Below are 100,789 nucleotides of genomic sequence, written 5' to 3'. Positions count from 1 at the left end.
ATATAGCTTATTAATTGGCAATCTTCACATCAACTATTTGTTCATTTCGCTGTTTTCTTTTATAAACGATTTTTGATACACTTACACTCCCCTCATATAGTAGGATGAGGGGAATAATAACAAGCACATCTGAAATAAAATCAGGAGGCGTTATAAATACTGATATAACAATTAATACAAAATATGCATATTTTCTTATTTTTTGTAGTCTATAAGGGTTTATGACTCCTAAGCTTGTTAGAAACATAATAACTACCGGTAACTCAAATAATATCCCAAAAGGTAAAGTCATCTGCAATAAGAAACGAAAGTATTTTTCTGTAGTAAAAAAGGCTTGAAACATTTCTGTTGATAGTGACATGAGAAAAGTTAATACTAAAGGAAACAATAAAAAATATCCAAAGGAAATACCAGCAATAAATAATAGAAATAATGCTGGAATATAGGCTAATGCTAACTTCTGCTCTTTTTTAGAGAGTGCTGGTTTTACAAATAACCATATTTGATGAGCAGCAACAGGAATAGTTACTGCAATTGCTGATATGCCTGAAAGAATCACATACACATAAATAACATCACTTGGTCCAAGGACTACTAATTTAAAATTTAAATCTTTAACAAGAAATTGATAAATTTCTTCAACAAATACAAAAGCTAAACAGAATAATAGTAAAAATATGATTAAGGTAAATATAATTCTCTTTCTCATCTCATTTAAATGTTCAATCGCATTCATATTTCGCTGATCCATAGCATCCACCCTTAATCCGTAATGTCATTTTAAAAAGAGTAAAAGGCGTCGAAAAAGTGATTACAAACCACTTTTAGGACAGCCTTTTTCTTTAGCCTAACTTCTTCTGATCTGTATGATCATCTTTCGGTTCATCATCTGACACTAAATCACGTGTGGATTTTTTAAATTCTTTTAAAGTAGAACCAAATGCTTTACCGATTTCCGGCAATTTTGACGGTCCAAATATAATTAAAGCGATAACTAGTACTAAGATTAAACCTGGTATTCCGATATTTGATAGCATATATAACGCTCCTCTTAATAATTTTAAAACCCTCTAATAGCAACAACAGCAGGTCTTGGTATTTTATCACCCTTACGATGAGGCCACATGCTAGTTGGTTTATTATAATCTTTTGATTCTTCTCCAGGATGTTGGACAGCTATGAATAAAGTTGTTTCATCTTCGGTGAATGATGGTCCTGTTAATTCTGCTTCAATCGGTGCTGAAGCGAATTGGAACGCTTCACCTATATTGGTACCTGTTGTTGGAATAACAAATACACCATTGTTTTGAAATGTTTTAAATACGCCCTTATTTACTGATGAAGAAGATATATCCGTAACAGTCCATAAATTCCCTTCACTATCAAATGTTAAATTGTCAGGTGCACTAAATCCGCTTTGACGCCCACCACAAGCAAAGATTTCAAAATCAAATGTAAGTGCTCCTAAGTCATCGCCATCTTCAATAAAGCGAGTGATATGACCGTGAATATTCCCATGATTTGAGTTATTTGTATGTGCAATGAAGACTGTTTTATCGAATGGACTAATCTCAACATCTTCAGGACGATCGGTTGGAGTAGCACCCAAAAGAATCGCTGCATCAGAAGCGTAAACTAATACATCTGCTTGTGTTTGAAACTTGTCTAGTAAATCTTTTTTATCTTTTGCCGCTTCTCTTACAGCATCAATGGTTAATGCAACCCATGTTCCTTTAGATAAATTAGCTGCATATAATGTGCCTTCTTCTAATAGTTTACTATTTTGACGTCCTAGGGACGGCACATACTTGTTTTTTGAAATGAACTTATACACACATGCATCTCGCTTATCATCACCCATATATACTACAATACGGTTATCGTTCGTTAAGCCCATTGCGGCATTTTCATGATGAAATCGACCAAGCGCGGTATGTTTCCTTGGAGCAAAACTTGCATCAAAAGGATCTACTTCAACAATCCAACCATAATGATTTTCATTAAGACCTGATGGACCAGCTGTATCTTCATAGTTTTCTTCCGCCGATAATACGTTATTCCATAATGTTTTTCCTCCAGAACAGTTGGCGAATGTTCCTTGAACAACATTTACATTACCAATTGCCTTACTACCTCTAGCGGCTCCTGTTAATTCAATTGGGGTCAAACCAGTTATTCTTCTGGAATGCCTTGAAGTTGGATCGAGTTTCCAAACACCATTTGCATCTCGATAAACTTCAATAACGGAACCACCTTGGTTGTATAACATCTTTTCTATTTGTGATTTTGAGTACTTACCGTTATGGTCTGGTTGACCTGTAACCCATAAATCACTAACATATTCATGATTTACCCATAGAAGCCCTCTACTAGATCCGTTTATTGGAAAATACATTGTAAAGTCATTATTAAAGCCGAATGTGTCACCTTTCTCATTAATAACGTCTCCAAATGCTGCCACAACATCATATTGATAACCTTCAGGCAAAACTAAATCGTCTTTAGTTGATGGTTGAATCGGTGTGAATTTAAGTCCTGATACCTTCTTATTAAAACCAAATAGCTGTGCTGCTGCTTCAGATCCTTTTGCTTCAGCTCCTGGTACTAAAACACCTAATCCTGTTGATGCGACTGTAAGAGCTGTAACTCCTGTTCCAACATAAGTTAAAAACGTTCGACGATTCAATTCATTAGTCATTCAATTGCACCTCTTCATTAATAATGGGTTATGTATGTAACCAATTAGAATATTACATCTTTTGTATTAAGAAAATTCTGTTACTTATTTAATTTTCTGTAAATACAATTAACACTATGTAAAAAATGTAAATAGCATCATTTTTAAAGAGTAGTTTATCAAACCACTACCTCAAAAATGATGCTTTTTCCTTATATATTATTTTTTTCTTCTATATTATCTCCAACAGAACTTCCACTATTTTCTCTATGATTCTATTCATATCTTCTTCGCTAGGATTGATATGACCTACCCGCACCACGCCGGTCCCAATAAACAGCGACCGTTGAATTTATAATAGAAGGATAAAGTGCACGCGAATTTGCGTCAAACGGCATAGGAACTCCTGGTCCACCGTGCAAAAACAACGTAATTGGTTTACTTCGATCTTTTCCTTCTATTAATATGTATTGTTCAGTACCAGCAATATCTACTTTTCGAAAATCACTAATTCCACCACTTTTAATAAGTTGTTTAGACTTCTGAGTTAGTGGATATTGCATATATTTTCTGTAAGCTAATAATAAGGAAATGAGTAGAATTAAGATAATCAATATAATTAAAAATATTTTAGTTGTTTTTAACACATTTATGATACTTTCCTTTTGATTATTCGAACTTTATCACTTTAGTTACTCTTAGCTGTACAAAAAAGATATTACTTACTATTTGAATCCCACTTCTCTTCAAATATCAATTTCTCTAATTGTTGTCGCTTCTCCCATTTGTGAATTTCAAGTAATGGTCGGTCTGGATAATCATTCGTATACCCTATTGATAAGAGTGCAACTGGATCAATATGATACGGAATATTTAGAATGGTTCTTACATCTGGTTTCTTATAGAAGCTTACCCATCCCATCGCTAAGCCTTCAGCATAGGCTGCAAGCCACATATTTTGAATTGCGCAACTAACTGACATTAAATCGGTCTCTGGAATCGAATTTCTTCCTAGTACATGATCACCCGCGCTGAAAGAATTACAAGTTACACATATAGTGATAGGTGCTTCTAAAATACCAGCAATTTTTAAATCAAGGAACTTCAACTCACGATCGGTATCTTCATAATGAATAGCTAACGCTCGACGCTCTTTATCTACTATGTTAGCTAATTTCTGCTTCGTCTCCTGACTTCGAATAATTACAAAGTTCCACGGTTGCATAAAACCTACAGAAGGGCCAGCATGTGCAGCCTCAAGAATCTTAATCAATTTTTCGTTAGCTATAGGTGTATCTTCAAAAGTACGTATATCACGTCTATTGAAAATGGCTTTATATACTCCATTTCTTTCTTCTTCATTTAATAAATTCATAAATTTCACTCCATTTAAATTGTGTTTTCTCTATAGTGAGAGTATTTTTTTCGTAATAAAATAGTATCATATAGTACAAAATCAAGAAATAGTCTGTCGATTTATGTCTTAAGTATAAGCAAAGGCTTTATATCTTTTGTCTTATACTTAAGACTTTTAATCAATTTGATATGTTTATTTTATTGATAATTCATTGTGTTTTTTGGAATTTACTTGTGTACGACTTTCTTTTAAATGTTTTAACATTGCGACAATTAAAAAACTAACAATAACTAATAATAACCAGGAGCTTATTTTCCCAAAATGAACTATTTGCCATTGCTGTTGTTGATTCGGATATTGCCAAGCTCCAAAAAAGGTTGCAATATTTTCGGCAATCCAAATGAAAAAACCAATTAATACAAATGATAATGACAAAGGCATCCTATATGTACGTTTATTCACTGTAAAATAAACAAAAGTTTTAAAGAAAATAAGTAAAGTCATAAACTTTAACACCCAGCGAAAATCATATATAAAATGATGTGTAAAAAAATTAAAATAAATGGCTGCGCTAAGAACAACGACCATCCAGGTAGCTGGCCAATTCGTTAGTTTTAAATCTAACCTTCTCCATACTTGACACATATAACTTGCTACACTAGCGTACATAAACCCACTATATAGCGGAACACCGAAAAGTTTCATGACAGCATCCTCAGGATAATTCCATGATCCCATATGTACTTTATACAATTCTAATGCTAATCCAATAAGGTGAAAAACCCCGATTACTTTTAATTCGTCCCAAGTTTCAAACTTTAAAGTTACCATTAATATTTGCGTTAACACACAAATCAATAAAATTAAGTCGTACCGAGAAATAAAAGGTAAATCAATCACCTTGGTCAAAGCAAGACTTAAAAATATGATTACTGGAAAGATACAAGATTTTGCTTGTTCCAATCCAAAGTAGAATAATTGTTTCATCGTAACACCCAATCTTTTATAATAATTTAAAAATAATTATACGGATGAATATAGATAAAGACCATATAAAAGGAATGAGAAGTGAATAACAATATTCAAAAAATTAAGAAAACTAAACGTTATTCAAGTCTATGTTGAATAAAAAAGACTAAAGACACCTTCGATGAAAATCGAATCTGACTTCAGTCTAAAACATTTAATCCGCTAGATTTTGATCATGACCAAGTAGCAATTTTTGATATTGTCCTAATGCTAGTAATGGGAAAATATAATTATAACTTTCATACATAATATAATATCCACCTGGTAAACCAAGTCCAGTAGGATAAGATATACTTTCATCAGAATATTCTTCACTCTTCAATAAGTATTGAACCGCTTTTGTAACGGATGGAGAATCTATACTTCTAATAGTTAATAATGCAGAAAGAGCCCAAGCAGTTTGAGAAGGTGTGCTAAATGATAATGGTACATATGTTTCTTGTTCGGCACTGGCACAAGATTCGCCCCACCCGCCATCTTCTCGTTGAATAGACTCAAGCCATCTAGCTGCTCTTATTAATGCAGGGTGATTTTGTTCAACACCTACTGCTCGTAAACCAGTAATTGCAGCCCATGACCCATAAATATAGCAGACTCCCCATTTACCGTACCAACTGCCATCTAAGCGTTGACTTTTCATAAGCCTATTAACTGCTCTTTTTATATTACTATTCTTTTGTTTCATTTGAGCATAATTACCTAAAAATTCAAGAACACGTCCTGTTAAATCAGCAGTTGAATCATCAATAAGCGCATCTTTTGCATTTTCAATAGGTAAATGTGCTAATAAAGGCTGATAAGCATTTTTCTCAAATGCTCCCCATCCACCATCTTTGTTTTGCATGGCTAGTAAATATGCCAACCCTTTTTCCCATGACGACTTAATTTTAATAATTGATTTACTCTGCATCGTTAATGCACGTAGTGCTGCAGAGGTATCATCGTTATCAGGAATGAAAGTGTTTGTATCAGAAAACCCCCATCCACCAGCTGATGCATAGGGTGCATTCACAGACCAATCTCCTCTAGAAAACTGTTGCTTTTTTAATAAATATTCATTTGCTTTTATAATCACGGGATGGTCAGCTGACATGCCTGCTTCTTGAAGAGAATAAGAAAGCAAAGCGGTATCCCATACGGCTGAAGGAGAATTTTGAATATGCCATCCATTCTTACTTTTTGCTTTATAGCTTAAAATTCCTGCGGTAGCTTTCTGAATAATGGAAGACTTCTCGTCATAACCAAGTGCAAGTAAAGCATAAATCATATAGAACGTTGCAGAAGCATAACTGTATAATGTTCCGTTTTCTTCGATTCTATCTATCATAAAATGTTCTGCCGCTTGATAGCCTGCTTTATGCATATGAATTGGAGTAAGAGCCATGTTCTTTATTTCTTTTATAAAAAACTCTCCCCACGAATCACGCTCTGTTTGAAACCAAATAGCTGTTTGTTCATAATCGAAAAAACTTGTATCTACACGATGTGTTTTCACATATCGCTTATTCATGCAAATGAGCATGGGTGTTAAATGTATTCTGGCATAATTACTACAATGATACATACTAAATGGAAAAGATGATGGAAGCAGATAATAAGTCATAGGAAAGTAAAAAAGCGGTGGATATTTGTATAAGCCGTTTACTGCAAGCATCATCTTAGTCAAAATATTCGCCTTCGATAAACCACCATTATTTGAAATGAAATGCTCTGCTCTTTTCATTTCTTCATCTTCTCTTCCAAACCTGCCCGATAGCAAAAGTGCAGCATAAGCTTGTATAGTTGCAGAAACATCTCCTTCTTTTTCATCACTATATATTTTCCAGGCGCCATTTTCATTTTGTAAACGTATAATACTTGTTACTAGCTCCTGAATCGTTTTTCCAGCAGGAATATTCAATGTTTTAAGTAATATAATCGTTAAGCAATCTGTGAATAATGGACCTTGAAAAAGCATTCTCCAAGATCCATCACTCGTTTGCATTTCTTCTAACTTCCTCATACGAGCTTTAATGTTATCTATTATGGATTGTTGAGAAATAATAATCTCCTCCATTTCATAGGTATATATACAATATATGTATCCAACTTAAATAGGGATAGAAAAAAAGTTATATTCATAATTTCCCTATGAGGAATTAAAAAGAGCTCGCTCTTACAATAATTTAATAATGTAAGATGCGAGCTCTTTAATAAATACTTATTTTGTGATAGTCTTTTTGGATTCTTCGTTTTCTTCAGGAATTTCAAGCATATCAATCATAAAAATGAATACTGGAATACCAATAATTAAGCCCCAAACTCCAAAGAAATGTTCAGCAAATAATAAAACTGCTAATGTGAAAAAAGTAGGTAAATTTGTTTTCACAGACATGAATTTTGGATTAAGAATATAAGCTTCTAGAGCATGTAATACAAAAATCATTATTATTACAATAATAATTGTCGTAAAGCCACCTACATTATAAGCAATCATACAAAGTGGAATTAACGAAATAATAACACCTGCAACTGGTATTAATCCTAGAGAAAAAATCATAATGAAAAGTCCGATTAATTGAGGGAAACCAATTAACCATAGTACAAAAGTAGATAAAATTGCATTGGTTAATGCAATTAAAAATTGTACTTCAATCACTTTACCGAATGAATTGATGAACTTTTTCCCAAAATGCTCGATGTTAATAAAAAATTGACCGAAATTTCCTTTTTTAAATCTTGAAGTGAAAGAAATGATTTTTCCTTTTTCTAGTAAAAGAAATAAACTTAATACAATCGCTAAAAGTACTTGAACAAGCAGAGAGCCAACCCCAGAAGCATAAAAATAAATTTTATTTATATTACTTTCAATGTTAAGAGGAAGTGTATTCGCTGTGCTAATTAAAAATTTAATAATTTCATCATCAGGTGGATTTCTAAAGAAATGCATAATTTGCGTAATTAATTCAGTTATTTGAATGGTAATTACGGGCAAATATTTATACATAACAAGACCTAACGCCGAAACAATTGCACAATAGATAATCACAAGTATTACTTTCGGATTAATATGTATAAGTTTGTCTAATTTATGGGATATGAATTGTTGAAGTCTCCCCATCAAGAAGGCAAAGATGAACGTGAATAGCACTAGATTTATTAAATTTCCAATGCTATAAAGAAATAAAATCAAGACTAATATTGTTATTATTCTTGAAAATGTTTTGGTGCGTAAGAACGCCGTGAATTCTGACATGAATTGCATCATTCCCCTCTTTCCGATTGTTTAATGAAACATACTATATAGGTATTCATCATGATTTTTCTCGACTCAAACCATGAAATTTATCTTTTAATCGTTCAAATTCCTAATGAAATAATGTATTTCATATGATATAAAATTTTAACTTTTCAGAAATAGCATTAGTTTTATTTTAACGCATTTTTCCTGTTCTTTCTATACATATAGTTACATCAATGTGTACTTTTCGACATTTTGTCTTTATTTTATCTATATATATTTCATTCATTCATTCTAGTTTACATAATAGTATTATTTATTCAACGGATTATGATTAATCACACTACGGATCTCTTCATCTTCCACATGCGTATAGATTTGCGTTGTTGAAACACTTGAATGCCCTAAAATTTGTTGTAAACTTCGAATATCAGCCCCACTTTTATACATTAAAGTTGCAGAGGTATGTCTCAACTTATGTGGTGTAAGTTTATGCTTATTTAAACCAGAATTCACATTAATAAACTTCACGATTTTTGCAACAGTTTGCCTCGTAAGTCGTGTTCCTTTTTGTGATAAAAATAAAGCATCATCATCTTGAACACTCATAATTTGATTTCTCTCTTGTTTCTTATATGTTTCCAAAGCATCTAGGCATACTTTATTCAAAAATATCGTTCGCTCTTTATCACCTTTCCCTATTATATGCAATGTATTACCATGAATTGAATTCAAATTTAAAGAGCATAACTCAGATACACGAATTCCTAGATTCAAAAAGAACATCATCATACAATAGTTCCGATGATAATGTTTGTTTCTTGGGATACCCAATAAGAATTGTTCTGACTCATCTAAATTCATATAAATAGGTGTTTTCTTCCCTATTTTCGGATTTTCTAATTCGTCAGCCGGATTTTCATCCAATAACCGTCTTTTTCCTTTTAAGTATTTAAAGAAAGATTTAATAGTTGCACCTTTTCTTGATCTAGAATAGGCACTATTCTTCCTCTGAACTTCACAATATTCCAGAAATAAATAGATATCTTCTAGAGAAATTTCTCGAATCCAATCTATATTAATATCATCAATCGCAATCCTGCTCATGTCACTTATATCTAAATCATCTTGAATCGCCTTTAAAAAGCGAAAAAACAAAACTAAGTCATACTCATATTCTTTTCTTGTTCGCATGGACTTCCCTCTAATTGTCGTTAAGTAAATCAAGAAGTCTTTCAAAATTTTAGGTTGCTTCACTTTCATAAAATACACCCCTTATTCTCCTATTTTATCACAAAAAAAGGTTCCCAAATGTGTATTTGGGAACCTTTTTGAAAAATAGTAGTAAAATGAATAGAAATCGAGAATAATAATGAAAAAAAATAGCCGAATCTGAACTAGGATGAATTTCATTATTAGAAATTCATCCTAGTTCAAGATATGTTGCTGAGGAGCTCTCAGACAAAATTAGAAAAGGTTTATACGATATAAACCTTTTCGTTTTAAAGTTAAAGATTATGCTTCAAATAGTGATGTTGATAACCTTAAAAAAGAATCAACTTTAACTTACTGTTTCATTAGTCTTTGGTTGTCTTTTTTTAAACCAGTGTGTTGGCTCTACTTGTAAATTTACATTTATCTGCTTTACTTCTAAATACGCTTCTAAACCAAATGTACCTAGTTCGCGACCAATACCACTTTGTTTATAGCCACCCCAAGGTGCTTCATTATAGGTCGGATGATACGTATTGATCCACGTTATACCTGCACGGAGCTTACGAATTACACGATGTGCTTTAGCTACATCACTTGTAAAAACTGCACCCGCTAAACCATATTTTGTCCCGTTAGCTAACCGAATTGCTTCTTCTTCTGTTTTAAATGTTTGAATCACTAACATTGGTCCAAAAATTTCTTCTTGCACGATTCTCATATTAGGAGTTGTGTGTGTGAAAATAGTTGGTTCGATAAAATAACCATTTCGGTCCAGACGTTTTCCTCCACATAATAAAGTTGCCCCTTCACTTTTTCCTAATTCAATATAATGTAATACACGGTTCATTTGTGTTTCACTAATTAAAGGTCCCATTTCAGTTGTAGGAGAAGTACCATCACCCACTTCAATTTGTTCTGCTCTAGCTACTAATTCTTCAACAAACTTATCATAAATAGTTTCTTCTAAAAGTAATCTTGAACCTGCTGAGCATACTTGCCCTTGATTTGCATAAATTGCATACAATGCATAATCAACGGCTGTTTCAAAATCAGCATCAGCAAATACAATATTCGGAGATTTCCCACCCAATTCTAATCCTACTTTTTTAATTGTTTGTGCTGCACTTATCATAATAGCTCGACCAGTCTCAGTGCCGCCTGTAAAAGCAATTTTATCAACTAATTCATTACGAGCTAGTTCTGCTCCTACTGTTTTTCCTGAACCAAGCACTAAGTTCACTACTCCTTTTGGAAATCCTACTTGATCAAGGATTTCAAAAAAACGAATAAGTGTTAATGGAGTTTGCTCTGCCGGTTTTATAACTAATGTGCAACCCGCTGCTATAGCAGGTGCAATTTTTTGAACAGCCATTACTAACGGATAGTTCCAAGGGATAATTTGCCCGACCACACCAATAGGTTCTCTAACAACACTAGATGTCATTTCATCCGGAACATCAAACGTTTGTCCATGTGGCTTAGTGGCAATCCCAGCATAATATCTTAATTGATCAACAGCATCACTGACATCATAGCTGGATTCACGTAATGGTTTCCCGTTATTCAATGTTTCTAGTAAACTTATTTCATCTATTTTCTGTTCCAATAAATCTGCTGCTTTTAACAACAAGGCTGCCCTTTCTCGTGCTTTACTAAAGGCCCAGTCGTCTTCATCAAATGCTCTCCGGGCAGCCTCAATAGCAGATTTAGTATCTTCAATTGTGCCTTCGGTTACACTCGCTAAATATTCTTCTGTCGCCGGGTTCACCAGTTCTCTTACCTCTCCCGATTGACTCTCTACCCACTGACCATCCACATACATCTTTTCAATAATTCTACTCATTTAATCACTCCTAATTACTAAAGAAAACGAACAAAATGCTTTTACATTTTGTCCGCTTTCTTTTACTTATTTAAATCAACTGAATCTTCTGTATTTTCAACCATGATTTTATCTGCTGAAATTTTTAATACCTTCGTTAAGAATAATAGATATAGAATTCCTATTCCTGCCCAAACTAACCCCAGAATGAATGAATCCCTCTGCACATTTATCCATAGGATTAACATAGTGAAAGATCCTATTAAAGGGAGCACAATGTTAAAGAAAATATGCTTAATTGATTTGTACTCTTTCTTACGAATCGCATAATGCGCAATAACTGAAATATTAACGAATGTAAAGGCGATTAATGAGCCAAAATTAATAAATTCAGTCGCCGTTTCAACTGTAAAAAAGATTGCTCCCAAACAAAGAACACCAACAAAGATTACATTAAAAGCAGGCGTTCTAAATTTTGGATGTACGTAACCAAAATATTTCTTAGGTAAAACATTATCACGCCCCATAACGTACAATAAACGAGATACACTGGCATGGGATGCTAAACCAGATGCAAAAATACCTGCAAATGATGCTGATAGAAACACTATTTGAAAAAGCTTCCCACCTATATTATAAGAAATATCAGAGGCTGTGGAATTCTCTATGTCCTTGAACATTGATAGATCCGGATATAACGATTGTGTAAAGTAAGATGCAACGATAAACAACCCGCCACCAATTAAAGCTGTTAAAAAAATAGCTCTTGGAATTGTTTTTTTCGGATTAATGGCTTCTTCTGTATACGTAGAAACAGCATCAAATCCTAAAAAGGAAAAACAAAGTATCGTTGCACCAGAAACTAGGGTTGAGAAATGCATATCGGGTCCCACAAAAGGCTTCATGGAAATAGGGGTACCAATTCCCATTCCCCCTAGTAATTCTTTAATACTTAGCACAACAAAAACTGCTAAAATTACAAATTGATAAATAACAAAGATAGAATTGACATTTGATGTTGACTTAATGCTGATTAAGTTAAAAAACGTGACTGCGGCTGTTATTAATACAACCCATATCCAAGGTGGAACATCAGGAAATACAGCCGTAATGTATTGTTGACCTAATAAAACATTAATAAGAGGTAATAACAAGTAATCTAATAATGCCAACCACCCAACAAAAAAACCTACCTGTGGATTAATTGATCGCTGGGCATATGTATAAGCAGATCCAGCAGTTGGATAAGCATTTACCATTTTCCCATAGCTATAAGCTGTAAATAACATCGCTACTAGAGTTAATACATATGCTGTAGGTACATACCCGCTCGTTTCTTGTGATACTAAACCAAACGTATCGAACACAACAGCGGGTGTTAAATATCCTAAACCAAGCAAAACAATGGGCCACAAACCTAGCGTCCTTTTTAAAGTCGGGTGTTGATCCATATACCTAGCTCCTTCTCTATTCCGAATAAAAATTACTTTTTAGAAAATAAGATTTAATTCACAGCTAGTTCTTCTTGTTGCTTTGCTAAAGCATTAATATGTTTTTCTATAGCAGCAAGTACAATATCAAGTTGTTCGTAACTAATTACAGCTGGTGGCTCAAGACGAATAACTTTCGCATTGTTAATTGTTCCACTCACTAAAATCTTTTCACCGAATAAAAGTTTGGCTAACGTATAACCAAGTTCATTGCTCGTAAACTCCATTCCTATTAATAAACCAAGTCCACGGACTTCTTTTAGAACTTGTGGATATTGAGCCTGTATTTTACGAAGACGTTCTAAAATATAGTCACCTTTCTCTTCAGCTTGCTTTGGAATATCTTCTTCTAATATAGTCTTGATACCTGCGATAGCAGCTGAACAACATAGTGGGTTGCCACCAAACGTAGATGAACCTAATAAGAACGGATTTTCCTCCATCTTGTCCCATAGATGGTCGCGGGCTACCATAGCTGCTATTGGCATAACACCGCCACCTAATGCTTTACCAAGTGTCATAATATCAGGAACAACATCGAAATGATCCACGCCAAATAATGTACCTGTGCGTCCCATTCCTGTTTGTACTTCATCAACGATTAATAGACATTCATATTTATCACAGATTTCACGTAAACGTTTGAAATAACCTTTCGGAGCAAGGTTTACGCCACCTTCACCTTGGGTAGGTTCTACAATAATTCCAGCTACTGTTTCACCAGTTGCAATTAGTTTTTGAATAGCTGTTTCGACTGCATCTGCATCTCCAAACTCAACATGTTGAAATCCTGGTACTAAAGGCATATAAGGAGTACGGAACATTGCTTTACCTGAAGCAGATAAAGATCCGAATGTTTTTCCGTGGAAGCCATTTTCCATTGAAATAAAGCATTTTTTACCTGTAGCTAAACGAGCTAACTTTAATGCCATTTCATTGGCTTCCGTTCCACAGTTTACTAAGTAAGAATGTTGCAAGTCCCCTGGAGTAATTTCCGCAAGTAACTTTGATAAATAACCACGTAATGGATCAACCAACTCTTGGCTGTGAAGAGCATAGCGATCAATTTGTGATTTAACCGCATTTACAACATTTGGATGACGATGGCCTAATAAAAACACGCCATAGCCTCCCAAACAATCAATATATTCATCACCTTTTGTATCACGGAATACAGCACCTTCGCCGACCCACTCTACAACAGAGTAATCTGTAGATACCGATTTACGATTCTTTAAAATAGCTTCATTGACATAATGAGTAAAGTTATATACAGAATCCTCAACGATTTGTTTTTGCTCAGTTTCTGTAAGCGTTTTCTTTTCGATATATCCTAATATAGTATTAGCAGATTGTAATACTTCTTCTCGAGATTTTCTCATAAGATCACCTTTTCTTTTCTATTTAAAATTCAGCACTGTCATCGAAGTAATTAGCTTCTAAACACTCATACTCTAAAAATACTATTCTATTATTTTATGCATGTTTTAATTTGGCTAACAACCTCTCTCCTATTTAGGGAATTCATCTTATAGTGGTGTCTTAAATATCTAGTAATCAAAATTATAATAAAAATAGAAAATAATTACACTTGGCATAGTGTCAAGTCTTTATTAATCCTGAATTGACATTATGTCTAATCTATATCTATTTACATATTTTTTCTCAAACTTTAGAACTAATTTAAGTACATCACTTATAAGAACACTATAGTCAGGCTCCTTTTACAAAGAATCTATTAATTTAATATAAAATCTCGTATTTTTATCTGAAAGAACTAAAAGGGAAAATTTAGTGTGCTGCTGAGAGGCTCTCAGGCGAAATTAAATACTTTATTGATGAATAATAAGTCTATAAATCGGATTGAATCTATCAACAAAAATTATCCTAAAGAAAAACCGCCTGAACATTTTCAGGCGGTTTTTCTATTTGTACTTTACATGCTGTATAGTCTTCTCAATCTTAAGTAATACATCCAAATGCGAGTTGTATACGAGCTAAATAGTAGTATGCACAATAATAACATTAAGATAGTAATAACATTTGCTTGTGATTCTGCATCTGAAATAATACCATACATAAAGACCGAAAAGATAAAGGCTTGCAATATAATAAAAGGTACAAACATTAATGAATACGTAATAGCTATCTTTTTCACATATTTTAAATGAACAGATGGCTCATTGTGAATTTTCGGAATGAACTCGTCGTCTTTGTATTCACAACTCCATATCGCCCATTTTTGCAATGATGATTTTGACATGTATATATTCTTCCATCCAGCATCACGATGAAAGTTCGCATAATCGTCATTAGAAATACCTTGATATTCAGTGCAATAGCTAATTTTACGAGGTTCTCCTCTTAGAAAATAAAATACAATTCCTAATCGGTTTACTTTATAAAGATTGTACCCGCTTGCTTCCATTGATTCAAGCCACTGTTCAAGTTTATCTGGGGCATAAATCCATCCAGCATTTATTTTGGTTATTATTTTTCCTGATTTTTCTAATGCCTTTTCGTGATGTTGATTAATCTGGTTAATTGGTATTTCAGCTATAGTTTCATTTTCGTTAATGAGAAGTTGATTTGCACGATTGATTTTTATTATAGAATAAATAGCAAGTAAAAAAAGAATAATTAGAAGTCCTAATATTCCATACGTCACTATCCACATCGGACTTGATACCACTTCATATTCACCATTCTGAGGCGTGGCATCTATCATTATCATCATATTTGTCATAAAAAAAGTTAAAATGAAACAAATTAAACTCATATAAACATACATAATTTTTTTATTACGTCTAATACTACCTTCTCGTACCGGAGAGATTTTTACTTGATTTAAAGGTTTTTCATTTGCAACTATTAACCAGTGATTTTTCTGCGCTATTTGTATCCATCCTTCATTTAACAAAGTTTTAGATAAATAGATATTCTTACTCTTTTCATAAACAATTCGATACGTAGTTACTGTTGGCTTCCCTTTTTGAAAATAAAAATTACGTGTCCAAGTATTCACTTCTACTAAATGGTAGCCTTTTGCTGCCATTTTCATTAACCATTCTTCTGTTTTAATTAAGTCAAAACTCCAAAAGGGTCTAAATATCCTTAGCATTGAAATTCCTCCTCGAATGTTATTGCATTGTGGTGCAGCTCCTTTACTCTCTGAATCTCTGTTAAAATTAGTCTTCTTCCGATTTCAGTTATTTCGTAAACTGTTTTGCGATCTTCATCTGCAAAAACTATTATAACGCCATCCTTTTGCATTTTTGTTAAAGTTCCATAAACAGTACCAGAACCTAAACGAATACGTGAATTTGAAATATCTTCTACGTGTTTGACAATTCCATATCCGTGTCTTGGCTTTGAAAGTGAAAGTAGAATGTAAAAAGCAGTTTCCGTCATCGGTACATATTTTTTTAAGACCTTTTCAATATCCATTTAGATTACACCACCATCTCATCCCAATATGTGAATTTTCAGATATATCACATTGGAATATGTCATACTGCGACTATATCACGACGCGACATACTCAACAAGAAATATTTTACATTTTTACGTAAAATACGCAATAATACCAGTTAATAAAAACCTCTATGTTCGTTCCTTTATCAAAATTCTTGATGCTTTCAACAGCCCTTTATAATTCACTTTTAAAATAAAGAAAACCCTGACAATTATGTTCGTCAGAGCTTTCTTTATTTTATTATGAAAAGAGTATGTTGTTATTTTTTTGATGCAAATTCGGCATGATACCATTTCACAAAATTATCAACGACTATATCAAGAAACTGTTTTGTTGGCTCATGTACTAAATTACCTGATTGATCCATTTTCTCATGAACTTGACCTACAAAAACTTCATTTAATGGAAGAAGTGGTGAAGATACACCTGGTGAGAATAGTATATCGCGTAAATGAATCTGAGCACGTACTGTACCTAAAGTCCCCATTGAAGCTCCCATAATCCAAGATGGTTTGCCAATTAATACTTTTTCTCCTCGAGATAACCAGTCAATCGCATTTTTTAATACCCCAGGAATAGAATAATTATATTCTGGTGTTACCCAAAGTACAGCATCTGCTGAAGCAACTTGCTGTATAAAATCTTGCACTTCTTTAGATGGATTATTTTCTATATCTTGATTATAAAAAGGAAGATTATTAAGTTGAATAACTTCAATATCCAAGCAATGAGAATATGTTTTCTTCACATATTCTGCTAGTTTTAAATTATATGAATCCTTTCGATTACTACCTACTATAGCTGCTATTTTCATTATGATTACCCTCCATTTATGTTTTTAGTTGATATATCAACTAACTAAGCCGAAAATGCACGCCTAATTATGACTGACGTACATTTTGGCGAACTTTCAAAAGAAGTCTTTTTAATTCTACGCTCTCTTCTTCTGTAAACCCTTCACTTAACAAATTCTTTGTTGTGTTACTAATATACTCTATTTCATCATTAAGTGCTCTTCCCTCATCTGACAAAAAGACTTTTACTGAACGCTGATCTTGTGAACAAGGTTTTCGGTAAATAAATCCTTTTTTTTCTAAGCTAAGTAACATTCTTGTTATACTTGATTTGTCTTTATTCAATTGTTTCGCAATTTCATTCTGCGACAACCCTTCTTCTCTTAATAAAAGAGCCATAACAAGATGTTGCTCAGGAGCCAATTGAAGGATGCCTAGACGATTTTTTAAGTAATTGGTAATTTCCAAGTCAACTGTGTGTATAAGAACACCAATATGTTCCGTTATTCTAGAATCCATTGTAAGCCTCCTTTTAGTTGATATATCAACTATTCTGATACATATTGTATATAAGACAGATAAGTAAAGTCAATTTCTCTGCTTATCATTATAAAAGCCAACTCTAAATGAAAGTATAGAGCTGGCTTTTCGATTACATTGGTCTATCAAGTTGATATAAATTTGCATAACGAGAATTCGTCTGTAATAGATGATCATGTGTTCCTTCCATTTGTATATGACCATCTTCCAAGAAGATAATACGATTAATCTCTTCTACTCCGACTAAATGATGGGTAATCCATAATACTGTTTTACCATTTAGAGTTTTAAAAATCGTATTTAATAAATCCCTTTCGGTAATGGCATCCAGTCCAACAGTTGGTTCATCCAATATGACAATCGGTGTTTTTTGCAGCAATATTCTTGCTAAAGCAATTCGTTGGCGTTCACCACCGGAAAATCTACCACCTAGTTCACGCATACGAGTATTGTACCCATCAGGTAAAGAACTAATATAATCATGCATTTTCACTTGCTTTGCCGCTTCAATTACTTCTTCATCACTTGCTTTCGGATTACCTAAGCGAATGTTGTTCATGACTGTTGAATCGAAAAGATGTGGTTTTTGTTGTAAAACAGAAATAAGTTGAGCGATATCTTCTTTTAGTTTAGGAACAGGGATATCATTGATTGTAATTTGTCCACTTGTTGGTGTAATAGAACCTAGTAATAATTTCGCAAGTGTACTTTTACCAGCGCCACTTCTACCCAATAATGCCACACGGTCCCCTTGATTCAAAGTCATCGATACTCTATTTAGAATAGCTTTCGTTTCATTATTATAAGAAAAAGTAACATCGTTCAGCTCAACCGTCATATTCCTAGAGCTAAGTATTTCTTGTATACTATCATGGCTCGGTTCATCTTCAATATTTGTAGAGTCATTAATTTCATTTAATCGAGATAATGAATTTTCATAACTCGGCAAAGCACTAATGGCATCAGGTAATGGAGCAATTGCTTCAAGGAGCGGAAAAGCAACTAAAACAAATGCAGCAATCCATACATGATTAAATACATTACTATCCACACTACTACTAGCAAACCAAATCATGCTAATGATTAATAATGTGAAAACGAATTGAAATAAAAAGTTTCGTCTACGGCTAAATTGTGCTGTTTGATCTTCAAGTTCATCTTGAAGTTTTTCTTGTTCTTCATAGCTCTTTAAGAAATCTTCGTGTCTTCCACTGATTCTCCAATCACTAATTCCCATAACCGCATCTGCTAATGTACGATACAGATTGTTACGTGATTCTTTAATTTGTGCTTGTTTTGCTCTTGTAACAAGTAAAGATACAAGCGGGAACAGTACAATAAGTACGAAAAGAATAAGTAACATAGATAATGCAAAAGGAATCGAGAAAAAGCCTAAAGCAATTATACAAATTGTATATAAAATTAGCGCAACAATGCTTGGAAAAATCGTTTGTAAATATAAATTTTGCATATGCTCTAGGTCGTCAGCTAAAACACCTAATAAATCTCCTGTTGAATATCTTGATTTGAGAGTTAATGCTTGTTTCTCTAATCGTTGATATAATCTAACACGCATTGCGGAAAGAAATTTCAACACAACACTATGACTTGTTAGACGCTCTAAATAACGAAAGATGGGACGAGCAATACCAAATGTCCGAACAAGGACAATAGGAACATAAACCATAAGTATGTTTTCAGGAACTGTTGCTGATTTAGAAATTAAATAGCCTGATGTAAACATTAACGCACTTGCACTAAAGAATGTTAATGTTCCAAGGAGAAGAACAAGACAAAGCAATCGTTTATTTTGCTGTAAATATGGTTTAACCCATGAATCATACAGTGCACGATTCACGATACGATGTTTATTGTTCATGTCGCTCCCCCGTTCCGTGCATTTGTGCTTGAATTAAATTATGGTAATGTCCCTTTGAAGCAACTAATTCTTCATGTGTACCTATTTCAACAATTTCTCCGTGGTCCAATACAATAATTTGATCCATTTCCATCATCCAATGAAGTCGATGTGTCGCAAAGAACACAAGTCGATTTTCCAATAGTGGCAGCATATTGCTTTTAAGTTCCCACTCTGTTTCAATATCAAGATGAGCAGTTGGTTCATCAAATAAAAGAATTTTTCGTTTATCATCGAGAAAAGCTCGTGCCAACGCAATTCTTTGCTCTTGTCCACCACTTAATATTCGACCACTTTCTCCTATTTGCTCCTCATATCCATTTGGTAATGTAGCAATGACATCTGATAAACCCGCTCTTTCACTTGCTTTTTCGATATCTGCTTTCGAAGCATCAGGGGTATAAAAGGAGATGTTGTTTGCTACAGTATTATGAAAGATATAAGGATGTTGTGGAATATAAAGTAGTTGTTCTTGCCAGCTTGTTTCACTGAAATCATTAAGAGCTATGTCGTTAATACGAATACGACTTGAGTTTGGTTCACTAAATCCACCCAATATGTTTATTAAAGTAGATTTACCGGAACCGCTTGCTCCAATAATCCCGATTTTCCCATAACCTTTCCAAGAAAACGATAGGTTGTTCAAAGTTGGCTGATGTGCATCTTGATGTTGAAATGTTAAGTTTTCTACATCAATTTTAGATTCACTATTCCAGCATAATAATTTTGTAGAATTAGTTTGTTTCTTCTCAGGTAAATTGATAACATCACTAATAGCCTGAAATGCATTTTTACCATCAAGTGTTGCATGATAGTCTGTTCCAAATTCTCGAATTGGAACGAAATATTCAGGTGCTAAAATTAACACTGTTAAGGCAGGTAACAAAAACATGTGTTCTCCAATTAAGCCTAGACCTAAAAACAATGCCACAATAGCCACTGATAAACTTGAAAAGAAATCAAGTGCAAAAGTAGATAAAAAAGCAAATCTTAGAGTTCCCATTGTTGATTTACGATATCTTTCACTTACCTTTTGTATGTTGCGATCATATCGTTTACTCAATCCTAGTAAACGAAGAGTTTCTAAACCTCGTAAAGAATCAACAAAATGATTTGATAATAATTGATGTGATTCATATTGTGTATCTGCTTTTTTCTTTGCTGCTATTCCTAGAATCACCATAAAAATAAGTAACGTAGGCAAAACAAGTAATAGAATAATCGAAGAACGAACATCTAATGTTAAAGTATAGACGAAAATCATAATCGGAATAATAACCATATTCATTACTTTAGGAAGAAATAACTTTAAGTAAGTTTCAAGTTGAGAAACCCCTTCTAGAGCCATCGTTACTAAATGACCAGTTCCTTCTTTTTCTGTAATAGTAGGTCCTAAAATAAACAATTTATTTGTGAATTTCTGACGAATCATTGATCCAGTATGTGATGCATATGTATGCATCTGCTTCTCTCTCCAAAGAATGATGATTTGTTTTGCTAAATAAAAAGTCACAAATAAAAGGATAGGAAGAAGCTGTAAAGAAAGCTTCTCCCCATTAAAAAGATTTGTGACTGTAATAGCCAAATATTTAGCTTGGAATATAATCATTACTCCTTGCAAAATCGCCATAATCGTCAGGAAAGTCATAATACCTTTAAATCCTTTTAATTGAAATAACGATTTATCGATCATTTATGATTCACCGTTTCTTTGTCACTAATACGTTTACGGAAAACATAGTAGCTCCAGATTTGGTATCCTAACACAAATGGAAGTAACGTAAGTGAAATTTTTGTCATTAATGATAATGTGTAATGTCCACTAGCTGCATTATTTATTGTTAAGTTATATGCAGTATCAAGAGAACTAATCATTACCCTTGGGAATAAACCGACGAATAACATAATAACTGTAAGTGCGATTGTTAAACCAGACATTGTAAATGCCCAACCTTCTTTGCGTTTATTCGCAAATAGCAAGCCAAGTACTGCTGTAATAACAATTGCAACTAAAAATACTGGTGTTGCAACAGGACGAGCATCGAATAAATCAGTTTGTGTGTAAGTTAACACAGCGAATGCTACAAGTCCTACAAATAGAATGATATACACTTTATTTAATAATTTGATTGCTCGGTCATGAACATTCCCCATTGTTCTTAATCCAATGAATGTCAAACCATGAATCAATGTTAATAGAACAACGGCAACGCCACCAACAACAGAGTATAAATTCACATAATCTGTGAAACCACCCCATAAAGTCATTGTTTCATCAATCGGCATACCTTGTACTAAACTAGTGAATAGAACTCCTAGAATGAATGGAGCACCTACACTACCGATAAAAATCAACCAATGCCACATGTTCTTCCACTTACTATTTAAAGCATGATGAGAATATTCAATACCTACACCACGTGCAATTAAAAATAGTAAGAAGAACACAAACGGAATGTAGTAACCACTAAACATAGTTGCGTACCAGTGTGGGAATGCAGCGAAAATAGCTCCACCAGCTGTTAGTAACCAAACTTCATTCGCATCCCAGAAAGGCCCAATTGTTTTTAAAAGTTGATCACGTTCTGCTTCATTTTTTGCAATTAATCGAGTAGACATACCTACACCAAAATCAAAACCTTCGAGAAAGAAAAATCCAACAAATAATACGGCGACAAGAATAAACCAAAGTTCATTTAAGGTCATTGTTCAAACGCCTCCTTGTTCAATAACTCAACACTGTCGTCTTTATGATTAGGAGGATATGGCCCTTTTTTCGAAACTTTCACAACCATATAAACCATGATAATTCCTAGGATTAAATAAGATCCACAGAATGCAATTATAGAAAACCATAATGAGCCAGCTGTAACGTTTGGAGAAACAGATTGAGCTGTTGTATATAATCCCATGACTGTCCATGGTTGACGACCAATCTCAGTCATTATCCACCCAGCAGAATTAGCGATAGGTGGTAAAACGATAGCTGCTACTGCTAATTTTAATAACCAACGTTTTTTCAATAATGAATCACGTTTCATAAATACAAGAGAAAGAAGTGAAATAACAATCATTATTCCTCCGAATATAGCCATGATACGGAAGCTCCAATATACGGTTTCTACATGAGGAATATAGTTTATGTCTTCTCCAAATTGTTTTTCATATTTTGCTTGTAATGTTTTCATACCTTCTACAGAGCCCTCAAACTTGTTATAAGCTAAGAAGCTAAGTATATATGGAATTTCAAGTGACCACTCATTTTTCATTTCTTCTGAATTTATATTAGCAATTGCAGACCAAGAAGCTGGATCGCCACTATCTTCCCATAGACCTTCACTTGCTGCCATCTTCATTGGTTGTGTATCCATTAAATATTGTGCTTGTGAGTGTCCACTGAATGCGATACCAATACCACTAATCAGTGAGATAATCATTGCAATTTTAAAAGATTTATGGAAGAATTCAATATTTTGTTTTTTCAATAGTTTATAAGCACTAATACCACCAACAAGTAACCCAGCAGTTGCTAAAGCTCCCATGACCACATGTGGGAATTCAACTAACAATTGTCCATTTTTAACAAGAGCCATAAAGTCATTTAACACTGGTTTACCATCAACAATTTTAATTCCTACAGGATGTTGCATAAAAGAGTTAGCTGCTAATATCCATAGCGCTGATAATAATGTACCTATTGATACCATCCAAGCGGAAAAAGCAATAACCCATTTCGGTAGTTTTTCACGACCGAAAATCCAAATTCCAATAAAAGTTGATTCCATAAAGAATGCAAGTAATGCTTCAATTGCGAGTGGTGCTCCAAATACATCTCCTACAAATCGAGAGTATTCAGACCAGTTCATACCAAACTGGAATTCTTGTAAAATCCCTGTTACTACACCAATAGCGAATGAGAGCAAAAATATTTTTCCCCAAAACTTAGACATTTCTAGATAAATCTTTTTCTTCTTAACAACATACAGTGTTTCCATAATTGCAACTATAAAAATTGTTCCGATTGACATTGGTACGAATAAAAAGTGGAAAATTGTCGTAGCTGCATACTGAAAACGGGCTAAATCAAGTACATCCATGTTGTATCTCCTCCTTCTTCAGCTAGTATACAAACGATGATTTTAAATGAAACTTTTGTTCAATCATTCACAATTTCAAGACGATTATGTGACAGTTTGTAAAATGTTGAACATAATGTAATGAAACTAAAAGATATATTTTTTATTCATAACTCGTTTTAGTTTGATTTCATTTTATATTTCGAAATCATCCCCCTCAACAACTATTCTATTGCTAAAATTCATATTTTTCTATACCTATACCCTCTATGTAGGAAGATAGACAAAATTATAAGAAAATAATTAAAATTCAGGGCAAAAAATTTGATTTTGTTATTTATCTATAGTAATAATAATTATTTTATAGTAATTATTACTATTTTTTCTTATACAAAAAAACCGCTTAACACTAGCTTAAGCGGTTTTTTACACTAATTTAGAATGGTCGATCCATTTGATATAGATTAGCATATCTTTCATTTGTTTGTAACAATTCTTCATGCGTCCCCTTCATTTGAACCCTACCATCTTCCATAAAAACAATTTGGTTCATTCTTTCAACACCAGCTAAATGATGAGTAATCCAAATTAATGTTTTACCCTGAAGGTTTCTAAAGATTGTTTCTATTAACTCTCGTTCAGTTACAGCATCAAGTCCAACTGTTGGTTCATCCAAAATGACGATTGGTGTTTGTTGTAGAAGAATTCTTGCTAAAGCAATTCTTTGTCTTTCTCCACCAGAGAATCTTCCACCCAATTCACGCATTCTCGTATGATATCCTTCAGGAAGTGAGCTAATATAATCATGCATTTGGACTTGTTTTGCGGCTTCTATTACATCCTCATCAGATGCTTTTGGATTTCCAAGTCGAATATTATTCATTACCGTTGTATCAAATAAGTGTGGCTTTTGCTGTAAAACTGCAATAAATTTATTGATTTCATCATGGAGTTTTTCAACTGAAGCTTTATTTATAGTTACTGTTCCACTTGTTGGTGAAACAGCGTTTAGTAATAGCTTTACAATTGTACTTTTTCCTGCTCCACTTTTACCGAGAAGAGCTATTTGTTCTCCTTGGTAGACATGTAATGAAAAATCATTTAAAACTAGTTCTTCATCATACGCAAAAGAAACATCTTTTAATTCAATTGTTAACGACTCCTGCATCATTAACTCGTCAACAGTTTGTTGGTTGAAACTATTTTGTATAGAAGGCTTATGTTCAATATTATTCATTCGATGCAATGAATTTTCATAGCTTGGTAATTGGCTTATTGCATCTGGAATTGGTGCAAAAGCTTCAATGATTGGAAAAACAACTAAAACAAAAGCAGCAATCCAAACATGATCGAATATATTTGCATCTGCACTATTGCTAGCGAACCATATCATGACAATAATGATAATGGTAACGACTATTTGGAATAAGAAATTTCGCCCACGATTAAATCGTTCCATTTCAGCTTCTAACTGATCTTGTTTGTTTTCTTGTTGTTCGTAACTTTTCAGAAAATCTTCTTGTCTTCCACTAATTTTCCAATCACTAATCCCCATAACTGCATCGCCTAGTCTTTTATATAACTCATTACGTGCTTGTTTTGTTTGAGTTTGTTTTTGTCTAATTACTAGTAAGGATACTAATGGAAAGAGCACTACTAGAACAAATAAAAATAGAGCCATTAATAAAGCAAATGGTATTGAGAAAAATCCTAACGCAATTACTGCTAATACGTAGAGAATCACCGCAATTACGCTTGGAAATATAGTTTTCAAGTAAAGATTTTGCATTTGCTCTAAATCATCTGCTAGGACACCAAGTAAATCGCCAGTTGAAAAACGAGACTTTAATGATAAAGCTTGTACTTCTAATTTTTGATATAAGCGAACGCGCATACGAGACAAAAACTTCAAAACAAGATTATGACTTGTTAGTCGTTCTAAGTAACGAAAAACAGGTCTAGCAATACCAAAAGTTCTTACAAGAACAATTGGTACATATACTAATAAAATATTTTCTGGTCTTGTCGCAGATTTGGATATTAAATATCCAGAAGTAAACATTAAAGCACTTGCACAAAAGAAGGTTAAAGTACCGAGGAGTAACACAAGACAAAGCAACTTTTTGTTTTGCTGTAAATAGGGTTTTACCCATGAATCATTCAAGACAGCTCTTAATGTACGAATTGTTTTAGTCATGTTGTTCCTCCGTTCCATGCATTTGTGCTTGTATTAATTGTTTGTAATAACCGTTTCCTTGTAGTAACTGTTCATGTTTACCTGTTTCTATAATTTCTCCATGATTCATTACAATGATATAATCCATCTCCATCATCCAATGAAGGCGATGGGTTGCAAAGAATACAAGTCGATTTTCTAATAATGGAAGGATATTCTGTTTTAATTCCCATTCCGTTTCAATGTCTAAATGTGCAGTTGGTTCATCAAAGAGTAGAATTTTTCGGGTATCATCGAGAAATGCACGCGCTAAAGCAATTCTTTGCTCCTGCCCACCACTTAATACTCGACCACTTTCTCCTATTGATTCCTCTAATCCGTTAGGTAATGCTTGGATTACCTTGGTTAACCCAGCACGTTCACAAGCTGCTTTAATTTCTTCATTAGATGCATCAGGTGTATAGAAAGCAACATTTTTTGCTACTGTATCATTGAAAATATACGGATGTTGTGGAATATATAGAATTTGCTCTTGCCACTTTTGATGATCAAATCCATTCATTGTAACTTCATTAAGCTGAATATTAGCTGTTGTTGGATGTGCAAAACCACCCAAAACATTAATTAAGGTAGATTTTCCAGCTCCACTTGCTCCGATAATCCCGATTTTTCCGAAACCTTTCCATGCAAATGAAAGATTTTTTAATGAATGCTGACTAGATTCGTTATATTGTAGAGATAAATTAGACACTTGTAAGCTTGCTTCTTCATTCCATTTAGGAATTGACATATCATTCTGCTTTTCTTGCTCGGGTAAGGAGATGATACGATTAATGGCTTGTAATGCATTTTTTCCATCAAGTGTCGCATGATAATCTGTTCCAAAATCACGTATCGGCAAGAAATATTCTGGTGCTAATATTAAAACAGTGAGCGCTGGTAAAAGCATCATCTCACCGTTAATCAAGCCTAAGCCAAGAAATAAGGCAACGATTGCTACTGCTAAACTAGAAAAGAAATCTAGAGCAAATGTAGAAAGAAAAGCAAAACGTAATGTACCCATAGTTGATTTACGATAACGCTCACTTACATCGCCTATATTACGATCATAACGTTTACTTAGTCCTAACAAACGTAGGGTTTCTAAGCCTCTTAAAGAATCAACAAAATGATTAGAAAGTGTACGATATGTTTCATATTGTTTATCAGCTTTCTTTTGAGCTGCAATACCTAGAATAACCATAAAGAATAGTAATGTTGGCAATACAATTAGCAAAATCAAAGCAGATTTTACATCTAATAGTAGTGTATAAGCAAAGACCATTACCGGAATAACGACCATATTCGTTATTTTCGGAATAAACAGTTTTATGTATGTTTCGATTTGTGTAATTCCTTCTAAAGCCATAGTTACAAGGTTGCCAGTACCTTCAATTTCGGTAACATTCGGACCTAACTTAAATAATTTCTTCGTAAACTGCTGACGAATACTTGAACCAGCATCAGAAGCGAAAGTAGCCATTTTTTTGTCACGTACTTTTGTTAGGAACTGTCTTCCCAAATAAAATAATGAGAATAAGAATATAGGGAGTAGCTGTAAAGACAGCTTCTCCCCATTAAATAAATTTGTAATAGTAATAGCTAAATACTTCGCCTGAAATATAATAGCCAAACCTTGTAATACGGAAATGAAAAACAACAAAACAAATGTAATCTTAAAGCCTTTTAGCTTAAATAATGATTTGTCCATCATTCATAATTCACCGAATCCTTATGACTAATACGCTTGCGGAAAACGTAGTAGCTCCAAATTTGATAACCTAAAACAAATGGTAATAACGTACAAGCAATCTTTGTCATTAAAGAAAGTGTATATTGACCACTTGCTGCGTTCATAACTGTTAAGTTGTATGCTGGATCAATTGAACTAATCATTACACGTGGGAATAATCCAACGAATAGCATAGCAACTGTTAATACAATCGTGATACCTGACATTGTAAATGCCCAGCCTTCTTTACGTTTATTAGCAAAGATAAAGCCAAGAACAGCGGCTAAAACTATACCAACAAGAAATACCGGAGTAGCTACAGGACGAACTGTGAATAAATCTGTATAAATGTAAGTTAATACTGCAAATAGTACAAGCCCAGCAAATAACGCCATATATACTTTGTTTAACAGAGCAAGAGCACGTGTGTGAACAGGGCCTTCTGTACGTAATCCAATGAATGTTAAACCATGAACAAGCGTTAACAATACAACGGCAATACCACCAACAACAGAGTATACATTCACATAATCACTAAATGTTGCCCATAAAGTCATGTTTTCGTCAATAGGCATTCCTCGTAAAATACTTGTAAATAAAACACCAAGTAAGAATGGAGCAAGAATGCTTCCTCCAAAAATCAACCAATGCCAAATGTTCTTCCACTTTTCATTAATAGGGTGATGACTATACTCAATCCCTACTCCACGAGCAATTAATGCTAACAAGAAGAAAACAAATGGAATGTAATAACCACTGAACATTGTTGCGTACCAATGTGGGAAAGCTGCAAAGATTGCTCCCCCTGCCGTTAACAACCATACTTCATTTGCATCCCAGAAAGGTCCAATCGTGTTAATGAGCTGATCTCTTTCTTTAGGATTACGTGCAATTAAACGTGTTGACATTCCTACACCAAAATCAAAACCTTCTAGAAAGAAGAAACCGATAAACAATACGGCAACAAGGATAAACCAAATTTCATTTAATGTCATTGTCCGAATGCCTCCTTGCTTAATAAGTCTACGTCTTCCTCTTCACCATTCTTATCTTGCTCGTAAGGTCCTTTTTTCACTAGACGAATTACCATATAAACCATAATTCCTCCAAGAATTAAGTAAGAGCCACAGAACATAATGATTGAGAATAATAATTCTCCAGCCGATACGTTTGGCGAAACTGATTGCGCTGTTGTATATAATCCAAATACAGTCCAAGGTTGACGACCAATTTCTGTCATAATCCAACCAGCTGTATTTGCAATGAATGGGAATGGAATCATCCATACCAACGCTTTTAAGAACCAAGGCTTATTGTTAAGTGTTTGTCTTTTATTGAAAAATAATGCAGCAATTGCAAGAAGAATCATTACACCACCAATAGCTGCCATTACACGGAAGCTCCAGAATACAGCTTCTACAGGAGGAATATAGTTAACTCCTTCTCCATATAATTTTTCATATGTTGCTTGTATCGTTTTCATACCTTCAACCGAGCCTTCGAATGAATCATATGCTAATAAACTAAGCAAAAACGGAATTTCGATTGACCAGTTATTTTTCATTTCTTCTGGATCCATATCAGCAATTAATGCCCATGAAGCAGGATCCCCACTATCTTCCCATAATGCTTCACTTGCAGCCATCTTCATTGGCTGTGAAGTCATAAGGTGTTGAGCTTGTGCATGTCCACTTGCTCCAATACCAATTCCACTCACTAATGCGATAATCATAGCAATAACGAATGAACGTTGGAAAAATTCCATATTGCGTTTTCTTAAGATATTAAAAGCACTAATTCCACCTACAACAAATGCTCCAGTTGCTAACGCACCAAAAACAGTATGCGGAAATTCTACTAGTAATTGTGGATTCGTAAGTAAAGCCATAAAGTCATTTAATACTGGCTTACCATTTACAATTTCAATACCTACAGGCTCTTGCATGAAAGAGTTAGCTGCTAAAATCCAAAGTGCAGATAACATAGTTCCAATTGAAACCATCCAAGCAGAGAATGCCATTACCCACTTAGGTAACTTGTCTCGTCCAAAAATCCAAATACCAATGAAAGTCGATTCGATAAAGAATGCTAATAATGCTTCAATAGCAAGTGGAGCACCAAATACATCTCCTACAAATCGTGAGTACTCAGACCAGTTCATTCCGAATTGGAATTCTTGTAAAATCCCGGTTACTACTCCTATCGCAAACGATAGCAAGAATATTTTCCCCCAGAATTTTGCCATGTCTAAATAAATTTTCTTTTTCTTGATTACATATAAAGTTTCCATAATGGCTACGATAAAAATGGTACCAATTGACAATGGTACAAATAAGAAGTGGAAAATAGTTGTAGCTGCATATTGGAAACGAGCTAAGTCAAGAACATCCATCATGTAATTCCTCCTTCATAGATCAGTTGCAAATTGTTCAACATAATAATCATTGAAAGTTTGCTTCAGTAACCTAGTTGTTCATTTATTCACAAATAATCGTATTTTCTTAAAACTCGTTTTTACAATTCAATAATATCCATTTGTTTATCATAGTGGATATGTTATTAACTGAAATAAAAAAAGAGATTCAAACAACTGTCTCATTACTACCTAGACGATTATAACACTTAAATAAGTATAATAACTTTATTAGAATAATTTTAATTGTGAACTTTTTATGAAAAATTCAGAAGATAACTTAAAAAATACAATGAAATAATTATGACGATAAACATTTTATTATATCTATATAACTTAATACAAATAATTTGCCCTAGAAATTTTTATGTATAGTTGGTAATTTGCTCTTTAGTCACCATACTTTATCATCGCGTACTAACTTTTATTAAAATAAAAAGCAAGCTTCTTCAGTTATTCACCGAAGAGGCTTGCTTGTTCCTTATCTAATTTTTCATATATTATCTACGTTCTTCAGCATATTCTTTTAATGCAATCCACGTTCTATTTTGTTGAACTTGAACTGCTACAGGATGCTGAAAAAATGAAGAAAGATTCGCTTCTGTTAATTGCTCTTGTGTTGCACCTTGAGAGAACACTTCACCTTCCCTCATTAAAAGAGAGTGTGTAAAGCATGGTAAAATTTCCTCAACATGGTGCGTTACATAAATCAAAGTCGGTCCACTTGGATTTTCAGCAATCTTTTCAATATATTTAAGCAATTGCTCCCGCGCTATTAAATCGAGACCGTTACATGGTTCATCTAATATAAGTAGTTTAGGAGAAGACATTAATGCTCGGGCGATTAATACTCTTTGACGTTCTCCTTGCGATATTACACCATAATTTTGGAACTGTAACTTTTCACAATTTAACATTCGCAAAATAGATTTAGCGTGTTCAATTTCATTATTTTCCACATGTTCATATAGACCAATGGAAGCAAATTTTCCACTTAACACAACTTCTAATACAGTATCTGTTTCGTTAAATTTCTGTTGAATAGAAGAGCTAACCCACCCAATCTCTTTACGAAGCTCAGGAATATTCGTTTGACCGAACAAATTCCCTAGTACTTCTACCTTTCCTTTCATTGGCCATATGTATCCATTAATAACATTCAATAGAGTTGTTTTTCCAGAGCCATTCAAGCCTAGCAAACACCAATGTTCTCCTTTGTTCACACTCCAAGAAACATTCTTTAAAATATCTTTATTGTTTCGTGAAAAGATAACATTTTCTACATTAATCATTTTATTCTCCTCCAGAAAATCAATACAATCATGATTATTTTTTAAATTTTTAGACTTCTCACCACAATAGTATACTACCTTCATATATATACTATCATTTTTTATAAAAAAAAATCAGTACATGTGATATCGTTCCACGTGTACTGATTTTCGTAAAATCAATTAAAGATTATTAATAAACTCTCTAACAGCATCAGCTGTTTTTGCATTCGCACTATGTAAATGAGCTAATTTTTCACCATTTTTAAATACTAATAACGATGGAATACCCATTACGCTTTGCTCTTCAGAGATTTCAGGGAATTCATCGTGATCAATCATAAACCAGTTTTTATCTTGGTTTTCAGCAGTTATTTCATCGATAAACATATCAAGACGTTTACAGTCAGGGCACCAAGTTGTTGTAAAAATACCAACAGTTAATTGATCTTGATTGATTTCATTATAATAATCTTGTTTTTCTTTAATTTGTTTCATCATCATTTCCTCCATGTTTTTCTAATCGGTTTAAATGAAAAGATACTATATACCTTAATACGTATTATACCTTTTATTATTGTATCTATCATGCCTTTTGACTTGGTTAGTTTTAACAAGGAGCTATTTGTTAATACTATTTTTTCTTACGTCCACCATACATATTTGAACCAGAACCTCCTAATTGTTCATTTCGAAAACGGATACTATCTGTATTTGGAGTCCTCTCATATTGAAATTTATCTGCATTTGAAAAATCTATATGAATCTGTTCTTCTATACTATTAAGGCTGGTAGACTGTTTGGAAATCAAAGCTTCTCCATTCTTAGTTGCATTATGTTCTTGAATGATTTGTTCTACTTCATCATGCTTTCCAGCTAAAGTCAGTTGAGTTATGAGCTCTGCTAAATTTTTCGCTTTATTATAATCTTTATTGATTTTATTTTTTTTTCGAGTACTCACAAATAATCACATCACTTACTCTTCATTCATTTATTCCAACCATGTGTTTGGATATGCTAAATCTAATTGATCGATTATAAACTGAAAAAATCATTTATCTTATTATTTATTGCTATACTAGTTTTAAAATACTTAAATATCCTTAAAAATACAAGACTTTTATATAGCGATTATACAAATTAATTGTTCAGTACTTTTTTGATAAGTAATGGGCAAAGTGAGCTGGCAATTATAGCAGCAATATTACTCCATTTCATTTTGAAGACAATATAATACACAACTGAGCTACATATAAGATCGATTAAGAGGAATTGCTTTATTTCTGATTTATGTACGTTGAAAAAAACCACACGAGGTATTTTTAACATGCTCCATTTCCTCCCTCTATAACAGACAGATAGTTCACTGTATGCCCAATTTTCTTATTTAATTAGTGCTATTTTGGTAAAAGTATGGATAATTTTCTTGGTGACTATTTTTTAACTCTATTGAAAATTAGGAACATTGTTTTTTTTGAATTCTATTCTGAATATCCTTTAGTATTTTATTGTTATTGAAAATCTAACTTCGTGTATAGATTCACGATGATACATTAATGGATAAAAGCATTTATTTTCTTTATGTCACTATACTCTTTATAATAATTATAGGAATACTGTGATCATTTATGAGAGCTCCATGTTTCATACAACTAGATCACCATATTGATTTTTGGAGGATTGCGGGGATGCAGGAGAAAGGTAGTAATATGCAAGTTAAAGCAGATATCATGATGCTAATTGTCACAATCTGTTGGGGTTCTTCCTATTTGTTTATGAAAATAGGATTAGATTCATTACAAGGCTTCACTTTGATTTTTCTACGATTCATTTTTGCTTTTATTTTAGCAGCTGTTGTTTTTTATAAGCGATTATTAAAAGTGAATATGAAAACCATTAAATATTCCTTCATTTTAGGAACTGTTTTGTTTTTTGCATTTGCATTTTTAGCAGTTGGTATGCGTACCACCACAGCATCTAATGCAGGATTTTTAGTAAGTCTTGCGGTTATTTTCGTTCCCGTTATTTCAGGGATTTTTTTGAAACAAAAGACTGAATTTCGCCTTGTTATTGGAGTTAGTACTGCATTAATTGGAATTGCACTTTTAACATTGAACAGTCATTTTCAATTAAGCATAGGAGATTTCTATTGTATCATTTGTGCATTATTATATTCTGTTCATATTATATTGACTGGTAAGTTGACAAAACATGTAGATTCTATTTCACTAGGTGTTTTACAACTAGGATTTGTTGCAGCTTGGGGATTTATCTTTTCATTACTATTTGAAGCGCCTCAACTACCACAGACTGTAAATGCATGGATTGCTGTCTTGGCATTGAGTATCATATGTAGTGCATTAGGATTTATTATTCAAACCATTGCCCAACAACATACTACACCAACTCATACTGGTTTGATTTTTTCCCTAGAACCTATTTTTTCAGCACTTTTTGCATTCATTTTCATCGGAGAAACACTTACAGTTAGAGGTTATATCGGAGCAACATTGGTTATATTAGGCATATTATTTGCTGAGATTAATTTCAAGAAATTGTTTCTTAAGAAGGAGCAGTCTAATGTCACAATATAATATGGCTGCTTGTCAATACTAAAAAAAGCATCGGTCTTAGCACCGATGCTTTTGCATTAATAGATATTTTACATTCATTAAATACCAAATTACAATTGATTTATTTTTTCAAATCAAATCGTACTATTTCTTTATTATCAAATAACATTATTCCTTATCCGCAAATGTAAATGATTCACCAACACCACGGTCAGTCATACTCGGTAATTTACCTTCATATAATGTTTTACCACTTTTCATTTCGTACGCTACAATAAACATATCACCTTGATTGTTATTTTTATATGCTTCATATAAAACATAGATAGTTTCTTTATCAGTTTTTAAATTAACTGTACGGATATATTCATAATTTGAGAGAAAGCTAGGTTTCATTGCTTCCTTATTAACTTGTAAATACGTCTTTTTATCGATAGCAAATACCGTAGAATTAACACTTATGTAGAAATTGTTTTCATCTACACTAAATGCTTCAACATAAGTATTGTCTTTCGAAAACATAGGTAAAGTTAATTTTTCACTTTTGTTTGTTGCAAAATCTACCGTTAATAGTTTAAATGCTTGTTGATTAGATAACACCATAAACAATTTCTTTTCATCCACAACTATTCTACTAATATCTGTATAGTCACTACCTGGTAATGAAAGTTCGACGTTCGTAACTTCTTTCAAATGCAAATTATTTTGTTGAATTTGATAAATTCTCAACAAAGATTGTGATGAATTGGCTGACCAGTTACGTAATACTACACCATAGTACATCACACCATTATTTTCAAATAGCATTTCTTGATCAATTTGCTGATTCGTTGTAATACCTGTTACTGATATTTGTTCTTTTTGAAGGTTATTCGTCTTCTTATCTTTTTTAGCGATTGTTACAAATGTTTCATTAGAACCATATGGAAACTTCGGATTGAATTTTGCAACCATTGTGAACTTATCATTTTCGTAATCAACTGCATAATTCATTCCTCGATACAAATCTTTATTATTTAAGACTTTTTCACCAACCCCAAAAATTGGATCATATTTCGTCTTTTGAAAAGTGACTTTGTCCTTTGTTAAGGCCATTTTTTCATATTTATTAGTATCGACTTTAATAGTATTTTGTAATGTAACACCTCCTAGTGCTTCTCGATTTCCTTTTTCATCTTTTATCGTAAATTTTCTATCTATTGGTGCTTTATTTACCTCTGCAACGCCGACTAACGTTCCGATAGATAAGGCACTTATTATTGAAAAGGTAATAATTCTAGTAAATTTCATAATTTCTCTCCTATATTGAAACTTTTTTCTTTAATAAGTAATAACTAATTGCACTGCTTAAAACTAGAACAGTAATTGTGAACGCCCAATTTGCTAAAGTTCTCTCTGAAGTGTATAGTTCAAGTGTATTTATATAGAAGAACACGGCAATTGTACTTGCTATATAAATAAAACCACCAATCATACCAATAATTTTCTTTGAACGATCCCATAATACAAATACAGAAAGAATAGAAAACATCATAACAATAAACGCTAAGTTAAATAGTAAAGATGCAGCACTAACCGGTAATGCAAATGGTAAAATCTGCGAATGCAAAATGAAGTTTTGCACTAGATTACTCGCAATAATTTGTTCTGGAAGAATCATTTTTACTATAAAACTACTTAAAAAGATATTAAGTAAAATAACTCCATAATACGTGATAAAGATAAACAAAAATACAACCAATTTACTTGTAAAAATACGGAATCGACTGCCCTTAATACTTAATAATGTATAAATTCGCTTCGATGCTCCAAACCATTCTTTATACCAAAGATAAAAGCCAAATAGAATTAACCCAAGTCCAACAAAAATTAGTATTAATACTGGATAAGGATTTTGATCAATAATGGATGTTAAACTCATTTTATCTACAGTCTTTAAATATTCATTCATCGCTACCCCACTTTCAGTAGCTCCTCTTACTAAGTCCTCATTAGCATTTGATGCTATTTTATAGAACATACCTTGAAAACCAATAATCGCCAATGCGAACATTCCCAATAAGAACGGAATGATTTTACGTAAATCTATTTCAACAAACGTTAAGAATTTCATACTCTTACTCCTTTATCCTCTATAAATCTTTCTCATCTTTTCAACAACTGATAAGCCTTCTGCTTCAGCTTCTTGCTTTGTAAATTTACACAGCACTTTTCCTTCTTCAAGCAATATTACATCATCAGCAATTCCTTCAATTTCATCAATTTCATGAGTGGTAATAATAATCGTCTGATCCTTAATCATAAACTCTGATTTCAGCGATGCGATAAACTCTTCTCTTGAGAATAAATCTAATCCACTAAATGGCTCATCCATTAAAACATAAGGTGAATTTTGACTAAGTCCCATAATAATCGTAAATCTTGCTAAATTACCTTTTGATAGTTCTTTCAGTTTTCGTTCTTTCGGTAATTTAAAAAACTCAACCATACGCTTCGCTTTTTCTGAATCAAAAGAATCATAATATATTTCTGCAAATCGCAAGTTCTCTTCTACTGTCCAGCCAATTTCATGAGTAGGAATGTCTGCTAGAAATGCAATCTTATCAATGTTTTTCTCACTTACTCGCTCACCATCAACCAATATTTCACCTTTACTTATAGGAACTAAGCGCATAATCGATTTCATTGTTGTACTCTTTCCTACTCCGTTTAAACCTAGTAAACAACTAATTTTCCCTTTCTCAAAAGTAATATTTACATCATCCAAAATAATTTTCTTACCATATTTCTTTGTTACATTACGTAACTCAATCATTTTATCCGCTCCATTCATTATCTCTATCACAGTAGTAAGAATATCGAAGAAATCTTAACAACAGCTCACAGAATTTCTTAAGAAATTCTTAAATTAATTAAAAAACAGTCACCGATCCTTTTTCATAAATGCTTTACACCTTGAATTTGATTCAATGTAAAAATAGCCACGCCAAATTTTATAAATTCTTATCATTAAAAAAAGCTACCATTATTAGTAGCTTGAAAATTGTATATTTAGATATCGTATTGTCTTTTAAATTTAAAAATCTCATCAACAGCTTTGTGATATCCACCCGATTTTTGAAAAGATTCTCTAAGATTTGCAACAGTTCCAGCGTAAGATGGGTCATTTAACAAATTCTCTGCAACTTCATATAATTGATTTGCTGTCAAACTTTCCATTTGTAATTGGATACCTGCTCCAATATTGGTGACTTGCTCCGCAATTATCGGCTGATCCGCACTTTGTGGGATTACAATGAGCGGCACTCCATAATATAGACCTTCATTAGTACTATTCATTCCTCCATGTGTAATAAATAATTTAGTGTGTTTTAGCACTTCCGTTTGTGGAACATAATTTTTCACGATGAAGTTTTCTGGGATATCTCCCAATTTTCCTAGTTGTGTTTGTTCCCCTATAGACATGATAACTGTATAATTAGTGTTCCCAAACGCCTTTAAACAAAGCTTGTAGAAATCAATGGCTTGGTTAATAACCGTACCTCGTGAAATGTAAATTACGCTTTTTCCCACGATTGATGAAAGGTCTAAGTCATCTGAAGTTAATCGTGGCGAAATGGATGGACCTACAAATATATATGTTTGGTCAAACGCTTCACCAAAAGGTTGGAATTCCCTAGTTGTATAAACAATTGTAAGTGGTGCAGGGTTACAAAAAACTTCATAAGGAGAAGTAATTTCAATATCATATTTTTCTTTAATTTTTGTTGTTAAGTTTTGAAAATCATCATTTATCTTTTTTAACATTTCTGTAGGGACATTTTTTGAAAGTTGTTCTATTGTTCTATCGAATGATATTTCTGTCTCTGCAAAAGATGTACATGAATTAATTGCAGGAAGCTTAAGGATTTGGGCAAATAAACGTCCACATCCAAACATCGAATCGTGAATAATGTAATCAAAATGTTCCCCTTTAATCTGTTCAAGAACTTCAGGTATGATTATATCAGCTGTATGTAAAAGACCATTGACTCTTTCAAGTAAATGATTTCTTCCACCTGAGATAAAGGCTTTGATAAATTTTTGACCGTCAAAAGTTCGTACAGTAGCTCCTGTTTTCTCAATACGCTCTCGAAAAGCTTCTATTGTAAAGTACACTACCTCTTCACCACGCGAAATAAGCTCTTCCACTACTCCAATAGTTGGATTGATATGTCCTTCAGATCCACCATTAATAAATAAAACACGTGCCAATTCTACCACTCCTTAGATAAAGATATTTCCAACATTTTATTAGAGGTTAGGTCACCATCCTCTATCTCTGCTTAACTATGTTAATGCACTGAATGTGTTTTTAACAAGAAATTAGGAATTTTACTGTAATTGCAAAAACACAATATAAAAAATAGCTGAATTCAAGAGTTATCTAACAAGAAAAGAGCTTATACTTAATAATTTCAGCTATTAAGCTAAGCTCCTGATATTGAAGTAATTTATCTACCCATTAGTGAGGTAACTTACAAAACTATTTTTTTATATTTGCTTTCATTAATAATGAAATCTGTTGCTCAACTGTATTTGAACTCTGTTCCAGTTGATGAATAATTAACTCCTGTCTCTGCAATGGATGATTTTGACTTAACTTTGCTTTTCCTTCTATATTAATGACAAACTTTTCATTTAATACAATACACCTATTCATAAGTTACATGTCACTCAATTTCAACCTTTAATGATTTAGCTATCTGAATTGAAATGCAGTTAGTTTTTCTCTAATGCAGCTCCCTTTTTTGATACGGGAGCATTTTTGCCGATTATTACTGAGAACACAACAATCACTGATATTACTAGAGTGAATAATGTGATGGATTCGTCTAGAAATACCGTTGAAAACAGAATCATCAAAAATGGTTGTAAATATTGAATCTGACTAACACTAGCTATTCCACCTATAGCCATTCCACTATACCAAGCGACATATGATAGAAATTGACTAACCACTGCGAGATAAATGAAACTTACCCAAGCTTTTATGGGAGCATGGAACATTTCAGTTGTAATGTTTAGTCCAACTGGAATAATAAAAAATGGAGCACCAATCATGATTGCCCAAGCAATTACTTGCCAACTACCTAATTCTTTAGCTAATCTCCCACCTTCTGCATAGCTAAGACCAAGAATTAGCACCGCTGTAAGTAAAGCCAAATCTGCAAATTGCAATTGACCAAATCCCAGATGAAGTGCATAGATAATAACTGCTGTAGAGCCGATTATACTTGAAATCCAAAATTTCAAAGAAGGAATTTCCCCTGCTCTAAACATAGCAAATGCTGTTGTTGCTAATGGTAGCAGAGCTACTTCCACAGCTCCATGAGAAACCGGCAAGGATTTCATTGCCCAAGAAGTGAGGAGAGGAAAACCTAAAACTGCACCAATAGCAACAATAATTAGACTTTTGAATTGGCGAAGGGAAGGGAGTTTTTCTTTTCGAACAATAAACACCAAAGCTACTAAAAAAGCGGCTACTACTGTTCTTCCTAAACCAACGACCGTAGTTCCAAAATACTCTACTGCAATGCTTGTAGAGGGGAGTGTTAAACTAAAACAAATAACTCCTAATAATCCCAACATTAATCCATATTTCTTTCTAGTTTCTCTTTGCATGTAAACAACCCCTATCTGTATATTTTGTACCATATCTGCATCATTTCCTGACTTTTCCGAAAACAACTTTGATATTATTAACATATTAATATGTATACAAAATAAAAATAAACGATTGTTTTACCCATCTGTACCGGTACAGATGAAGGAGGATAAAGAATATGAGCTCAAAATATATGGAGATAATGAACAAAATTAAAATGCAGCTTAAAGTTGGATCGCTCGTTGCAGGTAGTAAACTACCATCAGTTCGCCAGTTATCGGAGGATTTATCATGTAGTAAAAATACAGTTATTAAAGCTTACACCGAACTTGAAAAAGAACACTTAATATACTCTGTTCCTAAAAGCGGCTATTATGTTGTAAATGAATTTCAAAATGTGACAAATGAATATGATGTAATTGACTTCTTATCTGCTGGTCCAGATAAGAACGTTATGCCTATTATAGAGTTTCAACATTGTATGAATAAAGCTATTGAACAATACAAGGAAGAGATTCTTACATACTCTGATCAACAAGGTCTTTACTCTTTACGAGTGCAGTTAGTGAAGTATTTACAAGAATTACAAGTTTTTACTCAGCCTGAAAGAGTAGTCATTGTTTCTGGCTCACAGCAAGCTCTAAATTTATTAGTTTCTATGCCATTTCCAAATGGAAAAAACAATATTCTTATTGAACAGCCTACATATTTCGGATTAATTGAGTCTATCAATCTACACCAAGCAACTACTTTTGGCATAGAGCTATCAATGAATGGAATTGATTTGGATCGTCTGGAATACATTTTTCGAAATAATGATATAAAGTTTTTCTACATTATCCCGAGATTTCACAATCCACTTGGACATAGTTACTCAAATAGTGAAAAGAAAAAAATCGTTGAGCTAGCTGAAAAATATGATGTCTATATAATCGAAGATGATTTTTTAGGAGACCTTGATCTGAATACAAAGTCAGATCCTTTATTTTCTTTTAATCCTTCTGGAAGAGTGATATATATTAAAAGCTTTTCGAAAATATTTCTCCCTGGATTAAGAATAGCTTCTGTCGTACTTCCAACAGTAATGATTAATAATTTTTTGCGCTATAAATTCAGTTCGGATTTTAATAGTTCCACACTTTCTCAAGGTGCCCTAGATATCTATTTGAAAAGTGGTATGTTTTATAGCCATCTCAAAAAAATAAAAGAGGTATACAGTGCTAAAATGCACATTCTTCAAGAAGCATGTGCATTATTGCTACCAGATAATACTCAATTTACTAAACCAACTTCAGGATTCTATCTATCCATCAGTTTGCCAGCTAATGTGACAGCAAATCAAGTAGTTCATATGCTAAATGAGCAGCAAATATATGTTGATGATGCATCTAGAATGTTTTTACCAGAATATAAAAAGGAAAATATCCTTCGATTAAGTATCTCTCAAGTGAACGAGAGTAAAATAAAAATAGGGATAGAACGATTGACTCAATGTATTACTTTTCTTGACAGTAGAAAATATCACCCGACTCCAAATAAATTTTTACATTTTTAGTACGGTTAATTATAAAAAAGATAGATAAAGTGATTTTTCAATCTACCTTATCTATCCTTATAAATTAGTTATAAATTTATTATTTCTGATAAAGGTGCAACAGCCGTCTTTGCATCATCTAAGCCCATTTGATAGATATCTTCAAGCTTGTCCAGATTTTTTTCAAAACGACTAATTGTAATCGGCGAACTTGGTGCTATAACAAGTGCCTTGCCTTCTTTTTCAAGTTTACTAATATAGCCCAATGTTTCATTATAGATTTCATGACGTCTATCAAGAAGATGAATCATTTCAGGATAGTCTTTAAACATACGTTTATATACAAAACGGAATTTTTCCGGTGTTTTTACATAGCCTCTTTCTCTCGTTAAGACAATAATGACTTTATCACAGCCATCTTCTATCGCTTTACGGACTGGAATCGGATCAGAAGTACCACCATCAAGATATTTTCCACCTTTATATTCTACAATAGGAGAAAAGACAGGAATAGAAGACGATGCGCGTATAATAGTTGAATCATAATCTAACTCTTCCTTGCCAAAATAATGAGGTTGTCCTGTGCTTACATCTGTTACCCCCGTAACATATTCACAAGGTGATGCGTGAAATGCATCATAATCAAAAAGTTCTAATTTATGTGGAATCTCATCAAATATGAAGTCCATACCAAACATAGATTTTGTTTTTATGTAATTCGAAAAGCTAACATACCGTTTATCATTTAAAAAATTCGTATTTACACGGTAACTTCTGCCACGTTGTTTGGATACATATGAAACTCCATGACAGGCACCTGCAGAGACACCGACCACATAATCAGTTGTTATTTTTTGATCTAAGAACCAATCCAAAACTCCAATTGTATATAATCCTCTCATTCCTCCTCCTTCTAATACTAAACCAACTTTCTCATTTGTCATGTGATTACCTCCACTCTTCCTTAATAAAATTTCATATATTAATCTAATTATTGCGGTTATTCTCTGTTTAGTTGCCCTTGCACATCGCATTTTCATCTATAATAATATACTGCTATTATATTGAAATTTCACTAAACAAAACGGAATAAAATAACCATACCATTATATGAAAATAAGAAACAGTAATTTACTCAAAAATTACAACTGTTTCTTATTTTGGAATTACAGTAATAATTAACGGCTAATACTTATACTTAATCTAACGGATTTGCTAGTAAAACATTATGAAGGAATTCCACTTCCTTAAACATATCTACTGTTGTACGAACAGGGTCACCATTTGGACTTAATACATAAAACACCTTATTTGTCTTATCGGCTATTTCTTGCAATAATGTTGCCATTGAATTAGCGTATATCCCTAAAGCTTGACGACTCCATTCAAACACAATTATATTTACATTGTTTTTCTCAATTAGTTTCTTCATTCCTAAAAACGCCTGGTATTCTCCTCCTTCAATATCCATTTTAATTAATTCAATTTTCGGATACATATCAATATAATCATCTAGCATATCAGCTTGAACACTTATTTCATTGACCTTCTGATCAAATCGACTATCAAAATCCTTCAATTCAGCGCTTTCTCTTTTGTAAATAGAATTATGTCCTGGAAATTTATCTGACACATGTAATGTTAAGTCGGTATGAACGGAATATACAGCCTTTTGCTTAAGTTCTGCTTGGGCATGTAAATAATTCGTACCCACATTATCACATAGTAATTCAAACATTTTTGGATCAGGTTCATAGGCAATTACTTTACCTGTCGGGCCAACAAGAATTCCTAATAATGTTGTATAATAGCCGCTATTTGCACCAATATCAAAAACAATATTCCCGGCTTTTATCGTTTTAATCAAAAAATGAGTCAAAGGAGCTTCAAAAATACCTGAGGTAATTAAATAAGGAGTAATACTCAAATCATTAGCTGAAACAATTAAATGACCTCCCCATACAGGTTTTATTAACATTCTCCCCTGCCCAATATAAGTGCCATGCATAATGATAACCACCTTTTCATGTCTGTTTACATGCTTTCATTAAATAATTCGTCCAACATCTATTCTAAAATCTTACACTTTATACTGAATTGATTATATTCAGTATATTCAATAGTATGTGAATTACTTTGAAAGGTAACAAACAAAAAAACATCATTAAGGAATAATGATGTTTCTGTTAATGAAATAAATTATTCAGCATTACTCAATTCATCAAATAATAAAACATTTTTAGGCTTTGTCGCAACTGCTCTTTCGGTAAGTTTTTTTACTTTGATTTGAGCGATCATTAAATCTAGCTGAGCAATGGCTAACTCTGGATCATTGGAAATAGCACTATTTTTAAGGATTATTCGGATTTCTTTCCAAACGTTTGACTGTTCTGCGGAGTTTAAAGTTGAGTCTTTCAATATGAAAGTTTCAATCTCTCTTTCTACTTCTTCCATTTCATTAACAAGGTTTTGATATTGATAAATCTTTTCAACAAATTCTTTATGTACTAACATTATCTTCACCAACCTTAAATTAAATATTCGATTATTATTCTAAAATAATGTATTGCAGTTGAATAACTGTAATAATTTCTATTGTTCTACAATTACCCCCATAAAAGTATCTCATAAACTTTAAAAGTAATAAGTTCTCAAAATAGCAAAAAAAACTTCACAAATATTCTTTTCTTAATTTAAAAATTAAGTTAAATAAGGCTTCTTTTTCAATAACCTCTTTACATTCATTACAGAAATATCTAAACTCACGATTTTCTTTGAAGTTTTGATAACCCCGTTCATCTTCTTCAACATTGAATATTCTCTTACACGCAGTACATTGGATTTCAACATAATACTTTTGGTACTGTCCCATCTCTTACACACCTCATCCCCTAAAAATACGAGCTTTTATTTACATTATATTTCCAATATTCAGTTTCATATTCCAAACAAAAAGAAATGCACAAATCTAAAATGATTTGTGCATTTCTTTAAAAATTATTCTCTTATTTAAAATGTTTCTCCAGTAATAATTACTGGACCATTTTTCGTAACAATTAATGTATGCTCGATTTGTACAACAGAGCTCTTATCAGCTGTTGTAAATGTCCAGCCATCATCTCCTGTAAATACTTCTTCTGCTCCTGTTGAAACGAATGGTTCAAATGCAATAACCATTCCTTCTTTAAATAATGCATTATCTTGAGGATCATAATAATTCAAAATATGATCAGGTGCTTCATGAAGCGCTGTACCTACACCATGACCTGTTAAATTTTTGATTACTGTATACCCATTTTGTTTAGCGGTATTGTATACAGCTTTACCAACACCATTTAATTTAGAACCGACTTTAAACTTCTTCAAACCAGCTTCAAATACTTTTTCTGCTGCTGCACATAAATCATGTAGCTTCTGATCACCTTGACCAACAACAAAAGAAATACCAGTATCTGCAAAATAACCATTTTTAGAAGCTGAAACATCTATATTTATTAAGTCACCTTCTTGAATGACACGTTTACTTGGAATGCCATGAGCCACTTCTTCATTTACACAAATACAAGTATATCCTGGAAAGTCGACTTCATTTTTCGGAGCTGAGATTGCACCGTATTTCTCAAATAAAGCACCCGCTAATTCATCTAGCTCTAATGTTGTTACATTTGGTTTTGTTGCCTTCACCATTTCTTCTCTAATTGTCGCCACAATTTGCCCAATTTCTTTAAGGCCTCTAAGATCTGCTTCTGACTTTACTATCACTTTTATCCACCTCTGTTTAGAATCCTTACTTCTATTAAGCATTTAACAGACTAAATCTCATTGTCCAAAAAACACTTCATTGAAGCGATTAGTTATCAATGGTTGTTACTTAAAAACAATCATTAAATATAATTTCACTGTATTATTCATCATACCACTACTATTTTTTAATTTCTACTGATGAAAAAGAATCAAACCATTATAAAATTCCTACTTGCAACTTTTTTAACTATTCATTCGTTCAGTATATAGAATTAAATTAGGGGGGATATGATGAGTAAAATCAAAAAGCTTGTGATAATAGTTGGAACAATTTTTGCTGTATTACTGCTAGCTATAGGTCTTCTCATTTTTTCATTTATACTTGATATGAGAAGTGATTCAAAAGAAGAAAAAAAAGTAATTACACTTGCTAAGGAATATATAGATAAAACATTTCAAGATAAAGTAACTATTTTTGACACTTTATACGACAATATGGGAAATTTCAATGGATTCGAATACGCTGCTAAAGTGCACCATGAGAAAACCGGGACAGAATTTCTTGTTTATCAAAATAGCGAAACAAATGAAATGGAAGACACATTCATCATCGATAAATGGGAAAATGATATTGCAAAAGCAATTAAACCATCGATTGAAAAGGCGTTCGGAAAGTCGCTTACTAATAAAGAAGTTAAACCTATCATTGATAGTGACGATTATGATGAAATAAGAGATAAAATGAAAGATAATATCGAAATAAATGCATATCTCGAAGAAGAATTTGTAAAAGCTTTGAAACTAAATCCGAATCATCCCAACAATTATACAGATTTCGAATTGTCACCAACCATTCGCATAACCATTCCTCGCCATCAAGAGAAAAAAGATGAAGCCTTAATAAATGAAGTCATTCAATCAGCCCAAGCATACAACATCCTTAAACATGGAACATTCATAATCGATTATAGTGATGGTGGAGTTCCATTAGAAGAAAATGAATTGCGCCGTGATTTTTAAAATGATCTTGACTAGCAATCCTTCTTAATGATGGATTGCTTTTCTGTTATATTATTTAAAGAAAAAGCTCACTTTATATAAATAAATTTCGCTATACTATAGGTATGATAATCTAGAAGGAGTCCAACAATGAACAAAAAAGAACTTGAAGAACAAATCATCCATAACTTTCAAAACGACGAGAAAATGATGATTCTCATCTTTGCACAATGGTGTGTAAACCATGACTTAAACCCAGAAGAAGTCTATTTAAGAGCATATCCGAATCAATCAACTAATTACGCACTACAAGATGCAATTTCTCTAACAGTTCCTAAAGAGGAAGCGGGAGAAATTGCGAACGAAACATTATTAGGTGTCCTTTCACTGTTTGGAAATGATGATTTAGCAATGGTCGTTTCTGAAGAAATGAAAAAACTACATAAATAGTTTGATTGGTGGGGCACTCCCACCAATCATCAGGTAAAAATTTATTCACCTAATTTATCCCTCATCTTAAATAACTGCCATTATTCATATCAAAAGTAGCAGCCGTATATTTTTTGATTTATCAGACATTAAAAATATGATAGTATTACCAACAGCTTCTAGACATATAGGCTTTTATATTAATTCATTACTTAAGTATTCTGACCTTCTCCCCTATGTAAACTTACTCGTTCATATTTTTAGTTAGTTCAATATATTTCTCATACCAAAATTCCCATTCATCCTTTGGAAAGTCTATAACTTTGCCATCTAAAAGCTCACTTAATATCTGTAAACACACATGCCAACCCGCTAAATCTTTCGGTGTATGATCGTTAATAATCGGAAGGAACTCATGCATTAGTAAAATGCAGCCCTCTTCTGTAGCGACTACTTCAAAACGAACTTTACCATTACCCCACTCAAATTCTACTATAGAGTTATCTTCAAAATCTGTAATCTTCATATTCAAAGACTTCCCTGTACCGTCATTCATATTAAATTTGATATTCCCATTCTTCCTCAAATCTACAACTTGAAGATTTGACATCCAAATGGCTAACTGATTATTTTCCGTTAATGCTGCCCAAACATGATTTGCTGAATGCTTGAATGGTCGTTGAAATTGAGCAATGTATCCATCTTCAATTTGTTCTATTGCTGCTAACATATTTTATCTTTAGTAAGAGTGTGTATGATAAGATAAAACTCTTACTAAATCTATCCCCCTCTCATAATAGACATATTTTAATGAATAATATGTTATTTTATGTTTTGGCTTTGTTCGTTCGTAAACATTATTGCTAACAGCTTCAGCTTCATAAAAGAGAGACAGTTCTAACCTGTCTTCTTTGTTTCACTAATGCAACTGTTCGTATTATAGCTGAAGAAGAAAATAATGTAAAAAGTGTAAGAACGGAAGATGAAGAAAAAAACTTTCTTTTAAATCAATTAGGAGAATACGTGCTTGAGAAGCAAGTTAATCAAACTAAATATAAGAATATTCATACTAAACCATAGTTACTTTACTCAAAAAAAGAAAGGACATAACTCAGTATTCATAATAAACTGTATTGTCCTTTCATTTATTAACTTAAGTCTTGATAGAATATACGAACGTATATCCACTTTTTTTATAAAAGGTCAATGATTAATTGTGAAAAACAAATTCTGAAAAGTTCCTTAGCGTATAATATCTGCGTTTTGACGGTAGGGGCCCATATTGTTTTCTTCATATATTTGTCCTAGTTAACTTACTATTTTTCCCCACTTCACAATTCCCTTCCATTATACTGGAATCTTTCACCTCACTCCCACGTGTTCCCATAATGACACCTGAAATAATGAGGAAAACCCCCACTAACTGGATCAATTGAACCTTTTCTTGAAGCACGATGTATCCAACAACCATTACTATAAAGGGTTCCAAATTGAGCAGCATCGAAGCATTTGTGGCACCTACTTTTTGAACCGATGCATTCCAAAGTATCGTGCAGATACCATGCATCAAGATAGCTGTAACGACGAGCAGCATCCAATATTTAATATCTATATGCATGGATTGCTCAATCAAATCAACACGAATAAAAGGGATAAATAAGAGTAAACCAAACATGTTGGTATATAAGGTAATAATAATTGGCTCTAGCTTTTTCGAGAGCTGCTGAACGATGACAAGAAAAACAGAGAAGGAGAGCATTGTCAACGTAATAAGCAGTTCTCCTTTTCCCACGGACACAACTAATCCATTTCCATTTGTTACAACAAACGATACTCCGATAAATCCAACAACTACTCCAATCCAATAAACAGCCTTTCGTCTTTCTTTCAAATAGAAAAAAGTGATCAGAGATGTCATCATTGGTGCAAGCGCTAAAATAATAGCAGCATTCACTGGATTAGAATGTTGCAAGCTTGCATAAAAGGTCCATTGATTTACTGTGACCCCTATAAATCCTGCCCCAGCAAGCATAAAGAGGATACGTAATGGGATCCGATTCCTTCTAACAAATCTCCAACCTACACCCCACAAAAATATATTAATAAAAATAAGGCGTAAACAAGCGATGGCAATCGGATCAAAGACATCAACCAAGATCGTGCCGAATATAAAGTTACTGCCCCAACATATTACACAAAATAATAGCAGTGCATATGTCTTTACTAAGATCTGCGGCTTCTTATGGCCATATGAAAAATATTTTACAGATTGCCCCATTTCTTTTTCCTCACTCTACAAGTATTCTCCGTAATGAGGTCTGTAATTACGACCATCCAAATGAATCACCCATTTAACCATGTGATCATCAATGATAATCTAGTTGTTAGAATTCCTATAAATGAGGAAGTTGTGAAGATTCTATTGATCAAATGCGCAGTTTACGTATTCACGATTTGTTCTCGGCCATAATTGGAAGTTTTCATTTTAGGTCAATCCTCTGACGGATTTTGAAAAACGGATTGAAGCCAGCTCCTATCCTACATAAGTTCTAAACATTTAGTCCAATGTTTATCGAGAAGTCTATTAAAGAGGATAGCTTCCATTTAACTATAAACACACCTCTCTTTTTATACTGTTATCCAGACGCTACTGCACTGTTTTTTCAATATCTTTACCAGCTAAATTTCCTGCAACAATGTTTCCTTTAAACATTGTTGCTTTACGCTTCGCTCTTCTTCCAACTGCCTCAGCTGAACAACTTGCTTCAACAAATACAGCATTCGCTCTATCACCCACTTTTGGCCAAACCCGTTCTCCATTTGAATTCAGTGGTATGATTCCTCCAGTAACAAATGAAAGTGCTTTTCCTAATGATTGCTCATCAATCCAAGAAAAACGCTCTGCCATAATACTTGCCTTATAAAGCATGTCACCTGTTCCAAAAGCTTCCCAATGATCAATGATGCTATCATTTGCCAGTGAAACCTTTACTCCTTTTTGATGAAGTAACGGTATTGGTGGAGTTGAAAATCCAGCTTCAAAAGGTACAGTAGAGGCAAGGTCAATTCCAGCTTTAGCTAATATTTCAGCCATTTCTCCTGCTTCTTCTAAACTAACTTCTCCTAAGCCAAAGCCATGTCCAATAGCTACTCTCCCCTGCCAACCTGCCTCTTCTGTATAAGCGGCCAAACGCTTCATTGTATAGATTCCTAAATGACCTTTGTCATGCAAATGTAAATCAATACCTGCATCAGCCTCTACTGCTAAATCAAACATTGTATATAGAGATTTCTCAATGTCTTCATCTACAGTTGCAGGATCAACGCCTCCAACATGAGTAGCTCCCCTTTTAAGCGCTTCTCGTACTAATCTAACAGAATTACTACGTAAGAGGCCATGCTGAGGAAATGCGACAAGCTCATATGACAGTTTGTCGTCATATGAATGTAAGGCACGTGTAACAGCCTCAAGATTTTTGAGTTCTATTATCGGATCTACATTTACCTGGGCACGAATATGGGTTGATCCATTTTGCAAATGAAGGTCTATTATTTTTTCAGCTCTCTCTTCCGCTACTGGCAATAGGCGAGGTAACAACTCCTTTTCTTCTTCTAGACGTCCAAAAATACTAGTAAATGGCTTGGGTGCTTTCCACGGACCTCCATAATGTGTTTTATCTAAATGCATATGCATATCTTGAAAAGATGGAAGCATTAGTAACCTATTAGCATCCTTTTGTGGTAGATCATCTTTTATTGGTTCAAATGCAGGAATAATTTCCATTATCATCCCATCCTCAATTCGGATATGAGATACTTCTGTGATTGTTTCTTCTATCAAACCATTTTGATAATGATATCCGCTCTCTAGCAAAACATTTTTTAGCCAATATGAAGTAGTCATAAATTCATACATCCTTTACTTAATATTAATATTTATATTTGATTACATAACAAATCCTAAAACTACATAGAATACTGCTGTTATAAGTCCACTAAGTATTACATAAGGCATTTGAGTTAATGTATGTGTCATTGGCTCGATTCCTGAAGCCGTAGCACATATTAGAGTAGAATCCCCATATGGACAAAGATGACTTCCAAAAGCACCTGCTGAAATAACAGCTCCAACTGATAGCCAAAGATCTGCACCAACTGCTTGGGCAAGAGGAATGATAATTGGAAGTGTAATGGCATAAATTCCCCAAATTGCCCCTGTTGCAAAAGCTACTAAAGACAATGAAATAAATGCTACTACAGGTAAGAATTCTGCGTTCATCAGAGGCTTTACCTGTTCGATAACAAATGTCGTTACCCCCAACTGGTCATTCGCCTCTACTAACATAAATGAGGCAACAAACATCATGACAATATAAATCATCGGTTTAGTTCCTTCAATAAAGGTATCAAATAACTCACGCAGACCCATCAAACGTTGTACAAATAACATGGCTATTGTCACAAGGACTGCAACGATAATACCTTGTAATAAATCAATTCCTGAAAACCATGTATAAAAAATTAATACCGCTATTGGAATAATAAAGTTTATCATTCTAGGCTTTTCAATATTTTTCGAAATACCAGCCGAATCACCATTGAAAGTATCCTCACTAGTTGCTGCTACTTCATCATGCATATTTTTTTTACTCTCTGGGATACATATCCCTGTTGTTTCAGCTCTTAATTCCGCTTTTTTCATTTGACCTAATTTAGGTATAATTCCAAAAATAGATAATACAACAACTAAAATCGCAACCCATCCATATAAAATTAAAGGAATGGTTTGTATATAGGCCGCCCCTCCCAATCCTTCTGCAACGACCCCATTTTTTTCAAATATACCAGATACAAATACTGCCCATGTTGATATTGGAACAATGACACAAACGGGTGCGGCAGTTGAATGAATAATATAAGCTAAATATTCTCTTGAGATACGATACTTATCGGTTACCCTTTGCATTGCGGTCCCCAATACTAATGCATTTAAGTAATCATCGATAAAGATAATAAGCCCCATGATCCATGTTGCAAGCAATGCTCCTTTTTTAGATTTAATTCTTGCTGCAACATAATTTCCAAATGCCAGTGCACCTCCAGACTTTACAAGAAGGGCAATAAAACCTCCGAAAAACACAATGATAAGTGTAATCCAACCGACTGTTGGATCTCCCATTGTAGCTAAAAGGGAATCGACCATTGCCGGAAAGAAGTTTTGTTTCTCCAAAATAATGAATCCAATCACTGCTCCAGCCAACAAAGATTCAAGTGTTCTTCTCGTTGAAAAAGCAATAATCAATACGCAAAGCGTAGGAATTAAACTCCACCACCCAAAGCTCTCCAATTAAATTCCTCCCTTTAAGAGATTATAAAATTATTTAAAACTGAAAATTCTGTTTATTCACGGAAGGTTTTTATCTTTGAATGAAGAGTAAACTATGTATGATCATCTCTACTACTCTAGATGTATTTCATTAAATTCCTTTCACACTAAATTTCTCTGTTTAAACAGCCTTTCTTTATTTTGTAATGGAAAAGACTCTTGAATCACCCCCTTTAAATAACAACTATTTTTCCAGCTTGAAGTGCTCCCGACTATCATTAGTATTGCTGAGTGTTTATTATGTTTTACTTACTTTGAAATATTTCTGAAAGTGGTAATATTCGTTGCTCTTCACTAAAGTTCAAACTACTTTCAATTTCATTTAAATGATCCAAAACTAGTTTTTCTGCCAGCTCTTCATCTCTTTTTTCAATAGCGTTAAATATGTGAAGATGATGGGAACAAGTTTTTTGATCACCACCATAGATTCCTACGATTACGTTTGTTAAGGAAATTAAGTCCTCAAGATACTGATAGAAATAAGAATTACCCGAAATCTCTGCAATTTTCAGGTGAAAATCTCCAAGTATTTGTACAAGTTCATAAGAATCCACATTCTTATGCATCTTATTTTCTTCATCAATCATTTTTCTTAGCTCTACAATTTGATCCTTGTTATGAAATTGGCATGCCTTTCGAACAGCTTTTGCTTCAATGATTCTTCGCATTTCAAATACTTCTTTCGCTTCTTCCATCGAAGATCCCGATACGAAAGCACCTTTATTTTCTATAATTTTGACTAATCGTTCATAGGCTAATCTGCGAAGAACGTTTCTAACAGGAGTTCTACTAACCCCAAATGATTCAGCTATATCTTTCTCCACCAATTGAATATTAGGACGAAGTTTTTGCTGAATTATTGCTTGCTTTAACTTTTTATATATTTCAAATTCTTTACTATTCATCACCTTATTCCTCCCTTTAAGCAGAGTGTGCAAAATCGAATCCAACATTGTATACAATATTGGATAAAAAAAATTAAATCGAAAGAGGGAACGACATCGCCTTATTTGGTGTACCGCGAAATACTAGGCCAAGTGCAATAATGTATGATTGCGTTTTAATACATACCTCCCGTTTACAAGAAGGATTTTTCGATAATTTATATCTCACGAGACTGAATTCTTTTATCAAATAACCATTTCAACACTCCCCTTGCCAAACTCCTATTTTGAATTATTTTTCTTAATACTCTATCTATATGCAAAAGATATGCCAAGTAAATAAAGACGTTTTTAACGGCTAACTATTAGAAAATCTGCAAAATAAATATGCATATATGAATAAATTATCCATAAATGAATAATTTGTTTGTCTATAAAGTTTGTCCCAAATTCCTTCCAATCTAGGTCAACCGGCCATATGAAATCATTCCAATGAAAGCCTTGAGTGATCAGTCAGACAAACATAACAAAATCCAAAAACATATGAATCCATTCATGTCTGAACTGTCATTTGATTTTAATGAAGGTACAGTCTTTGACTTGGGAAAAACTAATTGTTTTACATAATGAAAAAGCCACCGGCCATGTAGCCGGTGAACCGCATATTCCTTCTATTATTGGACTCTATAGTAATTCCTTAATTCTTTGAGCAATATTTTTAAAATATGTATCTTGATGCGGTACGAAATCTTTTTTTGTAACTTTCTTAGAGATAGCGACTTGATTTCCAGATTCATTAATCACATAACCTGAGACTGGCATTACATGTGAATTGCCAACACAAAAATCATAAAAATTGTTGAATTGCGTTTTAACTATACCAGAAACTTCTTCCTCTTGAAGTTTGAATGATACTTTAGTGTCTGTAAATCGATATAGATAAACATGACAGAATTCCTTATCAATTAACTGCTTTGTTACGATACAATCTTCAATAATTCCAAGGGATTCTAAATCTTCAAATAAAATGTCTATACCTAATTCTTCTTTTACTTCTCTAATTCCATCATGAACGGTTTCATTAGCTAAAAGATGACCTGCAGTAGTAATATCTAGTAAATTGGGATAGTCATTTTTGCTATCGCTACGTATCTGAATATAAATACAATCAATCCCATCCACCTTTTGAATACACCAACAATGAAACGTTTCATGCCAAAGACCTTTTTCATGTACATTTTTTCGACTACTAATGCCTATTTCTGTCCTACTCTCATCAAATATTTTTATCATTTCTTCATTCATTTTTCTCCCACCTCTTTGTGTATCTTCGTAAATTTTATGAACTATATCATCTAACTTGTAAGCAATATAACATACAAAATCGAGGTACAAAAAATACGATGCTTCTATTATGAAGTATCGTATCAATTTAATCACTCCTTATTCCACATAAGATTTTATTTAACTAAATTCATTCTCCAAACTGGGATATCATTTCCCTTTGAAAGTTCATCTAAATTTTTTCGTAAATACTCATGAACTTGTTCAATTGACATTTTTTCATTCATAATCGTACTTAAATTGAAAGGATCATGAACTACAATGTTTTCTTTTCCAAACAAAGATATTAGCTTAGGTATCAATTCTAGCTCATCACATTCAAAATGAATGTGTTCACCACTATTCAAATTTATTATTACATTTAAATAAAGAACAACTGAAGGTAATGAAAAAACTACACCGATTTTTTTAGTAACAAAGAGTTGAACTGATTCAATACCCTGGTAAGATATATGTCCTAATGACTCTTTCTGTTTTGCCATTGATAACGAGTTACATAGAGTTATTGTAATACCATTCTCTTCAAGTGTCGTATAACAAAATGGTGCATAACGCCTTAGTATCTTAGCACTTTCATTACCATCTAACTCAAATACAGTTTGAATGATTCTCTTTTTAGAATAATCAAGAAATTCACCCATAGTTATCATCATCTTCTTTCCTCCTTTTCACTATTTCTCGCCATGAAAATGTTAAAAAGCACTTATCAAATTACTTATTATGGAAGGCTAACTTATGTTACGATTAACTGAATAATTAGTTTCAAATAACTTATAATTTCTTTTGATTTTACATAATAAATTAGAATGAGTTTTTCTTTTTAATTAGAAACGCAGCTAAAATAAAATCCTAAAGCTTATAAAAGGAAAAAAACGTGTTTCTAAAGAATCTTATCAAGACCTATTTTAATAAAGTGAGATAAATTAAAGGACATAACACATTATTTGACTAATATGTTATGTCCTTTGTTATACCGCTAATGCATCTGAAAGTTTAGGTGCATTAGTTCACAAATTTGATTGTTTTTTCGTATTTAATGGTTCATGTATGACAGAAATACTGCTCTGTTAACTGCATAATAAAAAATAGTTCAAGGTCAACCATGCTATTATGCTATTTCACCCGCTAACAATACGATGGTTGGAGGAAATAATTCTTCCCTACAATGCTTTATGGATAACCATTTCTTCAAATCTATTAGATTGAAACAGAACGAATAAATGGATTTGCCAATATCCGTCATTACGCACCTTGCTTACGAGATTATTAAGGAAAAATTTTTTTCAAATAACAATTGATAAGATGCAGGGAACTCCTGATTGACCCGCTGAGCTTCACGTGCAAATTCCTTACTATCCTGTGGTACTGGTGAAAGTGCATCCGCCTTCTCTTGAGAATCAATATTAGCTCCAGGTGGGACTAATCTATTAAGTAGAATTCGAACACCATTTGTTACTACTGCATTATAAGAAATGAAGGAACCTTTACCAACAATTGCATTGTATACAATGGCATTAAAACCAACAAATACTTACTCGGCAATAAAGCAGGGACCATGTACAAGGGCACCATGGGCAATGCTCACGTTATTTCCAATGAATATAGAATACTCTTTTCTTCCACATGAAATCCTTTTATCTAATAAACCATGTAAAATTACTCTGTCCTGGATATTAGTATTAGAACCTATATAAAAAGGGGTTCCTTCATCCGCATGTATACTTACATTAGGAGCTACATAAACATTTTTTCTAATGGTAACGTCACCTATGACACTAGAAAACTGACTTATAAATGCTGTATTATCAATTTCAGGAAAATGTTAAACAGGATTAAATGAAGTTATAGGGTTGGGACTAATAAATGGTTCAAAACAGTGTGAATAATGTTTAAAATAAAAATGTCCACTATTTAAAAATAGAGGACATCAGTAAGCATTTTTTTATAAAATAAGAACATATTTATCGTTTAACAAAATTTGTGAAGTTTAAAACTCCTTTACTCAGGAATGGGAAAAAACTAGTATTACAAAGGATACAATTTACTTAATAATGAGATGATGAAAAAGCATGGAATAGACACCATGCTTTTATTGGCTCAAGATGCATTTACTTTATAGCTTTATCGGCCGTCTTGGTTGCGTCTTGCAGGGCCTTTTCTAAATTTTTAACCGCTTTCTTAAATGCGTTTTTATCTCCTGCCATTTGAGCTTCTGCCAATGCTGGTAATGGAAGGGCGGCATAACCTGTCGTTAATCCTGGTGCCCAAATTTGATGTTTATACCATTCCCGACTTGGAAGACCTTTTTTATCAATGAAATCACGCTCCTGCTGAAGCAAGGCACTGTTGATTTCTTTTAATTGTTTTTCCTCCGTTTTTGTGACTTTGTTATCTTCTAAGATCTTGGCGCTGGCCTGTTCAAGAGATAGAGCTGCGTCTCTCCATTTTAATGTATTTTCTTCGAGGGAGCGAAGATCTACATCAAATGTTTTATTTTTCTTAATTTCTTGAATGAGGGCCATGACATTGTCTGCGTAATCGGAGTATTTAAACGGTAGTGCTTCTGCATTTGCTAAGCGCAAGGCCATGATGCCGGCCATTTCAGCTGTAGCGGTTTGATGCTTATAACCAGGATCATCGAATCGCTGCAATGCATCCAGATTATCATAGGCACTATGGTTGAGTCCATTTGGAGAACTAAAACCAAATCCAATCGACGGAACCCCTATATGCTGAATAAACGCTGTATAGTCAGAGCCGCTGCCAAGTTGTCCTAACCTTGGTTTATCAGTGCCAGATTGGCTCACCCAATGGTCAAAGACCGAACCGTCCGTTCCTGGTTTAGGAACAACTTTTGAAATATCATACATTAACTGATTTAAGGAAGGGACCGCAGAGGCGGAGAAGTTTTGACCAGCAACTCCGTCAAGGTTGATATAGGCCACGGCATTTTTCGTTAAATCTTTGCGTTCTTCTTCCACCCACTCTGTTGAACCTATTAATCCATGTTCCTCTCCATCCCAACCGGCTAGAACAATAGTACGATCAGGCTGCCAGCCTTTATTACTCAGTTCTGCAAGTGACTTGGCAATTTCCATGGTGGTCGCCCATCCGGAGACATTATCACTAGCTCCGTAAGCCCATGTATCTCTGTGAGCTCCAATCACAATTTTTTCTTTTGGATATTTTGAACCTTGAATCGTGACAATTAGGTCATTAATAGGTTTTTGCCCATATTCAATGTCTAATGATAATTTAACCTTCGTATTCCTTGAACCAAGGTGATATGTTAAATCAAGACCACCTTGCCAATCTGCAGGGGCTTCTAGACCTGTCATGGTTTTCAATAAGTCTTTTGCTTCCCCGTAAGAAATCGGAGTAGTAGGAATTGTAGGCAGGGAAGCCGCCTTAGCAGGATCAATTCTCTTTACACCTTTTATCGATGGTTCACCAGGAGTCAGCGGGTCACCAGGATATTTATAGATGGATAAAATACTCCCTCTCTGGATACCGTCACTTGGCAGCCATGGACCTTTAGGGTACACTTCACCCCTGACATAGTCTGCGGGATCTGAATAAATGAGCATACCTGCTGCCCCATATTGTGAGGCTAGGTCGGGTTTAACTCCACGAAAGTTTTTCCCATATCGAGTTAGAACAATCTTATCCTTTAAGGAGACGCCCAATTCCTTTAATTTTTTAAAATCGTCAGGCGTCCCATAGTTGGCATACACGACTTCGCCTTCCACGGTGCCTGACGGGGAATATGCATTAAAGCCAGGAATGACGTCATTTATATATGGAGTCTGTGAATCTAGGTCTTCTATTACTTTCAATTCCTTTTTAATAGGTGCAGTTTGAGTAACAGAGATGCTTTTAGGAGAGGAGAGATACGTATCATACGTCTTTACTTGAGGTTTTAATCCAGCCTTACTGAGTTGATCTACGGCAAATTTTAGTGCTTCTTCATTCCCGACCGAACCTGCTAAGGCTGGTCTTTTCGCCAATCCTTCAGAGTAGGTTTGAAGCGAACTTTCCTTTATACTTTCCATGAGGGTGCTTTCAAACTGCATCTGCCATTTTGACATTGTATGGGTATACCCAACCAAATTACTTGGTGAATTGGCATTTGCCTGCTGATCTAATACAGGAGTCACAAGCAGCGCTGCACCGACAATCCCCACCATCCATTTCCGTTTGTTTTTTTTCAGTTCTTTCAACCCCTTTCTACTAATTAATATAATAGTAGCGATTGTCCCAGTATTTTACATGAGAATTCAGACATAGATATAAATAGCCTAAAATACTTATTAATTCATTTATTGCAACTATTCGACAAAATTTAGGGAGTGACAGAAATCAAGGGTTATCCGCAAATGTCACGAAAAACCCTAAGATTTGGGGCGAATTCTCATTAAATAATAGAGTAATGACTAGCTAATAATACTTATTCTAGTAATAAGCTGAAGTGAAAATGATGTTAAAAAAGCGTAAAAGGGCGTTCGAAAAGTGATAAAATCATTTTTCGAACGCCCTTTCACATACATTTATTTAGTGTCATTTGAAATCTTTTTAGATTCCTGTAGGCGTGCAATACTTCCAATGTTTTTAAGATCATTATACACAGATTGTGTTGGAGCCAACCAAACTTCTCCTGTACCTTCAAAAGTTTGTAAAAAGCCTTCACCAGATACAAAAGTACCTGTCCACTTTTTAGATGATTTTTCTACAGAAAAACTAATATTTCCTTTTCTTAGAAGTGCAAAATTCCCATCCACTTGTAGTTTTTCATTTCCAAGCTGATATTTTATCACTTCATCCTTCGGAACAGGAATTTGTAATATACAAAGACCTGTTCCAGTCACCTTCGTTTGAAACCATCCCTCGTTACCTAGAAGACCACTAGAAAGATTCTTTTGCATTTCAACTGATACGTGTAAAGATGATTCACAGGCATAAAATAGACCTTTATCTACAACTATTGATTCGTCATGTAACTCAACAAACATAAAATGACCAAAGCTAGGTTCTAGAAAAAGTTCTCCTGTACCTGAATACTTCGGTTTAAAAGCCTCTTCTTCTGTTAAGTAGCTTTTAATTTTCTTTTTTATAAAGCCACCTACACCACCGATATTACTTTCCGCTTGAATATGTCCTTTCATGAAGTGTAAGGCACCAGCTTCAACAACAAAAGATGAATTATTCAATGTAATCTTAATTTGTTTTAGAGCCATTCCACTTTCTTTAGCTAAAAAAAGATCCCCTGCTAATTGAATATCTGAAGATCCTTTCAAATCTTTGTAAGCTAAAATCTCCGCTTTAAATATATCTTTTTCTCGGCTATCAAGCACAAGCATATTATTGTAAAAGTCCGAGTTCATTGCTGTCATTTCCGATTCCTCATTTCATTATTGAATTTCTAATAATTCGTATAAAGATTACAACCTACCTACTTCATCGAATGAATATTATATTTATATTATTATTATATAATTTTTAACATAATTATTGTATTTCCAACTTATAGATTTAGACAAAAAAATACTATACTTAGTTTTCTAAATATAGTATATAGTTCTCATATTGATTATGTAGTAACAAATATTATATAAATGATATGATTTGTGGTTCTATGATGATAAGTTCAGTGCCTTTTGAGTACTTCTTTTTCTTTGATAAAATATAAAGCTAATTAAACTACATATAAATATAATTGGTGTACTAGTTTTATATAAATCTGTAAATGCTTTCGACATATGATTTTCACTATATTTCGTTACTTCTTTTACATATTTTTGAACTTCTTTATTAGTTTTAATTATTTTCTGTTCAACTTTGTTGCTTACTTCTTTTTCAATAATAGCTTTATTTTGTTCTCTAGCTTCTATTGGTAAAACGCTTAAAGCTTTTGAGACTTCTTGTGAAATAATTTGTTGTTTCTCTTTTTCGGAAACGAATTGATTAGATGATGTATCTTTGTAAGTATCGGCACCTTCTGCTAAGCTTTTTCGATTAATTTCCGCTATCGTCCTTTCTAAGACCTTTTCTTTTTGCAGAGCATCCATATGAAGATGATCTACTTTTCTTTCCGCAAAATGAATCACTTCTTGCTTTCTTTCTACAAGATTATTAGAAAGAGCAGAAACAAATATAGCTATTGCTAAAACAATTCCTATTTGTCTTAAAACCGATACGACACTTTGGGAAGCAGTTAATAACTCACCTTCAAATGAGGATGCTGCTAGAACAGTAATCGGTCCAACAATAAGCCCAAACCCAGTACCTAGTAACATACAAGGAAGAATGATTTCCCAAGTATGAGTATGAACAGTTATAAACTCTAGCCAGTAATAAGAGCCAGCCATCATTATAAATCCTGTTAAAATCACCGTTGTCTTACCTAATTTATCAAGCAATAAAGATGCAAGTGGCGAAATTAAGAAAATCATTCCTGATATAGGTGTCACCATGATTGCTGCTTGAATTTCAGTTTTTTCATACACTCTAGTAAGAAATGTAGGAAGTAAGACCGTAACTCCTACAAGAAATAGATTACTTAATACGACAGCAAAAGAAGCACCTACAAATGTTCGATCTTTAAATAATTGTAAGTTAACCATTGGATTAACAACTTTTCTTTCCACCCAAATAAAACAAAGTAAACATAAACCACTTCCAGCCAAACAAGATAAGGTTTTATAATCACCCCATCCCCATGTTCCTACCTTGACCAAAGCTTCCGTTAGTAGGAATATAGACAAACTAATTAATACAAGACCACTCCAATCGATTTTCGCCTTGACCCTCACTTCATTTTTAACATTAAGCAGCTTAAAACAGAATAATATTCCAACTATACAAATTGGTACATTCACTAGGAAAACCCATTCCCAACTTAGTTTTTCAGTAATAATTCCCCCAACAGCTGGTCCTAAGGCAGCGGATAAGCCTTGTGTTACTCCTAAAATGGCTAATGCTATATTTCTTTTGTTTAGAGGAACAGAAGAAATACCTATTACCATACTAGTAGGAAATAAAATGGCTGCCCCAATACTCTGAATAAATCTAGACAAAATAAGAAAATCAACCGAAGTTGCTATAGCACATAAAGTTGAGCCTATACCAAAAATAAATAGCCCTACAATATACATTTTTGCTTTTCCAAACAGCTCTGCCACTCTTCCAAGAGGTATGGAAAAAATAGCAATTGTCATTGTATACACATTTAAAACCCATGACATACTTTCAAAAGAAGCGGATAAATCTAGCTGAATTGCGGGTAAAGCTATATTCATAATGGTTGTATCAATCATACAGAGAAAAATCCCTACACACATTAAGAAAACAATTTTAAGCCCTTTTTGTTCACCCACGTCATAAATCCTCCTCCACCAATAACCTATTCCTGCTTTAACTGAAGTAATTTTTCCTCTAGTGTTTGGATTTGAGCTACATAGCTAGATATCCCCACATCCAAGCAAATTTTTTGTGACATAGTAATCCCTTTAGCCCAAACTAATTGTTTCTCTTGAAGTTGTTTTACACTCTTCTTTTTTTCCATAATTTCCGCTTCAATCCATTCAATTAGCTTCTTTTTTTCAACGTAATCACTAAAATACATTCTCATTAAAAAATCAGAACAAAGCACCTCTTTTTGTACATCTTCCTCCAAATATTTATTAAACTCTTCCCTTCCTTTTTCTGTAATCGAATAAACATTCTTATTCGGTTTACCCTCTTGAATTACCACTTCTTTGCTAATCAACTCCTCCTTCTCTAATTGTCTTAAAGTTGGATAAATCATCCCAAAGCTTCCATCAAAAAAATAGGAAAATACATCTTCGAACACCAACTTAATATCATATCCAGACATAGGGCGCTTTAATAAGGTCCCTAGTACAACATCTCTCCCCTTCATCATAAACCTCCTATATATATTTATCTTATCTATATAAACATTAATAATATAAACAATATTAACATCTTTTACATTACTACTAAATAACTATTTTGTATATATTTAACAAAAGTATATTTCTTAAATTAAAAAGCCAACCGATGTTGACTAATTATAAGCTAAAACCCCTAATATTCTTTTTTATTTTTATCCTTCAAAGCTAGTAATATTTCCTTAAGTATGGAATGAATTTTTGTTATAGCAATAAGAATACTAACTAACAAAACAAATAAAAAAGAGGCCATCCTTTTGGACAGCCCCTTTTCTACTATTTATGAAATTTCTAATAGACTCTACTTCAGTTTATTATCATCAATGTTTCAAAGAAGATATCTCCAAAAATAATCGGCTTTCAATCTTTGAAAATTATGAGTATACTGCAATTTTTCGTGCGATAGATTCTGTTAAACGAGAAGCTACTTTTGGAACAGCCCATTTAATAATTGGTGTTAACACTGCACCAGATAATCCACCTGCATGGACTTCCACTGTACAAGTCATCATCGTTTTACCATTAACATCTTCTGCAGTAAAAAGACCACTTCCTGTAAAATTATCTGATAAACCTTTTAGTTCAAACTTAATATTTGAAGGTTCATTCCATTCAGTAATATCTACCTGCGCTTGTATAGTTTTTTTAATACCTTTCATACTACCTTCAAATGTCCAAATAGATTGTTTGTCATTTATGATTTCATGTTCTTTATAGGCTGGTACTGTCGTTGCCCATTTTTCGAGATCACTGACATAATCCCAAACTCCTTGTACATCTACTGGAACTACTACAGTATGCGTTCCCGTTGCCATTATGATCCCCACTTTCAATATGTATTAATTGTAACTCTACATTTCTACAAAATAATTATTACATAAAAATCATAAAATTACATCATTAATTATAAATAGCTTTTCTTATTTCAATCTTCCATTAAAAAACATTTGACTCAATTATACTTTGTTATATAAAGCTACCAGCAACAATCTAGTAAAAAGTTGATGTTTTTTCTTTTAAAAGCTATAAACTTCAACATTCATTTTATACAAAATCGCTTCGTTAACTACATAAAATTTTAAATAAAGAAATTTAACGACAACAAAAAGAGCCCAGATTACATGCGACAAACATCAAAAAAAGCATCGAATAACAGATTACTGTAATCGATGCTTTCTCTATTTTTTGATATTTTATATACTAGTTAAATCAATATAGCAATTGATTTGGATTCTATTATTATGTCGTTAAAAGAAAATATGCTATTACAATAACACCTAATACAATTCGATAATAACCGAATACTTTAAAGTTATGCTTTTTGATATATCCCATTAAGAACTTGATTGCAATAATAGAAACAATAAAAGCTGAAATCATTCCTGTAAGTAGTACAGCTACTTCAGTTCCTGTAAAATCAAATCCAAATTTCACTACTTTAAGTAAGCTTGCACCAAACATGACTGGTATAGCTAAGAAGAACGTAAATTCTGCCGCTACAAATCGAGAAGTACCAATTAACATAGCCCCTATGATTGTTGCCCCTGAACGAGAAGTACCAGGAATTAATGCTAACACTTGGAACATACCGATTAATATTGCCGTCTTATAAGTTAACTGTGAAAGATCATTAATCTTAAACTGTTTAAATTTATTTCTATTTTCAATAATGATGAATAACACACCATAAATAATCAATGTAACTGCTACCGTTTGATAATTATAAAATATTTCATCAATTTGATCATTGAATAATACGCCTATAACTCCAGCAGGTAAAATTGCCGCGATAACCTTAAACCATAAAGAAAACGTCTCAGATTTCTCTTCTCTTGTCTTCTTAGGTGAAAATGGATTCAATTTATGAAAGTATAATACAACTACTGCCATAATCGATCCTAGCTGAACTACTACTAAAAACATTTCTTTAAAGGCAGGTGAAACATTTAATTTAATAAATTCATCTACCAAAATCATATGACCTGTACTACTGATAGGAAGCCATTCTGTTATCCCCTCTACAATACCAAGAATACAAGCCTTTAATAATACTATAAACTCCATGTTTTAAATCCCTTTCTGAGCTACTACCATCAAACTCTTTATTTTATCTTTTTTATTCTACCATACATAGATTAAACGTTAATGAAAACTTTTTCTATCAATGGTATTGTTATTGTTACTTTTGTCCATTCACCATTCTTACTTTCAATCTTTAAAGCTCCATTATAAAAGTTCAACAATCTATGTGCAATCGGTAAACCTAATCCGTTTCCACCATTTTTTCTACTTCTTGCTTTATCAACTCGATAGAATCGATTAATCACATATGGAATCTCAGTTTCGGGTATTCCAATACCACTGTCTTTTACTTCTACTATCAATTGATTAGAATAACTATAAGCATGTATAAAAATATCTTTTTTTCTTTAGAATATTTAACAGCATTATCTAGCAAAATAATCAAAATTTGTTCAAAATGACTTTTTAGCATCTTTACTGACAATGTTTCTTCTATATTTAAGTCCGCTTTTATGTGAAATTCAGCTCCGCAAATCGTTCTGAAATTCTCTACGATATTTTCAATAACAGGTCGTATTTTGATTTCTTCAAAAGAAAGGTGCGCTTGTTTATAGTCTTCTACCCTCGTTAAAACCAATAACTCTGAAACTAAATGAATTAGACGTTCTGTTTCATTCAAACTTAATGAAATAGAACGTTCCAATACTTTTGGGTCATCTTTACCCCAACGATTAATTAAGGATAAGTGGCCGTGAATAATGGTTAGCGGTGTTTTTAATTCATGAGATGCATCTTCGACAAATTGTTGTTGCTTACTGAAAGATTTCTCCAAGTCTTCAATCAAGTCATTAAACATAGCAGCGAGTTCCGTCATTTCATCATGATGGTCCTTAATAGGTACCCGTTCGTTTAGTCCATTTTCTTTAATTCTTTTCATCGTCTTTACCATTGAATTAATAGGTCGTAATAATAAAAACGAAATAAAACGTCCTCCCCAAAAGCTTAGGAAAACAGCGATAATTCCTGCTGCTAGCATTAATGAAAATATTTTATTGATTAGACTTTCGAAGTTTTCTGTATTCCTTATAATTTCAATACTACCCTTAAAAGCAGCAATATCAATTGGCTTTCTAATTACAATAAGTTGATCTCCAGTAGGTGAAACTTCAACATATTCTTCTTTATGAACAAATTTTGGTTTTACCCAGCTTTGTGATACTTTATCTGAAACAGTTAATAACGGTGTACCTTCATCTGAAATAATTCTGATCATCTGATATTTCTCATTCAATACTTTTATATAGTTTTCACTCTGTATTACATCATCCATTGTTTCTGTTTGTTGCAAGTATGCAATCACTTCATCCATTTTCTTGCGAACACTTTCCTTTTCATGATCCACAATCCAATTCTGTATGACATAATACTGTAAAAGATTATATGAAAAAAAGAGAACACACATTAATAATGCTGTCCATATCGTTAATTTCCATTTGATTGTAACGTTTTTGGAGGCTTTTTTCACTTTTTCAAAATACTTCATTCTCTCATCACGTACCCAATACCTCTAATGGTTTGAATATATTTCTCTTTATCAGCTGAGTTCAACTTACTTCTTAAATGTCGGACATACACATCTACCACATTGGTCTCTACCTCGGAATCATATCCCCAAATCGAATCTATAATTTGTTCCCTTGTTAACACGCGATTAATATTTTCCATAAACATCAGCATAAGCTCATATTCTTTCTTAGTCAGTTCAATAGCTACTTTGTCTATATTTAATAACCTAGTCTCTTTGTTCAACTGTAAATCCAAAAAAGATATGATTAAACATGGTTGCTCATTACTTTTTTGTTTTCTTCTCATAATTACTCGTATTCTTGCTAATAACTCTTCAATCGCAAATGGCTTTGATATATAATCGTCAGCTCCATTATCAAGTCCAAGTACTCTATCCATAACACTATCTCTGGCGGTTATCATAATAATAGGTGTATCTTTAGCAGTCTTAAGACGTCTGCAAACTTCCATTCCATTTAGTTTTGGAAGCATTAAATCTAGTAATATAACATCAAAATCATGATTGATTGCTTTATCAAGTCCATCTCTTCCATCATAAGCAGTTAATACGCTATACCCCTCATGTTCTAACTCAAGAACGATGAATTCTGACAAAGCCTCTTCGTCTTCTATGACTAAAATATTCATTGTATTTCCCCCTATCATTATATAGATATAGGACTATTGTTTGGAAAAAGTAAAATAATTTATTTTGTCTTATACCCTATTTCCCTTCTATTATTCCATTAAGGTATTTGACTATTAAATATTTTAAATAGCCATCACGATTTCTTGTATCCAAAAAGGGATAACAACATAGTATCCCTTTTTTAATTCCTATCTTTAAGTTGTTTCTCGTAATATTCTTCTGATATAGGTGAATATTTTGTCATAGGCTGTTTTACAAACTCATTAACCTGATGAGTAATAGCTACCCATCCTCTCCAGCCTAAATGTATACTGTCTTGTAAATAGTATGGTGTATCATTATAGATAGACATATCATAATAGGAAAAACCTTGGCTACGTATTAAATCTCCACTCTTTTTATAATACGCTCGTAATGCGTCATCAGGAAATCCAATATATTTATACCATGCTCCATTTACAGGTGGATTAATAAAAAGCACATCCGCTCCGGCTGATTTAAAAGCATCCATTACCAATTGTAAATCACCATACTCTGGAGAATTAACATAATCTCCATCAACTCTACTATTTTTCAGTTTAGGTTCAATACTCTTAATTTTTCTATTATAGTAGCTATCTTTTATATAATATGGATTATTATGTGCTTGAGCTTTGCCTGTTACCTCTGCTAGTTGATCAATTTTTTTCATATCAAACTGTCGAGGTAATTTATGCATTTGCTTATTTATATGCCCCTGCTTAGTACCCAATATATATTTTGAATCCATTACATCTTTACGCTGTAAAATGCGTAATTGCAGCGCTCCTTTAAGTTTCGTCTCTACATCAAGTTCTTTACCTTTTGGTTGAGCAACATAAGTAAGAAGTTTCTTTAAGGTATCATCATTTTGAACTATTTTATAGCTTAACAATCGCTTAGCAGCAAACATACGCTCCGGTGTTTGTTTCCTTTCACTCAAAGCAAATGTATACGCCTGCAGAGGTGAAAAGTTTGCGTTGAAGTGACCATCATTTACACCATATGATTTAAACCATTGCGGTGATAAAATGTAAACAACTTTTTTCCCTTTCAGGCTATCACCTAATGATACGATATCTAAATAATGCGACAATGATTGTGTACCAGGTCTACCTATTAAAAATGGCGTATAACCTAATTTATATTTTTCAGTCAAAACATTCGGATGAAAAGCATCAATACGCGCTAATTCAGAAGATCCATAAAAAGGTACATAACGTCCTTCTTCTAATGCTTTTCGCTGTAAAATCATTCCTTGCAATACATCAGCATTCATAGAAGATGCACTATTGGCAACACTTTCTTTTGACACTTTACCAAATAACCATTTAGGACCAAACAGAATGAAAGTGAAGATGACAAATGCGATAAAAACTGGTCCTAATGTCATCCACAATTGCTTCTTCATCTTAATTCCTCAAGTTTACTAATAATTTGATTTGGTGTTGCCCATTCATCCCGATCAAACTCAGAAACAGGAACTAAAATACCAAGTCTTTCTTCAATTTCGACAATTAATTGAACAGTTCCCAATGAATCTAGCAACCCTTCATCGAATAGATTAATTGATGGATTTTCCTGCACTACTTCACTTTCTGTTACCTCTTCAAGTAAGTCTAATACCTCTTCACGAAATGCCATTTCGAAAACCACCTTTATTTTATATTTTACCAATGTATGGTGTCAAAAATCCCTGAGAATACTAGGAAACCAAAGCAAATGAAATGGAATGTAAGAATTACACCAATAATAGCGGTTACTTTATTATTCGGATACCATTTACGCTTTTTATTCCACCGTTCAAATTTATCAAAGCTAATAAATAGGATAGCTTGGTATAATCCATACGCAATGTAATACCAATGAAGGCCATGCCAAACACCCATAATTAAGAAGTTAACAAAATAACCAATGTATGAAATAACATATTTATTTTTAAAAACTTTCTTTTTCGTTAGCCAAAAGACTAATCTCATATAAATATAATCACGAAACCAGAATGATAATGACATATGCCAGCGGTTCCAAAATTCTTTAATATTTCGACTAGCAAACGGCTTATTAAAGTTCATCGGCGTCTGAATGCCCATTATATAACTAACCCCAACAGCGAAGGCACTGTAACCAGCAAAATCAAAGAACAAATACATACTATAGGCATACATATAACCTAATAAGCTCCAACCAAAATAAATATGTTGTTCAATGCCCATTTTTAAATAATAAATCACTTTATCATTGATTAGATAAGCGATGATAAACTTATAGAGTAAGCCTTGAAAAATAAGAAATATCCCTCTGTTCAATAGATATAAATATTCTTTCGGTACAATTGGGGCATTTAAATTTTTCTTAAACCGTCTGAAACGATCAATCGGGCCTGATGTAAGTGTAGGGAAGAACAGTAAAAATTGTACATAGTCCCATGTATCATACGATTTAATTAGCCCATCTCGAATTTCCATAATCATTTGAGCTGCTTTAAACGTCAAATATGATATTCCAAGAAAGCCCAAAATCGAAAAGTGATTCGAGAATATCGGCAATACCTTCACAAGAATTAAAGGCATAATAGAAATCAATAATGCACTAACAAACACGCCACCTTGATTTTTTTTCTGCCGATAGGTAAAATAAACCCTTACTAAAGCTAATTGCCAAAAAATAAAAATGATAAAAGAGATTCCTTGTTGTTCATTCCTTGAAAATGTAAAAAATAAAAATAATAATGTTACAAAAGCATTATAGACTGGTAACTTCTTACCTAATAGACTTGCTATAACGATTGGAATTAAGAATATTCCTAAAACAACAAAATAGCTTATAGTTGCATAAGGTGTTCCCATGAATTCACCTCATCACTTAGCTGTTTACGGTCGATTTTGCTATTAGATGTCAACGGAAGTTCCTGTTTATAAATCCACTTTCTTGGAATCATATAAGCGGGCATAGACTTGAGCAATTGTTTTTTTATCGCTGCCGTTAGCTGATATTCTTTTTCAAATGAATGTTCATTTACCACTACAAAAGCTACAAGACTATCAACTTTACCTTCTCGCCACTTTGGCACAACTATACAGTTCTGAACATAATCCGTTTCCTTTAAATTGTTCTCAATATCCTCCAATTCAATACGGTAGCCATGAAGCTTCACTTGAAAATCCATTCGGCCTTTAAAAAATAAGAAACCATCCTCAATAATCCCACAATCACCTGTCTTATATGCTTGCCTATCATCATCCTTATAAAAGACTTTTGCCGTCTTCTCATTGTCTGCTAAATAACCTATAGAAACGCTTGGGCCAATTAAAATAATCTCGCCTGCCTGCCCTTCAGGAAGTACATGACCATTTTCATCACAAATACTTATTAGAGAATCATACTTTACTCGACCTAATGGGATACTAGCAAAAGCATCTACAACTTCTTTTGATAGTCTTACTGAAGTGAAAGCAACAGTTGCTTCGGTTGGTCCATACGTATTGTACAATTGTACATTTGGAAAACGTTCCAGCAATTGTTTAGCACTTTCTTTATTTAGTACCTCTCCACAAAAAATAAAATGAGTTAATTCTTTCATATTCTGCTGATTGAATTGGCTATCTAATAAGCAAAGCTCAACAAAAGATGGTGTAGATACCCAAACATTCACAGCAAGCTTTGGTAGTGTCTGATAAAGAGTTTTCATATTCCCACTAGTTTCTTTGTCTAAAGGAACGATTGTACCTCCTAAAAGTAAACAAGGGTAAAGATCCATCACTGACAAATCAAAAGAGAATGGTGCTTGATTTATAAATCGTTTCTGTTCTTGCAATGAAAATCCAGCTAGCATCCAATCCGAAAAACTCTGTAAATTATCATGGCTTATTTGGACACCCTTTGGTGTACCAGTACTTCCTGAAGTGAAAATAATATAAAATATTTCTTCACCTTTTACAGCTGTACTAACTTCTGGTATTTGATATTGATACACATTTAAAATATCTTTCAATTCAGCTATTGTAACAGCAGATACATCAATATTCATAAGCTCATCTGGCAACTCTTGTGTACAAATCATCAATGATGGATTAGCTTTTTCTATAATTTGTTTTATACGCTCAACAGGCATTGATACATCTATTGGTATATAAGCTATACCTGCCTTAGCGCTACCGATAAAGCTAATTAACATGTATGAAGACATATGTCCGTACACAATGATGGGGTCTTTTAACACACTAATAGTAACTTGATTATTTAAATATACCGCTAAAGCATCTGATTGCCTCTTTAATGATGAATAAGTTAATTGATCATGATTGTAATCATAACAAAGACCATCTGGATTTTTTTCTCCCCATTCATCAATACGCTCTGTTATTGTTTTATTTACTTGTTCAGAAGTTATAGGCATACATTTGTTCTCCTTTAAAATTCCTCATATATAAACCCACCACTATTGGGATCCTTGAATCCATAAAACCATAAAAGCCCAAGTAAAATAACAAGATAAAATATTGTTTTATAAACAAAAAGAGCCACAGGATGATACAAATAATATTTTAAATGTTTCATTTTACCCCTCCACTCTGTTTCATGACTGTTAACTTCTTACCAAGTTGCATTGTATTACATCAAACATAGAAAATTGATTAATTTCAGATTAATTTTTTTTCATAATTAAATGTTTTCAAACAAACAAAAAACCGTTCCAACAGACACGGTTTTAGAAGATATTCTTATATTCTATTTATTAATAGAGTTTAGGTTTGTAAAAAAAAGCGTTTATAAATTTAAGCCTCTTTCTTTCTCAAATAAAAAAAGTGAGGCAATAATTAGAATTATGAACAGCAATGCAACTAAATAACCACTATAATGAGTCATATATACTTGTACTAAACTCCAATTCCTCCCCAATTCACGACCTAATGTAATAAAAGTAAATCCCCAAACAATCGCACCTGGATAAGCAAATAATGCAAATTTACGATACGATATACAATTGATTCCTGCTAAATAAGCCGTTACATGTCTTACTCCAGGAATAAAATAGCCTGAAAACAATAAAAAAGGGCCAAACTTATCAAACAAAACCTTCGCAAAATTCAATCTTTTTTCCGTTAAATGTATCTTATGTCCATACTTATGAAGAAAAGGGGAACCTAACTTATGCCCTAATATATAGCTAATTGAAATACCGATGACAGATCCTATGAATGCACATAATAAAGATAATTCATACGCCATATTACCTTGAAATACATTATATCCAACATAGGTAAGCAATATTTCATCTGGGATAGGTAGTCCAATTAAACCAGCGACTAATGCAATAATAATCCCTATATATCCAAAATGCTCTAATAAAAGATTTATTTCTCCCATATTTAACACCTACACAAATTCACTTCAAATAATAGAATAATGGTATTTTAAAACAAATGACAATTTACCCCAAAATATACACCAGTAAAAAATCATGTTACCAATGACTATATTATCATTAATAAATTAAAAAATCCCAAATTAATGAACTATATTAAATTTTCACTCTAAAAATATACCTATTCAACCATTTTTCAATAAAAATAATTTCTTCGAAGTCATGTAGTATAAATAAAATGGGAAATAACCACATAAGTGTTTGAACGACGCTCCATCGTTCCACTATATAGTTCCTTCTTTCAAAAAATATCTTGATTACTCATTCATAAATGTAGTTCTTGCTTGATTCCTAATAGAAAAATGCCTATCGAAACAAATTCATTGCATGTTAGTGCTGCCCCTACGGAATAGACAAAAAGCTCTAAATGACCTGTTAGTAAGCTTCCTACTTTTCACTATTTTGGTGTACTTATTATCTACACATCTTAAGGAATAATTGAATTATATTTAACAAAAGAGATGCCTTCCTATATGAATGGCATCTCTTTGTTTATACTAGAATAACTATTTAATTCAGTTCATCTGTGTCGTCAATTATTTTTGTACTTACTTCCTTTTCAAAAACAGCATTAGCAATTTGTCCTAGCTCGCCTTTAAGATTATGTTTTCCTGAATAGTTATTAATAACATCAATAAGGTCTAACCCTGTTGTTTCCTTTAAAGCTTCTTGAAGAGTTGCCATTACACCAGTAACTGATCCTGCCATGCTTTGAATCCCATTTCCATTCCCTGTATCTATAATCTTTATGCTTTCTACATTACCTAGTGGGGCAGCTACTTTTTCAGCATATTGAGGTAATATATTTAAGATCATTTCTAACTTAGCCGCTTCTCCATATAATTCAAATGCCTTCGCTTTTTCTTCTTGAGCATTAGCTTCTGCAAGACCGATTTCTCTAATAACCATCGCTTCTGCTTTACCTTTTGCTTCAGCAGCAGTAGCTTCCGCAAGACCATCCATTTGAACTTTTTCTGCATGCGCTTTCGCTTGTGTTGTCACTTCATATTGACGTGCTTCAGCTTCCAATTGAGCCTTTTTCTTTTGTGCCTCAGCTGATTTTTCTAATGCATAAGCATCTGAATCTGCTTTTAAGTTAATATCAGCTTGATATTGACGTTGACGTCTTTCTGATTCTTTCTCTTGTAATTCGATTTGTTTAATACGTTCAACTATTTCGATTTGCATTTCTTGTTCTTTCACTTGTTGTGCAATACGTGCTTTTTGCAAATCATAAGCCATGTCTGCTTCCGCTTTAGCACTATCTTGTTCTTTCTTAAATTCTGACATCTTTAATTGATTATACTTACTAGCTTCGGCAACCTGTGTATCACGTTCTAATTCTGCACGTTTAGCTTCTTGTTCATTTTTCGCCGTTTCGATACGACTTTCTCTTTGAGCAATAGATTCCGCAATTTCCGCTTCCTTCTGTACTTCAGCAATACGATGACGAGATTGATATTCTAAATAACGATCAACGTCAATATAGTCTTTCACATTGAATGAACGAATTTCAAAGCCAAGTTTATTTAAATCTGGCTCTGCTACATTTTTGACTTGTCGAGAAAAAGCTTCACGATCACTATAGGCATCTTCAACTGTCATCGATCCTAAGATTGCGCGTAAATGTCCATCAAGAATGGAGGTTATTTCTTCACTTACTTCATCATGACCCTTCCCCATAAAATTCTCAGATGCAGTTGCAATCATATTTAAATCACTGCCTACTTTAACGACCGCATTACTAATGGCACCAAGTCGAACTTTTTGCTTTGTATACACTTCATTAGCCTTTACTGTTAGAGCATACGTAGTCAATGTCATCCGCTGTGATTGTTGGATGAAAGGTAATACTAACGTACCTCCTCCACTTACCACCTTGATTTTTCTACCACTACCCAAATTACAAACGTTCTCACTAGATCCTAAAGCGCTCCCAGTTACAATTAGTGCTTCTTCCGATCCAACTGTAGTATAACGACTAATGATAAATGAAACTAAACCTATCAGTAATACTGCTAAACCTATTAAAATCCATACAGTAGTTGACATAAGCATTACATCCTTTCTGATTCGTTATAATCCGTATAATCAAAATCTTTATCATACTTTACAACATAAAAAGTATTATCTTTTACTTCAATTATAAGTGCTGGTTCACCTTGATTAATTTCATTATTGTTATAACTTTTCGCTGTCCTTGATACAATCCCTAATGCCATTTTAACTGTTACTTCACCAATCGAATCCTTTGGTATTCGTAACGTAACATCTCCTATTTCCCCTTGCATGTCTTCAATTTTAAAAGCTGTTGAACTCTCCATCCTAGATAAGGGTATAAAGACAAACATATTTAATAAAAATGTTAATCCAACTGATAATAATACTGCTAAAGTAATAACCATGAATGTTGATAGTGAAGTATACCTTAGCAAAAGAAAACCAATTGCTGATGCAACACCTGTAAAACATAATGTTGTCGTTAAATTAAAGACATCATTGTCTAATCCAAGAGTAGAATCAAACAATCCTCCCAAAATTAAATTAATAAATAAAATGATAAGAGTACCTATAAAAATATATAAGAAAACTTGACTTAGTACCATTGGACCTCCCCTCTCTCTTTGTATAATTATTGAATAATTTCAACATATTATATTTACGAATAATATTTAGAAAAGTTTCATTTTTCTTCAAAAAACCTTTAAAACTCTTAATGAGTTTGAATGGTAAAAAAAGCGTAAAAGGGCTGTTCGAAAAGTGATTTCAGTCACTTTTCGAACAGCCCTTCTAAATAAATCCTCTATTCTATTAAATGCGCTTAGCGCCAAGATATCTAGGCTTCCAATAAGAGTTATTTAATGAATCAATTCTTACACCATTTGATGCTGCGTGTACGAATTGATTGTTTCCAATATAAATACCAACATGAGAAGCTCCCTTAGAAACAGTGCTAAAGAAAACTGTATCTCCAACTTGCAATTGGTATCTTCCAACAAACGTTCCTCTTTTATACATTTCAGATGCTGTTCTTGGTAACACTTTTCCTGATATTTTGTAAGCATATCCTACGAATCCAGAACAATCGAAGCCTGAAGGTGAAGTACCACCCCATTTATATGGAACACCAATGAATTTTTGACCCGTGCTCGCGGCTTTCACTCGATAATTTGTATTACTGGCTGCACTTGCATCAATGCTTCCAAAAATACCTGAAAATAAAATTCCAAATGCTAATGTAGTCATGATAATCATTTTTCTCATTAATTCAAGTTCCTCCATAGTTGTTAGTTATAGTTCGTCCAATAGGATAATTAATCTAGTAAGTTGTTTTTTCAATATTAGTAGTTTACCAAATAAATAGAATCGTTAGGTTACAGTCACTTTAATTAATATTACAACTATATTACAATCATGTTCCCAATTGTAATACCTAGTCACATAAATTGTCTCCATATCCTACATTTCTCATGTTTCTTTTTATGATACTTATCTAAAACAGCTTTCTTTTCATCGTGCGCGTAGTGAATATCAATAAAAAAGAGAGATAAATTATTTTAAAATACAAATAATTTAACTCTCTTTAATAAAGGTAATATTCACCAACTTGTCTATATGTTCCTTAAACTATCAATTAATAAATAAAGACCAGTACATATTAACAATATATATGTAAATATAGTAAAAATACGTTGATTAATCCATTTAAAAATCAATTGACCTATTACTAAACCAACTATTACAACTGGAATGGCATATCCGCTTAATATCCATGTTAACTTATTCGTACCGGTAAAAATTAATTGTGTTACTAAACTAATAAAATAAATAAACAGAAAAAAAGCTAAAGTAGTGGCTCTTAATTTGCCTTTTTCGGTATTTGTTCCAGATAGATATAATAACAACGGTGGACCTGGCATACCAATACTAGTCGTCAAAATCCCTGATAATCCACCTACGATAAAATCACGCAATGGATTTGACTTTATCTTAAAGTTACAGATTAATAATAATGTTAAAAGTAAGAGAAATATGCTTATCACAAGTTTCAAACTATTAATATTGATAGTCACCAAGATTATTAAGCCAAATGGTACACCAATTATACTTCCTATCGAAAAGCGTTCTAATAATTTAGTATCGACATCCTTTCTAATCTTCCAAATTAATAATACTGAAATAATTAATGATAATATTATATTAATTTGGACAGCTTCCTCAGGTAAGAACAATAATAAGAGAAAAGGTGTTGCCATGATTGAAAAACCAAAACCTGTACTTGTTTGTAATATAGACGCAAGCAATATAACACTTATAAAGATTATTTCTGAACCCAAAATAAACCTCCTAGTTAAGAAAATCATCTATACATATTGTATCATTTGCTTTATTAATTCCTAATTTCAAGCATTATTTAAGAAAGGTTGTCTCATACGTCAATAATTTGACTTAAAAGACAGCCTCCTGTGATGGAAATCTTATACTAAATGTACTTACCCAACACCTCTGACACCTTTCCTTTGCCAAGATACTGATACAAGCATTGTAAGAACTAAAATAAAACAACCTAAAATAAATGGATAGAATATATTGACGTCATACAGAACACCTGCAAGTGTTGGACCGATTATATTGCCAATACTCATATAGGCATTATTCATTCCCATAGCAAAGCCTTGTTCATTTCCTGCCTGCTTAGAAATAATCGTATTCAACACTGGGCGTAAAATAGAAGTTGCTAAAAAAATCAATAATGTAATCGCAAAAAATAAGAAATAGCTTGAAACAAAGAGACATAATAAAAAGCCTAAAGTAGCGACTCCAATAAAGATTGTTAAAACTAGCCCATCTCCAAATTGACGAACAAGTCTATCCACTACAAACAGCTGAACAATTACACTAATGATACCTGTAGCTGTAACCATGAAAGCTATCTCTTGTGGTGTTGCCCCAAATTGAAAATCAACAAATAAACCCAGAATAGACTCATACGCCATTAAGCCAAAACTCATAACTAACCCAATAATTAAAGGGATGAAATATGGTTTTTTTACTGATTGAACGAGTTGCTTCATCAAGGACTCCTGCTTTTGATGGTTGTTCATTGCGCTGTCTACTTCACGACTTTCTTTCAGTAATGCAATTGAAAAAATAACTGCCACTAAAGCTACTATGGCAGAAATCAAAAGAGGAACTTTTATACCAAAATCTGCGAGAAATCCACCTACTCCAGGACCAATGACAATACCTAGCGACATTGCTGCCGAAATCAGACTATTTCCCTTTGCTCGTTGATCAATAGTTGTTATATCTGCAATGTATGCAAAAATAGCTGGTACTAAAAGTGCAGCTCCAACTCCACCAACAATTCTAGAAAAATATAAAATCCATATGGAGTTACTTAGATAGAAAATAAACATGGACAATGTTAATCCACTAAGACCAATAATAATCATTAGTCTTCTACCATACTGATCTGCCCATCTCCCTGCAATCGGTGACATAAAAAATTGAGCGCCCGCAAATATTGCAATCATTAATCCCGCTGCAGTTCCTCCTTGACCAATTGATTCTAAATATTGGGGTAAAATAGGAATAATTATTCCGAAACTTCCAATAGCTATAAACATATTAATCATTAAAATAATTATTTTATTCCTCTGTTCACGTAACATTTTTTCCTCCTTAATCATAAAAAACATGCTAGGTTTTTCACATAAAGATATGGAGAGATCAACTCTCTCCATATCTACTATTAATATTTCATAAATCAAAAATAATGCTTTCCCAAATAAAAATTTTATCTCTTTAAAAACTAGCGGTAATTCTCTCATTTAAAACGAAAGCTCATACAGTGATGATTAGGCGCGAGATTATACACGTGTAACAACTCGGTTGGTTCAACTAAAGCTTAATCGTATGCCGCTCACGTGTATAAACTCCCTTTACATTCCTTCAACATTTAGTTCTACATGCAATTCATTCTTATGATTGATAATTGTTCCTGCCTGTATATTTTGACTTGCCACATATCCTTTCCCTGAATATGTAAATTCAAAATTTAATAATAATGCTAAACGAGATACATCCCTTAAGGACCAGCCTTTTAAATTTGGCATTTTAACGTCACCATTTGTTTTAAGTATTACCATTTCTGAAAGAAGTGATTTACTACCAGCTGCCGGAGATTGTTTTATAATTTCATCTCCATCTCCTAATACTACTGTTTTTACTCCTTCCAAGAGCTCTTCATTCGAAATATCCGTTATTGTATCCCCAATATACGATTTCACTGTGAAATCTTCTTTTTTTGCAGCTGTATTCTTTTGTTTGTCGGGTTTAACAGCTAAATACTTTAAACTTTGTTCCATCGTAGGTTTTATAATCTCTGCTAAAATAGAGGCCCCTGTTTCACCACTTTGAAATTTAGGCTGTTGAATGGCCACATAAATGATAAGCCTTGGGTCATCTGCTGGAGCCAAGCCCATAAAAGAATAGATATAATTACCAAATCCAGTTAACAAGTGGCCGTTCTCAAATATTTGCGCAGTACCTGTTTTTCCAGCTATTTTATAATGATCTAATTTAAACGGTTGCCCAGTCCCATGCCTAGAAGAAACAACAGTTTCTAACAGTTCAAGAGTCTTTTCTGCCGTATTTTCTGAAATAGGTTGACTAACAACTCTCGGCTTTTTGTTCAGTAGAACATTTCCTGTAGAAGAATCTATGATTCGCTTAACAATATATGGTTGCATCATGTTTCCTTTATTTGCAATCGCACTTACTGCTTGAATTTGTTGAATAGGAGTAAAAGCTGATGCTTGTCCAAAAGAAGTAGAAATTTGATCTCTTTTAGCTGTGAAATTTATTCGACTTCCCACTTCATTTGGTAAATCTATATTCGTCTTTTTATCTAGCCCAAAGTTCTTTATGTAATCATAAAAGGTTGAAACACCCATTTTTTTTGTCAATTCAGCCATTGCAACATTTGAAGAACGTTGTACACCTTCCTCAAATGTGATAACTCCCCACCCATCGCCTTCATTATGATCTCGAATTCTATCAGATCCTATTTTATATGAACCAGATTTATACGTATCTGTTGCTTTATACACACCTTCTTCAATGGCTGCGGCAACTGTAATAATTTTCATTGTAGAACCAGGCTCAAATGCATAAGATACAAGGTCATTATTAAAATATGTAATATTTTTCAAATTAGGATCAAAGCTAGGTCTCGACGTCATAGCAAGAATTTGACCTGTCTTCGGATCTGAAACAACTGCCATTATTTTATTCGGTCTATTTTTCTTATTAATTTTTTCGACCGTTGATTCTAAATAATATTGAATTTTACCATCAAGTGTTAATTCAATCACTTCACCATTACGAGGGGGATGAATGGTTGCTTTTTTACCAGGTAATAAAAAACCAAATCGACTTTGCTGTTGTGTAACGGAGCCTTCTTCTTTAAGTAAATAGCGTTCTTCACTTTTTTCAATTCCACTAACACCTATTTCCTTAGTTTCACTCTCCATCTTAGTAAAGCCAATTACATGTGAAGCGAAATCACCATTTGGATACATTCTTTTTGTGGTTGTTTTAAAAGCAATTCCAGGTAGTTTTAGTTTTTCAATTTTCTTTTTTGTATCAATGCTTAAATTCCTTCCCTTGGCTCCAAATTCAACTTGTTTTTTGTTCCTATTAAGAATTTCTTCTAATTCTTTTGTTTTCATATTCAATAGGGGTGCAAGTTTTTTTGCTGTTTTTTTAAGGTTCACAACATGTAAAGGCTGTTTTTTATTCTTTGTCATTTCAGGATCCAGAACAGCAATAATATCGTAAGAGCCAGCATCTTTTGCGAGTATATTCCCATCTCGATCGAGAATAACACCACGTTGTGCTGGTATGGTTCTTTTGGAGGTATATTTCTCCTCCGCCATCGTCGCAAGTACTCTTCCATCCACTTTACCTGTTACTTGAATGTATATTAGTCTACTTCCGATTATAAAAAAGACTAGTAAAAATAAAATCGATAGTACTCCTGCTCCATAGTTAATATTCTTTTTTTTCAGAACCTTCACAATAGACACCCCCTAAATCTATTATTTATTCTTTATCATTTATGTATAGTCTTAATCCCTTTACTATTACTTTTGCGGATTTAAGTGGTATGAGCTGAATCTTAGAAATTACTAATTTAAAAAAGAAAAACACCCTTTTTTCGGTCATTTTTGGTGAATAAAACCAATAATTCCAAAAAGGTGCAGTAAATACATAGTACTAAAAATACAATTAATTGTCTATATGCAAAAACAGATTATTAAGCTTCCCTTCGCTTTTATTCATCTCATGGGTTAAAACTGTTAATTTATCTGCTGATTTGGCAACTTCTTCAGATGCGACTCCTACCTCTCTAATCGTGTTTAAAAAGGCGTCTCATTTGTAGAAATATCATTTACAGAATCATTAATATTATCCATACTCATTGTTTGTTCTTGAATCTGTTCTTTACCTTGAAGCGCTCGTTTCTCAGCGAACAATGATAACTCCGCACCAGAATTTGCACTTGAAACAAGTTCGGTTGATTGAAGATGTAATTGATTAAATGACGCACTCGTTTGTTCAGAGATTGCCGCTAAGTTTTCTGATGCACTTGCAACTTGCTCTCTAATATTGTGCTTCTGCTCTTCAATTTTCATTTTTATTCTTTCCGCTTCTTGATTGTATGCTTCGACAACAAGCTGATGTTCAAGGTTTAATATTTTTGATACGGCACTTAATGTCCTTACACATTCTTCCTTATTCGCACTATTATTCTCAATAATAGTAATTAAGGATAGAAATAAATCTTGAAAGGCACACATATACCACTTTGTAGGTAAGCCAATTTTCACATGGATATGAGCAATTTGAATCCTTTTAGTAATATAATCATTATCAATAATCCCGTTGAATATTTCTGTAATATGGCGTTTGAGTGTATTTTTTAACTTTGCGAGGGAACTATGGTCATTAATAATTTGATATAGTAATGGCTGTTTTTCTAGATTTTGATAGAAACGAGCAATTATGATATCTATTTTCTGATTCACAAGTGGTTGTAATCTGCGGATTAACACTAAGTCTTCTAATGAAAAATCAATCATTTGTAATTGCTTCTCGAATTCACTACCTTTTATCATGATTAAACTATTGTGTATATTATCTCTTATGAGACTTTCGTACATATCCATAACCAAAAAATAAGCAAATGCTAATTATCCAATGCATTTGCTTTTATATAAATATATAATATTTATTCTGTATTACACCAAATCTTGTGTTATTAGCGTTAAACGATCGGCAGATAATGCTACTTGTTCTGAAGCTTTCCCAACTTCATTCACAACATTAACAAATGAGACAAGCTCCTGTTTTATTTTGTGATTCTGGATTTTCGTTTCATTCATTGTTCTTAATATATCTTCAAAATGATCTTTCGTTTCTTCCATACTATTATTACCTATTGTTACTGCCTTAAGTATTTTATCGAGTGATTTTGTTAATTTACCTACATGTCTATTTGTATTGGATATTAAGTTCGCCACATTTGACACAGAATTCTTTGTGTCTTCTGAAAGTTTACGAACTTCCTCAGCAACAACCGAAAAGCCTCTTCCTTGCTCTCCTGCCCTTGCAGCTTCAATAGAAGCATTCAATGATAATAAATTGGTTTGATCTGCTATACTTGTAACCATTTGAACAATGCTTTGCATCTGCTCTAAAATTTGCAATAAAATAGTTATATCCTTAGAGATGTCATGAACTGATTCATCTATGTCCGACATATTCATCGTTTGATCTACTAATTGCTCTTTACCTCTTTGTGCCCGTTTTTCAGCCAATATTGCCAGTTCTGCACCACTATTAGCAAATAAGACAATTTCGTTCGACTGCATATTTAATTGTTGGAAAGAGGCACTTGTTTGTTGGGAAATAGCAGCTAAATTTTGTGACGCACTTGCCACATCTTCTCTAAGTTTACTTTTTTGGGCTTCTACTATGCTTTTTATTCTTTCACTTTCATTATCATACGCTTCTAAAACTAATTGTTGTTCCAAATTCATAATTTTAGAAACTGCTCTCACAAAAGATAATGCTTGTTCGTTTGGAACATTTTCCCCAATAATATCAGTGACGGATAAAAATAATTCTTGAAACGCACACATATACCATTTGGTCTGCAACCCTACTCTTACATGGATATGCGCAATCGTAATTCTTTTGCTGATATATGATTGATCTACAGCACCATCAAACATCTCCATAATATGTTGACGCAAGGTACTTTTCAATCTTTCAATCGTACTGCTATGATTAATAATTTGTATTAATGATGGCTCTTTTTCTAAATTTTTATAAAATTCATCTACAATAGTATCTATTTCTTTCACAACATATGGTTGTAGACTATGTATCATTTTTAAATCTTCTTTAGTAAGTCCTATCATTTGTACTTGCTTTTCTAACTCACTATCTCTATTGATTTGTAATTCTGCGGTGCAATGATCAAAGTTAATATTATGCTTCTTCTCTTTTTTGAAAATCACGGAAGGTTCCCCCTGCTATTTAACTATAAATCTTTAAGAAATTACCAAGATGGGTATATAATAACATATCCCCATAGTTTATGTTATTAGTTTTTCTCTAATTGTCGACAAATTGTTAATATTCCCTCTGTTATTATTTTCACTATTAAAAGAAACCCTTTTTCATTCTGCATAACGAAAAAGGCGTTTCAAAAGTAATGACATATCACTTTTGAAACCGCCTTTGTTATAATTTCGTATCTATTTCTGTTGTATCGACTTGACTTCCAAACCAATCTGTTAGTTTGACTTTTGCTTTTTCCTTAATGTCATCATCGATGTACATTGCCACCTGTAACAATGCAATACCAAGCGCACCTAAATCGTCGGTAAAGCCCACTCCCAGTGCCACATCAGGAATTAAATCAAAAGGTAAAATGAAATAGCCTAAAGCTCCGACAATAATAGCCTTTGTTTTGGCTGGTACTTCGGGCTTTTGTAATGTGAAATAAAGTAGTAACACTGCGTAAACAACCGACGAACCCGCTTTCTTACCATATTTCTTAAGCTTATCCCAAAATTTATCTTCCGAATAGTTTTTTTCTGCAATTTGTATTTGGTTTAATACTTCTTGTTCATTTACTGAATCCACTCGTATTACCCCCTAAATAGTTATTACCCAACTCTATATCCCTAATTATATGAAAACACATCGTTTATGTAAAATTCAGCTATAATACTCTTCAAACGATGGATATCTTAGCTCATTTAATTAAAAATATAATTAAAGATTTTTTATTATACTTGTACACTTTCTTCATTCTCATTCGTTATATAAGTGAAAGGAGGAAAAATGAAGATTGAAACCATAGAAGACTTATATAAACAGAAATCTCAAATCATTTTTAAACACCTAATAAGCATTGGTTGTTCAAAAGAAAATGCAGAAGACATTGTCCAAACTACGTTCTACAAAGCCATTGAAAATATGGTTCACCTTGAAGTAAACAACCTTTCTGCTTGGCTTTTTAAAGTATCTATTCATCAATTTTACGATAAATGTAGGAGAAATCAGCGATACCCCAAAGTCAATATTAATCATGAAGCATTTATTCATTATTTTATTCAAGAAGAAACAAGCGAAGATATATTACTGCTAAAAGAATTACATGGTGAAGTACAAAGCATCTTAAACGAACTAAAACCTAGTTTCAAAAATTTATTAATTCTAAAATATGACCTTGGATTATCTTATGAAGAAATATCATCTTTGCTTGATATGAAGGTTGAAACAATTCGAACCTCTTTATACAGAGCTAGAAAAGAGTTCGGTAAGAAATGGAGTGAACATATTGAGAGAAGATCATGAAGTCGATCATTTATTTGACCCCACTTTCAATGAAGAAAATCTAATTAAGTCAGCTAAAAGAAAAAGTTATGTTCGAATAATTGGAGTAAGTTTTTTAGTATCAAGTTGTGTCATCACACTTTTAATTGTATTAAAACTTCAATTAACACCATATTTTATAAATCAAAAAATAACTGCGAAAGAACTATACTACGAAATATATGGAGCTAATACTTACACTGGAAACTGGACCGAACAATATAAATTAATCGGGAGTTCGGCGAATGCTCCAAAATACAAATTATTAAGTGGAAAATTAGTTAATATAGGGGAAGTTTCATTTGATTCACCAACGATTGAGGTGAATGTTGGAAAATCAGTGTTTGAAGAATATTCTTATTCAGGTTATCGGCTGATGAATTTTTTTCATCCTTCCATATCATATATACAATATGCAAATGATTTAGCTAAACTGAATCAAGTTAATGAAGGAAAATTGATAGAAATGGCGTTATCATTTGACCGTGATTACTCCTATAATGAAGTTATTTCAATGTTACCTAAAGAAGTTACACTCCAATGGAACTGGATCAATGCATATTCAAAAGAGGAAATTGAAGGATTAAAAGAATCAAAAACCAAGTTTGCTGAATCTCCAAATATCATATTAAAAGAAAATCAAGTTGCAGGTTTCCCTTCAATTTCAAAGTCTGGGGAAAATATAAAAGATCCTGTAAATACATTTATTGAAACATTAGAAATTGCCACTAGTAAAGGTGGTTCATACAAAGAAGAATTTAAAACCATTCAATCTGTACTGAAACAAGGTCATCCAACATTGCTTAAAGATAATGTCCGCATTATAGGGGTGGTAGTCGTTGGTGATAAACATCAATTAAAACAACTACTAAATAAAACTTATATCAAAGCATCAAGCTTTGGCGTCATTACTGATAAATATTAAATATTTAACAACAGGGAGAGTTACAATTATGAACAAATTAATATACTGGATTATATGGACTTTAGTAGTCATAACAATAAACATAGGTGCATTCCCTATCGCTCTATTCTCATTATTTGCGACACAAGAAGGTACAAGCATATTTTCAATAGATTATTTAATAGCTTTTTCTATCATCTTAGTTGCAAATGTACTATCTATTCAGTTGTTCATTGCTGCACGTAGACAAAATCAAAAAAGATTCATAATTGGTTTAGTTGCAGCTGTTATTCAAGTAATTGCTATTATGTTATTTATGAATACTTCTTTTACAGCTTCTATTCCACTAGCTGGACTTAGTGTTTTAACTGGGATTGTATTACTTGTTAGGTCAATTATTAAAAAAGATTAAAAAAATGCCGATTTACAATATAATGTAAATCGGCATTTCCTTATTTCTTCTAATTAACTAAAACTCAGGTAGGATGAATTACTCTCTCTAACCAACGTCACTTTATTTTTTATGTCGCTTAGCGTAACCACAACGTTTACATAATTCTTCAACAGCACATCTTCTTGAGAAACCATCATACATATTTTTAGCTCGTTCACTCATAATTATATCTTCTAATGAAGACTCAAAAATATTTCCTAATGGTATGTTTCCTTCACTATCAAGACAGCATGGTACGACTGTGCCATCTACTAGAATACCAATTTGATCACGTAAGCCGTAACAAAATACATTCTCATCGATAATGTCACGATCCATATCAGGCCATTCAAACTTCTCAGCCATATTAATATAAACGCGTTCCTTTAATTTAATATTCGTTTTATGCTGAAGTTCTTCACTTAAACGAATCTCTAGATTTAGTTTATCTTCAAGCATGCTTAATATATCATCATTTAACGCATTACTTGCCTTCAATTCTTCTGTATCCATATTCCATAAACGAATCGCACAAATGATGTCGCTCTTTTCTGTCGCTTCATTTATAAAATTAGCAATGTCACTAACATACGTATCTAAATCCTTATTAATGTCATTTGCCTCAAAACTGTGTAATGATATATTGACTTGTCGAAGTGCCTTTTTAGGTAATAGCTTTTCTTTGACTTTTTTTATTAATGTTCCATTTGTTGTAATATTAACCTTCAAGCCCGATTCAGCAGCTAAGTCCAAAAAGTGATCAACATTCTTATTTAAAAATGGCTCACCCATTAAATGAAAATATATATGATCTGTATACGGTTTAATTTCCTTCAAAATATGAGCAAAACCTTCTTCTTTCATTAGCTTCTTCGCTCTACCTAAGCTTGAACTTGGACAAAAATTACAGCTTAAGTTACATATATTTGTTATTTCAACATATATCTTTTTAAACTTTCTCATTTTGTTGACTCCTATTTCTTCTAGCAAACTTTTTCAATCTGCTTTCTACTATACGCATTGTTACGTATAGAAATCAACCTAAAAGAAAGTTATGGACGTATATTCCAATCAACTATTTCACATTACCTGCTGTCTTTTATCTTTTTCATATAACGGCAGGTAAATAGAAAAGCTTGTTCCCTTATGTAATTGACTTTCAACTACAATCTTCCCTTTATATTTCTGGATAATGTTATAGCTAAGAGTTAAGCCGATGCCTGTCCCTCTATTCTTTAAAGAATAAAATGGTGTCCCAAGCTTATCTATTTGCTCCTGAGACATACCATTACCCATATCTGTAACTTTTATTTGTGCCATTTCATCCACTCGTTCAACAGTTACATTAATAAATCCTGGGTTACTCATTGCTTCAATCCCATTTTTTATTATGTTCACTAAAACTTGCTTAAGCTCAATAGGATTTATTTCTATTGCAAGATTATCTGACGAATGCAAAGTGATACCGATATTATGAAGATTTGCGAAACTCGCCAATAAATCACATACTTTTCTTAATTCATCTCTCAATTGAACAATTTGTATATTTTCAGTTTGCGGTTTTGCTAAGGATAAAAAGTCATTGATAATGATTTGTGTATATTCTAACTCATTCAGCATAGTTTCAACATAATATTTTTGGCTTTCATTCAATTCTTTATCTTGATGGAGTAATTGAGCAAAGCCCTTTACGACTGTAATTGGATTTCTAATTTCATGAGCTATTGTAGCTGCTAACTGTCCGATGGAATTCAATTGTTTTGCTTGTTGCATTTCTTTATGAAAAGCATCAGCTGATTGCATTCTATTCTTTGTTCCTATAAATACAAACACTAATAGTATTTGAATTGCAATAAAATTGATTGTATTTCCAAATCCATCATAAGAAAGATATTGAAACTTATCTGTTAAATCTGTTTGGACAATGATTAAAATAAATAATGGTCCGAGTATAAAGTTCAATGATGAAACAACGTAGAAAGAAATTCTATCAAACAAGAAAATAGGAATAATAGGCCCCATCGCTAACAAGCGAAGCATGATTACAGTATCAGGAAACGTCCAGAATTTCACATATAAATATATAGTTATAAAACCAATAAACAGACGTTTTGAAGTAAGAGATTCTTGCTGAATATAAAACAAAAAAGAAATAATCATTGCCGTAATTAAAATAATGTGAATGGTCATAGGTACGGGATTGTCTTTCCACGATATGGATGATACTGAAATATCGACTATGAGCAATACAGAAATAATAGCCATGAAACTTTTTAAAATTAAACGATTTTGGTTTTGATAGTACCTAGAGTTTTTTAGCATAAATCACCTTTATATACTTTTATTTACATATTAATGTTCACAGAATATTTTGTAAATTAAAATGATTAAGTTACTAAATTCGAACTATGGACAAGCTCTACTCCCATTAATCGTAATTTTTGTATACTTGCTAACCTTTTTTGATCAGATGCGCTTGCAATTCCATCCTCTATCACCGTTACTGTATATTTTTTTCGCAAGGCTTCCTTTACAGTTGCCATTATACACCCTTCGGCAAATACACCTACAATCCATAAATCTGTTATGCCCTTCATTTCTATAAATTCTATAAGCTTTCGATTACTCATGGCATCAGCTATATTTTTTGAAAAGTATGTATCACCAACCATTAATAATCTATCATCTAATTCTGCTCCATTACTACCTTTTATCCCTGTTTGTTTACGTAAAAAATTCCTAATTATTTGTTTTGCTTCGAATTCATTCCTTATATAAATGACTGAAAATCCGACATTTTCACATTCAGAAATAACCTTGTTTACACTATTTAGTAAAGGAGTTATTTGCTGTTTAGCTACCGACATTTTAGCATGTTCTCCAATATAGTCCTTTTGCATGTCTAATACTAGTAAAGCTTTGTTCATTATTGATTCCCCCTTTTTTTACAACAGTTTATATTACGTTTGTCCTACTCAATTAGTTTCAGATTATATCACAAAAAAATGACTCTTCATTGAAAAAGAGTCATTTTCATAATTCTATTATTGTATATATTTCCCAATAAATTCCGTTACTTTTTGTTCGTAAGTAGCCGGATTTGCATCATATGCATTACCATGCTCTGCATTTGGAACAAGATATAATTCCTTTTCCGTTTTGGCAGCTTTATATAGTTCATGTACCATTTCTACTGGAACAAATGTGTCATCTTCACCATGAATAAACAGGATCGGTAATTTTGCTTTTTTAACTTGCTCGAGTGCTGAAGCCTCAGCAAATGTATAGCCAGCACGAAGTTTTGTCATCGCACTTGTACTACCGATGATAGGAAAGCTTGGTAAATTGTACATACGTTTAAGCTGATACTTTAACACACCTTCAGCAGATGTATAACCACAATCTTCAACAATTGCTTTCACTTGTTTTGGAAGTTCTTCACCACTTGTCATTAAAACAGTAGCTCCTCCCATTGAAACACCATGAAGAACAATCTCAGAGTCTTGACCATTCTTTTCTATAATATAGTTAATCCATTTTTGATAATCTCTTCGTTCTGGCCAACCAAAGCCAATGTAATTTCCTTCACTTTCACCATGACCACGTGCATCTGGCATTAAAACGTTGTAATCTAATTTTTCTTGATAAAACTTCGCAAATCGAGCCATATCTTTTGCTACACCTGAATAGCCGTGAGCAATAATCACTGTTTTATTTGTTGGTTTTTTTGCTTCAAAATAATAACCTTTTAATTTTAAACCATCGTCTGATGTTATTGTTACGTCTTCAAAAGTGGTACGTGCCAACCATTCTTTTCCTTCATATTTCAGGTTCATGTCACTTGAAACTTCTAAATCAGGATTGTCATTTAAAAAGTCCTTAGGACCACTCGCTACTGCAATATTATAAAAATAACTACTAACGCCAATTAAGCTAGCTAATAGTATAACAATTACGACGGTTAATGTAATAATCATTTTTTTCTTTCTCAAGCCCACCGCTCCAATTTACTTTTTTTCTTTACTTAACACATACTATCAGTAGTAGGTCATAATTGTATATTGGAAATGAATAATTACATTATATTACCACTAAATTACATAAACTATTGTCGCAACCAAATTAAATTTGTATCAGTAGAAAAAGTAACGATATTGTATAAAAACAGAACCTCATTTATATTTTGCTCATTTAAATATTGATAAATATTAGAATGATTATATCGCAAATCAATCACAAAAATCTCCTCAAAATGATTAGCTAAAAATGGTATAAATGCATGCGCATAAGAATCTTTAATAACAGCAATTTTACGCCCATTTTTAACACTTGAAGTAATCTTAACTGTACTATGATTTCCATTAAGAAAATACGAATACTGATCTCTTTTACGTAAAAATTCTTCATTATATAGTGAACTACTTACCTGTCCATCATCATAATCCACCCTATACGTAACATCAAAACATGGCTTAAAAACCTCAATAGAATCAGAACGAATGGACGTATTGTTCACCTTATTATAAAAAGTACCCAAAAAATTAGATGAGACCTTTTCAATTGAAAACTCTTTTATTGGATAAGGCGCGATATTAAGAATGGGAGCAACCTTCTCATAAGCAAGATAAGCACCTCGCATTGTCCAGTGATGATCCGTTTTAAAATAGATATATTCATCTTTTTGTTCTAAAAGGTTTTTATACACATCTATAAAAGCTATCGATGATGATAATTTATCATTTACCGTTTGTATTACTTCTCTCTGACTATAGTTTGGTGCAAATGGAGGTAGTTTATCATTATTTACAGCTATAGAGGTAGGTACTAATAAAAAGTATGAAGATATATCAGTCGCTTTCTTTGCAAAATAATTTATGCTATCTACATTATCCATTAGTTGATTACTTGGCTTATTAAAACGTTCTAACAAAAAACCGTCCTTCCCTATATATATCCCGTGATTCTCTTGTTTCAGCAACATTTTCTCAACCTTAGCCTTTACTGATAACCAAAACTCTTTACCTGTAAACTGATCGGTCATATATTCCTCAAAGTCTTCGGTATAACTACCCGAAAAAAAACTTTCTAATGAAAACTTGGGAAGCTGCATTAAAGGACGGTTTTCCTTCTCTGAAAAGCCACGATCAGTTGAAACCACATTCAGCATTGCTATTCCAGCAATAAAACATAGAAAAATACCAATTATTATCTTATTATATAAAGACATTTCATCGCCTCATTAAAAACGAAAATATAGAAATGGATTAAATGACTCATCCACTAAATATGCAGTTGAAATTATTAATATGCATACATAATAGACCGACAATAGAACAGTCATTATCCTTGCTTGCTTGTTTATAAATTTTTCGCGCATAGTATCCCAAACTGGTGTTGCTGCTACAAGAACAATCAAAAGTAAAACAATATTCGTATAGAAATAATACATAAATAACGAGTCAAAAAAGCCATTACTCGCAAAGCCAAACATACTAGCCAAATAATCTAACCCTTTTTGATAATCATCGAAAGCGAATAAAACCCAACCAATTAAGATGAAGAAAATAAAATATGTATGTTGAAAAAATGGGTGACATTTCTTTAAAAAGTGTAACAAGCCTGCTTTTTCAATGCTTATAAATATAGCAAAATACAATCCCCACATGACAAAATTCCAGCTAGCACCATGCCAAATACCAGTCAATCCCCATACAATAAACAAATTAAGATATAATCGCCACTTACCTTTACGACTACCACCTAATGGTATATAGACATAATCTCTAAACCAATTACCAAGCGTCATATGCCATCTTCTCCAAAATTCCGTCATACTTGTCGACATATACGGATAATGAAAGTTTTTAGGAAAATGAAAACCAAACATTTTACCTAAACCAATCGCCATATCTGAATATCCACTAAAATCAAAATAAATTTGCAGAGCAAATGCAACAATTCCTAACCATGTAGTTAATACACTTAGTTCACTTATACTTTGATTTTGGATTTCATCCCATAGCAAACCAATATTATTTGCTAGTAATACCTTTTTTCCTAATCCAATAATAAATAGCTGTACACCTTCCGCAAATTCTTTCACTGAAACCGTTCGATTCGTTAGCTCTTTCTCAATGACCTCATAGCGAACGATTGGTCCTGCAATTAATTGAGGGAATAAAGATACATATGTAGCGAGTGCAATTGGATTTCTTTGTGGTAAAACAGTACCCCTAAAAACATCTATACTGTAAGACATTGTTTGAAATGTATAAAATGAAATTCCAATAGGAAGTGGTAATTCCAAATAATTGATCTGTACATTAAACAAATAATTTATATTTTCAATTAAGAAATCACTATATTTAAAAAATGAAAGTAAGCCAATATTAATGATTAATGAAGAGATAAGGAAGAGTTTTGCTCGTGATGGTTTCATTTCTCTGTATTTATAAATTAATAAACCATGAAAATAATCCGAAATCGCTGAAAAAATCATAAGTACAATATAAACAGGCTCTCCCCACGCATAGAAAAGAAGGCTCAAAACGAGTAAAACAAGATTTTTTACCTTTTTGGGACAAATATAATACAATACAAGCGATATCGGCAAAAAGAAAAATAAAAATGTTAAGCTACTAAAAACCACAAAACCACTTCCATTTAACAAATTGAATGAAAAAGGCACAATAAAGTGCCTTTTTCATGTAAAAACTGCTATTTATTTAGTATGCTTATCAAAAATAGATTCAATTTTACTTGGATCATCATACGTTACATACAATAAGTATTTCCCATTTGTTTTGATAATGTTGTTTTTCACCTTCTCATATTGATCTGGTAGATATCTTTCCCATTGCGCAATTTGGGCTTCTTTTTCTTTCTCTAATATTTTTTTTAATTCCTTAACCTGCTTCTCATCTTTTGCTTTCAAAATAATAATTTCGTCTGATTTCGTATTCATCATTGGAGCAAGTACTATTCCAGCTTCAATATCATCTTTGTTAAGCTTTAATTTTTCTATGTATATATTGTTTGCTGGATCATCAGTTTTTTTGATTAAGTCAGCTTCTACAAACCCTTGTAACTTGTTATCAACAAGTACTTCTTCCTCAACACCACTTTCTTTGTAATCCGAAGCAATTTGTTCTTTTATCTCTGATAAAATCGTATCGACAGATGCTACTTCCTTCTTATCATTTGACTTATTCCCACATGCAACAATTGACAATAATGCAATTGCTGTTATTAATACAGTCATAAATTTCTTCATGTAATCCTCCTACATATTATGTTTTTATATTAGTCTTTGTGTTTGACGATAGATTATACGAAAAGGTTACATTTTTTATTATATTAAAATAAAAAGTCATCTCTTATGCTTTCATATTGATTTTCCGACATTTAATAATACTAAATTTCCATAGAATCAAAAGAGGAAGCCATGATCGGCTTCCTCTTTTGATTCTATACATAATCTAAAATACGAATTATAGTACTAAATTATGTATTAAATAGCTTTACAATATACAATGACCATCCCGAAGTCATCATATAAAACATTAACTCAATTATCCCAAAAGATTCTATAGAACCTGAATTGAGTTAATACATCCTGTCATACTTGTTAAAATAATCTGTTATATAAAAATACCCCTATTTTCAACTAACAAAAAAATGTTAATTTAACCGTAAAAAGAAATAATTACTTCCCCTAACCTAAACTTCTCATTTGTATCCCTTTAAAAACGTATGAATAGTTTTAATATATAAAACAGTATAATTCGTTTGACTAAAACAGTCCAATAAAACGACTTCACATTATAAAAATATTTTAAACATAAAATACACATATTTTAAAGAACGTTTTATAGAATCCCGCATGACTTTTCTATAGAACAGCTCGATATTCATTTGCTGTCACAAAATACAATGAAGCCGAATCTACTTCTTCGTTGACAATATTTTGCCATACTTGAAAATAGATTGAAATTTGATTGAAATAATATTTTGTTAGCTCGTTATATGAATCATATTCTTTTGGTCGATCCGTTTTATAATCAATAATTTTCCATTTTCCATCAACCTTGTAAGCTAAATCTATGATTCCATTTAGCATTACTGGTACTGAAACATCTTGATCACTCTGAACCATTGAATAGACGGGATCATCAACATTTACAAACAGAGAAAACGGAACTTCTGTTAATGTCTGTTCTGCTCGTTGCAGCTCCGGCCAAACCGGTGACTTTTTAAATTGTTCAACAATGTTTATCACTTCATCTTTTCTATCAACTGAAAGATCATATTTTCGTAGAATACTATCAATATTTTCATCAGTTAGTTGACCTTTTACTAGTTTCTCAAAAACTTCATGAATAGCCGTTCCCCATTTTTTGCCGCCACCATCTTCTCGATCCACTTCAATCATAAATAGCTCTTCTTTACCGTCTGTAGGGCTATATTTTATATAAGATGGCAATGAACTTGCAGAAATCCATCCCTTTACTGTTCCCACTTCATTTTGAAAGATGGCTTGCGTGATTTTATCATTTTTATTAACTTGTACTCTTTCTTCTTCTTCCACATCGTTTAGTTGAATTTCTTCTACGTCATTTAATCCTTCAAGCAGTATATTCCAAGGATTTTTTTTATTTTTCTCTTCACAAGCACTAATGATTAATGCTTTTTCTGCTCTCGTCGCCGCGACATATATTATTCGAGATTCTTCTTCAGATAAATACACATTTTCTTCTTCTTTGGATGCTTCCCAGTTCTTAGGTTGAGCAATTGTTTTTTGACTAAAACCATTTTGTTTTTTTATTAAAAAATAACCATTTGTATATTCTTCATCGCGACTAATATGGATAGAAATACGCTCAGCAATATCCGTCTTTTTGCCAGGATTCGCTAAGAATACAATAGGTGCTTCTAACCCCTTTGCTTTATGCACATTCATTATTCTAACCGCATTTTGATTTCCAATAATATTTACTATACTTGAGTTCTTCGAGATAAATTTTTGTAAAAATTGTACGGCTTGATAAAATGTCGTATTCCCTATGTCTTCCTGCCTGCGTAATGCTTCTATAACTTGTAATACTTGAGTATATTCTCTTTGCCCATACCCTCTTTCGACTAACAATGGATAGAAACCAACATCCTCCAATATTTTCCGAATTGCCACAACAGGTGAGAATCTATTTTTCAAAGTTGCAAAGTATCTAAGTTTCTTTAATGCAACATAAACTGGATGATGTTCAAACTCGATTTCCGCTGCTTCTGAAGCATATATTGAAAAGATACCATTAGCTTGTTTCCATTGATATAACTCTTCATCATTAATACCGAAACACACACTCCGAAGTGCAGCAACTGTAGCTATAGCATCAGTTGGGTCGACTAGAGCCCTAAGAAGTATAAGTAGCTCATTAAACTCTTGAGTAGTGTCTAAAGCTCTTTCTCCACTTACGACAATTGGTATTTCATATTCTTCCAGACACTGAGCATACACATCAATTCCAGCATTGTATCTCGTTAAAATCATGAATTCACTTGGCTGGTGCCCCTCTTGCATACATTGACGTATATACTGTGCTATATTTTCAGCATCTTTCTGAAGTATACTAGATTGATTTTGGCAATACTCTTTTTGTACAACCAACTTCTTTATCCCGACTATAGATTCATTATCTTTCACATAATAAGCATCTAAAGATCGAAAAGCTGCTTGGTATTGCGTTTCTTTCTCGGGAAGATGTTGAATGAAAACATCATTTAATGAATTAGTTACTGCACTAACCGTTCTGAAATTCATCGTTAATTGAAGTACTTCTCCACCATGCTGTAGTATCAATTCCTTCACTCGGTTATATATTGAAATATCAGCTCTTCGAAAACGATAAATAGCTTGTTTAGGATCACCTACTACGAAAAGTGAGCCTTGACGAGGTTTACACTTCATCCAATTTTGTTCGTTAACATCTTCACTCGTTAAATAAAACATCATTTCCGCTTGAATAGGGTCAGTATCCTGGAACTCATCAACGAGTAAATAACGATATTTATCTTGAAAGTACAAGCGAACCTCACTGTTATACTTTAATAATTCAGCTACCTTCATGAGCAAATCTTGAAAGTTCATTAAAGATTGCTCTTTTTTGATAGCTTCATATTGCTTCAACACCATATATAGAAATTCTATAATAATCGAGTGGCTATATTCTCTCCAAGCTTGTAGAGCAGGTATGATACAATCCTCAAAGTATTGCTTAATTTTTGCTTGATACTCTTTAGCATCTTCCTTTGAGGTCCAATTTTTTTGTACAATTTTATAAACTGTTTTCTTATCAAACAACTCGAATATTTCCATTATTAATTGATTACTATTAGAACGATATTGAGCTTTCCGTAAAGCTTCTTGAATGGATTTTTGAAGATGATCTGGTCCTCCTTGAATATCATCAGGTATACACCGATTCGCTTCTTGTAATAACACAAGGAAAGTTTGGTAAGAACCTGTTAAATCAGGTCGCTCCAGACTTTCTGCTACCCACAGAACATCTGGATAACGTTTAACTTCTTGAAAGCGTTCAAGTAATGTTTGGTCATCTATACCTAATTCATGAATACGCTTTAGGATTGGATGCTCTATACCTGATAGAGTTTGTACATAATGATAAAATACACTTTGTGCTAAAAGCGTATCATCCTCTTCTTCTAGCGCACTAAATGTAATATCTAATTGCGCTTCTATTGGTCGCTCTCTTAAAAGACGCGCACAAAATGCATGTACCGTTCCTAAAAAGCACTGATCCATATTTTGAATAGCTGTTTCCAACAAATGCTGAACATGTGTATTCCTTTCTTGTTTCCAAGCTTTTTCAAGTTCTATTTGAAAACGAGATTTCAACTCTTCAGCTGCTTTTCTAGTAAAAGTAATGGCCACAATTTCTTCAATCTTACATGTTCCGGTATATATTAATTGCACCATTCTTTGTACTAGACTCGTTGTTTTACCAGAGCCTGCACCCGCTTCAACTAAAAAGTTTTTCTGTAAAACTTCTGTGATTTTACTTCTAGACTCAATGTCCACAATTACTTTAGTCATAAGCTCTAACCCCCTTAAAGCTTCTTACACCAGTTGCGGTTTGGTCTTGATGTTTTATATCAATTATGTCTTTATCATACGTATCACGTCGACATACTTCTTTAAAGTCACAGTACTTGCAATCACTGTCATCATCAGTCATCGTAAAATGACCCTTTTCAATAATAGTTAATAGCTTCTCAATAATATCCTTGCCGTTTGTCCGAGTTGTTGTTTCCTGTTCTCGTGTAAATGCTTGTCCTAAACCTTTTTTCGAAGGAAACAAATACGTACTTTTCTCAACAGAACCTTCTGGTAATGACAAGTGATTTTCAATTGCTAACGTATATAAAAAGTGCTGAAGCTGTCTTCCTCCTTTGAATGGTCCCTTCTTGTCATATCCCCAAGTACTTCCCGTTTTATAGTCAATGATATGGTAATTTCCATTGGTTAGAAGATCAACTCGATCGATTTGTCCTGACAAATGAAAATTCCCTGTACGTAATGCAATTGTTGCAGGTTCTATCTCTTTAATACCGAATGAATATTCAAAATACTTCGCATCTCCACTTCCGCTATTCTCTTCCTCGATTTTCAAGAAGAGATAGCATGATTCCAATATTTCGGCTACTTCCTGATATTCCATTCTATTATTAGGTGACGGAAGATTAACTTTAATTTGTTCTAACAATTCAGAGACTATTTTCTCTATTAATTCTTGATGCATTAGCATATTTGGTTTTTCATTCAATGAAGTGATTTCACGATAAAACCTTTCAAAGATAGCATGCAACAAACTGCCTCTTGTCGCTGGGTCTAACCACCTATTTGGCGTATATTCCATATCTTCGATAGGTTTTATCCTCAATATATTTTGTAAAAAAAACGAATATGGACAAGTTGCTAAGTTTTCTAGTTTACCAGCTGTGATGGTTTTCTCTTGATTTACACGAGGATCATAAAGAGATGTATCACTTTCAATTTTCCCATCATAGACAGTGAATTGACGACTGTATCGTAACTCGTCCGCTTCTATGCCTTGCTTAATTGATGCTAATGATTCAAGGAAGCGAACATCTAGTTCATATCTATTAGATGACACAAGTTTTCCCAGCCACCAATCCTTCTGCTCCATAATAATCTGTTCGTTAATAACTGGTATAGCTTGTTCAAAATCCTTAAAATTAGCATCACTTTTCCCTGACTGCATTCTATATACTTGCAACAATAGATGTGCAGGTCCTACTGTTCGATTTTCATTGATGTCAAATTGACAATAGCTCAACGTGATAGTACCTTCAGTTGATGCCAATATTTGTAACATCTTATATAAATTAAGTTGCACATCATCTTGCTTTAAAGGAATAAGTTGTCCTAATTTTTTTCTTTCGATATCTAATAACAATGGATTCTCACTACTTCTAGCTGGAAAGTGTTGATTATCTAACCCAACAATAAAAGTCTTTTTACGATTTACATATAAACCGGCATTATATGATGAGCAATGTAAACAGCCTGACTTTGGTTTAGAGGCACCTACTTGAATAGTTAAAAGTTGTTCTTCTATATGAAGAATTCCTTCACCAATACTCATTTCTTCATTAGCATATGGTAGAATGTGTTCCATTCTCTCAAGGATACTCTCTTGGGCAGCTTTATCATATGAATCTTTAACCACTCCAAAATTTTTAATCATATGGTAGATGCCCTTAAGTAGTTCACGATATAAAATTTTTTCAACAAGTTCCTGTTCAGGTAAATGTACAAAAATAGATTGATACCAATCCTTTAACCATAAAACATCTTGAAAACGCTCTTCATAATAGGACTGATTTTCATCATTTATTTCACGTTTTACATTTAGTTCCTGTAATGCTTTTTCTAATTGACTTATATATCGTTCCTTTCCCCAACCAATGTTAGAATTTCTAAGAATACTGATCCATTTTGTCCTTGTTAAGGATCCCTCTTTTACATTTAGAATTCCTTCTTGCAAAAGTTGAGAAAACGAACTCACAAGATAATTATTTGAAATCCAATGTAAAATACTTTTTAGAAGCTTACCAGGACGAGTTAATCCAATAGCAATTCCTTCGTTAAATGTAATGGGAATGTCATGCTCTACTGCTAAATGGTACATTGTCGTTACATAACTACTATTACTAAATAATATGACTGAGTCATCGAATGATAGTTTAGTATTCTTGATTCGTAATAGAACTTCTTTTAGTTCTGCTTCAATAGTCTTTGTTGTTAATAATGAAACATTATGTAACGATTGTTCATTTTCCCCAGCTTGCATATATAAATAACTCAAGGGGGTAGCCTCTCCTGTTGCATTAATCGTTAACTTTGAACGGCGGGGTAATGTGATTCCATATACTGGCGCTAGAGGTAGAACATCATATTGGTCATTTAAGACTTTTTTCAAAAACATCTCTTGGGCAAAACGAAGTGTAAGATTGCTTTGAAGAATATATATACAGCTAGTAGCACTAATGTTTAATGAAGCCTCCTCATAAAGATTTGAATCATCTTTCAGTTTATGGTCCCTTAGCATTTCTTCATATTGTGTTAATATGAGCATTAAATCATGACCTTTTTTAGATGAAACAAAGAAAGATGCATCCATTGACTTACTGGAAAAGCCCGCAAGTCGAAGTTCTTGAATGATTTCATACATTTCGAAACAAAGTGAGGGGGTCATTTCAAGTTGATTAAAATATTGTAGTTGATGATTAACTTTCAAAGATTTCATTATTGAAAATAATAAATGCGTACCGATATCACTTGTCACGTATTCATCATGACTGCGAACAAATTGTAAAGCACAGTCTCTTACAGTTTGAATTTTCAAATTCACTGCATGATCACCTCTTTTTACATACTGAAAAATTATTTGCTCACCTTTGGCATATGTATCAACAAGTAAAATTTTCTCTTCTAAAAAAATGTGATGAACAAATATCATTTAACTTACTTATAAGAGACTTCATACCCATTCACTCCTTGTACGACTTAGTATTTGTTTGTATTACCATTTTTCAAAAAGGTTGTACATTCGCGGCTATATTTTGGGTTTTTTTTGATAAATCTAATAACTACATATTACGTTTATTTTCTCATTAACGAAAGCTTTATTTAATTTGAAATAAAAGGTTTACATTTTACATAATACGTTATGTGTTTATATGCACATATAATAAAATATTTTAGTTAATGAGGGATGATTCAATGAATAATTCTTGGAATAAAATTATTTATAAAGTTGGAGCTCCATTATATGATAGGGTATTCAATTCTGGAATGTTCTTAACAGCTCGTAAACATGTCTTTCAAAATATCCATTTAGAAAAGAGAGATAAAATACTGTTTGTAGGCGTTGGAACGGGCGCAGACCTAGAGCTTATTTCAAACTTAGATCTTAATATCACTGCAATTGATTACTCCAAAGCAATGCTTGATAAAGCAAGAATGAAGTTTATCAATGAACCAATTACATTTATAGAGATGGATGCTCAAAGCCTTAAATTCGAGAATGGATCATTCGATTATATTTTTGCTAGTTTAATATTATCCGTAGTTCCAAATCCAGATCTATGTTTACAAGAAATGACGAGAGTACTAAAGACAGATGGGAAAATAATAATTTTCGATAAATTTGCTTCTCCAAATAAAAAAACTTCACTTCTAAAAAAAATAATAATATCTATTATTAAAGTATTCGGAACGGACATTAGTTTAGTTTTTGAAAAAATCTTTCAACCTTTTGCTAAGAAGTTAAAAATCGAAGAAGATACTCCTATCATGTTAAACGGTATGTATCGGAAAATTGTAATAAGGAAACGTTAAAATAAAAAAACGGCACCGGTCTTTTTTGATTGATGTTTATACTCCTTGAGTTTCTCCCAGTCAAAAAAGAGCTATGCGGCAATATCTAAATGCTCAAGCGACCCGTTTAGCCCCGACCAGCATAAGACGGCTCGCTTAAGAAATACACATTTCATTTCTAAAGCGAGATGGCTTATGACTCGAGGGGCTGGTCGCTGAAGCTAGACAACATGTATAAGACGGACTGTTCTTGAAAACGCTCACTTGGTTTTCAAAACAGGTTGGCTTATTTCCGAGCATAGCAGGTGTAAGGTTAGACACCACACATATTTATATACTTTGTTATTTTTTGGATAAACACTTCTATAAAATTTCTTCCAATCTGACAATCAATTTCTCGCATTCAGAAATAATCTCAAATATCTCACTCCACTCTAATTCATCATTTAAGTCTTGAGCATGTGCAATACTATTTCGTACTTGCTGAATACTTTTAAATGTCTTTAATAACTTTGTACGAGAGGAAAAACCTAGCTCATGAATTAAGCCTTCGTTTTTCGTAACGATTGTCATTTTATCAGCAATTTGTAGACATTGAAGTAAGCTAATATCTTCATTACGTAATACTTTTTTATCATATAATTGTTGTGCCAGTGATAATCTACTCTCCGATAAATATTGCTGCCATTCATTGTTAGGATAGTGTTGCTTAATTACCGTGACTAATAACATTTCTAGTATATTAATAACGCCAAAAATCCACATAGTAAAAGGTTGCTTTTGTAAATCAGCAACAGTAATAATTTTGGTCACTTTATTTTTATCTAGAATAAACAATCTCGGATGCTCTTTAAGCACTTCAATCAAATCACTTAGTGGAGTATTTGCAGAAATCATTTCGTAATGTTGAATGGGCTTCAAAATATGTAAAGTCGGTTCGTATATGTCTTGTACGTCTAGTGTATTGATATAACCAATTACCACTTTTTCTTTTGAAATTGCTACCTGATCGAATCCCTTATCTCCAGCTTCTTGTATAATTTCTTGCAATGATAAGCTTATATCAAACATCACTATATTTTCTGCCAATATATCTACCGTAATACTTTTCTCGTATAAATTTCTAAACGACTGATATAAGTTTTTACTCACACACGC

The 100,789-nt window shown here is 32.9% G+C and carries 88 protein-coding genes and 2 pseudogenes; 8 read left to right on the top strand and 82 right to left on the bottom strand.

The genetic code is table 11. From position 1 onward, the window contains the following. Window positions 1–10: 10 nt before the first annotated feature. The 27 genes from tatC to TX86_RS07725 form a co-directional block, all read right to left on the bottom strand. The gene (gene tatC, locus TX86_RS07855; RefSeq protein WP_042347778.1) at window positions 11–751 is read right to left on the bottom strand and encodes a twin-arginine translocase subunit TatC; all 741 of its coding nucleotides are present in this window, start codon (window positions 749–751) and stop codon (window positions 11–13) included. Between the two features lie 91 nt (window positions 752–842). Further along, window positions 843–1,037, bottom strand: a complete 195-nt coding sequence (locus TX86_RS07850) for a twin-arginine translocase TatA/TatE family subunit (RefSeq protein WP_042347776.1) — start codon at window positions 1,035–1,037, stop codon at window positions 843–845. Between the two features lie 23 nt (window positions 1,038–1,060). Then, the gene (locus tag TX86_RS07845) at window positions 1,061–2,698 is read right to left on the bottom strand and encodes a PhoX family protein (protein ID WP_042347774.1); all 1,638 of its coding nucleotides are present in this window, start codon (window positions 2,696–2,698) and stop codon (window positions 1,061–1,063) included. A gap of 272 nt (window positions 2,699–2,970) precedes the next feature. After that, window positions 2,971–3,324: a hypothetical protein gene (locus TX86_RS07840; protein WP_042347772.1), complete on the bottom strand. Its 354-nt coding sequence runs from the start codon at window positions 3,322–3,324 to the stop codon at window positions 2,971–2,973. 71 nt (window positions 3,325–3,395) lie between these two features. Beyond that, a complete protein-coding gene (gene bluB / locus TX86_RS07835; RefSeq protein WP_042347770.1) occupies window positions 3,396–4,052 on the bottom strand; it encodes a 5,6-dimethylbenzimidazole synthase in 657 nt (218 codons plus the stop codon). 174 nt (window positions 4,053–4,226) lie between these two features. Continuing rightward, window positions 4,227–5,021, bottom strand: coding sequence for a DUF817 domain-containing protein (locus TX86_RS07830; protein ID WP_042347768.1), 795 nt, complete (start codon window positions 5,019–5,021; stop codon window positions 4,227–4,229). Between the two features lie 196 nt (window positions 5,022–5,217). Then, the gene (locus TX86_RS07825; protein WP_439096847.1) at window positions 5,218–7,107 is read right to left on the bottom strand and encodes a terpene cyclase/mutase family protein; all 1,890 of its coding nucleotides are present in this window, start codon (window positions 7,105–7,107) and stop codon (window positions 5,218–5,220) included. A gap of 156 nt (window positions 7,108–7,263) precedes the next feature. Further along, the gene (locus TX86_RS07820) at window positions 7,264–8,298 is read right to left on the bottom strand and encodes an AI-2E family transporter (RefSeq protein ID WP_154663079.1); all 1,035 of its coding nucleotides are present in this window, start codon (window positions 8,296–8,298) and stop codon (window positions 7,264–7,266) included. A 297-nt stretch (window positions 8,299–8,595) separates the two neighbouring features. After that, a complete protein-coding gene (locus TX86_RS07815) occupies window positions 8,596–9,546 on the bottom strand; it encodes a tyrosine recombinase XerC (RefSeq protein WP_195892872.1) in 951 nt (316 codons plus the stop codon). Between the two features lie 298 nt (window positions 9,547–9,844). Further along, window positions 9,845–11,341, bottom strand: a complete 1,497-nt coding sequence (locus tag TX86_RS07810; RefSeq protein WP_042347762.1) for an aldehyde dehydrogenase family protein — start codon at window positions 11,339–11,341, stop codon at window positions 9,845–9,847. 62 nt (window positions 11,342–11,403) lie between these two features. Further along, on the bottom strand, window positions 11,404–12,771 hold the full coding sequence (locus TX86_RS07805) for an APC family permease (protein ID WP_042347760.1): 1,368 nt from the start codon (window positions 12,769–12,771) through the stop codon (window positions 11,404–11,406). A 53-nt stretch (window positions 12,772–12,824) separates the two neighbouring features. After that, complete coding sequence (locus tag TX86_RS07800; protein WP_042347757.1) at window positions 12,825–14,192, bottom strand: putrescine aminotransferase; 1,368 nt, start codon at window positions 14,190–14,192, stop codon at window positions 12,825–12,827. 554 nt (window positions 14,193–14,746) lie between these two features. After that, window positions 14,747–15,931, bottom strand: coding sequence for a DUF2812 domain-containing protein (locus tag TX86_RS07795; protein ID WP_042347756.1), 1,185 nt, complete (start codon window positions 15,929–15,931; stop codon window positions 14,747–14,749). Further along, window positions 15,925–16,257, bottom strand: a complete 333-nt coding sequence (locus TX86_RS07790; protein ID WP_042347754.1) for a PadR family transcriptional regulator — start codon at window positions 16,255–16,257, stop codon at window positions 15,925–15,927. The genes TX86_RS07795 and TX86_RS07790 overlap by 7 nt, the downstream gene beginning before the upstream one ends. 287 nt (window positions 16,258–16,544) lie before the next feature. After that, complete coding sequence (locus TX86_RS07785; protein ID WP_042347752.1) at window positions 16,545–17,099, bottom strand: NADPH-dependent FMN reductase; 555 nt, start codon at window positions 17,097–17,099, stop codon at window positions 16,545–16,547. A gap of 67 nt (window positions 17,100–17,166) precedes the next feature. Continuing rightward, window positions 17,167–17,598, bottom strand: a complete 432-nt coding sequence (locus TX86_RS07780) for a MarR family winged helix-turn-helix transcriptional regulator (protein WP_042347750.1) — start codon at window positions 17,596–17,598, stop codon at window positions 17,167–17,169. Window positions 17,599–17,731: 133 nt separating this feature from the next. Next, entirely contained in the window at window positions 17,732–19,498 is a 1,767-nt protein-coding gene (cydC, locus tag TX86_RS07775; protein WP_042347747.1) for a thiol reductant ABC exporter subunit CydC, read from the bottom strand. Next, window positions 19,488–21,227 carry a thiol reductant ABC exporter subunit CydD gene (gene cydD, locus TX86_RS07770; protein ID WP_154663135.1) on the bottom strand — a complete coding sequence of 580 codons (1,740 nt, stop codon included), beginning with the start codon at window positions 21,225–21,227 and terminating at the stop codon, window positions 19,488–19,490. Before cydD (TX86_RS07770) ends, cydC (TX86_RS07775) begins: the two co-directional genes overlap by 11 nt. Further along, on the bottom strand, window positions 21,227–22,243 hold the full coding sequence (gene cydB / locus TX86_RS07765) for a cytochrome d ubiquinol oxidase subunit II (RefSeq protein WP_042347742.1): 1,017 nt from the start codon (window positions 22,241–22,243) through the stop codon (window positions 21,227–21,229). The genes cydD (TX86_RS07770) and cydB (TX86_RS07765) overlap by 1 nt, the downstream gene beginning before the upstream one ends. Then, entirely contained in the window at window positions 22,240–23,634 is a 1,395-nt protein-coding gene (locus TX86_RS07760) for a cytochrome ubiquinol oxidase subunit I (protein WP_042347740.1), read from the bottom strand. Before TX86_RS07760 ends, cydB (TX86_RS07765) begins: the two co-directional genes overlap by 4 nt. 415 nt (window positions 23,635–24,049) lie before the next feature. Further along, window positions 24,050–25,810 (bottom strand): thiol reductant ABC exporter subunit CydC, encoded by a 1,761-nt coding sequence (cydC, locus tag TX86_RS07755; RefSeq protein WP_042347737.1) that lies wholly within the window; start codon window positions 25,808–25,810, stop codon window positions 24,050–24,052. Further along, the gene (cydD, locus tag TX86_RS07750) at window positions 25,803–27,539 is read right to left on the bottom strand and encodes a thiol reductant ABC exporter subunit CydD (protein WP_154663134.1); all 1,737 of its coding nucleotides are present in this window, start codon (window positions 27,537–27,539) and stop codon (window positions 25,803–25,805) included. The genes cydC (TX86_RS07755) and cydD (TX86_RS07750) overlap by 8 nt, the downstream gene beginning before the upstream one ends. Continuing rightward, window positions 27,539–28,555: a cytochrome d ubiquinol oxidase subunit II gene (cydB, locus tag TX86_RS07745; protein ID WP_042347733.1), complete on the bottom strand. Its 1,017-nt coding sequence runs from the start codon at window positions 28,553–28,555 to the stop codon at window positions 27,539–27,541. Before cydB (TX86_RS07745) ends, cydD (TX86_RS07750) begins: the two co-directional genes overlap by 1 nt. Further along, window positions 28,552–29,952 carry a cytochrome ubiquinol oxidase subunit I gene (locus tag TX86_RS07740; RefSeq protein ID WP_042350302.1) on the bottom strand — a complete coding sequence of 467 codons (1,401 nt, stop codon included), beginning with the start codon at window positions 29,950–29,952 and terminating at the stop codon, window positions 28,552–28,554. Before TX86_RS07740 ends, cydB (TX86_RS07745) begins: the two co-directional genes overlap by 4 nt. 521 nt (window positions 29,953–30,473) lie before the next feature. Further along, window positions 30,474–31,265, bottom strand: a complete 792-nt coding sequence (locus tag TX86_RS07735) for an ABC transporter ATP-binding protein (RefSeq protein ID WP_042347732.1) — start codon at window positions 31,263–31,265, stop codon at window positions 30,474–30,476. 162 nt (window positions 31,266–31,427) lie between these two features. Beyond that, window positions 31,428–31,742 (bottom strand): thioredoxin family protein, encoded by a 315-nt coding sequence (locus tag TX86_RS07730; protein WP_042347730.1) that lies wholly within the window; start codon window positions 31,740–31,742, stop codon window positions 31,428–31,430. A 136-nt stretch (window positions 31,743–31,878) separates the two neighbouring features. Continuing rightward, window positions 31,879–32,205, bottom strand: coding sequence for a hypothetical protein (locus TX86_RS07725; protein WP_042347728.1), 327 nt, complete (start codon window positions 32,203–32,205; stop codon window positions 31,879–31,881). 727 nt (window positions 32,206–32,932) lie between these two features. Between TX86_RS07725 and TX86_RS07715 the strand changes: the two genes are divergently transcribed. Continuing rightward, a complete protein-coding gene (locus tag TX86_RS07715) occupies window positions 32,933–33,838 on the top strand; it encodes a DMT family transporter (protein WP_081707601.1) in 906 nt (301 codons plus the stop codon). A 147-nt stretch (window positions 33,839–33,985) separates the two neighbouring features. Here the strand turns inward: TX86_RS07715 and TX86_RS07710 are convergent, their stop codons facing one another. The 6 genes from TX86_RS07710 to TX86_RS07690 form a co-directional block, all read right to left on the bottom strand. Next, window positions 33,986–35,107: a hypothetical protein gene (locus tag TX86_RS07710; RefSeq protein ID WP_042347724.1), complete on the bottom strand. Its 1,122-nt coding sequence runs from the start codon at window positions 35,105–35,107 to the stop codon at window positions 33,986–33,988. Between the two features lie 10 nt (window positions 35,108–35,117). Next, a complete protein-coding gene (locus TX86_RS07705; RefSeq protein ID WP_042347722.1) occupies window positions 35,118–35,930 on the bottom strand; it encodes a hypothetical protein in 813 nt (270 codons plus the stop codon). Window positions 35,931–35,942: 12 nt separating this feature from the next. Further along, complete coding sequence (locus tag TX86_RS07700) at window positions 35,943–36,632, bottom strand: ABC transporter ATP-binding protein (protein WP_042347720.1); 690 nt, start codon at window positions 36,630–36,632, stop codon at window positions 35,943–35,945. 236 nt (window positions 36,633–36,868) lie between these two features. Beyond that, window positions 36,869–38,071, bottom strand: coding sequence for a macrolide family glycosyltransferase (locus TX86_RS07695; protein ID WP_042347719.1), 1,203 nt, complete (start codon window positions 38,069–38,071; stop codon window positions 36,869–36,871). A 271-nt stretch (window positions 38,072–38,342) separates the two neighbouring features. Then, window positions 38,343–38,519, bottom strand: a complete 177-nt coding sequence (locus tag TX86_RS26640) for a hypothetical protein (RefSeq protein ID WP_439096748.1) — start codon at window positions 38,517–38,519, stop codon at window positions 38,343–38,345. Window positions 38,520–38,578: 59 nt separating this feature from the next. Continuing rightward, window positions 38,579–39,481, bottom strand: coding sequence for a DMT family transporter (locus TX86_RS07690; protein WP_042347718.1), 903 nt, complete (start codon window positions 39,479–39,481; stop codon window positions 38,579–38,581). Window positions 39,482–39,642: 161 nt separating this feature from the next. Here TX86_RS07690 and TX86_RS07685 point away from each other — a divergent pair, with 161 nt between their 5' ends. Beyond that, a complete protein-coding gene (locus TX86_RS07685; RefSeq protein ID WP_042347716.1) occupies window positions 39,643–41,019 on the top strand; it encodes an aminotransferase-like domain-containing protein in 1,377 nt (458 codons plus the stop codon). Window positions 41,020–41,087: 68 nt separating this feature from the next. Here TX86_RS07685 and TX86_RS07680 read toward each other — a convergent pair whose 3' ends face one another. The 5 genes from TX86_RS07680 to map all read right to left on the bottom strand — a co-directional run bounded on the left by TX86_RS07680 (window position 41,088) and on the right by map (window position 44,760). Continuing rightward, the gene (locus TX86_RS07680; RefSeq protein ID WP_042347715.1) at window positions 41,088–41,942 is read right to left on the bottom strand and encodes a patatin-like phospholipase family protein; all 855 of its coding nucleotides are present in this window, start codon (window positions 41,940–41,942) and stop codon (window positions 41,088–41,090) included. 254 nt (window positions 41,943–42,196) lie between these two features. Then, window positions 42,197–43,006 carry an FkbM family methyltransferase gene (locus TX86_RS07675; RefSeq protein ID WP_042347713.1) on the bottom strand — a complete coding sequence of 270 codons (810 nt, stop codon included), beginning with the start codon at window positions 43,004–43,006 and terminating at the stop codon, window positions 42,197–42,199. A 191-nt stretch (window positions 43,007–43,197) separates the two neighbouring features. Next, on the bottom strand, window positions 43,198–43,512 hold the full coding sequence (locus TX86_RS07670) for a lipase chaperone (protein WP_042347711.1): 315 nt from the start codon (window positions 43,510–43,512) through the stop codon (window positions 43,198–43,200). Window positions 43,513–43,669: 157 nt separating this feature from the next. After that, on the bottom strand, window positions 43,670–43,870 hold the full coding sequence (locus TX86_RS07665) for a DUF2197 domain-containing protein (RefSeq protein WP_042347709.1): 201 nt from the start codon (window positions 43,868–43,870) through the stop codon (window positions 43,670–43,672). A gap of 137 nt (window positions 43,871–44,007) precedes the next feature. Beyond that, a complete protein-coding gene (gene map, locus TX86_RS07660) occupies window positions 44,008–44,760 on the bottom strand; it encodes a type I methionyl aminopeptidase (RefSeq protein ID WP_042347707.1) in 753 nt (250 codons plus the stop codon). A gap of 273 nt (window positions 44,761–45,033) precedes the next feature. Here map and TX86_RS07655 point away from each other — a divergent pair, with 273 nt between their 5' ends. Next, complete coding sequence (locus tag TX86_RS07655) at window positions 45,034–45,762, top strand: hypothetical protein (protein ID WP_042347705.1); 729 nt, start codon at window positions 45,034–45,036, stop codon at window positions 45,760–45,762. Between the two features lie 129 nt (window positions 45,763–45,891). After that, on the top strand, window positions 45,892–46,191 hold the full coding sequence (gene yxiS, locus TX86_RS07650) for a protein YxiS (RefSeq protein ID WP_042347702.1): 300 nt from the start codon (window positions 45,892–45,894) through the stop codon (window positions 46,189–46,191). Window positions 46,192–46,414: 223 nt separating this feature from the next. On the opposite strand, the gene TX86_RS07645 is transcribed toward yxiS, so the two are convergent. From TX86_RS07645 to TX86_RS07500, 34 genes and pseudogenes are all read right to left on the bottom strand, one after another. Beyond that, window positions 46,415–46,900: an SRPBCC family protein gene (locus TX86_RS07645; protein ID WP_042347700.1), complete on the bottom strand. Its 486-nt coding sequence runs from the start codon at window positions 46,898–46,900 to the stop codon at window positions 46,415–46,417. Between the two features lie 561 nt (window positions 46,901–47,461). Beyond that, the gene (locus TX86_RS07640; protein WP_052343589.1) at window positions 47,462–48,448 is read right to left on the bottom strand and encodes a DMT family transporter; all 987 of its coding nucleotides are present in this window, start codon (window positions 48,446–48,448) and stop codon (window positions 47,462–47,464) included. Between the two features lie 369 nt (window positions 48,449–48,817). After that, window positions 48,818–50,074 (bottom strand): amidohydrolase family protein, encoded by a 1,257-nt coding sequence (locus TX86_RS07635; protein ID WP_042347698.1) that lies wholly within the window; start codon window positions 50,072–50,074, stop codon window positions 48,818–48,820. Window positions 50,075–50,116: 42 nt separating this feature from the next. Beyond that, window positions 50,117–51,517, bottom strand: coding sequence for a Na+/H+ antiporter NhaC family protein (locus tag TX86_RS07630; RefSeq protein ID WP_042347696.1), 1,401 nt, complete (start codon window positions 51,515–51,517; stop codon window positions 50,117–50,119). Between the two features lie 284 nt (window positions 51,518–51,801). Next, complete coding sequence (locus TX86_RS07625; protein ID WP_042347694.1) at window positions 51,802–52,461, bottom strand: GntR family transcriptional regulator; 660 nt, start codon at window positions 52,459–52,461, stop codon at window positions 51,802–51,804. Between the two features lie 663 nt (window positions 52,462–53,124). Beyond that, the gene (locus TX86_RS07620; protein WP_042347692.1) at window positions 53,125–53,745 is read right to left on the bottom strand and encodes an NUDIX hydrolase; all 621 of its coding nucleotides are present in this window, start codon (window positions 53,743–53,745) and stop codon (window positions 53,125–53,127) included. A gap of 155 nt (window positions 53,746–53,900) precedes the next feature. After that, window positions 53,901–54,437: a hypothetical protein gene (locus TX86_RS07615; protein WP_042347690.1), complete on the bottom strand. Its 537-nt coding sequence runs from the start codon at window positions 54,435–54,437 to the stop codon at window positions 53,901–53,903. Between the two features lie 602 nt (window positions 54,438–55,039). Beyond that, a pseudogene (locus TX86_RS26190) lies at window positions 55,040–55,645 on the bottom strand (LbetaH domain-containing protein). Window positions 55,646–55,892: 247 nt separating this feature from the next. Then, entirely contained in the window at window positions 55,893–58,004 is a 2,112-nt protein-coding gene (locus TX86_RS07610) for a M28 family peptidase (RefSeq protein ID WP_154663077.1), read from the bottom strand. A gap of 327 nt (window positions 58,005–58,331) precedes the next feature. Continuing rightward, window positions 58,332–59,174, bottom strand: a complete 843-nt coding sequence (locus tag TX86_RS07605) for an AIM24 family protein (RefSeq protein ID WP_230203589.1) — start codon at window positions 59,172–59,174, stop codon at window positions 58,332–58,334. A 240-nt stretch (window positions 59,175–59,414) separates the two neighbouring features. Next, window positions 59,415–61,157, bottom strand: a complete 1,743-nt coding sequence (locus TX86_RS07600) for an MFS transporter (RefSeq protein WP_042347686.1) — start codon at window positions 61,155–61,157, stop codon at window positions 59,415–59,417. A gap of 26 nt (window positions 61,158–61,183) precedes the next feature. Further along, a complete protein-coding gene (locus TX86_RS07595; RefSeq protein ID WP_042347684.1) occupies window positions 61,184–61,702 on the bottom strand; it encodes a PadR family transcriptional regulator in 519 nt (172 codons plus the stop codon). Window positions 61,703–62,107: 405 nt separating this feature from the next. After that, the gene (locus TX86_RS07590; RefSeq protein ID WP_042347682.1) at window positions 62,108–62,548 is read right to left on the bottom strand and encodes an SRPBCC family protein; all 441 of its coding nucleotides are present in this window, start codon (window positions 62,546–62,548) and stop codon (window positions 62,108–62,110) included. 424 nt (window positions 62,549–62,972) lie between these two features. Further along, entirely contained in the window at window positions 62,973–63,797 is an 825-nt protein-coding gene (locus TX86_RS07585) for an undecaprenyl-diphosphate phosphatase (RefSeq protein WP_042347680.1), read from the bottom strand. 71 nt (window positions 63,798–63,868) lie between these two features. Beyond that, window positions 63,869–64,117: an ATP-binding protein gene (locus TX86_RS25700; RefSeq protein ID WP_052343588.1), complete on the bottom strand. Its 249-nt coding sequence runs from the start codon at window positions 64,115–64,117 to the stop codon at window positions 63,869–63,871. Beyond that, window positions 64,114–65,298 carry a HAMP domain-containing sensor histidine kinase gene (locus TX86_RS07580; protein ID WP_052343587.1) on the bottom strand — a complete coding sequence of 395 codons (1,185 nt, stop codon included), beginning with the start codon at window positions 65,296–65,298 and terminating at the stop codon, window positions 64,114–64,116. The genes TX86_RS25700 and TX86_RS07580 overlap by 4 nt, the downstream gene beginning before the upstream one ends. Continuing rightward, a complete protein-coding gene (locus TX86_RS07575) occupies window positions 65,295–65,969 on the bottom strand; it encodes a response regulator transcription factor (protein ID WP_042347678.1) in 675 nt (224 codons plus the stop codon). Before TX86_RS07575 ends, TX86_RS07580 begins: the two co-directional genes overlap by 4 nt. 182 nt (window positions 65,970–66,151) lie before the next feature. Continuing rightward, window positions 66,152–67,399, bottom strand: coding sequence for a D-alanyl-lipoteichoic acid biosynthesis protein DltD (gene dltD, locus TX86_RS07570; RefSeq protein ID WP_042347676.1), 1,248 nt, complete (start codon window positions 67,397–67,399; stop codon window positions 66,152–66,154). Continuing rightward, the gene (dltC, locus tag TX86_RS07565; protein ID WP_042347674.1) at window positions 67,396–67,632 is read right to left on the bottom strand and encodes a D-alanine--poly(phosphoribitol) ligase subunit DltC; all 237 of its coding nucleotides are present in this window, start codon (window positions 67,630–67,632) and stop codon (window positions 67,396–67,398) included. Before dltC ends, dltD begins: the two co-directional genes overlap by 4 nt. A 26-nt stretch (window positions 67,633–67,658) precedes the next feature. After that, window positions 67,659–68,837, bottom strand: coding sequence for a D-alanyl-lipoteichoic acid biosynthesis protein DltB (gene dltB / locus TX86_RS07560; RefSeq protein WP_042347672.1), 1,179 nt, complete (start codon window positions 68,835–68,837; stop codon window positions 67,659–67,661). Then, entirely contained in the window at window positions 68,813–70,387 is a 1,575-nt protein-coding gene (gene dltA, locus TX86_RS07555; protein ID WP_042347670.1) for a D-alanine--poly(phosphoribitol) ligase subunit DltA, read from the bottom strand. The genes dltB and dltA overlap by 25 nt, the downstream gene beginning before the upstream one ends. A 14-nt stretch (window positions 70,388–70,401) precedes the next feature. Then, window positions 70,402–70,548: a teichoic acid D-Ala incorporation-associated protein DltX gene (locus TX86_RS07550; RefSeq protein WP_042347668.1), complete on the bottom strand. Its 147-nt coding sequence runs from the start codon at window positions 70,546–70,548 to the stop codon at window positions 70,402–70,404. 210 nt (window positions 70,549–70,758) lie between these two features. Further along, a complete protein-coding gene (locus TX86_RS07545) occupies window positions 70,759–71,358 on the bottom strand; it encodes a DedA family protein (protein WP_042347666.1) in 600 nt (199 codons plus the stop codon). A gap of 154 nt (window positions 71,359–71,512) precedes the next feature. Next, window positions 71,513–71,611 (bottom strand): HXXEE domain-containing protein, encoded by a 99-nt coding sequence (locus TX86_RS26635; RefSeq protein ID WP_230203649.1) that lies wholly within the window; start codon window positions 71,609–71,611, stop codon window positions 71,513–71,515. 315 nt (window positions 71,612–71,926) lie between these two features. Next, window positions 71,927–73,468, bottom strand: coding sequence for a flotillin family protein (locus TX86_RS07540; protein WP_052343586.1), 1,542 nt, complete (start codon window positions 73,466–73,468; stop codon window positions 71,927–71,929). 5 nt (window positions 73,469–73,473) lie between these two features. Then, window positions 73,474–74,022, bottom strand: coding sequence for an NfeD family membrane protein (locus TX86_RS07535; RefSeq protein ID WP_042347662.1), 549 nt, complete (start codon window positions 74,020–74,022; stop codon window positions 73,474–73,476). A gap of 205 nt (window positions 74,023–74,227) precedes the next feature. Further along, window positions 74,228–74,680: a C40 family peptidase gene (locus tag TX86_RS07530; RefSeq protein WP_042347660.1), complete on the bottom strand. Its 453-nt coding sequence runs from the start codon at window positions 74,678–74,680 to the stop codon at window positions 74,228–74,230. 347 nt (window positions 74,681–75,027) lie between these two features. Next, the gene (locus TX86_RS07525; RefSeq protein ID WP_439096741.1) at window positions 75,028–75,780 is read right to left on the bottom strand and encodes a sulfite exporter TauE/SafE family protein; all 753 of its coding nucleotides are present in this window, start codon (window positions 75,778–75,780) and stop codon (window positions 75,028–75,030) included. Between the two features lie 129 nt (window positions 75,781–75,909). Further along, on the bottom strand, window positions 75,910–77,091 hold the full coding sequence (locus TX86_RS07520; protein ID WP_042347656.1) for a tetracycline resistance MFS efflux pump: 1,182 nt from the start codon (window positions 77,089–77,091) through the stop codon (window positions 75,910–75,912). A 270-nt stretch (window positions 77,092–77,361) separates the two neighbouring features. After that, window positions 77,362–79,500: a penicillin-binding transpeptidase domain-containing protein gene (locus tag TX86_RS07515; RefSeq protein WP_042347653.1), complete on the bottom strand. Its 2,139-nt coding sequence runs from the start codon at window positions 79,498–79,500 to the stop codon at window positions 77,362–77,364. Window positions 79,501–79,842: 342 nt separating this feature from the next. After that, a complete protein-coding gene (locus tag TX86_RS07510) occupies window positions 79,843–80,601 on the bottom strand; it encodes a protoglobin domain-containing protein (protein WP_052343585.1) in 759 nt (252 codons plus the stop codon). A gap of 123 nt (window positions 80,602–80,724) precedes the next feature. Then, the gene (locus tag TX86_RS27780) at window positions 80,725–81,357 is read right to left on the bottom strand and encodes a methyl-accepting chemotaxis protein (protein WP_439096846.1); all 633 of its coding nucleotides are present in this window, start codon (window positions 81,355–81,357) and stop codon (window positions 80,725–80,727) included. Between the two features lie 129 nt (window positions 81,358–81,486). Next, window positions 81,487–82,008: pseudogene (locus tag TX86_RS27775) on the bottom strand (protoglobin domain-containing protein); the annotation flags it as partial. A gap of 226 nt (window positions 82,009–82,234) precedes the next feature. Beyond that, entirely contained in the window at window positions 82,235–82,603 is a 369-nt protein-coding gene (locus TX86_RS07500; RefSeq protein ID WP_081707704.1) for a YkvA family protein, read from the bottom strand. A 237-nt stretch (window positions 82,604–82,840) separates the two neighbouring features. Between TX86_RS07500 and TX86_RS07495 the strand changes: the two genes are divergently transcribed. From TX86_RS07495 to TX86_RS07485, 3 genes are read left to right on the top strand one after another with little or no spacing between them, the layout of a single operon-like run. Next, window positions 82,841–83,356, top strand: a complete 516-nt coding sequence (locus TX86_RS07495; RefSeq protein ID WP_042347647.1) for an RNA polymerase sigma factor — start codon at window positions 82,841–82,843, stop codon at window positions 83,354–83,356. Beyond that, window positions 83,340–84,299, top strand: coding sequence for an anti sigma factor C-terminal domain-containing protein (locus tag TX86_RS07490; RefSeq protein WP_042347645.1), 960 nt, complete (start codon window positions 83,340–83,342; stop codon window positions 84,297–84,299). The genes TX86_RS07495 and TX86_RS07490 overlap by 17 nt, the downstream gene beginning before the upstream one ends. A 28-nt stretch (window positions 84,300–84,327) precedes the next feature. Then, a complete protein-coding gene (locus TX86_RS07485; protein ID WP_042347643.1) occupies window positions 84,328–84,690 on the top strand; it encodes a hypothetical protein in 363 nt (120 codons plus the stop codon). A 102-nt stretch (window positions 84,691–84,792) separates the two neighbouring features. Here TX86_RS07485 and TX86_RS07480 read toward each other — a convergent pair whose 3' ends face one another. The 9 genes from TX86_RS07480 to TX86_RS07440 form a co-directional block, all read right to left on the bottom strand. Further along, window positions 84,793–85,674, bottom strand: a complete 882-nt coding sequence (locus TX86_RS07480) for a radical SAM/SPASM domain-containing protein (RefSeq protein WP_042347641.1) — start codon at window positions 85,672–85,674, stop codon at window positions 84,793–84,795. A 117-nt stretch (window positions 85,675–85,791) separates the two neighbouring features. Continuing rightward, complete coding sequence (locus TX86_RS25695; RefSeq protein WP_052343584.1) at window positions 85,792–87,033, bottom strand: ATP-binding protein; 1,242 nt, start codon at window positions 87,031–87,033, stop codon at window positions 85,792–85,794. Between the two features lie 65 nt (window positions 87,034–87,098). Beyond that, a complete protein-coding gene (locus TX86_RS25690) occupies window positions 87,099–87,638 on the bottom strand; it encodes a cysteine hydrolase family protein (protein ID WP_052343583.1) in 540 nt (179 codons plus the stop codon). 117 nt (window positions 87,639–87,755) lie between these two features. After that, entirely contained in the window at window positions 87,756–88,688 is a 933-nt protein-coding gene (locus tag TX86_RS07465; protein ID WP_042350291.1) for an alpha/beta hydrolase, read from the bottom strand. A 128-nt stretch (window positions 88,689–88,816) separates the two neighbouring features. Continuing rightward, window positions 88,817–89,938 carry a DHHW family protein gene (locus TX86_RS07460; protein ID WP_042347639.1) on the bottom strand — a complete coding sequence of 374 codons (1,122 nt, stop codon included), beginning with the start codon at window positions 89,936–89,938 and terminating at the stop codon, window positions 88,817–88,819. 12 nt (window positions 89,939–89,950) lie between these two features. Continuing rightward, entirely contained in the window at window positions 89,951–91,360 is a 1,410-nt protein-coding gene (locus TX86_RS07455; RefSeq protein WP_042350289.1) for an MBOAT family O-acyltransferase, read from the bottom strand. Window positions 91,361–91,432: 72 nt separating this feature from the next. After that, a complete protein-coding gene (locus TX86_RS25685) occupies window positions 91,433–91,984 on the bottom strand; it encodes a DUF4358 domain-containing protein (protein WP_052343582.1) in 552 nt (183 codons plus the stop codon). A gap of 618 nt (window positions 91,985–92,602) precedes the next feature. Continuing rightward, a complete protein-coding gene (locus TX86_RS07445) occupies window positions 92,603–95,821 on the bottom strand; it encodes a UvrD-helicase domain-containing protein (RefSeq protein ID WP_042347637.1) in 3,219 nt (1,072 codons plus the stop codon). Continuing rightward, a complete protein-coding gene (locus TX86_RS07440) occupies window positions 95,814–98,663 on the bottom strand; it encodes a PD-(D/E)XK nuclease family protein (RefSeq protein WP_195892871.1) in 2,850 nt (949 codons plus the stop codon). The genes TX86_RS07445 and TX86_RS07440 overlap by 8 nt, the downstream gene beginning before the upstream one ends. A gap of 371 nt (window positions 98,664–99,034) precedes the next feature. Here TX86_RS07440 and TX86_RS07435 point away from each other — a divergent pair, with 371 nt between their 5' ends. After that, complete coding sequence (locus TX86_RS07435) at window positions 99,035–99,652, top strand: class I SAM-dependent methyltransferase (protein ID WP_042347634.1); 618 nt, start codon at window positions 99,035–99,037, stop codon at window positions 99,650–99,652. 342 nt (window positions 99,653–99,994) lie between these two features. Here TX86_RS07435 and TX86_RS07430 read toward each other — a convergent pair whose 3' ends face one another. Beyond that, a complete protein-coding gene (locus tag TX86_RS07430; protein ID WP_042347633.1) occupies window positions 99,995–100,783 on the bottom strand; it encodes a CBS domain-containing protein in 789 nt (262 codons plus the stop codon). Window positions 100,784–100,789 lie beyond the last annotated feature (6 nt).

The organism is Bacillus massiliigorillae, assembly GCF_000380245.2.
Classification (GTDB): Bacteria; Bacillota; Bacilli; order Bacillales; family DSM-1321; genus Bacillus_AD; species Bacillus_AD massiliigorillae.
Note: the sequence above shows the minus strand (reverse complement) of the source record. Positions and strands in the feature narration are given on the sequence as shown.

What these genes read in the sequence shown, in the direction of transcription:
- tatC (WP_042347778.1), bottom strand. Translation starts at nt 751, where the DNA reads ATGGATCAGCGAAATATGAATGCGATTGAACATTTAAATGAGATGAGA.
- TX86_RS07850 (WP_042347776.1), bottom strand. Translation starts at nt 1,037, where the DNA reads ATGCTATCAAATATCGGAATACCAGGTTTAATCTTAGTACTAGTTATC.
- TX86_RS07845 (WP_042347774.1), bottom strand. Translation starts at nt 2,698, where the DNA reads ATGACTAATGAATTGAATCGTCGAACGTTTTTAACTTATGTTGGAACA.
- bluB (WP_042347770.1), bottom strand. Translation starts at nt 4,052, where the DNA reads ATGAATTTATTAAATGAAGAAGAAAGAAATGGAGTATATAAAGCCATT.
- TX86_RS07830 (WP_042347768.1), bottom strand. Translation starts at nt 5,021, where the DNA reads ATGAAACAATTATTCTACTTTGGATTGGAACAAGCAAAATCTTGTATC.
- TX86_RS07820 (WP_154663079.1), bottom strand. Translation starts at nt 8,298, where the DNA reads ATGTCAGAATTCACGGCGTTCTTACGCACCAAAACATTTTCAAGAATA.
- TX86_RS07815 (WP_195892872.1), bottom strand. Translation starts at nt 9,546, where the DNA reads ATGAAAGTGAAGCAACCTAAAATTTTGAAAGACTTCTTGATTTACTTA.
- TX86_RS07810 (WP_042347762.1), bottom strand. Translation starts at nt 11,341, where the DNA reads ATGAGTAGAATTATTGAAAAGATGTATGTGGATGGTCAGTGGGTAGAG.
- TX86_RS07805 (WP_042347760.1), bottom strand. Translation starts at nt 12,771, where the DNA reads ATGGATCAACACCCGACTTTAAAAAGGACGCTAGGTTTGTGGCCCATT.
- TX86_RS07800 (WP_042347757.1), bottom strand. Translation starts at nt 14,192, where the DNA reads ATGAGAAAATCTCGAGAAGAAGTATTACAATCTGCTAATACTATATTA.
- TX86_RS07795 (WP_042347756.1), bottom strand. Translation starts at nt 15,931, where the DNA reads ATGCTAAGGATATTTAGACCCTTTTGGAGTTTTGACTTAATTAAAACA.
- TX86_RS07790 (WP_042347754.1), bottom strand. Translation starts at nt 16,257, where the DNA reads ATGGATATTGAAAAGGTCTTAAAAAAATATGTACCGATGACGGAAACT.
- TX86_RS07785 (WP_042347752.1), bottom strand. Translation starts at nt 17,099, where the DNA reads ATGAAAATAGCAGCTATAGTAGGTAGTAATCGAAAGGATTCATATAAT.
- TX86_RS07780 (WP_042347750.1), bottom strand. Translation starts at nt 17,598, where the DNA reads ATGGATTCTAGAATAACGGAACATATTGGTGTTCTTATACACACAGTT.
- cydC (WP_042347747.1), bottom strand. Translation starts at nt 19,498, where the DNA reads ATGAACAATAAACATCGTATCGTGAATCGTGCACTGTATGATTCATGG.
- cydB (WP_042347742.1), bottom strand. Translation starts at nt 22,243, where the DNA reads ATGACCTTAAATGAACTTTGGTTTATTCTTGTCGCCGTATTATTTGTT.
- TX86_RS07760 (WP_042347740.1), bottom strand. Translation starts at nt 23,634, where the DNA reads ATGGATGTACTTGATTTAGCCCGTTTTCAGTATGCAGCTACGACAATT.
- cydC (WP_042347737.1), bottom strand. Translation starts at nt 25,810, where the DNA reads ATGACTAAAACAATTCGTACATTAAGAGCTGTCTTGAATGATTCATGG.
- cydD (WP_154663134.1), bottom strand. Translation starts at nt 27,539, where the DNA reads ATGGACAAATCATTATTTAAGCTAAAAGGCTTTAAGATTACATTTGTT.
- cydB (WP_042347733.1), bottom strand. Translation starts at nt 28,555, where the DNA reads ATGACATTAAATGAAATTTGGTTTATCCTTGTTGCCGTATTGTTTATC.
- TX86_RS07740 (WP_042350302.1), bottom strand. Translation starts at nt 29,952, where the DNA reads ATGGATGTTCTTGACTTAGCTCGTTTCCAATATGCAGCTACAACTATT.
- TX86_RS07735 (WP_042347732.1), bottom strand. Translation starts at nt 31,265, where the DNA reads ATGATTAATGTAGAAAATGTTATCTTTTCACGAAACAATAAAGATATT.
- TX86_RS07730 (WP_042347730.1), bottom strand. Translation starts at nt 31,742, where the DNA reads ATGAAACAAATTAAAGAAAAACAAGATTATTATAATGAAATCAATCAA.
- TX86_RS07715 (WP_081707601.1), top strand. Translation starts at nt 32,933, where the DNA reads ATGCAGGAGAAAGGTAGTAATATGCAAGTTAAAGCAGATATCATGATG.
- TX86_RS07710 (WP_042347724.1), bottom strand. Translation starts at nt 35,107, where the DNA reads ATGAAATTTACTAGAATTATTACCTTTTCAATAATAAGTGCCTTATCT.
- TX86_RS07705 (WP_042347722.1), bottom strand. Translation starts at nt 35,930, where the DNA reads ATGAAATTCTTAACGTTTGTTGAAATAGATTTACGTAAAATCATTCCG.
- TX86_RS07700 (WP_042347720.1), bottom strand. Translation starts at nt 36,632, where the DNA reads ATGATTGAGTTACGTAATGTAACAAAGAAATATGGTAAGAAAATTATT.
- TX86_RS26640 (WP_439096748.1), bottom strand. Translation starts at nt 38,519, where the DNA reads ATGAATAGGTGTATTGTATTAAATGAAAAGTTTGTCATTAATATAGAA.
- TX86_RS07690 (WP_042347718.1), bottom strand. Translation starts at nt 39,481, where the DNA reads ATGCAAAGAGAAACTAGAAAGAAATATGGATTAATGTTGGGATTATTA.
- TX86_RS07685 (WP_042347716.1), top strand. Translation starts at nt 39,643, where the DNA reads ATGAGCTCAAAATATATGGAGATAATGAACAAAATTAAAATGCAGCTT.
- TX86_RS07680 (WP_042347715.1), bottom strand. Translation starts at nt 41,942, where the DNA reads ATGACAAATGAGAAAGTTGGTTTAGTATTAGAAGGAGGAGGAATGAGA.
- TX86_RS07675 (WP_042347713.1), bottom strand. Translation starts at nt 43,006, where the DNA reads ATGCATGGCACTTATATTGGGCAGGGGAGAATGTTAATAAAACCTGTA.
- TX86_RS07670 (WP_042347711.1), bottom strand. Translation starts at nt 43,512, where the DNA reads ATGTTAGTACATAAAGAATTTGTTGAAAAGATTTATCAATATCAAAAC.
- TX86_RS07665 (WP_042347709.1), bottom strand. Translation starts at nt 43,870, where the DNA reads ATGGGACAGTACCAAAAGTATTATGTTGAAATCCAATGTACTGCGTGT.
- TX86_RS07655 (WP_042347705.1), top strand. Translation starts at nt 45,034, where the DNA reads ATGAGTAAAATCAAAAAGCTTGTGATAATAGTTGGAACAATTTTTGCT.
- yxiS (WP_042347702.1), top strand. Translation starts at nt 45,892, where the DNA reads ATGAACAAAAAAGAACTTGAAGAACAAATCATCCATAACTTTCAAAAC.
- TX86_RS07645 (WP_042347700.1), bottom strand. Translation starts at nt 46,900, where the DNA reads ATGTTAGCAGCAATAGAACAAATTGAAGATGGATACATTGCTCAATTT.
- TX86_RS07640 (WP_052343589.1), bottom strand. Translation starts at nt 48,448, where the DNA reads ATGGGGCAATCTGTAAAATATTTTTCATATGGCCATAAGAAGCCGCAG.
- TX86_RS07635 (WP_042347698.1), bottom strand. Translation starts at nt 50,074, where the DNA reads ATGACTACTTCATATTGGCTAAAAAATGTTTTGCTAGAGAGCGGATAT.
- TX86_RS07625 (WP_042347694.1), bottom strand. Translation starts at nt 52,461, where the DNA reads ATGAATAGTAAAGAATTTGAAATATATAAAAAGTTAAAGCAAGCAATA.
- TX86_RS07620 (WP_042347692.1), bottom strand. Translation starts at nt 53,745, where the DNA reads ATGAATGAAGAAATGATAAAAATATTTGATGAGAGTAGGACAGAAATA.
- TX86_RS07615 (WP_042347690.1), bottom strand. Translation starts at nt 54,437, where the DNA reads ATGATGATAACTATGGGTGAATTTCTTGATTATTCTAAAAAGAGAATC.
- TX86_RS07605 (WP_230203589.1), bottom strand. Translation starts at nt 59,174, where the DNA reads ATGACAGCAATGAACTCGGACTTTTACAATAATATGCTTGTGCTTGAT.
- TX86_RS07595 (WP_042347684.1), bottom strand. Translation starts at nt 61,702, where the DNA reads ATGAAGGGGAGAGATGTTGTACTAGGGACCTTATTAAAGCGCCCTATG.
- TX86_RS07590 (WP_042347682.1), bottom strand. Translation starts at nt 62,548, where the DNA reads ATGGCAACGGGAACGCATACTGTAGTAGTTCCAGTAGATGTACAAGGA.
- TX86_RS07585 (WP_042347680.1), bottom strand. Translation starts at nt 63,797, where the DNA reads ATGGAGTTTATAGTATTATTAAAGGCTTGTATTCTTGGTATTGTAGAG.
- TX86_RS07580 (WP_052343587.1), bottom strand. Translation starts at nt 65,298, where the DNA reads ATGAAGTATTTTGAAAAAGTGAAAAAAGCCTCCAAAAACGTTACAATC.
- TX86_RS07575 (WP_042347678.1), bottom strand. Translation starts at nt 65,969, where the DNA reads ATGAATATTTTAGTCATAGAAGACGAAGAGGCTTTGTCAGAATTCATC.
- dltD (WP_042347676.1), bottom strand. Translation starts at nt 67,399, where the DNA reads ATGAAGAAGCAATTGTGGATGACATTAGGACCAGTTTTTATCGCATTT.
- dltC (WP_042347674.1), bottom strand. Translation starts at nt 67,632, where the DNA reads ATGGCATTTCGTGAAGAGGTATTAGACTTACTTGAAGAGGTAACAGAA.
- dltB (WP_042347672.1), bottom strand. Translation starts at nt 68,837, where the DNA reads ATGGGAACACCTTATGCAACTATAAGCTATTTTGTTGTTTTAGGAATA.
- dltA (WP_042347670.1), bottom strand. Translation starts at nt 70,387, where the DNA reads ATGCCTATAACTTCTGAACAAGTAAATAAAACAATAACAGAGCGTATT.
- TX86_RS07550 (WP_042347668.1), bottom strand. Translation starts at nt 70,548, where the DNA reads ATGAAACATTTAAAATATTATTTGTATCATCCTGTGGCTCTTTTTGTT.
- TX86_RS07545 (WP_042347666.1), bottom strand. Translation starts at nt 71,358, where the DNA reads ATGGGAGAAATAAATCTTTTATTAGAGCATTTTGGATATATAGGGATT.
- TX86_RS26635 (WP_230203649.1), bottom strand. Translation starts at nt 71,611, where the DNA reads ATGTGGTTATTTCCCATTTTATTTATACTACATGACTTCGAAGAAATT.
- TX86_RS07540 (WP_052343586.1), bottom strand. Translation starts at nt 73,468, where the DNA reads ATGTCAACTACTGTATGGATTTTAATAGGTTTAGCAGTATTACTGATA.
- TX86_RS07535 (WP_042347662.1), bottom strand. Translation starts at nt 74,022, where the DNA reads ATGGTACTAAGTCAAGTTTTCTTATATATTTTTATAGGTACTCTTATC.
- TX86_RS07530 (WP_042347660.1), bottom strand. Translation starts at nt 74,680, where the DNA reads ATGAGAAAAATGATTATCATGACTACATTAGCATTTGGAATTTTATTT.
- TX86_RS07525 (WP_439096741.1), bottom strand. Translation starts at nt 75,780, where the DNA reads ATGATTTTCTTAACTAGGAGGTTTATTTTGGGTTCAGAAATAATCTTT.
- TX86_RS07520 (WP_042347656.1), bottom strand. Translation starts at nt 77,091, where the DNA reads ATGTTACGTGAACAGAGGAATAAAATAATTATTTTAATGATTAATATG.
- TX86_RS07510 (WP_052343585.1), bottom strand. Translation starts at nt 80,601, where the DNA reads ATGATAAAAGGTAGTGAATTCGAGAAGCAATTACAAATGATTGATTTT.
- TX86_RS27780 (WP_439096846.1), bottom strand. Translation starts at nt 81,357, where the DNA reads ATGCAGTCGAACGAAATTGTCTTATTTGCTAATAGTGGTGCAGAACTG.
- TX86_RS07495 (WP_042347647.1), top strand. Translation starts at nt 82,841, where the DNA reads ATGAAGATTGAAACCATAGAAGACTTATATAAACAGAAATCTCAAATC.
- TX86_RS07485 (WP_042347643.1), top strand. Translation starts at nt 84,328, where the DNA reads ATGAACAAATTAATATACTGGATTATATGGACTTTAGTAGTCATAACA.
- TX86_RS07480 (WP_042347641.1), bottom strand. Translation starts at nt 85,674, where the DNA reads ATGAGAAAGTTTAAAAAGATATATGTTGAAATAACAAATATATGTAAC.
- TX86_RS25695 (WP_052343584.1), bottom strand. Translation starts at nt 87,033, where the DNA reads ATGCTAAAAAACTCTAGGTACTATCAAAACCAAAATCGTTTAATTTTA.
- TX86_RS25690 (WP_052343583.1), bottom strand. Translation starts at nt 87,638, where the DNA reads ATGAACAAAGCTTTACTAGTATTAGACATGCAAAAGGACTATATTGGA.
- TX86_RS07465 (WP_042350291.1), bottom strand. Translation starts at nt 88,688, where the DNA reads ATGATTATTACATTAACCGTCGTAATTGTTATACTATTAGCTAGCTTA.
- TX86_RS07460 (WP_042347639.1), bottom strand. Translation starts at nt 89,938, where the DNA reads ATGTCTTTATATAATAAGATAATAATTGGTATTTTTCTATGTTTTATT.
- TX86_RS25685 (WP_052343582.1), bottom strand. Translation starts at nt 91,984, where the DNA reads ATGAAGAAATTTATGACTGTATTAATAACAGCAATTGCATTATTGTCA.
- TX86_RS07445 (WP_042347637.1), bottom strand. Translation starts at nt 95,821, where the DNA reads ATGACTAAAGTAATTGTGGACATTGAGTCTAGAAGTAAAATCACAGAA.
- TX86_RS07435 (WP_042347634.1), top strand. Translation starts at nt 99,035, where the DNA reads ATGAATAATTCTTGGAATAAAATTATTTATAAAGTTGGAGCTCCATTA.